The sequence below is a fragment of the Pseudochrobactrum sp. sp1633 genome, assembly GCF_030376605.1.
In the GTDB taxonomy this organism is placed as follows: domain Bacteria; phylum Pseudomonadota; class Alphaproteobacteria; order Rhizobiales; family Rhizobiaceae; genus Pseudochrobactrum.
The window spans coordinates 57,672-172,389 of the sequence record NZ_JARRAE010000005.1 but is presented as its reverse complement, the minus strand read 5'-3'; the positions used below and the strand labels follow the sequence as shown (position 1 = coordinate 172,389).

The window sequence follows — 114,718 nt, the reverse complement described above, 5'->3', positions numbered from 1 at the left end:
CAAAACGGGCAGTGTATTCGGCAACGGCTTTTTCCAGTGCAAAACGGCTTTCCAGCGGGCGGGACTGTTTGGAAGCCCATGCGCCGATACGGCTGCCGCGCGGACGGGACTGATAATAGGCATCGGCTTCCGCATCCGTGACCTTTTCCACAGGGCCGCGCACACGAATCTGACGGCGCAGAGACTTCCAGTGAAAGCACATTGCAGCTTTTTCTGAGGATAAAATCTCGCGGCCTTTCTGACTTTCATAATTTGTGTAGAATACGAAGCCTTGCTCATCGAAGTCTTTTAGCAGAACCATACGCACATTCGGCATGCCGGTTTCGTCCACAGTCGCCAGCGCCAGAGCCAGAGCATTGGGATCATTGGGTTCTGACTGGGTTGCGTCTTTGAGCCACTCTGCAAAAAGCCGAAATGGTTCAGTTGCTGCTGTAAAGTCACCGCTTGTTAACTCGGATTTGCTCATAATAAATGCCTGTTTCACATTAATATCAGGGACGCATCGTTTCGGTTCACGTTCCTCAGGCCTGTCAGGAAGATCATTTGTTACTCAACAGAACGACTACACAAAATCAGGAAAGCCACTTGCTGCAATCAATGCAGGGTGTTTTCTGCCGGTTTCTGCTGGTCGTTTGCACGGTTTCTGTCTTGTCTGGCTGTGCAATGTCGGGTTTCGATCTTGAAAAGGCCGTTCCGGATAAAAATAGCATTACCGGTTCGGTGGCGCAGCCGCAACCGGTTGAAGCGGCGGAAGCCAGCGACACGAGTAAATTGTCCGATCAGAATACGATCCGCAACGTGGTGTCTGCACTGAATTTTACCCAATGGGGCAAAACACCGATTCCCTGGGCAAATCCGGATACCGGCAGTCAGGGAACCATAACCACGGTTGCTGAGAAAAAAACGAATGAAGTGCTGTGCCGTGAGTTTGAAACATCACGCGAAGCATTTGACGGGGCTGCGATTTATCGCGGGCAAGCCTGTATGGCGCAGGGCGGCAGCTGGGCATTGACCTCTTTCGCGCCGATTTAACTCTCAGAATATAGCTAACTCCTCTGTTTTTATGGATTTATTGCTATAAATGCTGCGGGACTTCTGGAAAATGCCCGCGTCCATACGCATATTGCAATTAAAACTTATGCCGTATTTGCGCGGCTTGTTTGTTCTGAGCGTACGGGTGTATTGCTTTTAACAGCGGGCAAATATTGCGGAATGCGGTATGACAGTCAGAGAGTTACAGGTGATTCCCGCATGTTCGGGTCACCGCAGCCATGAAGGAATACTATGCGCGATCCCTATAGCGTATTGGGCGTCGCTAAAACGGCGAAGCCTGAGGAAATAAAATCTGCTTTTCGTAAACTGGCCAAGAAATATCACCCTGATCAGAATCAGGATGATCCGAAGGCACAGGAAAAATTTGCCGAGATTAATCAGGCTTATGAAATCGTCGGAGACAAAGACAAGCGCGGCCAGTTCGACCGTGGTGAAATTGATGCCGAGGGTAAGCCTGCATTTCAGGGGTATGGCGGTCAGGGTGGCGGATTTCAGGGTGACCCGTTTGCCGGTTTCCGTCGCGGCGGCCAATCCGGCGGCGGCGGTTTTCAGCAAGGCGGATTTGAAGGCGCTGAAGATATTCTGAGCAGCATTTTCGGCAATGGTTTTGGCGCAGGTGCTAACCGCGCACGCAGCCGTGCACCGTCAAAAGCGCCGGATCTGAAAGCATCTATTTCTGTGTCCCTTGAACAGGCCGCAGGCGCTGAAAAAGTTGAGGCGGTTTTTCCGAACGGTAAGAAACTGTCGATCAAGCTGCCAAAATACGTTGAGGATGGTCAGACAATCCGCCTGAAAGGGCAGGGCGAGAGCATTCCTGGCGCTGTTGACGGCGATGCATTGGTGACAATCAACTTTAAGAAGCATCCCCGCTTCCGTCAGGAAGGCCGCGATCTGCATCTTGATTTACCAGTGCCTCTGAGTGATGCCGTATTAGGCGCGCGAGCCGAAGTGGAAACACTGAGCGGACGTGTTGCCGTGCGCATTCCGGCATGGTCCAGTTCGGATAAAATCCTGCGTCTGAAGGGCAAAGGCCTGCCGAATAAAGAGGGCGATGCAGCGGATTTATTCGTCCATATTCGGATAATGCTGCCGGAAAACGGTGATGAAGAACTCGAATCATTCCTGCGCTCAAGGGCAGGTTAAACGGAATTGCAGGCGGTTTTCCGCCTGCAAGCGATGCTTTGCACAGTGGGCAAAAATCGTTACATATTAGAAACAGCCTAGTGCTATCTGCATTAAAATGCCTGCTTTCAAGGGGATGGACGACTTATTTTGCCGTCCTTGCTTGAAGCTGTTGCTGTGCTGTGCGATAGGCAGCTATTCAGATTATGTTTTTTTATGAGGTATGGTGAATGACCACCAAATCCGGTTTGTTGCAGGGAAAACGCGGGCTGATCTTGGGTCTGGCCAATAATCGTTCAATCGCCTGGGGTATTGCCAAGTCCGCACGGGATGCCGGCGCGGAGATTGCTTTAACCTATCAGGGCGAAGCGATGAAGAAGCGCGTCGAGCCGCTGGCGGCTGAACTGGACGCGCTGGTATGCGGCCATTGCGATGTGACTGATGACGCTTCTATGGATGCAGTTTTTGCATTGATCGAAGAAAAATGGGGCAAGCTGGACTTTCTGGTTCATGCGATCGGTTTCTCTGATAAGGATGAACTGACAGGCCGTTATCTTGATACATCGGCAGCTAACTTCTCCAACACTATGTTGATCTCGGTTTATTCCTTTACAGCGCTTGCCAAGCGTGCGGAAAAACTGATGACAGATGGCGGTTCGATGCTGACGCTCACCTATTATGGTGCGGAAAAAGTGATGCCGAACTATAATGTGATGGGCGTTGCTAAAGCGGCACTTGAAGCCAGCGTTAAATATCTGGCCGTTGATCTCGGCCCGCAGAATATCCGCGTTAATGCGATTTCCGCTGGTCCGATCAAGACGCTTGCGGCCTCGGGTATCGGCGATTTCCGCTATATTCTGAAATGGAACGAGTATAACGCACCGCTGCGCCGTACCGTAAGCATTGAAGAAGTTGGCGATTCCGGTCTGTATTTCCTTTCTGACCTGTCCCGCTCTGTCACAGGTGAAGTTCACCACGTGGACAGCGGCTATCATACAATCGGTATGAAGGCTGTGGATGCGCCGGATATTTCGGTTATCAAAGACTAAGGCGACAGAGATGACACGGGAAATCATTTACTTCTCGCGTCATGGCGAGACGGATTGGAATGTCTCGCAGCGTGTGCAGGGGCAGATGGACATTGATATCAATGCTCATGGCCGCACACAGGCTGATCGCAACGGCGATATGCTGAAGTCGCTGATCGGTAAAGCAGAGGGGTTTGATTTTGTTGCAAGCCCTCTGCGCCGTACCCGCGAGACTATGGAACGCATTCGCACCCGTATGGGGCTTGACCCGCTTGCCTACCGCACTGACCCTCTTTTGATGGAAGTGCATTTCGGCGACTGGCAAGGCCACATGATGGAAGAGTTTGAGGCTGCCGGTGTTGGCAGTCCCGGCCTGTTGAAGCAGCGCGAGAGCGATAAGTGGAATTTTGTTCCGCCGGGTGTCCATGCCGAGAGCTATATGATTCTCTCAAAGCGTATCGCCCGATGGCTTGAAACGGTTCAGGAAAAAACTGTCTGTGTAACCCACGGCGGTTGTATCCGCACTTTATTTTACCTGATTGAGGGGATGAGCGGACAGGATGCAGCGCATCTTTCTGTACCGCAGGATAAGCTGCTAAAGCTTGAGAATAATCATCTTGAATGGGTTTGAATAAACAAAAAGCGCCGTAAGGCGCTTTTTTTATTGCAGAATTTAAAAAGGCTTATGCGCCGTCTGCTTCGTCAATATTGCTGATATAGCGCACATTATCGACCAGATCATAGGTCACGATAACTTTCATACCTTTTTCGATGGCGCTGTAATCAAACTCCCCCGGCAAGCGGTAGTCTTTGCCGTTATCAAGCGTAATTGTTTCTGCATCTTCATTGATCTTGGTGATTTTGCCTTCGGCATCGTCTGCCAGAGCTGTGCCTGCAAAAATTGGTGCCAGTAACAACGTGAGGACGGCCAGAATACGCATGAGAAATCCTTCGCGGGGTTAATTTCAGAGAGCAATCCGATAATCTTAAACAGTTTTCGGATTGAATGTGCCCGGATCAAAAATTGCAAGGCAATTATGGCATTAGAACGGCCTGTCGCTGTGATAATCCTCAGTGGTCAACAATATTATCCGATGTGCTTTTTTGTACTCCGGCTTTTCTGTCGTTTGACCACAGACCAAAAGCTGAATAGAAACATTGTACGAAACTGAATTACAGTGAACCGTACAAGGTCGGTTCAATCTTGGGGTTTTCTATGTCGCATAACAGCTTTGGCCATCTTTTCCGCGTGACCACCTGGGGCGAGAGCCACGGGCCGGCGCTGGGCTGTATTATTGATGGCTGCCCTCCGGGCATCCGGTTTACTGAAGCTGAAATTCAGACCTATCTCGATAAGCGTAAACCAGGTCAGTCAAAATATACCACGCAGCGCCGCGAGCCGGATCAGGTGCGGGTCTTGTCTGGTGTTCTGACCGGTGAAGACGGTGTGATGACCACGACCGGCACACCAATCTCGATGATGATTGAGAATGTTGATCAGCGCTCAAAAGATTATGGTGAAATTGCCCGCCAGTACCGTCCGGGTCATGCGGATTATGCCTATGATGTGAAATACGGTCTGCGCGATTATCGCGGGGGTGGCCGTTCCTCTGCGCGTGAAACCGCTGCCCGCGTGGCTGCCGGTGCTATTGCCCGCAAAGTGGTGCCTGGTTTGAAAATTCGTGCTGCTTTGGTTGGCATGGGTATTCACAAAATCGACCGCTCCCGCTGGGACTGGGCGGAAGTTGATAATAACCCGTTTTTCACACCGGATGCAGGCTCTGTGGAACTGTTCGCCGGTTATCTCGATGGCATCCGTAAAAGCGGTTCTTCCATCGGCGCGGTGATCGAGGTTGTGGCAGAAGGTGTGCCTGCCGGTATCGGCGCGCCGCTTTATGCCAAGCTCGATCAGGATATCGCTTCTAACCTGATGTCTATTCCGGCTGTTAAAGGCGTTGAAATCGGCAATGGCTTTGAGGCAGCGATGCTGACCGGTGAGCAGAATGCGGATGAAATGCGCATTGATGCCGATGGTAATCCGGTCTTCCTGTCGAATAATGCCGGTGGTATTCTTGGTGGTATCGCAACCGGTGCACCGATTGTTGCCCGTTTTGCAGTGAAGCCGACCTCATCCATTCTCACCACACGTCGCTCGATCGATGTGGATAAGAATGAAGTGGATGTGATGACCAAAGGCCGTCACGATCCGTGCGTTGGTATTCGTGCAGTGCCGATTGGCGAGGCGATGCTCGCCTGCGCGATTGCGGATCATTATTTGCGTCACCGCGGCCAGACTGGCCGCGTCTGATAACCATGGGGCCAGACTGGCCGCGTCTGATAACCATGGGGCCAGACTGGCCGCGTCTGATAACCATGGGGCTAGACTGGCCGCGTCTGATAACCGTGGGACCAGATGGTCGCGTTTAATAACCATGAGTTTGACAGGCTGTGCCTGAAAGTCGTCCGTAAGATTATGGAGTGAAGCATGAGCTATAATCAGAAGCAGGTTGTTGATGCACTTCGCGCCTTTGAGCGTGGTGAAATCGTTGTGGTTATGGACGATGACGGGCGGGAAAACGAAGGCGATCTGATTGTGGCTGCTGTGCATTGCACGTCAGAAAAGATGGCCTTTATCGTGCGCCATACCTCCGGTATCGTTTGCACACCGATGCCGAAGGAAGAGGCGCGACGTCTTAATCTGACGGCGATGGTTGCAGAAAATGATGCGCCGCATTCGACCGCTTTCACCATTACTGTTGATTACAAACATGGCACAACCACCGGTATTTCGGCAGATGACCGCACGCTAACCGTGCGTAATCTGGCAAATCCGAATGCGGGCCCTGCAGATTTTGTGCGTCCGGGACATATTTTCCCGCTGGTGGCACGTGAGGGCGGGGTGCTGATGCGCTCCGGTCATACAGAAGCCGCAGTGGATCTCTGTAAGCTCGCCAATCTGCCTCCGGTTGGCGTGATTTGTGAACTGGTTAACGATGATGGTTCCGTCATGCGCGGCCCGCAGGTGACAGAATTTGCCGAGCAGCATGGTTTGCACCGTATTACTGTGGCCGATCTGATTGCCTATCGCCAGCGTAAGGAAACGCTGATTGTGCGTATGGGCGAGGCTGAAGTGGAAACGCTTGCCGGTAAAGCTCGCGCTTATACCTATCAGCTGCCTTGGGAGCCGATGCAGCATGTGGCGCTGGTTTTCGGTGATATCCGCGATGGTGAAGATGTGCCGGTAAGGTTGCATCGCGAAGATGTGCTGGCGGATACATTCGGTGCGACGTGCAGCATGGATGGTGTGATGAAGCGCATGGCTGCTGAAAAGCGCGGCGTGCTGGTTTATCTGCGTGAAGGCTCTGTCGGTGTGCGGGCAACGGATACATCGCGCCGCCATACCGATGCGACACATACCCGTGAAGAGCATACAGAAGCGAAAGCCCGCGATGAAGAATGGCGGCAGATCGGTTTGGGAGCACAGATCTTAAAAGATCTGGGCATCAGTTCTATCCGCCTGCTGGCCTCGAAAGAGCGTCATTATGTAGGGCTGGAAGGCTTTGGCATTTCCATTCTTAAAACTGAAATCTTGTAATTTTATTCTGCCGTCCGGTCAGGACGCAGGTACAGGATAGTATGGCAACAAGGCTTTATTCGCATCCGGTCTTTCTTGAGCATCTCACGCCTGCCGGTCATCCTGAACGGCCGGATCGGCTGCGTGCTTTGTTTAGTGTGCTTGAGGGCTATGATTATTACGCGCTGGATCAGGTAGAGGCGCCTGTGGCCGATGAGCAGGCTTTGGAGCTGGTGCATCCGGGGGACTATCTGCGCCGGATCAAAGCACACATTCCCGATCCGCTTGATGAAGATCAGCTGGCTTCCGGTATCGCACAGCCGATTGTGAATGTCGGGCAGGATACTTATGTCAGCCCGCAGAGCTGGCAGGCTGTTTTAACGGCAACCGGCGCGGCATTGGCCGCAGTCGAGGATGTGTTCAAGGGGCAGGCGGATAATGTCTTTATCGCCGCTCGCCCTCCCGGTCATCATGCAACCACAGACACAGCTATGGGCTTTTGCATTGCCAATACGGCAGCAATTGCCGCGCGTTATGCCCAAAGCCATTTTGGAGCGGAGCGTGTGGCGATCATTGACTGGGATGTGCATCACGGCAATGGCACGCAGGATATTTTCGCTGAAGATAGGTCGGTTCTGTTTTGCTCGACCCATCAGGCGCAGCTTTATCCGGGCACAGGCCTGCTAAAAGAAACCGGTGTCGGTAATATTGTTAATGCACCTCTGTCGGCAGGCAGCGGCAGTCAGGAGTTTCGTGAGGCGTTTTCAACCCGTGTATTACCTGCATTAGATCATTTCCGGCCGGATCTGATTTTAATTTCTGCGGGTTTCGACGGACATTATCTTGACCCATTGGCTCAACTTAATTTAACTGAGGCCGACTTTGATTGGGCAACAGGGCAAGTGATGGAACGGGCCGACCGGTTTTGCAATAACCGGCTGATCAGTTTTCTTGAAGGCGGATATGATTTGCAGGGCTTGTCCTTTTCCGCCGCAGCGCATATTACGCGTTTGATGAAAGGATAAATTCATGACCGAGCTGAACACCACCGGACAGACCTCCAATGACGACATCGCTGTGATGAGCTTTGAGCAGGCGCTCAAACAGCTTGAAACCATTGTTGATGATCTGGAGCGCGGTGATGTGCCTCTGGAAAAATCTATCCTGATTTATGAACGCGGTGAAGCACTGAAAAATCACTGTGAAAAACTGCTGCAATCGGCAGAAGATAAAGTTGAGAAAATCAAGCTCAACCGTGACGGCCAACCAGCAGGCACCGAGCCGCTTGATCCTGAGTGATTGTCAGGCAATGAACCGAATGGAGGCCCCGCACTGTCGGGGCTTTTTTATCGCGCTACGTTGCTTCTCAGGCCTTGTCTCTAAAGCAGTTTTTTAAACAAGCCGCTGAAATAATAGGGGCCGGCTCCCCAGACCAGAGTCCACAGGGCAGCGCCAATAATATTGGCGGAGACAAATTTGAGCCAGTGCATTTTCAGTGCACCTGCCATGATCCCGTTCAGCTGCCGGAGAATGGCAAAGAAGCGGGCAGTGATGACAATGCCGCTGCCGTATTTTTCAAACAGGGTTTCAAATTTTCCCAGCCGTTCGGGCGTTAGTTTTATATAAGGACCGAAGCGCAGCAAAATCTTACGCCCGCCGAAATGACCGATCAGATAGCCCGTACTGTCCCCGAGAATAGCTCCCAGAAAAACGGCCAACAGCAACGCCGGTAAAGATAATTCGCCCTGTTGTGCCAGCAGTGAAGCGGCAATAACAAGCGTTTCTCCCGGTACCGGCGCACCGAAGCTCTCAAAATAGATAATGATGAACAGGGCAATTGAGCCATATGCGGCAATATATGGCTCTATCCAGTGCATTGTGCTGCCTGTTGCGGATGATTAGCGAAGCTGCTTTTTACCGCTGACTGCGTGATAGAGAAACAGCACCACAACCGCACCGATAACAGAGACGATTAGGCTGTAAATATTCAGACCTGTAACGCCTGCCGCTCCGAAGAAATTGAAAATAACACCGCCGATAACCGCGCCGACAATGCCGAGGACAATATCCATCAGCATGCCCTGACCGCTTTTATTGACGATTTTGCTGCCGATAAAACCGGCAATGAGACCGAGAATAATCCAGCTGATAACAGACATTATATTTTCTCCGTGTCACAAAGCATTATGCAATCAGGCGCAGCACCTGATGTCTGCAATAATGCGAAAATCCCGAAAACAGGGCGGACAGCGCCTGTAAAATTAAACGCAGCCCGCTCTGGAAACTGTGCAAAACGCTCCCATATCATTGCAGACTTGGCAAGTGACAAACTTGCCAACTGAATATTTTTACGCGATGTTGTTAAGTAACCGGCATTTTCAGCAGGTTTGGAGGAAGTATTCGATGGGCATTTTTAATGGTGATAGTTCTAATGAGCCGGTTCCGGGTGGCAGCCTGACCAAGCCGGTCTTGATTGCACTTGGTGCTTTGCTTGTCGGGCGTATGTTCAGCGGTAAATCCGATGATCAGGAACAGCCTCAGGTGAACGCTCCGGATCAGGCTGCATCGGGCGGTGGTCTCGGCGATCTGCTGGGCAGTGTTTTCGGTGGTGGACAATCTGGCAATGCGCAGGCGGGTAGCCCGCAGACAGATGCGCAGGCCGGTGGCCTTGGTGGCCTCGGCAGTGTTCTTGGCGGTTTGCTAGGCGGTGTTCTGGGTGGGACAGCCGCAGGACAAGCCGGACAGACTGGCGGTAGCAGCGGTGGTGGCCTTGGTGGCGGTTTGGGCGGCTTGCTTGAACAGCTCACACAAGCCGGTCATGCCGACAAGGTCGACAGCTGGGTCGGTACCGGCAATAACGCTCCGATTGAGCCGGATCAGCTTGGCAATGCCATTGGCAAAAACACAATCTCAGATATTGCCCGTCAGGCGGGTGTAAATGAGCAGGATTTGCTTGCAGAGCTTTCTCAGGCGCTGCCTGGCATCGTCGACAAGCTGACAGCCAACGGTCAGGTGCCGGATATGCAGCAGCTGCTTAAAATGCTTGGCCAGAAATAACAGGCGTTTATATCCGTTCCTGTCTGACTGATTTGTGATGGAATGTCCGGATGTAAAATTCCGGACATTTCTTATTTTATGATATGCTATTTAAAGTACATCCCGAAAATCTGTTGCAGATTTCGGTACGGGATGCGTTTGAAATCCGGTGGATCAACTATTTCAATGGCTTAGGTTAAGCGGAAATGCTTTGGTCTGAGTGTTTCATTGTTTCTGAAAGGACAGATTTGTGAGCTTCTTTCCCGGTCAGGATCCGGTTCCCGGCGATCATCAGTCAATTGATGCAATTGAAACGCTGATTATTCCGCGCACCAGTGAAGTGGGTGGTTTGCAGGTACGCCGCGCCTTGCCGACCGCGAAGCGCCGTCTTGTCGGGCCTTTCATTTTCTTTGATCGGATGGGACCTGCTTTGTTGCGGGCAGGAGAGGCGCTGGATGTGGCACCGCATCCGCATATCGGGCTTTCAACCGTCACATATTTGTTGGACGGCAATATCCGTCACCGCGATAGTCTGGGCACCGAACAGGTGATCAATCCGGGTGAAGTCAATCTCATGACAGCAGGACGCGGGATCGTTCATTCTGAGCGCACGCCTGAAGAAATGCGCGGGTCACCGCTGGCCATTTCCGGCGTACAGACATGGGTAGCCTTGCCGGAGCGCTCTGAAAATATGGCGCCGGAATTCAGCAACCATACAGTGCAGGAATTGCCGTGGTTGCAAGAAAAAGACTTCCGCATGCGCCTGATGATCGGCGATATGCATGGGCTGAAATCCAATGTGCCAACCTATAGCGAGACACTCTATGCCGATGTGTTTATTGAGGCTGGAGGCAAGTTTCATCTGCCTGCGGTGCAGGAAGAGCGGGCGATTTATATCCTCAGTGGTGCGGTGCGCATTGCCGGAGAGGTTTTCACAGACAACCAGTTGCTGGCCTTCCGGCAGGGCGACGATATGGTGATTGAGGCTGTGCCACAGAATTTTGCCACTGAAGGCGCGCAGATTATGGTCTTCGGTGGCGAGGCGATGGATAGTCGTCGCTATATCTGGTGGAACTTTGTTTCATCATCAAAAGAACGTATTGAACAGGCAAAAGAAGAATGGCGCAGCCGTCGCTTTGATATTGTACCAGGCGATGCGGAAGAGTTTATACCGCTGCCTGAATAAATATTTGAAATAGCTGATTGCAAAAGACAGACGAATGGGTTTCAAACCTGTTGAAATTTCAGACTGACATTTATCCGCTATCCTGAATAATAAGGTTTTCCCAATGACCGGTTTTGATAACAAGTTGCACACGCCGTTGCTGGATCAGGTGCATTTGCCGGAAGATTTGCGAAAACTCACACCTGCGCAATTGCCAGAACTAGCTGATGAATTGCGCGCTGATCTGATTGATGTGGTGTCGCGCACGGGTGGTCATCTTGGTTCAAGCCTTGGTGTGGTCGAACTCACTGTGGCGCTGCATTATCTGTTCGATACGCCGAATGACCGTCTGATCTGGGATGTAGGTCACCAAACCTATCCGCATAAAATTCTGACCGGACGCCGCGAGCGTATGCCGACCATTCGTCAGGAGGGTGGTCTGTCCGGTTTCACAAAACGTGCTGAAAGCGAATATGACGATTTCGGCACCGGCCATGCGTCCACCTCGATTTCCGCCGGTCTTGGCATGTCTGTGGCCAGCGAACTCAAAGGCGAAAAACGCAATGTGATTGCGGTGATCGGTGATGGCTCTATGTCTGCCGGTATGGCCTATGAGGCGATGAATAATGCCGGTGCGCTGGATGCGCGTCTGATCGTTATTCTCAACGATAATGATATGTCGATTGCACCGCCGACCGGCGCGATGAGCGCCTATCTGGCGCGTCTGGTATCCGGCCCGACCTATCGTAATTTGCGTGAAGCGGCCAAGCAGATCAGCAAAAAACTGCCGAAATTCTTTCAGGATAAAGCCCGCAAAACGGAAGAATTTGCCCGTGGGTTCTGGGCTGGCGGCACAATGTTTGAAGAACTCGGCATGTATTATGTCGGCCCTGTAGACGGGCATAATCTCGATCATCTTCTGCCGGTGCTGACAAATATCCGCGATAATGTTGAGGGGCCGGTGCTGGTGCATGTGGTGACCCAGAAGGGTAAGGGTTATCCGCCTGCGGAAGCGGCAGCCGATAAATATCACGGCGTCAATAAATTCGATGTCATTACCGGCAAACAGTCGAAGCCACCTGCAAATGCGCCAAGCTATACAAAAGTTTTCGCCAATGCGCTGATTGAAGAAGCGCACCACGACGAAAAGGTTGTGGCGGTGACTGCGGCTATGCCGGACGGCACGGGTCTTAATCTGTTTGGTCAGGCGTTTCCGAAGCGCACTTTCGATGTGGGCATAGCAGAGCAACATGCGGTGACTTTTGCTGCCGGTCTGGCTTCAGAAGGGTTGAAGCCGTTTGCAGCGATTTACTCCACCTTCCTGCAACGCGCCTATGATCAGGTCGTGCATGATGTGGCGATCCAGCATCTGCCGGTACGCTTTGCCATTGACCGTGCCGGTGTGGTTGGTGCGGATGGTGCCACGCATGCGGGGAGTTTCGACACAGCTTTCCTGAGTAATTTGCCGGGCTTTGTGGTCATGGCCGCTTCGGATGAAGCGGAGCTGGTACATATGGTGCGCACGGCTGCCGAATATGGGGAAGGGCCGATCTCGTTCCGTTATCCGCGCGGTGATGGTGTGGGTGTTGATCTGCCGGAGCGCGGTAGCATTCTGGAAATTGGTAAGGGCCGTATTGTCCGCGAAGGCAGCAAGATTGCGATCCTGAGCTTTGGTGCGCGTTTGCAGGAATGTCTTGCTGCTGCCGATGATCTGGATGCAGCCGGTCTTTCTACCACTGTTGCCGATGCGCGTTTTGCCAAACCGCTGGATCATGATCTGATCCGACGTCTGGCTAAAGAGCATCAGGTATTGCTCACCATTGAAGAAGGTGCAGCCGGTGGCTTCGGTGCGCATGTGCTACATTTCCTGAGTAATGAAGGTGCGCTGGATCATGGTTTGCGTGTTCGCACACTGACCTTGCCCGATGCATTTATGGACCATGCCAAGCCCGAGGCAATGTATGCCCGTGCAGGTTTGGATAGCGCAGGCATCGTGCGGGCGGCCTTTGCAGCCCTTGGTCGCGATGTGCTGACCGGTGAAGCAGGCGGTGGGCTGCGCGCATAAAGCAGTTTCAGGAAAAGTGGAAACCGCCTTCGCGGAGAAATCAGTCCACTGGACTGATTTCTTATCCCGCTTCGATCCGTTCGAAACTGCGATAAGGTAAAAAATAATATTAGAGCGCATCTGAATAGATGCGCTCTAATTACACCTTGTGTTCAGGCGCTGTCTCATTCATTGAGGCAGCATGAGTGAAAATACAGATAAGATACGCCTCGATCAGGCGCTGGTGGAGCGCGGGCTGTTTGCCTCGCGCTCGCGTGCCCGCGATGCGGTGGCACGCGGTACCGTGCGCGTGAATGGTCAGGTGGTCACCAAAGCCGGTCAGAACGTGACGGCGCAGGCAGAGCTCGCTGTGGATGATCCTGCGAGCCGTTTTGTCTCCCGTGCGGCACTAAAACTGACTGCGGCGCTTGATCATTTCGGTTTTGATGTGACAGGTAAAACAGCGCTGGATATTGGTGCTTCTACCGGCGGTTTCACACAAGTGCTGCTGGAACGCGGAGCAGAGCATGTGATTTGCGTTGATGTTGGCCATGATCAGTTGCATGAGACCTTGCGCGGCGATAAACGCGTTACAAATCTCGAAGGGCTGAATGCCCGCGTGCTGGATGCAAGCCATTTGCAGGGACGCGATGTTGAGATTGTTGTTTCGGATGTCAGTTTTATCTCATTAAAACTGGCATTGCCCAATGCGCTTGATCTTTGTGCTGATGGTGGTTGGTGCCTGTTGCTGGTCAAGCCGCAATTCGAGGCAGGGCGCGAAGCGATTGGCAAAGGCGGCATTCTCAAAGACCCGTCACAGGGCGAAAAGATTGCACTGGATTTGCAAGGCTGGCTCAATGAGCAGTCGGGCTGGCAGGCTTTAGGATTTTGTGCCTCACCGATTACTGGCGGTGATGGCAATCAGGAATATATTTTGGCAGGCAAAAAGAACAAGATTGCCGCCGTGAAGGACGATGTTTGATGAGTTTGCGAGTTACAATCAACGCAATGGGTGCAGGTGGCGATGGCGTGGCGCAATTGCCTGATGGACAGGTTTTTGTACCTTTTACGCTACCGGGCGAGGTTGCCAATGTGGCACGGGATAAGAACCGTGCGAGCTTGGTGGCATTGCTGGAACCGTCTGCCCAGCGTGTTGAGCCGTCTTGCAAGCATTTTGAGGATTGCGGCGGTTGCGCATTACAGCATTGGGAAATGTCGGCCTATCAGGCATGGAAACGCTCATTGGTTGCAGCCAGTCTTGATGGCCGCGGGCTGAAATATGAGCTTGAGCCGTTGGTGCCATGTGCACAACAAAGCCGCCGCCGTGCGACCTTTGCCATTCGCAAAACCGAAGCCGGTTTGCTGCTTGGCTTTAACCGTCATCAGAGCCATGAGCTGATCAATATTTCTGAATGTGCAGTGACGGTTCCGGCAATTATCTCCCGTCTGGACGATCTGCGCAAAGTCGCCATTCATCTGGCCGATGGCGCAAAACCGTTCAAACTGACAGTCACGGACACAGAGTCAGGCCTTGATCTGGCGGCAAGTGGCTGCCCGACACCGGGTGATGCGGCGCGCCGTATTTTGACGCCGATGATGATGGAGCTGGGCTTTGCCCGTCTCAGTGTGGACGGCGAGATTATTCTGGAGCCGAAAAAACCGCTGATTACCTTTGGTAAAGTGCCGGTGAATATCCCTTCCGGTAGTTTCTTGCAGGCAACGATTGAGGCCGAAGAGGCAATGGTTGCACTGGTGCTGGGACATTTCAAAAAGGTCAAAAAAGCTGTGGACTTGTTCTGTGGTGTTGGCACTTTTGCGCTGCGCATGGCTGAAACCATGGCGGTTCATGCGGTGGAAAATGATGCACCGGCGCTGGCTGCACTGGATCGCGGTATCCGCTATGTGCAAGGGCTTAAACCCGTCACCCATGAGCGGCGCGATCTGTTCCGCCGCCCGATCCTCTATAAGGATCTCAATGCCTATCAGGGTGTGGTTTTCGATCCGCCACGTGCGGGTGCCGAAGAGCAGGTGACGCAGCTTGCAAAATCATCGGTGCCAAAAGTTGCTGCAGTTTCTTGTAATCCGGTGACGCTGGCGCGCGATCTCGCCATTCTGGTCAAGGGTGGTTACAAGATCGATAAGGTTATTCCTGTCGATCAGTTCCTGTGGTCATCCCATGTGGAAACCGTGGCGCTGCTCTCGAAGAAGTAATCAGGAGAGGGCGGGTGTTCAGCCGAACAGCCCGCCTTCATCCGTATCAATAGTCATATTCAGCGTAATATGGCGTGGTCGGGTGACTGCAAACATCACCGCCTCACAAACATCACGATTGGTTGCCCGCTCACCTTTGGTGCGATCTGGTATGGCATCCCATTCCGCATCAGCTGGTGAAATATCATCCAAGTATGGCGGATGCACACAGAGTGAGCGCACAGGCGTGCCGCGCAGCATTTGCTGCAAGCCTGTTGCCAGCGCTGCCTGCGCATGTTTGGCTGCATAAAACGGCACAGACACACTATGCAGTGGCGCGTTCAGTAATGCGCTGATCGAGCCGATGGTCACAATATCCGGTCTGGATGAGCATTTCAGCTGTGGCAGCAGCCCTTGCGTAAACAGAAAACTTCCGGTGATCGCGGCATTGATGGTGCCGAAGACTTCCTGCTCACTGTGCGGTTCATCGCTGGCTTCCAGCCACATCGCACCATTATTAATCAGCAGATCAATGACTTCATAGCGCTCGGTAATCTGCGCAATAGCATGATTGATGCTCGCATTATCAGCCAGATCAACAACGACCTGATCAGGTCTCTCACCTGTGCGTTGCTCAATCTGGTTAGTCACAGTCGAGAGCGCGGCCTTATTGCGGGCACATAAGATAATTTTGCAACCGGCATCGGCAAGTGTCATTGCCAATGCCGCACCAAGACCACGGCCGGAACCGGTGATAACGGCAGTCAAACCATTCAGATTTTTCATGCTCAAACAGCCGTGCCACCGACAGTCATCTGATCCATACGCAGATGCGGTTGTCCAACACCGACCGGCACCCATTGGCCGCCTTTGCCGCAATTGCCGGAACCATTGTCCAGCTTGCTGTCATTCCCGATCATCGATACGCGCTGCATCGCATCTGGGCCATTGCCGATCAGCATCGCACCTTTGACCGGCGCGCCGATTTTGCCGTCTTCGATCATATAGGCTTCGGTGCAGCCAAACACGAACTTGCCGGAGGTGATATCCACCTGACCGCCGCCGAAAGACACGGCATAGATGCCTTTCTTGACGGAAGCGATAATTTCTTCCGGTGTTTTGTCTCCGGAGAGCATCATCGTATTGGTCATGCGCGGCATCGGCGCATGGGCATAGGATTCACGACGGCCATTGCCTGTTGGGTTCATGCCCATGAGGCGTGCATTCTGGCGATCCTGCATGTAATTGACCAGCTTGCCATCCTCAATCAGAACGGTGGAGTTGGTTGGCGTGCCCTCATCATCAATGGTCAGCGAACCACGGCGATCGGCAATGGTGCCGTCATCAACCACAGTCACGCCCTTGGAGGCGACCTGCTGTCCCATGAGGCCTGCAAAAGCCGAGAGCTTTTTACGGTTGAAGTCACCTTCAAGGCCGTGACCAACCGCTTCATGCAGCATCACGCCCGGCCAGCCATTGGATAGCACAATATCAAATGTGCCGGCAGGCGCGGGAATGGCTTCGAGATTAACCAGTGCCTGACGCAGCGCTTCATCGGCGGCATGCTGCCATGCTCCGGTGGCAATAAAATCGTCAAACAGCGTGCGTGCGCCCATAGAATAGGAGCCGGATTCCTGCCTGTCACCCTGACCGGCCATAACGGATACCGAGAGCCTGACCATAGGGCGGATATCGCGCACAAAATAACCGTCTGCACGCAAAATCTCTACCTGCTGCCATGAGCCGCTGATGCTCACGCTAACCTGTCGCACTTTGGTATCTTTGGCACGCAGATAACCGTCAATCTGCTGTAGCAATACGACTTTTTCGTCAAATGTCGGCGTGCCGAGCGGGTTGATATCTGTGTAGAGGCGGCGGTTTGTGCCTGCCGGTGCCGCGCTGTAACTAGCGGAATGACCACGGGAAATTGCAGAGGCCGCATCGGCTGCACGACGCAATGCGCTATGGGTCATTTCGCCGGAATGTGCATAGCCCACAGCTTCACCGGCAACGGAGCGCAGACCAAAACCTTGCCCCTGATTGTAGGAACCGTTTTTCAGGCGGCCATCATCAAAGGCCAAGGATTCAGATTCTGCATATTCCAGATAAAGTTCGCCGTCATCACTGCTTTGCAATGACTGGGATACCAGTTTTTCAACCTGATCCCGACTGATATCAAATTCATCAATCAGGCTTCTGGAGATGGTGTTCCCGTTGGCAATGGTCATGAAAATACTCCGGAATAACGGCGGCGTCCTGCGTCAGACAAATAATTATTTTCTGTATATGGCGAGTTTGGTACGGCTGGGCAAGCAGAGCAGGCAGATAAAATAAAAACGCCGCCGTCAGATTATGAGCGGCGGCGTTTTAATAAGGTTTAAAAACTTATGGCAGCTTGTTGAAGCCGTCGCTGAAGCCCTGCAATTCAACAGGAATACCAACGCCTTCTTCCGGTGTCTGGAACACGATGAAAGTCGCCGCCTGGCCTTTGCGGAATGTGTCGATCAGCGCGTCATCAAGGATAACTTCCGCATAGCAGCCGTCTTCAAAGCAGCGAACGAAATAGGCGCGACCGATATCTTTGCCGTCAACATTCAGGCCAAGACCGTTTGGCAGCAATACGCCGAGCGGAGCCAGCACACGCAGGATGCGCGCTTTGTTATCGGCGGTCTTGAGCACAACAACGGAGAGGCCGAGTTCAGGGCGGTCAGCTGCAATCACATTCTGGATCAGCGCGCATTGCTCGGTTTTTGCACCGGCTGGCTTGTCACACAAGATCGACCATGCACCATGCTGCGAACGCAATGTACCGTTTTTTTGTGTTGCGCCAGGGGTTTGGCTCTGAGGTTGCGGGGCTGCCTGCGCAAGAGCCGCAGACGCTGATAAGGCCATCAGGCCTGCACCGAGCAGAGCAGCAGCAAGTTTACGGCTAACAGAGGTGAATTGGCGCATAGTGTGATACCTTTAGCGGCTCGGCAAACATTCGCGGCGCGCGGCCGTAAATGCCTTTTGAAAGCAGTTATAAAGCGGGAAACTTCCTTTTTTCCGGAGACCGGCAAATCAGAAAGCGATGCTTTGCATTCTGTGTACATGATAATGGCTGAATTTGAACCTGATAAGGTAAAGTTTTGGTATAAATCAGATTGTAAACAGCATTCTCATAAGGTTTGGGGGCTACATTCGTGTGGTTGTCACGGCTCGCCCGCAGGGCTCGTTGTTTTTGTGAGCGGTAAAGATGGCTCGAATATGTTGAAATATGCGCTGCGATTGCGTGGCGTATCTCGGCTCTCTAATATTCGGCTTCACTTGATTTGGATCAATGTAATTAAGTCGGCTTTGTGAATTGATTCTCTTGATGAAAGCGAAAATAAGGCTTCTCATGATGGGGCGGCGACGGGCTGTGTGCCGGATAAATGCCACATCGTTAGTGAGAAATTGTTGTGCAGTCGAGGTCTGTTTTTTCGGTTTTTGATTTTTAGTGCCTCATCAACCTATTGATTTCAATAGAATATATTTTTTGAGATTGTAGTTTTTACAGCGGGTGACAATGATTTTGCAGCGGAAACTTTCAGCGTTTTAAGGTTGTTTTACGCGCAAAAATGCCGCACGGGAAAATCTTCGCCTTCTTTGTTTGGTGCTATAATGTGTTGTCAGTACGGTGGGGGAAGCGGGCGTCGGCTGGGGAAGAGCTATGTCCGCAAATAACCGGCCAATTAACCGGCAAGGCTATAATCGGGAGAAGATGCTGGTGGATAGGATTATTGCCACAAATAAAGCCGTTGCGGGTAAGGGTTCTGCAATGAAAAAACAAATCTTGACTGGAAGTGCAGTGGTTTTCGGCGCTGTATCCGGTCTTTTAGCGTCCGCAGCGGGCGCTCTGGCTGATAAGCCGGTTGACTGGCAGTTGAGCTGGCAGGATGCGGCAACAAAGATTGCAGATCAAATTCACTGGTTTGAGCGCTATTCTTTAATGTTTATTATTCCGGTGACAGTGCTGGTGCTGTTGCTGCTGCTGTGGTGCATTGTTCGTTTTCGTAAGGGCGCCAATCCGGTTGCCTCGAAAACCAGCCATAATACGACAATTGAAGTCATCTGGACCTTGGGGCCGGTGATTATTCTGCTGTTTTTGGCTATTCCGTCTTTCCAGCTTCTGACTGCGCAATATTCTCCGGATGAGCCAAAACTGACTGTTAAAGCAACAGGTTATCAGTGGTACTGGGGTTATGAATATCAGACAGAAGAGCCGCTCTCTTTTGATGCGCTGCTTCTGAAAGACGCAGATCGCGAAGCTGCTGGCAAGCAGGATCTGGCTGCTTATCCTCGTCTTCTGGCGGTTGATAATGAGGTTGTTGTGCCGGTGGATACAACGGTTCGCCTGCTGGTGACAGCTGCGGATGTTATCCATTCATGGGCAATGCCTGCATTCGGCGTCAAGATGGATGGTGTTCCGGGACGCAACAACGAAACCTGGTTTAAAGCTGCCCGTGAGGGTTTGTATTACGGCCAGTGTTCTGAGCTTTGTGGCAAGGATCATGCCTATATGCCGATCGCTGTGCGCGTTGTCTCTCAGGAGCGTTACGATACATGGCTTGCAGCGGCACGCACGGATATAACCGGTGCGAATAAGACGCTGATGGCTGAAATTGAAAATGACAACAAAAGCGTGACTGTTGCCGGAAATTAATAGTCAGCCCGACAAGCGCCATTGTGTTTTTGTCGGGCTGTTATTTCCTGCAAGTCGCGCACCACATGGTCTCTTAAAAATCAAATATGATTTAAGCCTGTGTCTGTGTGGTAGTTCAATATTTTAGAATACCCGTTTTGGTTCTGTGATGAACAGCCGGTATTCTGTTAAGAACGGGAGCAATCTTATGGCTGGCACTACAGCTCACGATACCCGAAAGGGAGCCCCTCATGCGGGGGCGGATGCAGACCACGACGACCACAAGCCACACGGCTGGGTTCGCTGGGTGTATTCGACCAATCACAAAGATATCGGAACACTCTATCTGATTTTTGCGATTATTTCCGGTATCATCGGCGGCGCATTGTCTATTGCAATGCGTGCGGAATTGCAGGAACCAGGTATTCAGATTTTCCACGGTTTGGCTGCTATGGTCTACGGTGTCGAAGGTGACGCCGCGATGGATGCCGGTAAGCACATGTTCAACGTGTTTACCTCTATGCATGCGCTGATCATGATCTTCTTCATGGTTATGCCTGCGCTGATCGGTGGTTTCGCCAACTGGATGGTGCCGCTGATGATCGGTGCGCCGGATATGGCGTTCCCGCGCATGAACAATATTTCATTCTGGCTGTTGCCGCCGGCATTGCTGCTGTTGCTCATCTCTTTCTTCGTGCCGGGACCTGCCGGTGGCTGGGGTGCAGGTGGCGGCTGGACACTGTATCCGCCACTATCCACATCCGGACAACCGGGACCTGCAGTGGATTTTGCGATCCTGTCGATCCATATTTCCGGTGCCTCGTCCATTTTGGGTGCGATCAATTTCATCACCACCATTCTGAATATGCGTGCGCCGGGTATGACCCTGCATAAAATGCCGCTATTTGCATGGTCAGTGCTGGTAACCGCATTCCTGCTGCTGTTGTCATTGCCGGTTCTGGCTGGTGCGATCACCATGCTGCTGACCGATCGTAACTTCGCAACGGCATTCTTTGCGCCTGAAGGCGGCGGCGATCCGATTTTGTACCAGCATCTGTTCTGGTTCTTCGGTCACCCTGAAGTGTATATTCTGATCCTGCCGGGCTTCGGTATTGTCAGCCACGTTATCTCGACTTTCTCCAAGAAGCCGATCTTCGGTTATCTGGGCATGGCCTATGCTATGGTCGCTATCGGTGTGGTCGGCTTTGTAGTCTGGGCGCATCACATGTATACGGTTGGCCTGTCGCTCGATACACAGCGCTATTTCGTGTTTGCTACTATGGTGATTGCGGTGCCGACCGGCATTAAAATCTTCTCGTGGATTGCAACAATGTGGGGCGGTTCGATTGATTTTCGCACACCGATGATCTGGGCAATCGGCTTCATCTTCATGTTCACCGTCGGTGGCATGACCGGTGTTCAGCTGGCCAATGCCGGTCTGGATCGTGCGCTGCATGACACTTACTACGTGGTTGCGCATTTCCATTATGTGCTGTCGCTGGGTGCTGTTTTCGCGATTTTCGCGGGCTGGTATTACTGGTTCCCGAAAATGTTCGGCTACATGTATAATGAGACAATTGGTAAGATCCATTTCTGGCTCACATTTATCGGTGTGAATCTGGTGTTCTTCCCGCAGCATTTCCTTGGTCTTGCCGGTATGCCACGTCGTTACATCGACTATCCGGATGCCTATGCAGGCTGGAACATGGTGTCGTCTTACGGCTCCTATATTTCCGGATTTGCAGTGCTGGTGTTCCTCTATGGCGTGTTCGAAGCTTTCTCTAAAAAACGCGTTGCCGGTGCAAACCCTTGGGGTGATGGTGCAACAACTCTGGAATGGCAGCTGTCTTCACCGCCGCCTTATCACCAGTGGGAACAGCTTCCGCATGTGAAGTAATATAATTCACAGGCGGCGTCAGAAATGTCGCCGCCTGTGATAACTACATGACCTGTAAGACAAAAACAGAAAATCATGATTTATGAAATTTATAAGTGCTGTTCACTTTTCAGCTATCTATGAATTTCCTAAAATATGACGGATGCGTAATACAATTTTTGGGTGTATAGAGACGCCATCACCATTATGGCATCCGGTGCCTGCCGGACAATTTGAATAAGGGCAGATACAGATAATGTCTCTGGTTGAGAAAAATAATATGACCGGCGTGAGCGGACAGGAAATGCAGCTGTCTGAAGCAAGTGCTGCTGATTATATCGCGCTGCTTAAGCCCCGCGTTATGTCTCTGGTTGTGTTTACGGGTTTTGTTGGCTTGATTGTTGCTCCGGGACATATGAATCCGGTTTTGGCAGCGATCGCTATTCTATGTATTGCAATTGGCGGCGGCGCATCCGGTGCGCTGAATATGTGGTATGATGCGGATATTGACCGCATTATGAAACGCACGAAAAACCGGCCGATCCCTGCAGGGCTGATCCGTGAAGAAACAGTGCTGGCCTATGGCATTACACTGTCAGTTTTCTCAGTGATGACACTGGGTTTGCTGGTAAACTGGCTTGCCGGCGCATTGCTGGCCTTTACGATTTTCTTCTACAGTGTTGTCTATACGATCTGGCTGAAACGCTCGACACCGCAGAATATTGTGATCGGCGGCGCGGCGGGTGCCTTCCCTCCGATGATCGGCTGGGCTGCAGCAACGGGTACGATTTCCATTGAAAGTGTCGTGCTGTTCCTAATTATCTTTTTATGGACGCCACCGCATTTCTGGGCTCTGTCACTGTTTACTTCCGGTGACTATGAGGCGGCTAAAATTCCGATGATGCCGAATGTGCGGGGAGAGAAATCAACCCGATTGCAGATCGTTATTTACAGCCTGATTGTCGCGCCTGTTGGTGTGTTGCCTTGGGTTCTGGGTTTCGGCGGGCATGTTTACGGTGTTGTATCCGTCATGCTGGGCGCAATTTTTGTATGGCGTGCGGTGCAGCTCTGGATGGCACCGGAGCATGAGGCGCAGATGCGCGCTGCCCGTGCATTGTTCAAGTTCTCCCTGGTGTATTTGTCAGTGCTGTTTTGTGTGCTGCTTGCCGAGGCGTTGGTTGCAAAAATATTGCCTGTGGTAGGGGGATAATCATGGCTGAGAAATTACCGCATACGGAAATTGAACTGATCTCACAGACAGAAAAGCAGAAAAAAGCGCAGCGCAGCCGGTCAGTGGCGCTGGCACTGGCTTTGGCGGCTTTTGTGTTGATTGTTTATGTTGGTACCTGGGTTAAACTCGGGCCTGAGGTGCTTGTTCGCCCGATGTAATCGCGGACATCAGTGTTTAAAGCTGCGGGGAGGCGGCACAGGCAATGACAGAGAAACCGGAAAGTACAGGAACAGTTCAGCATGATGCACCGGTCGATCCGGCTGCTCAGACTGCGCGCGATCAGCGTTCCAACCGTATTGTTGCTCTATCCTGTGCCAGTTTCTTTGTGGCAATGATCGGCATGGCCTATGCAGCTGTGCCGCTCTACCAGATGTTTTGTCAGGTCACCGGTTATGGCGGCACAACGCAGCGTGTTGAGCAAATGTCGGATACTATTCTGGATCAGACAATCAATGTGCGTTTTGATGCCAATGTTTCGGGCGGGCTGCCTTGGGAGTTTAAGCCGGTGCAGCGTGAAGTTACTGTACGCATCGGTGAAACCACAATCGTCAATTACGAAGCGAAGAACATTTCAGACCGTCCGGCATCGGGACGTGCGACATTCAATGTTTCCCCTGATCTGACCGGCTCTTACTTTAACAAGGTTCAGTGTTTCTGTTTCACAGACACGACACTTGCTGCCGGTGAAACAATGGAAATGCCGGTCATGTTCTTCGTTGATCCGGATATTGTGAAAGAAAAAGACCTCAAGGGTCTGAAGACCATTACACTGTCCTATACATTTTTCCCGCTGGATAAGGAGCCGGTAAGTGAACCGGCCAAGCCGCTTGCCTTACAGGGAAAAGCTGAGACTGTCACGGTGGTGAAACCACAGGGGTAAGTATACCGCGACAACATGCTGCGGTGCGTAAAAAAGCGAACTGCATCAAGACTATGTTCAAGAGGGGCGATGCATCCGGCGCAAGATTAAGAATGCGCATGGAGTGCAAAGTAAAAAATCAGGATGCTGCCGGAGTTTATCCGGGTGCCGCATCAAGAAGGTAAACAGAGGAGCCTTGGGGCATAAACCTTAAGGGGGAATGACATGGCAGACACTCATCAGAAGAACCACGACTACCATATTATAGCGCCTAGTCCGTGGCCGTTTCTGAGCTCGGTTGGTGCGTTTGTGCTTGCCATTGGCGGTATCGCTTATATGCGCTACCTCAATGCAGGTGAGTTGCACCTTTTTGGTATTAATTTTGTAACGCCGTGGGTGTTCTTTATCGGTCTGGCTATCATTCTGTACTGCATGTATGGCTGGTGGTCTGATACGATCCGTGAAGGGAAAGAAGGCCACCATACCCGCGTGGTTTCCATTCACCTGCGTTATGGCATGATCATGTTCATTGCCTCCGAAGTGATGTTCTTCGTGGCATGGTTCTGGGCGTTTTTTGATGCCAGCCTGTTTCCGAATGAAGTGCATCAGGTGATGCGCGCGGAATTCACCGGTGGTCAGTGGCCTCCGAAGGGTATGGAAGTTCTCGATCCTCTGCACCTGCCGCTGTATAACACTGTTATTCTTCTGCTTTCAGGCACAACCCTGACATGGGCACATCATGCTCTGCTGCATAATGACCGCAAAGGTCTTGTGTGGGGACTGGCGCTGACAGTTGTGCTTGGCGTGCTGTTCTCTTTCGTGCAGGCTTATGAATATATCCATGCGCCGTTTGCATTCAAAGATTCCGTTTATGGCGCAACTTTCTTCATGGCTACCGGTTTTCACGGTTTCCACGTTATCGTCGGTACAATCTTTTTGGCCGTTTGTCTGATCCGCTCTATCCGCGGTGATTTCACACCGAAAAACCACTTTGGTCTGGAAGCTGCTGCTTGGTACTGGCATTTTGTGGACGTTGTATGGCTGTTCCTGTTCTTCAGCATTTATGTATGGGGATCATGGGGCGCGCCAATTGCTGTCCATTAATCAGCTGAAGAGCTGTGGCGCAGTACCGGATTTCTGTGCCTGATGTAACAATGAAAGCGTCGCGGATCTTTAAGGCTGCGGCGCTTTTTGTTTCCCGTTATACTGGCAACGCTATCAGGGCAAAGAGGCTTGAGCAGGAATAGATGCAAGATGAGCAATGAAGATAATCTTTATCCGCCTGTTGAACCAATCGCTGCCGGCATCAAAGGACGTTGTCCGCGTTGCGGGCAGGGTGCCTTGTTCAATGGTTATCTGAAAGTGGCAAAGCGCTGTGACACTTGCGAGCTGGATTACAGCTTTGCAGATTCCGGTGACGGACCGGTTGTGTTTGTACTTTTGCTCGACGGTTTTATCGTCACGGCTTTGGCTCTCTGGGCTGAGGTGTCTTATCAGTTTCCGCTCTGGCTGCATTTTATCATCTGGATACCCTTGGCAATCGTGCTCGGTCTGATCATGACCCGCTGGATGAAGGGTATTCTGATTACATTGCAATATAAGCATAAAGCGGCTTCGGGGCAGCTTGATAAACGGGGACGTGAATGAACCTGCCACACAATAACGAGCCTCAGGCGGCAAAACGCTTTCCTTGGGTTTTGCTGCTCTGTAGCGCGATTGCATTTATTATGCTGGTCAGTCTCGGTATCTGGCAGACACAGCGGCTGTTCTGGAAGGAGCAGTTGATTGCGCAGATTGAACAACGGACAAAAGCGGCTCCCAAACCTTTAGCTGAAATTGAAGCAGAGTTTGCGCAAGGTAACACGGTTGATTATATGCCGGTGCGCCTGAGCGGCATCTTTCAGCATGACTATGAGCAATATTTTTTCACGACCTTTAAAGGCGCTTCCGGCTATGCGGTTTATACACCGCTTCTTTTGAAGGATGGTCGCGCCATTCTGGTTAATCGCGGTTTTGTACCCTACGAGAAACAAGATCCAGCGACGAGGCTTCAGGGACAGGCGGCAGGCGAGGTCACTCTCATTGGTCTGGCGCGTGATCCGCTGATGGCCAAACCTTCTTCCTATCTGCCGGAGAATGAGCCTGCGAAAAAGCTTTATTACTGGAAAGACTGGGGCGCAATGATGGAGAATAACGGCCTCTCGCAGAACCATGATTTTGTCGGCTTCTTTGTTGATGCAGATGCCACGACAAATGCCGGTGGTCTGCCAGTGGGTGGCATAACTATTCTGGAGCAGCCGAACAATCATCTGCAATATGCGGGGACATGGTTCGGACTGGCCGCCGTTCTGCTGGTTGTGACCTTTATTTATGTCTTTCGCCAGCGTCGCAGCACCGGCGTATAACCGCTGTTGCTGTTTGTAAAAATGCTTTTCACTGCTTTGCCTGAAGGAGACCTGTTGACATTGCATGGCGTGAAGCCCAATTGCTAACCGGAGATTTGTTTTATAGCGCATTACCGGTTTATGTTTGTGATGTTGCTCTGAAGACAGGATAATCATAGTTCGATGACTGATAAGCCAAAGCTGACCATCCGCCTGTGCGGTCCACGTGGATTTTGTGCCGGTGTTGATCGGGCAATTCAGATTGTTGTGCTGGCGCTGAAGAAATACGGTGCGCCGGTCTATGTCCGGCATGAGATTGTGCACAACCGCTATGTGGTTGAGGGGCTGCAGGCGCGCGGAGCCATTTTCGTTGAAGAGCTGGACGAAATTCCGATGGAGCATCGTGATCAGCCGGTGGTGTTTTCCGCTCACGGTGTGCCGAAATCTGTGCCGGAAGATGCGGATGCGAAAAACCTGTTCTATCTGGACGCAACCTGTCCGCTGGTGTCAAAAGTGCACAAACAGGCTATGCGCCATCAGCGCCTTGGCCGTCATGTCATTCTGATCGGCCATTCCGGCCATCCGGAAGTGATCGGCACAATGGGGCAATTGCCGGAAGGCACTGTTTCCTTGATTGAGACAGTAGATGATGCGGAAAAATACCAGCCGGAAGATGCGGAAAACCTTGGTTTTGTGACCCAGACCACTTTGTCGGTTGATGACACCGCCGGTATTATTGCCAAGCTTCAGGAGCGCTTTCCGCAACTGACTGCACCGGCAGCTGAATCAATCTGCTATGCGACCACCAATCGTCAGGAAGCGGTGAAAGAGGCTGCTCCCGGATGTGATCTGTTTTTGATTGTCGGCGCGCCGAATTCCTCAAACTCCAAGCGGCTGGTCGAGGTGGCTGAGCGCTCAGGTGCCCGTCATTCTCTGCTTGTTCAGCGGGCTGAGGAGATTGACTGGGATAATCTGGGCGAGCTTTCTGTTGTTGGAATTTCTGCGGGTGCGTCTGCGCCTGAAATCATAGTTGATGAGATTATTGATGCATTCTCACAGCGCTTTGATGTCACGATTGATCTGGCGATTACCACCGTTGAAACTGAAAACTTCCTTGTGAACCGTCAGATCCGTGATGTGGAACTGACGGCGCAGGATATGGCTTTCGTCAACGGCAATCACTGAAAATAAAGAGATAATCTGCCGCAATTTCATATTGAAGGATGGCAGGGGGAGAATAGCATGGCTGTCTATACAGATATTAATGAAGTTGAACTGGCAGCCTATCTCGAAAATTATGATATCGGTACATTGCTTTCCTATAAAGGTATTGCCGAGGGTGTTGAAAACTCCAATTATCTGCTGCGCACGAGCGAAGGCACATTTATTCTGACCCTTTATGAAAAGCGGGTGGATCGTGATGATCTGCCGTTTTTTCTCAGGCTGATGCAGCATCTGGCTGTCAACGGTATTGAATGCCCGCAACCGGTTGTACAAAAAAATGGTGAAGCGATTGGCGAACTTGCAGGGCGTCCGTCAGCGATCGTGACATTTTTGGACGGCATGTGGTTGCGCAAGCCTGCGGCAGAGCATTGCTATGCGCTGGGTGTGGCAATGGCACAGATGCATCTGGCTGGTCAGGACTTTCCCATGCAGCGCGAAAACAGTCTGACGATGAAAGACTGGCGGCCGCTCTGGGAAAAATGTATGGCAGATGCCGATAGTGTGGAAGCAGGCTTGCGCTCTCAGACAGAGGCTGATCTCAGTTTTCTGGAACAGAACTGGCCGTCTGATCTGCCGCGCGGTGTCATTCATGCGGATTTGTTTCCCGATAATGTGTTTTTCATCGGCGAGAACCTGTCCGGCATTATTGATTTCTATTTTGCCTGCACAGATATGCTCGCTTATGATCTGGCGATCTGCCTTAATGCATGGTGTTTCGAGCGCGACTTTTCCTACAATCTGACCAAGGGAACAGCACTGCTGCGTGGTTATAATTCTGTGCGCCCGCTAAACCCGCAGGAACAGAAGGCTTTGCCGGTTCTTTGCCGCGGCGCTGCCATTCGTTTCATGCTGACAAGGCTTTATGACTGGATCAATACGCCCGCAGACAGTTTTGTGACCAAGAAAGATCCGATGGAATATTTGCGCCGCATGCGCTTTCACCGTGCGGTGCTTTCAGCCAGTGAATTTGGCCAGTAGCCGGTACGAATTTTATTATCCATTTCAATTATGTGAGAAAATCGCTTGAAGACGATTATGGTCTATACGGATGGTGCCTGTTCCGGAAATCCGGGTCCCGGAGGCTGGGGCGCTATTCTGAAATATAACGGTCATGAAAAAGAACTGAACGGTGGCGAGGCCGATACCACGAATAACCGTATGGAGCTGATGGCTGCAATTTCCGCATTGCAGGCGCTGAAAGAACCTTGCGAGGTCGAGCTTTACACGGACTCCGTTTATGTACGGGACGGTATTTCCAAATGGATTGAAGGCTGGAAGCGCAATGGCTGGAAAACAGCAGCAAAACAGCCGGTTAAAAATGCAGAGCTCTGGCAGGAACTGGATAGCGCACGGAAAAAACATAAGGTGACATGGCACTGGGTGAAAGGCCATGCAGGGCATCCTGAAAACGAGCGTGCCGATGAACTCGCCCGTGAAGGCATGGCACCGTATAAAAAACGCTGATCTTCGTGTAACAAGACTATCTGTGCAGCCGTAGCGCCGCAGAAAGCAGAGACTATGTTTTATATCGGATTGCTGCTGACTGGTGTTTTTCTTATTTTATCTGCCATTCATGTCTATTGGGCGTTTGGCGGCGAGGCAGGTAAAACCGCCGCAATTCCGGTAAAAGAAGACGGGCAGCAATCATTCACTCCGTCTAAAGTTGCTACTCTGGCGGTAGCTGTCGCCCTGTTTTTGTTTGCTGTTCTGGTCTTCTGTATAGCTATTCAGAATGTCACTATGCTGCGCCCGTTAGGCTGGGGCCTGGCGTTTGTTTTATTCTTGCGAGCTATCGGAGATTTTAACCTCGTCGGTTTTTTTAAACGTCCGTCTGTATCTGTATTTGCGAGAAATGACAGCCGGTTCTATTCACCGCTCTGTCTGTTGCTGGCTGCCGGTATTTTGTATATTTCGCTGTGATTAGGGTCATTTGTTTATAAAAAAAAGCCCGCTTTAAAGCGGGCTTTTTCTTTATTCAGTCTAAAGAAATCAGAGCTTTTCGAGCATGGCTTCTGCGGAAGAAACTGTGGCAACGCCCGGGTTTTCTTCAATGTCGAGGCTCTTTACAACGCCGTCTTCAACGAGCGCTGAATAGCGCTTGGAGCGAACACCAAGACCGCCGCCGGAAAGGTCAATATCAAGACCGGCTGCTTTGGTGAATGCGCCGATACCGTCTGACAGATAGAGGATCTTGCCGTCGCCTTCAGTTGCCTTCGCCCATGCGCCCATGACGTGCACGTCATTGACGGAAACAACAGCGACAGTATCCACGCCCTTAGCGGTCAGCGCATCATAATTGGCCAGATAACCTGGCAGATGGTTGAGCGTGCAGGTCGGGGTGAATGCGCCCGGAACAGCAAAGAGAACAACTTTTTTGCCCTGAAAAATTTCATCAGTGGTGATGTCTTTCACACCATCAGCTGTTTTTACCTTGAAGCTTGCTGCAGGCAGTTTGTCGCCGATCTGAATGGCCATATCTGTTCTCCTTCATACAGATTTAGAATGTCTGTTCTTGGCAATATACATAGCCGCAGTCAGAGTTTTGCGAAAGCGCTATTTGTTAAAATGCCGATTTCAACAGCTGCAAATATTACTGCTTCCGGCGGTCTTTTTCTAAATATATGCAAATTTTATTGATTTCGAATTTTAAGTAATATGCTGAAATAGAAACGAATTTGCAGACGGTTTTTTGAGTTGCAGAAAATTACCGGCAAATGTGACTTGGCTCAGGCAAGTGTTGTGTTATGCTGTTTTTTCGCAGTGCCGTGCCTATAAAAATAAAATGCACATCTATCATCAGCAAACTGCAAAATTAGCTCATATCATCCCTGATCAGTCCAAAAGCATTGAACGAGGCGTGTGGTGAACAACGGTTTTCTCAACGGACAATTTCTGCTTGCAATGCCCGGTATGACTGATGAGCGCTTCGCCCGATCGGTTATCTATGTTTGTGCACATTCCGAGCAGGGGACGATGGGTTTCGTCATTAATCAGCTGCAGTCGCTGGAGTTTCCCGATTTGCTAGTCCGCCTTGGCATCATTACACAGGCGCAGAGTATTCTGCTGCCTGAAAAAGCCAGATCACTGATGGTACGCCGCGGCGGCCCCGTTGAGACGGGGCGGGGTTTTGTTCTGCACAGCGACGATTTTATGGTTGGTGCCAGTATTCCGATCACAGATGATATCTGCATGACTGCAACGATGGATATTCTCCATGCAATATCTGACGGAATTGGCCCTGATAAAACGCTGATGGCGCTAGGCTATGCCGGCTGGGATGCAGGGCAGATAGAGCGCGAGATTGCTAATAATGACTGGCTGATTTGCGAGCCTACAGATGATTTACTGTTCGATGGCGATATTCTGGGCAAATATGATCGGGTGATGGTGCAGATGGGTGTTGATCCGGGACGATTTGTGCCCCAGGCAGGACATGCCTGACCTCTGTTCAAAGACAGATCACACCGGATTTTTGAAGCCTGATTGTCTGTAAAAAAACACCGCTTTCTATGCCCTGCAACGGAAAGCGGCGTTTCTGTTTTCTGCTCTTCGTTTATTCCACAGTCTGTCCGTTGAGCAGGCGGGCTGCATTCTCAGCCGTCATCGGCTGACCGAACAGGAAGCTCTGAACATATTCACAGCCCATTTCGCGTAGCTGCATCGCATCTTGCTCGCTCTCCACACCCTCAGCCACAACCTTCAATTCAAGATCCTGCGCCATGCGGATGATGGAGCGTAGCAGTGTGGTTTTCTGCGGTTTGTCGCCTTTCACGAAAGAGCGGTCGATTTTGATCATGTCAATCGGGAAGCGCGTCAGATAAGCAAGCGACGAATAGCCGGTGCCGAAATCATCCAGCGACAATCCTACACCCATAGATTTCAGCTCGGTGAGCATATGGGCAGACTGTTCCGGATTTTCCATCAGCACAGATTCTGTCAGTTCCAGCTTGAGCGTGCCTTTGGTCACATGCGTACGCGACAGGATGGCTCGCACATCACTCAGCAAATCCTGACGGATCAGCTGGGTGCTGGAGAGATTGACGGAAACAAACAGGTTCGGACGTGACAGATTTTCCTGCCAGTTGAACAGGTCATTGGCCGATTGCTGCATGGCAAACAGGCCAAGCGGCACGATCAGACCGGAATTCTCGGCAATCGGAATAAATTCAGACGGCGAAATCGGTCCGCGACGCGGATGTTCCCAGCGCATCAGGGCTTCAAAACCCGCAATCGTGCCGTCCTGCAAGTTCACAATCGGCTGGTAGGCAATCGTGATTTCCTTGCGCTCAATGGCGCGGCGCAGGTCAGATTCCAGCTGCAGCTTATCACTGCCGATCGCGCGGAATGACGGACGGAACGGCTCAATACGATCACCGCCGAAGCGCTTGGCCTGATACATGGCCAGTTCGGCATCTTTGATCATATCTTCCGCATTCGCGGCATTGGCTGTCCATGTCAGGAGACCAACGGATGCGGTCAGCACAATCTCACGCTTGGCATAGGAAATCGGCGCGCGGATAGCCTGACGCAGCGCTTCCGCAAAAGCGGCAACTTTGGCCGGATCGGACTCGGAAGCCAGTATCAGGCCGAACTGGTCTGAAGACAGTCTTGAGAGCGTATCCTGCGGCTTCATCAGGCGGAACAGACGGCGTGAGACAGTCAGCAGAATTGTATCACCGGCTGACATGCCGAGGCTGTCATTGACCTGTTTGAAGCGGTCAATATCAATCACGAAAACCGTCGGCTTCAGCCTACTTTCGTTGTAAGACATGCTCATGACATTGGCGAGACGGTCGAGGAACAGCTCGCGGTTTGGCAGACCGGTAAGATTGTCATGCACAGCATCGTGCAACAGGCGCTCTTCGGCTTTTTTCTGCTCGGTCACATTATGCAGCGTGCCGACGCAGCGCACGATTTCACCATCCGAGCCGATAACCGGACGCGCACGTAAGTGATACCAGTGATAATGACCGTCATTGGCTCGCAGGCGAAAAGTCTGGTGAATGCGGCCGCGGCGGTTTTCCAGAATAGCATCCAGCGTGGTGCGGAAGCGGTCGCGGTCATCGCCATGCATGACCGGGAGCCAGTTGCGCACAGGGCCGAGCAGGCTTGAAGCAGCCGTGCCGAGATAGGTGGAAATATCCGGTGTGGTCACCACACGGTCGCGCGGCACATCCCAGTCCCAGACAATATCGCCGGAGCCGATGACCGCCAGAGCCTGACGTTCCATATCGGAGAACAGGCCAACGCGCAGCACACCACCGGCAAATGCATGCTGCATCACGGTAAAGCCGATCAGCAAGACGATCAGTACCAGACCCCCGCCAAGAGCAGGCTGAACAATATCATTGTCCAGACGACCGGAAACGGCAAGCCATGCACCGGTCATCCATATGGCGATCAAGAGCCAGGTGGGTATCAGCATAATAGCACGGTCATAACTGCGCAGTGACAGAATGCCGATAATCACGATGCCGCAAATAACAGTCAGCGCAAAAGAAATACGCGCAATACCGGCAGCAATTGGCGGATCAAAAATCGCCACGCCGCTCAGCATCATCAGGCCGAGAACCCATGCCACTGCACCATAGGAAAAATGATCATGCCAGCGGTTGAGGTTGAGATAGGTGAACAGGAAAATCAGGAAACTGGCTGCGAGCGCCACTTCCGTGCCCGCCCGCCACATCTGCTCATTGCCGGGGGTGATGGCGATCAGCTTGTTCCAGAAACCGAAATCCACGCAGATATAGGCCAGAACCGCCCATGCCAGTGCAGCAGCAGCAGGGAACAGCGATGTCCCGCGCACAACAAAAAGAATGGTCAGAAACAGTGCCAGCAGGCCGGAAATGCCGAGCAGAATGCCGCGATACAGTGTGTAGGCGTTGATGGTGTCTTTATAGGCATCCGGCTCCCACAGATAAAGCTGCGGCAGGTTAGGGGAGGCCATTTCGGCTACCAGAGTTACCACTGAGCCCGGATTGATGGTGATCAGAAACACATCCGCATCAGGGCTGACCTGACGATCAAGCGCAAAGCCCTCACTTGGCGTGATGGATGAAATGCGCTGCGAACCGAGATCCGGCCAGACAAAACCCGATTTAACAAGGCGGTAATGCGGAGCAACAATCAGACGGTCAATCTGCTCATCAGTCGGATTGGCAATGGCAAAGGCTGCCCAGTTACCGCTTGAGCGCTTGTCCTTGTCGGCCTGCACCTCAATGCGCCGGACAATACCATCGGCACCAGGAGCGGTGGAGACCTGCACAGTATCACCCTGATTATGCATAATCTGTACGGCGCGGGTCAGGTCGAGCGCAGTGTCTTCTTTGGAAATCTTGATCGGCTCGACCGCAGATGCAGGAACCGTGAGCTGTAAAATGGCTGCGAGAAAGGCAAACACACAGAAAAACGTTTTCAAGCGGTTATGAAAGTTTTCTGTCACTGGTTTTACCTTTTTGTCGTTGGTATCAGCTTTGATATGCTTAGATCATTTTCGGCAAAAAGAGGAAACGGTTTTGCCTGTGCACAATGTTCTATTGGTCAGACGGCTGGTGAAAACCGTTGCCTGTTTTTACCGTTAAGCTTCTGCGCTGCTCTTCTCCTTCAATCAGGCTGTAAAGCAGATGATCCTGCCAGAGGCCGTTTATCTTGAGATAGGAGCGCAAAGTGCCTTCCGGTAAAAATCCGGCTTTTTCAAGAAGCCTGACTGAACGCAGATTAGACGGAATACAGGCAGCTTCAAGTCTGTGCAACCGCAGTTCATTGAATGCGAAGGGGATAACCAGTTTCAGGGCGTCATACATATAGCCCTGACCGGCATGTGGCGCCCCGCACCAGTAACCGATCTGCCCCGATTGCGCGACACCGCGCCGGATATTGCCAAGAGTGATTCCCCCCAGCAACACATTGTCGGATTTGCGAAATAGGAACAAAGACCATGCATTGCCGCTGCGGGCTTCATCGGAATAATGGCGCAGACGCAAACGGAAACTTGGCTTTTCCAACTCATCATCGCGCCATGTCGGCTCCCACGGAGTCAAAAAACTGCGGCTTTTCTCACGCAGGTTTGTCCACTGGCGATAATCGCTCCATTGCGGCTCGCGCAAATATAAACGCTCCCCCCTCAGATACACAGACGGTGTTTTGCTGAAGGGAAAGCTGATCATGATACCCTGCCATTTGGAAGGAGCGTGTTGATAACGTCAGATGGCCAGTTTGGCCGCCGGTTGTTTATTCGTGGATGCGTAGTTGTTCAGCATACCGCTGATACCGTCATAAGGCATCATCTGGCTGACAGGGCCGACAGCGGCAATCGTCGGCTTGCTGTCGAGGAACATGCGACCTGAAAGATCTGTCAGGCGCTCCGGTGTAATCAGGCTCAGACGCTCAAGCAGTTCTTCATTCGGTACCGGACGGCCATAGAGCAGCATTTGGCGTGCAATCTGACCTGCGCGGCTGGCCGCACTTTCCTGCGACATCAGCAGGCCTGCGCGATACTGGGCGCGGGCACGATCAACTTCCTGAATGTCAATATTTGTCGATGCCTGATGCAGCTCGTTCAGAATAACCGGCACCAGCTCTTCAAGGTTTTCGCGTCCGGTTGCTGCGTGAATCCCGAACAGGCCGGTATCAGAGAAGCCCCAGTGGAAAGCATAAACAGAATAGCAGAGCCCGCGTTTTTCACGTACCTGCTGGAACAGACGGGAAGACATGCCGCCGCCCAGAACCGTTGCCAGAAGCTGTGAGGCATAGAAGTCGCGAACATGATAGGCGCGGCCTTCAAAACCGATCAGAACCTGCGCATCCATCAGGTCGCGCTCTTCACGGTAATCTCCGCCAAAATAATTGGCTTTTACAGGGGCAACCGCGTTTGTTTTGGCACGGAAGCCACCAAGACGGCTTTCAACTTCCCGTACAAATGAGGCATGGTCAACGGCACCTGCAGCCACAACAACCATACGGTCTGCACTATATTGTTCATTGATGTAATTGCGCAGATCATCCGGCGTGAAAGCCTGCACAGTCTCAGGTGTACCGAGAATGGAGCGGCCGATTTGTTGATTGAGATAAGCGGTTTCAGAAAAACGGTCGAACACAATATCATCAGGCGTATCATGCGCCGCCCCGATTTCCTGCATAATGACGTTCTTCTCACGTTCCAGCTCTTCTTCGTCAAATTTTGAGCTGGTGAGAATGTCGGCCAGAATATCAATTGCCAGCGGCAGATCATTACGCAGCACGCGAGCGTAATAAGAGGTGGTTTCAACACTGGTTGCGGCATTGATCTCACCGCCGACATTTTCAATATCGGCCGCAATCTGCCATGCAGTACGGTTTTCGGTGCCTTTAAAAGCCATATGTTCAAGAAAGTGCGCAATGCCGTGGCGGTTATGCGCTTCATTGCGGGAGCCTGCCTTGACCCAGATGCCCAGTGCCACGCTTTCAATCAGCGGCATTGTTTCGGTGGCGATTGTCAGTCCGTTGGACAGAACGCTTACTTCTACACCCATTCTAGGCACACTCCCTTGAGCATTTCACCATCAGCTTGATCCAGCCTGACGGGTATGACAATGCGACAAATTAAAGAACCCGGAAGCATAAACCGCTCCGGAATATCCCATCTGCCCTCTATGCTTTTTGAGATGCATATAAGGGCAGAGTGAAATCTATGCAAATTATGCAGACATATTGCAATATGCGGCTTTTATGCCGCTCTATCTTTTTTGTTTTCACGCGTTTCCGGCAAAGCCGCTTCATAGTTTTGCCGGAAATGCTTTATTTCGCTGCTCTTGAATGGCTGCGTATGTGATCTTCAACCACTTTCAGGTCGTTTTGAAGACGCGTATAATGTTCTTTACGCTCCATAAGATCGCTGAGCCAAGCAGGCAGAGCCGGAGAAACGCCGCAGGCGTCTTTCACTGCGTCAGGGAATTTGGCCGGATGCGCAGTGGCCAGCACCACCATTGGTGAGGTCGAGCTTTCCTGCTCGCGGGCAACTTTAACTCCGATTGCCGAATGCGGATCAAGCAGATAACCATCCTGTTTCAGAACGGTGCTGATTGTTGTTGCGGTTTCCTGCACGGTGGAACGGCCAGCTGCAAACTGATCGCGAATGGTTTTGAGTGGTGCATCGGCAATGGTGAATTCACCGGACTGGCCGAGACTGCGCATCAGGCCGCGCACAGCAGCGGCATCGCGATCATAGGATTCAAACAGCAGACGTTCGAAATTTGAAGAAATCTGAATGTCCATAGATGGCGAGGATGTCTGCTCCACGCCGCGCATCGCATAAGAGCCGGTGGCAACAGTGCGTGACAGAATATCATTGTCGTTGGTGGCAATGATCAGACGGTCGATCGGCAATCCCATCTTCTTGGCAACGAAGCCTGCAAAAATATCACCGAAATTGCCGGTTGGTACGGTGAAGGAAACTTTACGATCCGGTGCACCTAAGCTGATAGCTGATGTGAAATAATAGACGATCTGCGGCATGATACGTGCCCAGTTGATCGAATTCACACCGGAGAGCGAAATCGTGTCACGGAAGTTCAGATCATTGAACATGCCTTTGACGAGGTTCTGACAATCGTCAAAATTACCGTCGATAGACAGAGCATGCACATTGCTCGCTGCGGAAGAGGTCATCTGGCGTTGCTGCACCGGAGACACACGGCCATGTGGGAACAGGATGAAAATATCCGTATTGTCGCGACCGGCAAAAGCTTCAATCGCCGCGCCGCCTGTATCGCCGGAAGTGGCACCAACGATGGTCGCGCGCTGACCGCGCTGTGCCAGCGTGTAGTCCATCATGCGGGCAAGCAGCTGCATGGCCACGTCTTTAAACGCCAGCGTAGGGCCGTGGAAAAGTTCCAGCACATATTCATTCGCGCCGGTCTGTACAAGCGGGCAGACCGCATCGTGACGGAAACTGCCATAAGATTCGCGCACCATTTTCTCAAATTCGGCGGCTGGAATCTCACCATTCACAAAAGGAGTGAGGACTTTGAGCGCGATTTCCACATAGGATTTTCCACGCAGATTGCGAATGTCTTCAGCGGAAAATTGCGGATAGGTTTCCGGCAGATAGAGTCCGCCGTCACGTGCCAAACCAGCTAAAAGTGCATCAGAAAAGCCTAAAACCGGCGCTTCGCCACGGGTGCTGATATATTTCATAGGGTCTCAGGCCTCATTTACTCAATGCAATTCTGTGCCGGTTTTGAGCCGGTTTTGGACGAGTCTTTGGTGTTTTCCGTTCATATCTCTTGTGCAGGATGCAAGCGCGAAGGGGATAGAGCTTGCTCTGGTCACAAAAAACGTGAAAATATTATCTCATAATGCATGTTAAGCGCCGTGCGTCCATACAGATATGCGACGGTATAGCAGGATTTTGGTATAGAGCGCATTCCAAAAAGTGTGAAACGGTTTTTGGATAAAATGCGCGGTAGTGAAGAATTTGCGCATTCCAAAAAGTGTGAAACGGTTTTTGGACAAAGTGCGCGGTGGTGAAGAATTTGCGCATTCCGAAACCTGAGAACAGGTTTTGGATAAAATACGCGAAACGATAGACAGAACAGTTGCGGTGATTATGTTTCAACCGGAGCGGTTCGCAGACAGGTTCATTATTCAGGAAGACCGGTTTATGCAGAAATCTACCTTCGGACGTTTAAATCCTCTCTCTATGCGGTTTGCCCGTCTGGGTGGCGCAGCTGTGCTTGGTCTGCTTGTGGCTGGTTGTTCAACGAGCGGCAATCAGCAGGCGGCCACTTCAACATCCGGCGAGCAGCGTGTAACGCAGGCCGAATTGCAGGCTTTTTGCCCGCGTATCAGCCTGCGTGAGGGAGCCTCTTTCTTCAGTACCTATGAAAAAGGCGGTAACGGCGACAGCAATCGTGTAGTTTATCAGGCATCAATCAGCGATGTGACGCGTGATTGCCGTCGGGATAACGGCAATATCACCATCAATGTGGCCGCTGCAGGTCGTGTTGTACCAGGGCCGAAATTCCGCAATGGTACAATTACGATGCCGATCCGCGTTGTGGTTATGCAAGGCGACAAAATACTTTCCTCAAATCTGCACAAGCAGGCTGTTGCGATGAATAATTCGCAGTCCGCAACGCAGTTCCTGTTCTCAGGCACATCTGTGTCCGTACCGGAAGCGTCTGCACGTCAGGTGCAGATCTTTATCGGCTTTGATGAAGGCCCGCAGAAAGGCTGAGCTTTTTAAAGCATCCGACAATAAAAATGCCGTATCTGCTGAAATGCAGATACGGCATTTTTGTTTTGTTCTTGCGTATATTTGCACATAATGTGAAACTGTGCGTAGAATATTAACTATAGCTTCATCCAACCGTGAATTTCCACAGCCGGAAAGCCTGATGCTTTTTACGGTTAATAAAGAATTTTCTGTAAAAAACTATTTTAAATCAAATATTTAGAGCTAATTTGTACGTAATTTTGCCGGATTCAAGGCCTATTTACAGATGAATGTCGCATGTTCATCGTTAAAGCGATGAAAGAATGAAACTATTTGTAATCTCTAACGCTTAGAATGCTGCCATGATGACAGTATATGAACTCATTCAGGAACCGACCGATACCTGGGCCATTTTTGAAATGGATTCCGGAGAACCGGTTATGATCGAAGGCCGCCCGATGATTGGTCTGAGCGAGACTGAGGCACAGCAGGTCTATGCTGCGCTGACTGCTCCCGTGAAAGACGCCAAGAAATCGGCAGCCTGATTTCAGAGCATTTCGTGGTCAGATGATTATCGTCTGACCTCACGATAATGCGTAAGACGAAAAATAGTGCGGATTACACAGTTCAGCTTGAACGTAACCCGCTCTAAACAAAAAGGGCGTGCTGTGGCGCGCCCTTTTTGTTTGTAGTGTACTCTAGGGATCAGGACACAGGTCTGATTGCTCAGAAACCTTCGTCCCATTCTGCCATAGCTTCAATCACAGCTGGCAGATCACGGTGGCGGTTGATAACGGTTTCGGCACCGGCTTCAGTTAGCTTGTCTGCGTGTCCCGGATAGGTATGCGCCCCGCCGGTAAAGCCGATCACGCGCATACCTGCAGCGCGTGCCGCGTGGATGCCGTGGCTTGAATCTTCAATCACAAAACAGCGTTTAGGGTCAGCATTGAACTGCTGCGCTGCGTAAGTGTAGACATTCGGCGCCGGCTTCGGCTCTTTATTGCCAACCTCGCGTGACGCATAGATATGCGGAGCAAATGCATCATAGAGCGTTGAGCGCTTGAGCATCAGCTCCAGAGATTCCGTATTGGAGTTTGAGCAGATGGCTTTTGGGTATTTGAGTTGACTGACCACATCTTCAATGCCGTCAACGGTGAGCAGTTCTTTATTGATCCGCTCTTTCATGATTTTGCGCGATTTTTCAATCAGCGATGCGGAAATCGGCAGTGAAGATTCACGCTCAATTTCCATCAGAATGCTTGGCCATGTCAGACCGGCAAAGCGCTCGGCAATTTCCTCAGGCGAAATAGGATAACCGGCATCTGTCAGAAGTTCGGATTCTACCTGTGCGGCAATATACTCGGAATCGACCAGAACACCGTCACAGTCGAAAAGGATCAGCTGGGGTTTTGACATGAAAAATCCGTAAATGTTCATGAGCCGCAAAAGCCAGTTGCAGGCTTTGGGCAAAGGGGAGGGAGGACGGGCATTGTGTACACTTAAAACGCGGAAGGGTCAAAATTATTAAAAGAAATTGCGGGCTCTTCTGTCTCCCGGATGGAGCAAATCAGTACGGCCGAAGTGAGTGATTTGCATGGCTCTAATTTTGATTTTTGTGGCCGTACTTTTTGGTAAGTGTTAAGAAAATTAAACATTTACAGTGGTTTGTGCGTGTTTGTTTTTAGGTTTTTTAAAGAAATATGACGATTTTCAGTGCTTAAAACGGTTTTTAACATTTCTCTTAACCCCATGTTTACCCTGTTCGGTAACCATAAGGACAGTAAAGCGTTCTTATGTTTAGCGAGTATCACATGTCCGTTGTTCGTCTTGTGAAAGATCTGCCAGAAGCTGCACCGCGCTCGGTCTGGCTCGATACAATTCTTAAGGGTGACTGCGTAGCTGCGCTCGATCGTTTGCCGGATCATTCGGTGGATGTGATCTTTGCTGATCCCCCTTACAATCTTCAGCTGGAAGGTGCATTGCACCGTCCGGATCAGACGAAGGTCAATGCCGTCGATGATCATTGGGATCAGTTCGACAGCTTTCAGGCCTATGATGCCTTTACCCGTGCATGGCTTCTGGCCTGCCGCCGCGTGCTGAAGCCAAACGGCACGATCTGGGTTATCGGCTCATATCATAATATTTTCCGCGTTGGCGCATCGCTGCAGGATCTGGGTTTCTGGATGCTCAACGATATTATCTGGCGCAAAACCAATCCGATGCCGAATTTCCGCGGTCGTCGTTTCCAGAACGCGCATGAAACACTGATCTGGGCATCCCGCGATCAGAAGAGCAAAGGCTATACGTTTAACTACGAAGCCATGAAGGCCGCCAATGACGATGTGCAGATGCGCTCTGACTGGCTGTTTCCGATTTGCACAGGCGGTGAGCGTCTGAAAGATGAGAATGGTGACAAGGTTCACCCGACCCAGAAGCCGGAAGCACTGCTTGCCCGTATTCTGATGTCCTCATCCAAGCCTGGCGATGTGATCCTTGATCCGTTTTTCGGTTCAGGAACAACCGGTGCGGTTGCCAAGCGTCTTGGCCGCCATTTTGTCGGTATTGAGCGTGAGCAGTCTTATATCGATGCGGCAACAGCACGTATCGCGGCAGTTGAGCCTCTGGGCAAAACCGAGCTGAAAGTGATGACCGGCAAACGTGCAGAACCGCGTGTCGCCTTCGTCAGTGTGATTGAAGCAGGCCTGCTGCGTCCGGGCACCGTTCTGTGTGATACCAAGCGTCGTCATGCGGCGATTGTGCGGGCAGACGGAACTTTGTCAGCCAATGGCGATGCCGGTTCCATTCACCGTATGGGCGCGAAGGTACAAGGCTTTGATGCCTGCAATGGCTGGACATTCTGGCACTATGAAGAAGAAGGCGTGTTGAAGCCGATTGATGCGTTGCGCGCTGAAATCCGTGTGAATATGGCCCAAGCTGGCTCGTAAACCATCGGTTCATAAAACCGGAAAGAATTTCTGCTGATATTTTCATCAGCAGTATGCGTTGTTTTCCTGTGTTACCAGAGAACAACGAGACACAATCGGGCTGACCTCCAGAGATGTCTGATCCTTAAAGCGCCGGTGTTGTACCGGCGCTTTTTTTATTTTCGGGTTCAAGCCGTTTGGTGCGCAAACCAGATCGTGTGACTGCCGCTTATTTGAAAGTGTCAGGCAGAGCTGCGCTGATGGCTTTCTTCATCACGGTCGGCAGGGCTTCCTCATGCAGTTTGTTTGCTGCAACCCACCAGCCATTATTACTTGGCGGGACTGTTGAAACATCTGCTTTGTAAATGCTCAACCGTAATTCAAAATGCGTGAAAATATGTGTGATGCTACCGCTGGCCTGCCAGTCTGCTGCAAATGGTGCCAGATCAATACCGGTTAACTGTGCAATATATTCAGGCGATGCAGTTTCATCTGCTGCAATCCAGTCGCTGTTTGGCACTTCGCTCATGCCGGCAAGCAATCCTTTGTCGGCACGTTTGCGTAAATAAGCTTCACCTTGCGGAGAGAGAAGGATAAAAGCTGCGCCATAGCGGATTGGGCGTGCCTTTTTTGGTGCTTTGACAGGGTAAAGCTCCGGCTCACTTTCGATCAAGGCTGCACAATTATCATTGAGCGGACAGAGAATACAGGCCGGTTTTTTCGGTGTGCAGATGGTTGCGCCGAGATCCATCATCGCTTGTGCATAATCGCCGGGGCGTGATTGCGGGGTCAGTTGTTCTGTGAAAGCGCGGATTTCAGTCTTGGCCTGCGGCATGGCGGTTTTGATGGCGAAGAGGCGGCTGACCACGCGCTCTACATTGCCGTCTACCACCGCGGCCGGAATATCAAAGGCAATTGCGGCAATGGCGGCTGAGGTATAATCGCCGATGCCCGGTAATTGTTTGAGATCTTCCACATCCGCCGGAAACGCGCCTTTAAAATCACGAGCGACCATATCCGCGCATTTTTTCAAATTACGGGCGCGGGAATAATAGCCAAGCCCCGCCCAGCCGCGCAGCACATCATCCTCTGTGGCATCTGCCAGCGCCTGAACATCCGGCCAAAGATTTGTGAATTTGAGGAAATAGGCTTTAACGGCTTCAACTGTGGTTTGCTGGAGCATAACTTCAGACAGCCAGATGCGATACGGATCAGGCCGTATACCTTGCGCATGGTCATGCGGTGTAACGCGCCACGGCAACACACGGTGATGACGATCGTACCACGCCAGCAGGTTCTGCGCGCATGATTTTCCCGATAGTGCATGTGCGGGCACGATAGGTTCCGCATTTAAATGAGCATTCAGATGCTTTTTTGTCATATTTTTCTACTAAAGGATATGTAGCGGGAATGCACCGGAAAATGCCCGGAGCTTGCAGTCGCTTTATTTTGCCGGTAGCTTTTACGGGTAATGAATAAATTGACTGTAGCCGAATTGCTGGCTACCAGTGTTTTAATTAATCTGTTTTTTGTTTTTTAAATGATGCCTGAAAGGTTTGATATTGCAGAAGAAACAAACCTTTCCGGTCTATGCACTTAATCTGGACAGGTCGAAAGACCGCTGGGATTCTTTGCAGGCGCATGCGCAGGAATATGATTTAACGGTTCAGCGCATACCGGCTGTGGACGGAAAGCTGCTCAAGCCGGAAGAAAAACGAAATTTTGATGATGCAGGCTTTCGCCGCGATCATGGAAAAATTGCTTCTGCAGCGGAAATCGGCTGCTATCTCAGCCATATGAAGGCGCTGGAGATGATTGCCGCAGGCGCGGATGATGCCGGTGTGATCATTGAAGATGATATCCGTTTTTCAGATGATTTTATTCCTGCTGTTGAGTCGGCGATGTGCTTGCAGGGCTGGGATGTGATTAAACTCATTCATAACCGTCTTGTTGGTTTCAGGCCGGTTGAACAGCTTACAGGTGACGTTGCGATCGGCCGTACGACGCATGGGCCGCTCGGCAATGCCGGTGCCTATATTGTGTCAAAGGAAGGCGCTGCAAAACTACTTAAAGCTTTGCAGACAATGCATCTGCCTTATGATGTGGCGCTGGAACGTGGCTGGGCAGGGTCTTACCGGTTTTTTACCGCCAGCAAAGCGGTGGTGAGCAATGCCAATGAAAGTGCCTCGACAATCTCTGAGGACATTCATACCTACTCGAGAGCCAAACTTCCTGCCTATAAGCGACTCAGCACTTTATTCTTTCGTCTAAAAGACTATCTGCACAGATTGTCTTATAGTTTCCAAAAAACGGATATCCGGCACAGGTGATATGCGAATTCTACAAAAGAACTTCCTCATCCGTCGCCGGGTAGATCTCTGGCTTTTGTTTATTGCTGCCGCTGCGATGCCTGTTCGTCTGCCTCTGGGCCCGCTTATCCTGTTTATCTTCAGTTGTATCGGGGTATATCTGGCACTGTGCAAAAACCGGTTTCACCGGTTTTACGGAGCGCATTTCTATCTGCTGATTTCAGCCTATATGATCTGGAGCCTTGGCCTGATGGCATGGCGCGGCGAGCTTGATGCCGCCAATCGTCAGGTCGGATATGTGCTTTTGCTGTGGCTTTATTCCTTTGGCGGTCTGGGCATGGTGCTGGTGCGCGATCCTGTGCGTATTCTCGCATTCGGCTCACGTATCGGCCTTATTATTTGTGCCACCGCCGTTGCCGGTGAGGAATTATTTCTGGGTGGTCGTATCGGCGTCGGCGGTAATCCTGCCGTATTTGCCTATGCGGCTGCAATTACTGCGGTTGCCGCGACCTTGCCGATAAAAAAGCCGCCATTTTTGCTGCCAAACGGCCCTTGGTATCTGATTATCGGGACAGGGGTTGTCTTCGCATCAGAAACCCGTGCCGTTATGCTTACGCTGGCCTTGCTGGCAATCTTTGAAATTGTTGTTCTTATCGGTCGTATCGCCAGTCATAAGGTGAAAATCGGCAGCTCTCTGATGCTTGCGGCTTGTCTGACTGCTGTCTTTACTGTGGGGCCTGTTGCTTCGGTTCTGTCGCAGCGCTTCTCAGGGATGATGCATTATTATGAGACCGGAGACAGCAGCCAGTGGTCGGATAAATCCTCCGCTGATACCCGAGAGCAAATGTGGCGCGGTGCTGCTAAAGTAGTCAGTGAACATCCTCTGACAGGGGTTGGTTCCGATCAGAAAATGACGGCTGTTCGCGAAGCGCTGGGAGATCAGGCAACATTGCTGGATGGTTACATCCATGTGCATAATTCTGTTCTTGATGAGCTGCTGGTTAATGGTGCGGTCGGCTTCCTGCTGTTGCTTGCGGCTGCCTTATGCGGTTTTGTTTTCTTGTGGAGAAACAACTCTGACTGCGCCATCCGCCGTGTGCTGATCTATTTTACGATCACATGGGGCAGCTATGCTATGCTGCATAATCCATTGCTGCATGAAACCAGTATTGCCGTAACCATGTTTTTCTTTAGCGCCGTCTATGCGGGAACAAGCCGTAATTTGTTGCGCCAAAGTAGCGGTGCTGAAAATGCGCTGGATTTTTACAACAGACGTCCTGTGAGGGAATTGGCTTTTCCTGCGGGAGTAAAGGGCTGATATGAGCAAAGAGGAGAAATCGGGTTTCAAGCCGCTGGCGGATACCGCAGGCGATGTGCTCGATCCTGTTTTGCGAAAGCGGGCGGGGATAAATCTGTCGCTCATCCAGTCATGGGAGGATATTGTGGGGCCGCAGATCGGCCTGCAATCTCGTCCTCTGCGGATTCTCTGGCCAAGACGTGCACATGAGGACGATCCCTTTCAGCCTGCAACACTGATCATTGGTTGCGAAGGTATGGCGGCCATGCGTATCCAGCACTCCACAGGCGAGATCATTGGTCGTGTGAATTCTTTTTTAGGCTTTGCCGCCATTGCGCGCATTCGCATTGAACAAAAGGCGGTCGCACCGGCTGCACAAAGAAAACCAAAACAGCTTTTGCCGGTCAGTGCACCGGCAGAAAAGAAGCTGGCACAGGTAACGTCCGGTATTGAGGATGAGGCCTTACGCGCTTCACTCATGCAGCTCGGGCGTAATATTCTGGCTGAAAAAGCAAACAAGAAGCCACGATAAATGCATCTTCGGGTGACTGGTTGCGGACATGAATGCACCGGATAATTGCAGGAAGATCGCCTGTTAAGTGTCTGGTGACACACTGTTTATTAAAAACTCTTAAGCTGCCCGTCAAAATTCGGGCAATTTGCTCTATTATCCGAAAACAATAGCAACGTGGAATAAACGGGTGATTCGTATGATATCTCAACTGAACCGCAGACAGCTTCTGGGTAGTGCGGCACTTGCAACTGCGGCATTGTCCGTCTCTGCGGCCGGCGGTGCTTTTGCACAGACAGGTGTTCCTAAATCAGACGGCACGGTCGACATGGCCAAGCTGCTTGAAAAAGGCAAGCTGGAAGACAAGGTTCTGGGTCAGGCCGATGCACCGGTGACGATTGTTGAATATGCTTCAATGACGTGCTCCCATTGCGCGACTTTCGCTGTGAATACCCTTCCGGTGATCGAAGAAAAATACATCAAGACCGGTAAAGCCCGTCTGATTTTCCGCGAGTTTCCGTTTGATCCGCGCGCAACTGCTGCTTTCATGCTGGCACGTTGTGCACCTGATGACCGTTATTTCCCGATGGTGGATGTGCTGTTCAAGCAGCAGATGCAGTGGGCAGCAGCCGATGATGCACAGGCTGCATTGCTGCAAATCTCCAAACTGGCCGGTTTTACACAGGAGACATTCAATGCCTGCTTGACGAACCAGCAGCTTCTCGATGATGTGAATGCTGTTCGTGAACGTGGCGCTGAGTTCGGTGTGAATGCAACGCCTACATTCTTTATCAATGGCCAGAAATATTCCGGGGCATTAACAGTTGAACAGATGTCGGCAGTTATCGACTCTATGCTGTAATCCTGATGCATTATCATGCAGCGGGCGCTTTTCTGTGCCCGCTGCATTTCTGTATTTAAAAATAATAGTGTCTGATTTTACAAGAATTTTTAAAAGTCTGCTTTGCCCGCACCAGATTTTGCGGGGTGAGAGCTGATGCGTTTTACCAAGCTGCGTCTTCTCGGATTTAAATCTTTTGTCGAGCCGATGGAATTCGTCATTGAGGGCGGGTTGACTGGTGTCGTCGGGCCGAATGGCTGCGGTAAGTCCAATTTGGTTGAAGCGCTGCGCTGGGTTATGGGAGAGAACTCCTATAAAAACATGCGCGCTTCCGGCATGGATGATGTGATTTTTTCCGGCTCAGGCACGCGTCCTGCACGAAATACTGCAGAGGTGACACTGTTTCTCGATAATAGTGATCGCACGGCACCCGCAAATTATAATGATGTTGATGAATTGCAGGTTTCGCGCCGTATCGAGCGTGAATCCGGTTCGGTCTATCGCATTAACGGCAAAGAGGTGCGCGCTAAAGATGTGCAGTTGCTGTTTGCCGATCATTCCACCGGTGCGCGTTCTCCATCTATGGTCGGGCAAGGCCGTATCGGGGAGTTAATTCAGGCCAAGCCGCAGGCACGACGCGCGCTTCTGGAAGAGGCGGCGGGCATTTCCGGCCTGCATTCACGCCGCCATGAAGCCGAACTGCGTTTGCGTGCGGCTGAAACCAATCTTGAGCGGTTGGAGGATGTGGTAGGCGAGCTTGGAACGCAGATCGAAAGCCTGAAGCGCCAGTCCCGTCAGGCGAACCGCTTCCGTGCTTTGTCAGCAGATATCCGTGCGGCAGAGGCAATTTTGTTGCATCTGCGCTGGTCGCAGGCAAAGCACCACGAAGGCGAGGGGCAAAGCGCACTGGCCACGGCCACATCGCATGTCGGCGCAATGGCGCAGGCGCAGATGATCGCTGCCAAAGAACAGGCTATTTCTGCACAGCATCTGCCGGAGCTGCGGAGCCAGCAGGCTTCAGCTGCCGCGGCTTTGCAGCGCCTGACTATTGCGGTTTCACAGCTGGATGAGGAAGCCGCCCGTCTGACACAACGCCGCTCCGAGCTTTTGAAGCGGCTTGAACAATTGAGTGCTGATATTCTGCGTGAAGAACAGATGCTGCAAGAACATGCCGGTGTTCTGGAGCGTCTGGATGATGAAGAGCAGGATTTGCATGAGCAGAATGAGGCATCCGGCGACCGCGCGATTGAAGCTGAAGAGCGCTTGGCTGAAAGTCAGGAACAGTTGCGCGAGCGCGAAACCGGGCTTGCTCAACTAACCTCTGTGCGGGCTGAAGCCGCAGCAGAGCGCACGCAGTCTGAGCGGTTGGTGCGGGATACTGCAGAGCGCCGTGAAAAGCTTGTCTTTCAGTTGCGCACGGTTGAGCAGGATATTGCAGCTCTTGAAGCGCAGCTCAAAACCCTTGCCGGTACGGAAGAAAAAGCGGCCAGAGTTGCATTGGCTGAAGAAGCTACAATGGCTGCCGAAGAGCAGACACTGGCCTGCGAAGAAATGGTGGAGCAGGCGCGGGAAGAAGAAACCAACCGCCGCCAGCCGTTGAACCAATCCCGTGAAGAACTAAACCGGATTGAGACGGAAGCTCGTACTTTGGCGAGTATTCTCAACAGCGGTCAATCGACGACCTACATTGCTGTTGTTGAGCAGATGCAGGTGAAAAAAGGTTTTGAAACCGCGCTTGGTGCCGCACTTGGTGATGATCTTGAAGCGCCGGTTAATCCGCAGGCACCGGTTTTCTGGACAGATATTGATAGTCAGAATGCACGGGATTTTGGCTCGCTGCCACAGGGCGCGGTGCCGCTCAGCACTGTAGTGGACGCACCTGCGGCACTCAAAGCACGTCTTTCGCAGATCGGTCTGGTTGATGACAGCGAAGGCGCGAGCCTGCAGGCACAATTGCAGAGCGGTCAGCGATTGGTAAGCCGCGAGGGTAGTCTCTGGCGCTGGGATGGATTTACGGCGCGTTCCGATGCGCCGACTGCTGCCGCGCAGCGCTTGGCACAGAAAAACCGTCTTGCAGAGCTTGAGGCTTCAACTGTCACAGCACGCAATCGTGTGGCGCAGGCAGAAGCAGCATTGCGTCAGGCTGAAACCACTTTGCGCGAGGCCGTGGAACGTGAACGCAGCCTGCGTGACCATTGGCGCGCGGCACAGCGTGAACTGGCACAAGCGCGTGATGCATTGGCTGAGGCCGAGCGTGCCGCGGGACAACTATCCAGCAAACGCGCAGCGCTGGATGAGGCGCGCACCCGCATCAGCGATAGTCTGGAAGAAAATACGATCCAGCTTGAAGAAGCGCAGATCCGGCTTGATGATCTGCCTGACCTTCAGGAACTGAACCTGCGCCTCACATCTCTGACCACGCAAGTGATGGCCGACCGTGCAGCCATGACGGAAGCCCGCGCTGCGCATGATAATCTGCGTCGCGATGCAGAGAACCGTCTGCGTCGTTTGGAAATGATTGGTCATGAGCGCAAAAGCTGGCAGTCGCGTGCGGAAAATGCCCGCAGACAGATTGCTGCGCTGACTGAGCGCAGAGCAGAGACCGGCGACGAGGCTGAGGATCTGGCGGAAGCACCGGCAGATATTGATGAGCGCCGCCGTGAATTGCAGAGTGCTGTTGCCGATGCTGATATGCAGCGCAAGGAAACTTCCGACCGGTTGAGCATTGCCGAGACAGAACAGGCCAAGCTGGACAAGCGGGCAACACTCGCCATTCAGGAACTGGCATCGTCGCGCGAAGTGCGCGCACGCGCTGAAGAGCGTCTGACAGCGGCTGAGGAGCGTCGCAAGGATGCTGAGACGCGTATCGCCGAAGTGCTGAATTGTGCACCGCATGAAGCTTTCCGTCATACAGGACTAAGCGCCGGTGATCCGATGCCGGATATGGATCACACGGATCGTCAGCTTGATCGCTTGAAGATTGAGCGGGAGCGTCTCGGTGCGGTGAACTTGCGTGCTGAAGAAGAGCAGCGCGAATTGTCCGAGCGGCAGGATGCGATCATCAATGAGCGTGAAGATGTCATCGAGGCCATCAAGAAACTGCGTCAGGCGATCCAAAGTCTGAATAAAGAAGGGCGTGAGCGCCTTCTGGCTGCTTTTGACGTGGTCAATGAGCAGTTTCAACGTCTGTTCACGCATCTCTTTGGCGGTGGCACAGCAGAACTGCAATTGATTGAATCGGAAGACCCGCTGGATGCCGGTCTGGAAATTCTGGCACGCCCACCGGGTAAAAAGCCCCAGACCATGACTTTGCTTTCCGGTGGTGAGCAGGCGCTGACAGCGATGGCGCTGATCTTTGCTGTGTTCCTGACCAATCCGGCACCGATCTGCGTGCTGGACGAGGTGGATGCACCACTTGATGACCACAATGTGGAGCGCTATTGCAATCTGATGGATGAGATGGCTGCATCCACAAAAACACGCTTTGTCATCATTACGCACAATCCGATTACGATGGCACGTATGGATCGTCTGTTTGGTGTGACAATGGCCGAGCAGGGCGTGAGTCAGCTGGTATCGGTTGATCTGCAAACCGCCTCTGCCATGCGCGAAGCCGTATAAAGCTATGTAAATTTTAAACCTGTTAAAGCGTCCGGCTATCTTTTGTCCGATTCAAAATGAAATATACCTTTCAGATGTGCTTTACTTGGTTTGACAGCTGCTACAGTTATTGCTGATGTTCGGAATTAAAGGACAGAATATGAGCGGTGATCATAATCATGCGGACGTAAGCAATACACCGGTTTCAAGGCTTTGGATGGCCTTGGGGCTGACGGGTAGCTTCATGATTGCCGAAATTATCGGCAGTTATGTGACCGGCAGTCTGGCTCTGCTGTCCGATGCTATGCATATGGCAACAGATACTTTCGCGCTGGCTCTCGCTCTTATCGCTATTTATCTGGGGCGGCGTGCAGCGGATGTTTTCCGCACCTATGGCTATTCCCGTTTTGAAATTCTGGCCGCCGCAATCAATGCGATGCTGTTGCTGCTCGTCGCATTCTATATTCTCTACGAGGCCTATGTTCGCTTGTCTCAGCCTGCGGATGTGCAATCTGTTGGTATGATGATTGTCGCGATTTTCGGGCTGATTGTTAATTTTATTTCGATGCAGCTTTTGAGCGGCAAAAAAGACGAAAGCCTGAATGTTAAAGGCGCTTATCTCGAAGTCTGGGCGGATATGCTCGGCTCTGTCGGGGTTATCGTCGGTGCTATTATTATCTATCTGACAGGCTGGCAGTGGGTGGACTCGGTTATCGCTGTCGGCATCGGCTTTATGGTGTTTCCGCGCACATGGGTGCTGCTCAAAGAATGTATCAATATTCTGCTGGAAGGTGTGCCGGTCGGGCTGGATTTGCGCAAGCTGGAACAGTCTGTGCTGGGTGTGTCCGGCGTTGCCGAAATCCATGATCTGCATGTCTGGTCGCTGACCAAAAGCCAGCATTCTCTGACTGCCCATATTGTGCTGAGTGAAAATGCCAATGGTGAAACTGTGCGCCGCGCTGTCGAGCAAGTGCTGCAGGAGCAATATGATCTGCATCATACAACTTTGCAGATGGAAGCAGAAAACTGCGCCCGTGCAGAAGATATTCACTGAACGAGCATGGCACCATTTCTGGTGCCATGCTCGTTATTAATGCCGTGTCTTATACGGTTTAAGTCTCGCTCCACACGGCCAGTTCATTGCCGGACGGGTCGGTGAAATGGAAGCGGCGGCCACCGGGAAAGCTGAAAACCGGTTTGACGATTTTCCCGCCAGCTTTTTCAACATCAATCAGCGTCTGTTCCAGATTTTCTGAATAAAGCACCGGTAGCGGCTTGGCGCTTGCAGTCTCGGCGCCTTGATAAAAGCCGCCGTCCAGCCCTTCTGAATGGGCGGCATAATCCGGTCCGTAATCGGTGAAGTTCCAGCCGAAGGCGCTGGTGTAAAATGCCTTAACTTCATTCAAGCCGCTTGAGCCGGCAGGCATTTCGAGATAGTCGAGTTTTCCGGTTTTACGCATCATTGCCTCGTCATCGCGTTGGTAAGACCGGTTCTGATACCGGCCGGTTCAGTGTCGATATTATCCGGAATCAAAATATCAGCTGATTCCGTTAACTTGCAGAAACACAGAAAAAAATCAGGCATCGCCCCATTCAGGCCGTGCATCGAACCCGATGATAAACCGGAATCGAATTCCGCAAAATCGATTTAAACAAATATACATTAGCTACGTTGTCGTTTGTTACCGGTTTTATGCATTTTTCAGTAGCCCGCATCGGGCCTATCGCTTAAGCAGAAGATGTGTATCCGGTATCGGCTATCATTACTTACATTACGCCTGAGCCGGTCATAACAGGAGGACGGGAATGGTTAAGTGGGTATATCGCTTTGGCGACGGCAAAGCCGACGGCGCTGCAAGTGATCGTAATCTTCTGGGCGGCAAAGGTGCTAACCTTGCTGAGATGAGCAGCCTTGGGCTGCCGGTGCCTCCGGGCTTTACCATTACCACCGATGTCTGCACCTATTATTATGATCATGACCGGACTTATCCTGAAGTTCTGAAGGATCAGGTTATGCAAGCGCTGGAGCATATCACTGCGCTGACGGGCCGCCGTTTGGGCGATGCAACACGTCCGCTTCTGGTTTCCGTGCGTTCCGGTTCCCGTGCATCCATGCCGGGCATGATGGATACTGTACTCAATCTCGGCCTCAATGATGCGACCGTTGCGGCTATCGCAACTGAAGCGAAAGATGAGCGCTTCGCCTATGACAGCTACCGCCGCTTCATCCAGATGTATTCGGATGTAGTGCTGGGCGTTGACCATTCTTTCTTCGAAGAAATTCTCGATGATGCCAAGGCCAATCTCGATCTGGATGTTGATACCGATCTGACTGCAGACGACTGGCGCGGTGTGATTGACCAGTACAAGGCCAAGGTTGAGGAAGAACTGGGCGAGCCGTTTCCGCAGGATCCGGAAGCGCAGCTTTGGGGCGCGATTTCTGCCGTTTTCTCCTCATGGATGAATGCCCGCGCGATCACCTATCGCCGCCTGCATAATATTCCGGAAAACTGGGGCACTGCTGTTAATGTGCAGGCTATGGTCTTCGGCAATATGGGTGACACATCGGCAACCGGCGTGGCCTTTACCCGCAACCCTTCCACCGGTGAGCGCAAGCTTTACGGCGAGTTCCTTGTCAACGCGCAGGGCGAAGATGTGGTGGCCGGTATCCGCACGCCGCAGAATATTACCGAGGAAGCCCGCATTGAGGCCGGTTCCGAGCGACCATCGCTTGAAAAAATCATGCCGGAAGCTTTTGCCGAGTTTCTTAAAATCGCAGATCGTCTGGAACAACATTACCGCGATATGCAGGATCTGGAATTCACCATTGAACGCGGCAAACTCTGGATGCTGCAAACCCGTTCCGGTAAGCGCACTGCTAAAGCTGCGCTGAAAATGGCCGTGGAAATGGTTGAGGAAGGGCTGATCGGCAAGCATGAGGCGGTTAACCGGATTGATCCGTCATCGCTGGATCAGCTGCTGCATCCGACTATTGATCCGAGAGCTGAACGCCATGTGATCGGCATTGGTCTGCCTGCCTCTCCGGGTGCGGCAACCGGTGAGATTGTGTTCTCGTCGGAAGATGCGGAACAACTGAAAGCGGAAGGCCGTAAAGCCATTCTGGTGCGCATCGAAACCAGCCCTGAAGATATTCACGGTATGCACGCGGCAGAAGGTATTCTGACCTCGCGCGGCGGCATGACCAGCCATGCGGCAGTGGTTGCCCGTGGCATGGGCAAACCTTGTGTTTCTGGTGCAGGCACATTGCGCATTGATTATCGCAACGGCACGATGCTGACTGCAGGTGGCACGTTCAAAAAAGGCGACATCATCACCATTGATGGCGGCAGCGGGCAGGTGCTGAAAGGCACCGTGGCGATGCAGCAGCCGGAACTCTCCGGTGATTTTGGCAAGCTGATGGTTTGGGCAGATGAGGCACGCCGCATGAAAGTGCGCACCAATGCCGAAACACCGGCGGATGCCCGTGCTGCCCGTTCTTTCGGTGCGGAAGGCATCGGCCTGTGCCGCACCGAGCATATGTTCTTCGAAGGCCCGCGCATTCTGGCTATGCGTGAGATGATTTTGGCATCGGATGAAAAAGGCCGTCGTGTTGCGCTGGATAAGCTCCTGCCAATGCAACGCGATGATTTCACCGAATTGTTTGAGATCATGCAGGGTCTGCCGGTCACCATTCGTCTGCTCGATCCGCCATTGCATGAATTCCTGCCAAAGACTGCAGAAGAAATCGCTGAAGTCGCCAATGTCATGGGCGTTGATGTCGATAAGTTGACCGAGCGTGCGGAAAGCCTGCATGAGTTTAACCCGATGCTTGGGCATCGTGGTTGCCGTCTGGCGATCTCCTATCCGGAAATTGCGGAAATGCAGACCCGTGCGATTATTGAGGCGGCAATTGCTGCTGCCAAAGATACCGGCGAGGCGGTTATTCCGGAAATTATGGTGCCGCTGGTTGGTATCAAAGCCGAGCTGGATTTTGTCAAAGCACGGATTGATAAAGTCGCAGCACAGATCATTGCCGAGAGCGGTGTGCAGGTTGATTATATGGTCGGCACCATGATCGAGCTGCCGCGTGCCGCCTTGCGGGCAGGGGAGCTTGCTGAGACGGCTGAGTTCTTCTCCTTCGGTACCAATGACCTGACACAGACGACATTCGGCGTATCGCGTGATGATGCTTCATCCTTCCTGACGCAATATCAGGCGCTGGGCATTATCGAGCAGGATCCGTTTGTGACCGTCGATTTTGACGGTGTGGGGGAACTGGTGCAAATCGCAGCCGAGCGTGGCCGCAAGCAGCGCAGCAATATCAAGCTTGGTGTTTGCGGCGAGCATGGCGGTGATCCGGCATCGATCGGTTTCTATGAAAAGACCGGTCTGGATTATGTGTCCTGCTCACCGTTCCGCGTGCCGATTGCCCGTCTGGCAGCAGCACAAGCGGCGATAGCTGCAACGAAGTAACGTTGTAAATAATCAAGACGATGCGCCGGATGCTTCATCCGGCGCATTTGCAGTTTATGATGCTATAAATTCATCGTGAATTATGAGCCGGTGCGAGATGTCTGTTCTTAAAATCGTATTGCTGGGCTTGAGCCTGAGTATTGGTGCAACTGCGGCTTTTGCTGCGGATGAGGCGTTGCTCTCGTCAAAGGTTTCGCAGCGTCATTTGATTATTGAACCGCAGCTTAATCTCGCAGGCGCGAAATCAAATCCGATACAGGTCGCACTCACGCTGGACGCCTGCTCGGGCGATATTGATCACCGAATTCTCGATGTGCTGGTGCGGGAGAAAATTCCGGCAACCTTGTTTGTGACCGCCCGCTGGCTGCGGCGCAATCAGGCTGCGATTGAAATTCTGAAAGCCCATCCTGAACTGTTCGCGATTGAAAATCACGGTGCCGAGCATGTGCCTGCGATTACCGTGCTGAAAACCATGTATGGCATTCCGACTGCCGGAACACCTGCCGCTATTGAGACGGAAGTGAAGGGCGGTGCGGATAAGATCACCGAAATCTTCGGCACGCAGCCGCAATGGTACCGTGATGCGACAGCGCGCTATTCAACGGATGCTGTGCGCCAGATTGAGGGGATGGGATACAAGGTCGCCGGTTATTCGCTCAACGGTGATCGCGGTGCTTCACTGCCTGCCGCAACGGTTGCAAGGCGTATATCTTATGCCAAAGACGGCGATGTGATTATTTCGCATATCAATCAGCCGAAACGTGCCTCGGGTGCAGGTGTGGCTGAAGGTATTCTGGCGCTGAAGAAAAAAGGCGCGCAGTTCAAATTGCTGCGGGACATACCCGCGCGTGCTGCACCGAATGTGGTGAGTGAAACTGCACCGCCCAATGGATCTGTTTCGCAGAAAGAGAATAAAACCCATTCTAAAACAAAGACAAAACCGGCATCGGCAGAGCCTGCTCCGGTCTCTGTACAATGACGTATCAGATAGACGAAGGGTTTCAGAGATCGTTTTTGAGCTTGCCCATCACAGCAGCATAATTGCGGCCGAGGCTTTCAAACAGGGTGTTGTTGCCGGACAGCGGCGCGTGGGACAGCGTGATGCCGTCATTCAGCAATGTGACGAAAACCACCTGATCCTGCAAAGTTGACGGCACAAGAATAGCACCGATGCGCTGCGCATTGGTCGTGTCGAGTGCGGGCATATTGAACAGGACTTCACCGCCGACAATCTCTGCGGCTTTGGCTAAAGACAAGTCAAAACCGTCTGTCAGAACATCCTGCGCGCCAAGCGCAAACTCGACCTCAACGGCTTCAAGTGATGCGCTCTCCTCAGACGCGGCTATCATTGTTTCTTCGGTAGAGGAGGGCGTTTGCCTCATAGGGGGAGCGTCTCCGGTTGGATAAATTATTATTGTCCAAAAACTGATTGTGGCAGTTTGTGGATTGGATGCAATCTCATTTTAGTGATTTGTCATAATACCATGATAAATAAAAATATTTCTCTTTTATCTAACGTTAATCACAGATCTTTGCCGCTTTCGTCAGCTGATAAAATTAACAGTACTTGCTTGCGGCAATTCTGTTCGCGTATTGTTGCGCTTTGGTGGTGCGCATAAATCCTGTTGAATTTTGCGCCACAGATAAAAATTTAGCATCTTTTTCAGTTGAACAAGATCAGCAATATGGCGGGCGATGCTTGATAATTATTACATCCGGCGCAAAGTAAGCCGTCGCTCATCGCGGTCGGCCAGATATGCTCCTTTCTGTGCGCTGACAGGCTTCGGATTGCTTGTCGCCGCGGTTGTGTTGCACCGGTTCAGTTTGATCCAACAGCCGGATCTGGTGTTTATTGTGACACTGTCGGTGTTTTTGTCTGTGCTGGCTCTGCTGCTCGCAGTAAAATCTTTTTACAATTTATGGCGTAGCGGCGATACCGGCGGGCGGCGTGCAATGCGCGCCTGTCTTATCGCGCTGGTCACATTGGTACCGCCCGCATTGTTGCTCGGGCAGATCACTTCAACGCCGCGTATTCACGATATTTCCACGGACTTGGAAACCTCAGTGCAGTTCAATACTGTGATGGGGAATGAACAGGATATTTTGCAGGCGCAGAAACCAAATATCCGCATGCGAATGCTTGATCGACTGGGATTAGGCGATTTGATTGTGCAAAACAGCCTCGGCACGGATGCTGTGCCGGATATGTTGCAGCAAATCTCTGCCTATCCTGAGGTGAGCGGCCGGCAATATGACAGTGCTCAGGATCACGTTTTAAAAGCTGTCCTTAAAGTGCTGAAAGATCAGGGGTTTGGCATTGTCAGCATTTCAGGTGTTGCCGGCGAGGATGTGGATGTGAGTGTTGAGGCAACGGCCAGAACACTCCTGCTCGGATTGCGCAGCGATCTTGTGGTGAGGCTCAGGGATGAGGCGGAGCAGACCACTGTGGATATACGCTCTGTCTCCCGTTATGGCCGCTATGATCTCGGCTTTAATGCAAAGCTAATCGGGGCGTTTTTCGATGCGCTTGATCTGGAAATGCGCAATGCTGTGCCGGATGCACCCGAAGAGTAAGGATTAGAGCGCCGTGCGCCCTCTTGGGCGCACAAAGGTCGCTCTAACACTTTCTATTTACAGCATAATTTTACCTTAAACTGATTCAAGTTTAAGGAATTATGCTGTAGCAGGACGATAGACACTGTCCGGCATAGGGTCGCCATCTGTGATGACCAAGCCGCGTGAGACCAGATCTTCCAGATGCGCGAAAACGGAAAGCCCCGCGGCGCCGTGCAAGCGCGGATCTGTATCGCGGTAAATAGCGGCAACCATGTCAGCAATGGTTTCATCCCCTTGCAGAACGCGCTCAAGCACTGCCCGCTCACGCATTTTCCGATGGGCGCGAAGTCCGCGTAAAAAGCGGTGCGGTTTGGTAATCGGTGCGCCATGCCCCGGCAAATAGAACACATCTTTACGCTTGAGCAGCTTTTCCAGCGATTGCATATAGGTGCGCATCGAGCCGTCCGGCGGAGCGACAATCGTGGTTGCCCATGCCATGACATGATCGGCGGAAAACAGAATGCCGCGATCATTCAGGGCGAAGCAGGCATGATTGGCCATATGGCCGGGGGTATGAATAACCTCCATCGCCCAGTCCGGACTGGTGAAAACCTCACCATCTGCCGCGCAAATATCCGGCGCAAAATCTGTGTCCACACTGGCATCCAGTGCATTGCTTTCACCGTCAAATAACGGGCGGGCGGACTGATGCGGGCCTTGCGCGACAATGGTCGCGCCAGTCTCGGCCTTCAGTCTCGTGCTAAGCGGCGAATGATCGCGATGGGTGTGACTGACAAATATATGGCTGACAGGCCTGCCTGCAATTGTACGTATCAGCGTTTCAAAATGAGCGTCATCTTCCGGCCCCGGATCGATAACACCCAGATGGGTTTCGCCGATAATGTAGCTGTTGGTGCCGTAACCGGTAAAAGCACTGGCATTGTTTACGGTGACACGGAGAATGTCCGGTGCGATCTGAACGGCTTGACCATAGGCCGGATCAAATTCCGTATTAAACTTTAGCGACATTACGCACAGGCTTTCTGAGGCAGGCATAAGAACAAGAACAGGCCATTCTATAAATGCTTTTCTGTAACTTGTCCTCTTTATCCGCCGGATTTGCCGTATTTGACAATTATTGTTAAAATTGTCGACAATTTAACATTGACAAAATGCCGGTAGTTTTATCTTTTCAGGAAAGAGAATTGGGGAACAGATAATGCAAAAATGTGGTGATCGGGAATTTATTGGTTATGGCCGCCATACACCAGACCCGCGCTGGCCGGATGGTGCGCAGATTGCCGTGCAATTTGTGGTCAATTACGAAGAAGGCGGCGAAAGCTGCATTCTCGATGGTGATGCGGCATCGGAATGCCTGCTGTCCGAGATCGTCGGTGCGCAGAGCTGGCCGCAGCAGCGCAACCAGAATATGGAATCGATTTATGAATATGGAGCGCGTGCCGGTTTTTGGCGGTTGTGGCGCATGTTCACCAAGCGCAATATGGATGTGACCGTCTATGGTGTGACCAAGGCGATGGAGCGTAATCCGGAAGCGGTCGCAGCGATGAAAGAAGCGGGCTGGGAAATCGCCAGCCACGGTCTGCGCTGGTTGGAATATAAAGATTTCACGGAAGAAGAAGAACGCCGTCACATTCAGGAAGCCGTGCGCCTGCACACAGAACTGACCGGCGAGCGTCCTTACGGGATTTATCAGGGCAAGCCTTCCGACAATACACTGCGTCTGGTGATGGAAGAAGGCGGCTTTCTCTATTCAGCCGATTCCTATGCCGATGAACTACCGTTCTGGGTGCAGGGGCCAAAGGAGCCGCATCTGATTGTGCCTTATACGCTCGACGCCAATGATATGCGTTTTGCTACACCGCAGGGCTTTAATGCCGGTGACCAGTTTTTCAATTATCTGAAAGACACATTTGATGTGCTCTACCGCGAGGGCGTAGAAGGCGCGCCGAAGATGATGTCAGTCGGTCTGCATTGCCGTCTGGTCGGCCGTCCGGGACGTGCTGCGGCACTGGAGCGTTTTCTGGATTATGTGCAATCGCATGACAAGGTTTGGGTGGCAAAACGTATCGACATTGCGCGCCATTGGCATGAGCATCACAAACCGGCAGGGCAATAAGTATGGAACACATTACCTTGCCTGTTCGCGCTCTGACGCCGGAGAATTTTGCACCATTCGGTGATGTGATTGAAACCGGTTTGGGTGAGATCAAACTCATTAACTGGGGCATTACCGAGCGTCACCATGCATTGGCACAGGCTGATGTCATTGGTGAAGGTGCTCATGTGCTGATGAATATTTTCCGCAGTAAGCCTTGGGAGCTGCCGCTGACCATTAAGATGGTTGAACGCCACCCGCTGGGCTCGCAGGCCTTTATGCCGCTGAGCGGGCGTGATTATCTTGTGGTTGTGGCAGAAGATAATAATGGTGTTCCACATGCGCCGGTGGCGTTTTTGGCGAAAGGCAATCAGGGTGTGAATTATCACCGCAATGTCTGGCATCATCCGCTGCTGGCACTGGATAAGACTTCGGATTTTCTGGTGGTTGATCGTGGCGGTGCAGGCAATAATCTGGAAGAATATTACTTCCCGCAGCAAAATTTCACGATTTCTGACAGGGAGATTTGACCATCCAGTCAGATGCTCCAAATTCACATAGTTTAAAAGCGGCATGAAACAGATCAGAAATGTCGCTTTAAAACGCAACTCAAAGCTAATTTGCCGCATTTGTCACGGCACATCTTGACGACCATTCAGAGGCGTAACAATCTGGTCTTATGACACAGATGATCCGTTTCTTTCTGAATGGTCACCGGCAGGATGTTCAGATCCGGCCAGATACAACGGTTCTGGAATGGCTGCGCGGGGAGGCGCGGCTCAAGGGAACGAAGGAGGGCTGTGCTGAGGGGGATTGCGGGGCGTGCTCCGTATTAATCGGCACAGATCGTGACGCAATTGCGCAGGCTGACACTGCGGCGGGTGAACCACAATCAGATCATGCTGACGGAGCATTTCGCTACCGTGCCGTCAATAGCTGTATCCTCACGATGGGGCAGCTGGACGGTAAAGCCTTGGTCACGGTTGAGGGGTTGAAAACTTCACAGCTTCATCCTGTACAGGCAGCGATGGCAGAAAACGGCTCATCGCAATGCGGTTTCTGCACACCCGGTATTGTGATGTCGCTGAGCGGATTGGCTGCAGATTGCGCAAGTACCGGTGCCAAAGCTGATGATCAACTGATCCATGACACGCTGGCAGGCAATCTCTGCCGCTGCACAGGCTATCGCCCGATTGTCGAAGCCGCACGCAAAGTGGTGGCGCAGGGCGGTGCTGTTGTTGCTGCACCGGAGAGCGATGCGCTCAAAAATATCCGCCCGCAATCAGGCTTTAGCTATGGCGGCTCGACCTATCATCAGCCGCAGACACTCAAAGAATTGCTGGAATTACGCACGCAATATCCGCAGAGCCTGCTGCTGGCGGGCGGTACTGATCTGGGCGTCGCACTGGCCGATTATCACGGTGACTGGGACGAGGTTATCTCAACGGCGCATGTGCGTGAATTGCGCGAAATCCGTGAGGATGCAACGTCTTTCCGGTTTGGCGCTGCGGTAACATGGGCGGAAGTGCTGGCAACTATCGGCAATTATTACCCATCACTGACCGTTCTGCTGCGCCGTTTCGGCTCGGTACAAATCCGCAATCAGGGTACAATTGGCGGCAATATCGGCACAGCCAGCCCGATTGGTGACGGGGCTCCTGCTTTGATCGGCCTTGGTGCGCTGATTGAACTGGCGGGTATGGAAGGCAGTCGCACGCTGCCGCTTGAAGATTTTTTTCTTGATTACCGTAAGACGGAGCTGCGTGCAGGCGAGGTGATTGCCTCTGTCACACTTCCGAAGCTGACACCGGATCAGGACTACCGCGTTTATAAAATCTCCAAACGCTACGATCAGGATATTTCCACCGTTTGCGGTGCATTCCGTGTGACGCAGGAGAACGGAATTGTAACGGATGCCCGCATCGCCTTTGGTGGTATGGCGGCAATCCCGAAACGGGTGCAGAGCGCCGAGCAGGCGCTAATGGGTAAGGCGCTGAATGAGGCTGCTGTTGCCGCCTGTGCGCAGGCTATTGCTGTAGAACTTGCGCCTTTAAGCGACTGGCGCGGCAGCGCGGAATATCGGTTGATGGTGGCGCAAAATCTGGTTGAGCGTCTGCGTCATGATCTTGCCGGCGAAGTGGTGGAGGTAATGGCACTATGACTGCAATACATCAGCCTTTTCCAACGCCAGAGAGTGCTTTGAATAAAGTCGAGCGCAGCATTGTCGGACATGGTGTTGTGCATGATTCCGCGAGCCGCCATGTAGCCGGTGCGGCGACTTATATTGATGATATGCCGGAATTGCCGGACACGCTTCATGCTGCTTTTGTATTGTCGCCGGTTGCTCATGGCAGGCTGAAAGGTATGGATGCCAGCGAGGCTTTGGCGCAGGCCGGTGTGGTCGGTATCTGGGGTGTTGATGATATTCCGGGCATCAATGATGTTTCACCGGGGCTGCCAGGTGAGCCGCTCTTTGCAGAAGAACTGCTCGACCATCAGGGACGCGCTATCGCGGTGATTGCCGCCACCAGTTTTGAAGCCGCCTATAAGGCCGCCAAGCTGGTGAAGCTGGATATTGAAGAGCTGGCGCCGGTGCTGGATGTGGAAGAAGCACACCGGCAAAAGAGCTATGTGATGCCGCAGCAGGTTGTGCAACAGGGCGATGCTAAAACTGCTATTGCCAATGCGGAGCATCAGTTTTCAGGTCGCCTTTCTATGGGCGGGCAGGATCATTTCTATCTCGAAACCCATATTGCCTATGCGATTCCCGGTGAAAACTGGCCGCATGAAAACGGCGATATGCTGGTGCATTCATCAACACAGCATCCGAGCGAAGTGCAGCATCATGTTGCACATGTGCTTGGACTTCATGCCCATGCGGTGGAGTGTCAGGTGCGGCGTATGGGCGGTGGCTTTGGTGGTAAGGAAAGTCAGGCCACTATTATAGCCTGTGCCGCCGCGCTTGTTGCGGCCAAGACCGGGCGCCCGTGCAAAATGCGTCTCAAGCGCCGCGATGATATGATTGCCACCGGCAAACGCCATGATTTTGTAGTGCATTGGAAGGCGGGTACGGACAGCCGTGGCCGCATTCAGGGACTGGATATTGAGTTTCTCGCCCGTGCCGGCAACCTGCCGGACCTCACAGGGCCGGTGATTGCCCGTGCACTGACCCATGCCGATAATTCCTATTTTGTCGAAAACGCGCATTTTATCGGCCATGCCTGCAAAACCAATACCGTGTCCAATACGGCATTTCGCGGGTTTGGCGGGCCACAGGGGATTATCGCGATTGAGGCAATCGTCGATACGATTGCCCGTGAGTTAAAGCTTGATCCCAATCAGCTGCGCGCAATCAATTATTACGGCGATGAAACGGGCGATGAAACGCCCTATGGCCAGAAGGTTGAAGATAACCGGCTGGTGCAGGTCACAGAAACTTTGCTGGAAAGCAGCGAGTGGCAACAGCGCCGTGCGGAGATTGATGCCTATAATGCGGGGAAACCGCTGATCCGCCGCGGACTGGCAATGATGCCGGTGAAGTTTGGTATCTCGTTCAATCTCACAGCGCTCAATCAGGCCGGTGCGCTGGTGCATGTCTATCAGGATGGTTCGGTGTTTCTGAACCACGGCGGCACGGAGATGGGGCAGGGACTGTTTGTCAAAGTTGCTCAGGTTGTGGCGGAGGTGTTCCAGATCGATCTGGATATGGTGCGTATCTCGGCGACCGCCACCGGCAAAGTGCCGAATACCTCTGCAACGGCAGCTTCAACCGGTTCTGACCTCAATGGTATGGCGGCATTTAAAGCGGCAACGGCGATTAAAGGCCGGATGACCAAGGTTGCCGCAGAGCATTACGCTACAGAGGAAAGTGAGATTATCTTCCGCGGCAACCGTGTCTATGCGGGTAATGAATCTATGTCTTTCGGTGAGCTTGCCAAACTCACTTGGTCAAAGCGCGTGCAGCTCTCGGAAGCCGCCCATTATGCGACGCCGAAGATTCACTGGGACGGCAAGACTATGCGCGGTCGTCCGTTCTTCTATTTCACCTATGGCGCAGCAGTGGCCGAAGTGGCGGTGGATACGCTGACCGGTGAAACGCGCTGCTTGCGGGCGGATATTTTGCAGGATGTCGGCTTTCCGCTCAATCCGGCGATTGATCTCGGCCAGATTGAAGGCGCTTTCGTGCAAGGCATGGGCTGGGTCACTTGCGAGGAATTATGGTGGGACAAGGCAGGGCGGTTACGCACTGCAGGCCCTTCAACCTATAAAATTCCGGGTTCCCGCGATGTGCCGGAAATTTTCAATGTTCGGATATTGGAAAATGCGCCGAACCGCGAGGAAACGGTGTTCCGTTCCAAGGCCATTGGTGAGCCGCCGCTCATGCTGGGAATTTCTATCTGGCTGGCCATTCGTGATGCGATTGCTTCGATTGCGGATCATCAGTTCTCACCGGAGCTGGATGCGCCTGCCACACCGGAAACTGTGCTGAAATCCATCATGAAACTGCGACAGCGCCAGAAGCAGAGTGAAGCTTGAAATGAATTTACAGGATTTGAATGATCGGCCTGAGACGGATTTTGTGTCTGCGCTGGGCGGTATTTTCGAGCACTCCCCTTGGGTCGCAGAAGCTGTAGCAGGGAAGCGGCCTTTCGCTTCTGTTTCAATACTGCATCAGGCAATGGTGCAGGTGGTTGACCATGCTGGCCGGGAGCAACAACTGGTACTGATCCGTGCGCATCCTGATCTGGCAGGCAAGGCAGCACGCGCCGGTGATCTCACCGATGCTTCTACCAGTGAGCAAAAAGGTGCGGGTTTAGATCAGCTGAATGATGCAGAATATGCGCAGTTTCATCAGTTGAATGATGCTTATAAGCAGCGGTTCGATTTTCCGTTTATTCTCGCTGTGCGTGGCTTTGACGGCAAAGGACATGACAAACATTCTATTCTTGCCAGCTTTGAAACCCGTTTGAAAAACACGCCCGATCAGGAAGTTTCTGAGGCACTGCGGCAGATCGCGCGTATCGCAGAACTACGTCTGGGAGATATGTTTGGCTTGTAAAATATAGAGCGGTTAACGCCCAGATTGGATCACGGTGCTCGCTCTAGGTTCTTTAATTTTCCGCATTATCACGGACGTCAAGTTGATCCAACTTGACTGTGAAATGCTCTGTATGCAGTTGAAAAGGCACGTTTATGGCAAAACTATCAACCCACGTTCTTGATACTGCGCATGGCAAACCGGCTGCCGCGATGCGCCTTGAGCTATATTTGGTGAAGGGTAGTGGTGAACTGGAGCTGGTCAAACGCACAATAACCAATCTTGACGGCCGTACAGACGAGCCGCTGCTCAGCGCCGCGGAGATGTGCATCGGCACCTATGAACTTCAGTTTCATGTCGCTGAATATTTCGATTCACAAGGGGCAGAGATGGCTAAGCCGCCGTTTCTTGATTTGATCCCGATCCGCTTTGCGATTGCCGATGTAAGCGCCAGTTATCACGTACCGCTGCTGGTCAGTCCCTGGGCTTATTCCACCTATCGCGGCAGTTAAAGACAACACGGGGGGGAATCTATCCCCGTCTTTCGTCTTGCCCGTAGACTTTCCCCGTCATCGAACAGCGGGGAAAACTGACTATGGAAATAACACCCAATCTCAAAATGCCATACATTATGCCCAGTCAGGCGCAGAAACACGTCACGCATAATGAGGCGCTGCGCATTCTGGATGCCTTGCTGAACTTGTCTGTGCTGAGCAGGCAATATTCTTCGCCTCCGGCCGCACCGGCAGAAGGCAGCCGTTATCTTGTGCCTGCGAATGCCAGCGGTTTATGGAGCGGGCAAGATGGAAAAATTGCAGCTTTTATGGATGATGAATGGTTCTATTTTGCACCTCTGCACGGCTGGATGATGCATGTTGCCGATGAGAATGCATTTTGCATTTTCAGCGGATCAGAATGGCAGGCACTGCTCAACCCGCAGCCTCTGGCGGGGATTAATACGGTAGCTGATAATTATAACCGCTTGGCCGTGGCATCTGATGCTGTTTTGCTGACCCATAACGGGGCAGGGCACCAGCTGAAGATCAATAAAAACCTGAGCGATAATACAGCCTCTCTTTTATTCCAAAGCGGCTGGACAGGCTATGCGGAGATGGGGCTTGCCGGTGAAAATAATTTCAGCATTAAAGTTTCGGATGATGCGGGGCAGTGGCGGCAGGCCCTGCGGATTGATCGTGCAAGCGGCAATATAGCTATTGGTTCTGTCTGGCCGACAGCGCCTTTGCATGTGGACGGGCCAATTCGTATGGGCGCATATGAAGCGACCTCAGTGCCAAATGCTGCACAGGCGGGTTCGGGAGCCATCATATTTGTAAAAACCGGTCAAAACGGCAAACCCGCTTTCAGCGATGGTGCACGCTGGCTTTGGTTTGAGGATAGCCAGCCGGTTCCGGTATGAGCCTTGTTAAAGCACTGTGAGTTTGTTGCACGGCTTTGCCTGAGTGGCAGGTGAATTACACTTTGGCACCGTGCAACTTTAACGAATCTGATGAATTATAAATACGGTGATAAAATTCCTTTACGTGATCTGCCAAAGCTTGATTGGTGAAATGATGCATATGTGGTGCAAGTTGGATGCAGGTTTCAGAAAGTGCCGGAATGAGTTCCGGTTTTTAAACAGGATCGCCGTTTATTCAGTGGAATTTTATTCTGTTCAGTAATGCTGGCTGGTTTTGAAATAAGTATTTTGCTAATCGGTAAGTTCAAAAAATAGTATAATTCGAATACTTGAATATTGATATCAAGTTTATTTTGCTGCCAAATATATTTTTGTGACAATGGGTGACAGATTTGCTGTTAGACGGGGTAAGAGATTAACCATATGAAAACGGCAAATTTCTCAAGGCGGATTGCACAACTTCCACGTTTTGTAAAACAGTTGACAATGCTCGGCGTTGATGTGGGCATGCTCTTGCTGGGCGTCTATTTGGCCTATGTTCTGCGCTATGGTTTTTTGTTTTTACCCAATACCAAGCAAATATTGCTGATGCTGGCGGCACCGCTGGTGGCGGTACCTGTCTTCATCCGGTACGGCCTTTACAGAGCTGTTATTCGCTATCTGCCTGAAAAGGCAATCTGGTCAATTTTTCAGGCTACAGCGGTTGCATCACTGCTTTGGGTGGCGTTGGTTTTTCTGACTGAAATGACCGGTGGCACAGGTGTGCCGCGTTCCGTTCCTTTAATTTACTGGCTTGTGATTACCATTCTTGTGTCCATATCGCGCTTTGGTGCGAAGTGGATTTTGCATGAAAGCTCCACTCCGGTGAAACGCGAAGTTGCGTTGATTATTGGTACCGGCGAGGCTGCGCAGCAATTGGCGGCTGCCTTGCGTGTGCACCGTGATACATTTGTTGCAGGTTTCATCGATCGCGATCCGTCGCTGCAGGGGATGGATATTGCGGGAACCCGTGTTTATGCACCGACGGCAATTACCGATCTTGTTGATAATTACGGTGTTTGTCAGGTTGTGATTTCTGATCCTTCCATGAGTGAGGATGAACGCAAAACCTATGTCAGTATTCTGGGGCGGTTAAAAATCCGTACCAGCATTTTGCCGCCGATTGCGGATCTCTCCCGCGGCAAATATTTGGTAGGTGCGCTGCGTAAAATTGAAATTGATGATTTGCTGGGGCGCTCACCGGTGCCGCCGGATGAGGCCATGCTGCAGTCCATGATTGAGGGGCGGGCAATTATGGTGACGGGCGCCGGTGGTTCAATCGGCAGTGAATTGTGCCGCACAATTGTGAATTGGAAGCCGCGTAAACTCGTTCTGTTTGAGGTCAGTGAATTCGCGCTTTATCAGCAGGAACGAAAGCTGAAAGCTGCCTCCCGTTGTGAGATCATTCCGGTTTTGGGTTCTGTCACGCAGCAGGAATTGGTGGAGAATGTCATTGCTTCGCATGGCATTGATACGATTTATCATTGTGCTGCCTATAAGCATGTGCCGCTTGTTGAGGCCAATCCGCTCGAGGGTATTCGTAATAATATTATGGGTACAAAGGCAGTTGCAGATGCGGCACTGAAAACAGGCGTCGAGCGCTTCATTCTGATTTCTTCTGATAAAGCTGTACGCCCTACAAATGTGATGGGTGCAACCAAGCGATGGGCGGAGTTCGTTATTCGCCATTATGGTGATCTTGCACAGCAAAAAGGAGCCGCGCAGTCATTCTCCAGTGTGCGTTTTGGTAATGTGCTGGGGTCAAACGGTTCAGTTGTGCCGTTGTTCCGCGAGCAAATTGCAGCAGGCGGGCCGGTAACGCTAACCGATGAGGATATGACCCGCTACTTCATGTCTATTCGCGAAGCCGCAGAACTGATTATTCAGTCCGGAGCTGTTATTAAAAGCGGAGAGACTGCCCTGCTTGAAATGGGGCGTCCGGTAAAAATCAGAGATTTGGCTGAAAATATGATCCTGATGGCTGGCCTGACTGTGCGGGATATTAAAAATCCCGACGGTGATATTGCGATACGGGTCACCGGCATTCGTGAAGGCGAAAAGCTTTATGAAGAGCTGTTTTATGATCCGGACAAGGCGCAGCGCACACGCCACCCGAAAATCCTCTGTGCAGAAAAACGCGGCACAAAGGCAGATGAAATACCGCAACGCCTGCCGCAAATGCAGCGCTTCCTCGACAGCAATGACAGTGCGGGCGCGCGATCCCTTTTGTTCGACTATATCAGCCAGTAGCCTTTGCGTTTGAGCCAGTTGTTCGAAAATAAATAATGAGCAGGCCGGTCAACAGAATTGCAAGGCCAAGTCCGGCGATCTGTGCGATGGGGCCGAGCGATATTATTAATGCGGTGATGCCAGCCAAAAAAAGATTCAGCGCTGCAATACTGCCGGTTACGAAGCCGACGGATTTTCCGGCGCGTTTTGCGATTTGATAGGCATGGGAAGAGTGCGCCTGCAGGATGTTTTCACCCTTACGAAGGCGTAAAATAATCGTGCTTCCTGAATCTGCGATATAATAGAGCGGTAAGATAAGAGCCGGAATGAGCCCTGCCTGTTGAGCAAACAGCAGGAACACTGCGCCTGTGATCAGGCCGAGCGGCAGACTGCCTGAGTCACCAAGAAAAACTGAAGCGGGATGGCGATTGAAGACTGCAAATCCTGCAAGAGCGCCGCTTAATGAAAAACCGATGATCGCAATCGTTGGGTTCTGCAAAGACAAGGCTGCAATAATGCCAAGCAGAAATAACGGAATGCCGATACCAGTCACGGTGAGCCAGTCGAGGCCGTCCATGAAATTGGCAACATTGATGCTTCCCAGCACCGCGACAGTTAAAAAAATGATTTCGAGCCAATGTGGAAAAAGGTCAGGAAGAATCCGAAAATCTTCGCCTAATCCGTAAACGGCAATGATTGCGGCTAATAATTGGGCAGGCAATCGCACGCGCACGGAAAGCTCATCTTTGTCATCGAGATAGCCGGTAACCCAGACTAATATTGCTGCACCTGTCAGGCTAAGGCTCAGCCTTGCCGGTATAATGTCCCAAAAGCCGGCGAGCACTAATACGCAAACAAAGACCGGAATACAGGCTAGCCCGCCGATTTGCCGTGCTGGTATCGAGTGATTGGAACGTGCGTTAAAACCTGCGGCAAGAAAATGCGCAGGAAGCCACTGTTTCAAAATATAGAGTAAAAAAACCGAAGAGATAAAGCAGAGAATAAAGATCAGCAGATAAGATGACAAATCGTCCGGCTCCTGAAACATGTCACAGCCAGCTGAGATGGTCAGGTGGTTATGAAAATGCGAAAATTTAAATATCTCAAATAGAGGCTGTATTCAGCGCTGACCGCAATGTGTTTTGGCACGGTTTTCGCCGGGCGTAAACGACACCGCTCTGCATTGCCACAAGTACCGTACTTCGCTGATTTGTGGTGAGGATGATCAGGAATTCAATAAAAGAAAATGCGATTTCCACATTAAGAGAGTTTGCTTTGTTTTAAAATGTAAAAATCTGATTTCAGTGCATTGCACAATGAAATTCTTGAGGCTATAAGCCGGATCAACCGCCACGGAATCTCTCCGTGATTTGTTTTGGGGCGTAGCCAAGCGGTAAGGCACCGGTTTTTGGTACCGGCATCCCTGGTTCGAATCCAGGCGCCCCAGCCATATCTTTCACAATATAAAATCATTTAATATGTTTTCGTCTGTGACCTGCCTTCATAGGCACAAGCTTGTGACGGATGAATTGATATCTTGTGAGTTTCTGATGGCTATACTTTTGTTTTGAAATTTACTATCAACTAATGTGTTTTTAAGTGCAATCATTACAAGTGATTAAAAGTAAAAATCTCACAATGTACGACTAATTATCTTCTGATGAATTTCATTTTTGTTATTTATAATATTCGTACTTATATTGCGTGTCGCTATTTGTACTGTCACATACTCAAAATATCGCTTTTTGAATAAAAAAGTGATAGCGCAATTTTACTCGCAAAGTGCTATGTGGAATATGATTCAAACTGATGGACCAGTTTGCGAGAGTACTAGGATTGATTTATTGAATGGCATAAAGACTTGTTCCCCCTAGGGAGCACGCCTGAAGAACAGTGCATCCCGGGAGTGTTTCGTTTATCGACAATGGGGAATTGATAGTCGATGCTCATTCAGTACATATTAGACATTGAACCAAATACATTATTCGTTGTGAACGCCATTTCTCTCGGCGCGTTTGCGATTGCGTTTTTTTGTATCTGGCTCAAACAGCGCGATAAGGCCTATTGGCTTTATTGGACTGCGGCTAATTTTGTTCTGTCTTCAGTGTTTACAATATTCGTTGTGATTGATCGCTCCCAGATCATGCAAATGGCGTTTGTAAATGCGCTGCTTGTTCTTGGTGTTGCGCTGAGATGGCAAGCTTTAAGAAGTTTTTTCTATCGAAAAAACTATGTTGAATTTAATCTAATTGTCCTGCTGCTTGTTATTGCTCCTTATTTTCTCTCCTCTTATGTCAAGCACAGTGTAATCTTCGGTGCTGTTAATGTAATTTTGTTTGTTGAAATTGCGCTGATTATTCGCGAGTTGCTGAAGCCGAACAAGGAAGTGCTGCCATCCCGTTGGGGGCTTATGGTTGCCTATGGTATTGTCGGGCTGGCTTTTCTGCTGCGTGTTGTGCAGGCGTGGCTGATCAGTCCGGATACAATGACTCCGCTGCCTCTGGATCATTTGCTCACAGTTCAGCTGCTTATCGTTTCAATTCATATCGTGGCGAGCGGCGCGTTTGCTATTTCGATTGCCTATGAACGCGGTATTTCCGAATTGCGGCAGATGGTTCTGCGGGATCCTTTAACGGAACTCTATAATCGCAGGGCATACGAGCTGACTTTAGCTGAGCACAAGCCGGATGACGGCTCTTTTGCTTTGATTCTGCTCGATATTGATCACTTCAAGCGGATTAATGACGCGTTTGGTCACGCGGCCGGAGACATAGCGCTAAAACGCTGTGCAAATATTCTGATGCAAGTCTTCCGGAAAACCGATTTTATAGCGCGGATCGGCGGAGAGGAGTTTGTTGCGATATTGCCTGAGACGACGATGAAAGAGGCGTATGAGTTTGCTGAAGCCGCTCGTAAGGCTGTTGAAAATGATGCGTTTGAATATAACGGTAATATTGTGCGACTGACCATTAGTGCCGGTGTTTGTCTCGCAACTGCAGGGGGCAGTTCTTTCTCCGACATTACCCAAAACGCTGATCTCAGTCTCTATTCCGCAAAAAATAACGGCCGCAACAGAGTTGAAATATTTGCTGTTTAGCCATGATGGCTGGCTCTCTGTTGTATTTTTAAAATTTGCTGTCTGCCTTCAATTCATGTGAATATTGTTTCATGTATGTTGTGCATTTCATTTAAGTTTTTTACTTTTGAAATATTCTGCTGCAAGAGTATGAGACTGGGTATGGGAGCGCTTTAAGTGGTTGGAATATCGGTATGGGGCAATACTGGAAGATGCGTGCCGGGTGCTCATTCGCAGGCTGCCAAACAACCGCACCCTCTCATGCGTTTCAAATGGGCATCATTGCTGATTTTTCTTGCAGCCATGCCTGCTGCGATATCACCGGCTGTTGCTGACAGTTGTTCGAGCAATGCCGCCATAGCCTCAGATATGATTTTAAAACGCCAGCTTGCAGCTTTGAAAAATATGGAGCGTGGCAGGGGCTGTACCAGTGAAAGCGCTCAAGGCGGTTTTTTCAATGCCTGCCGGGATTTTGCCTTGCGTCGTGGCGAAATACAAAAGCAGTTGCAGGCAAATGCAGCCGCACTGGCGCGGTGTAACGCTAAGTATGCTGATCCGTCTGCTTTGAAAAACACATCTAAAAACACGGCTCAAACCGGTAAAAAAAGTGACACAGGTCGTAATCCGTTCAGCGGACAGTATTCCGGTACACCATTATTGTTTTGTGTGCGTTTGTCCGACGGGTATTATTTTCCTGCGCCGCATTCGCAATTTTCAAAAAGCGACAGCGTGAAAGAGACATTGGCACAATGTCGTTTTATCTGTGAAAGCCCCGAGGTGAACCTCTATGTGCTTGATGATCCGGCTGCTGAAACCGCGGATATGCTCTCGGTTGACAGACGTGAATCCTATTTAAAGCTGCCGACGGCCTATAATTATCAGGGTGCAGAGAATTTTCAAAAATGTAATTGGGCGAAGTACTTTTCATATATTCAGCATGTTCGAACACGCGGTGTGAAGCCTAAGAAAACACAGGATGCAGACAGGGTACTGTTATCCAAGCGGGCAGACCCTGTGCAGGGTTCTGTCGCCATAAAGCGTGATGATAACGCTCCTGATCGGGCGGTGAGAATTGTCGGTCCCGCCTTTCTGCAGGATGAAAACGATAAACCGGTCAATTTTTTAGGGCGGAATATGCAGACGGATACAGTGCTGCGATAAATATGGCGCAGAAAAACTCTGCGCAAATATATTAGCCAGCTGATGGTTATTGGCGCCGGTAAATCCGGCTAAAAACGTGTGATTTCAAAGCTTAAACTTTAAATTCTTTATGATTAAATGCGCTGTTTTTTGCCGCTTACGGACATGCGCGACGTTAAAACCACAGGCACTATTTTCAAGCTATCCTGATAGAGGCAGTTTTTGATCTGCCCTTTTTCAGTCGCGTTCATACCAGATATTTCGTTAGCCGGATAAACTCATCGGGCTGTTGCGGAAATACGAAAATAAAAAAATGACGGAGCCTGCCCTGTGCCCGATTGGGTTGGCAGGCTGTGTATTGTGAATGCAATACCGGTGCGGAATGCGTTTCTGCCGCCGAAGGCATAAGTGTGTTTTCAAAAAATTCGCATTGATATCTGTGTTTATTTCTTCATTATGCGTGGGAACTGTAAAAAACTCGAACAAAATCCATAGGATGGGGGCTTTTCATATGCGTAAGAGTTATCTGAAAACATTAGGTGCATTGGCTGCAACTCTGTTGGCCAGCTCTGCACTGGCAGAAACCATTACGGTTTACACCGTATATGAAGAAGACGAAGCGGCGGCTTTCCTTGCGGAAGCAAAAAAAGCTTTGCCTGATCTCGACATCAACATGCTGCGCCTCTCCAATGGTGATCTTGTTGCCCGAATTATTGCTGAACAGGCCAATCCTCAGCATGACGTTCTCTGGGGTGTCGCTGTTACTTCCCTGTTTAATCCAGAAATCATTAAAACGCTGGAGCCTTACAAGCCGGCCAATATTGACAATGTGCCTGCGCAGTTCCGCGACAAAGAAGATCGCTGGTTTGCGGTTACCGGTTATATGGCGGCCTTCTGCGTGAATAATGAACGCCTGAAAGCCAAAGGTCTGACGATGCCTAAATCATGGGCTGATCTGACCGATCCTGCGTTTAAAGGCGAAGTGGTGATGCCGAATCCTGCGTCTTCCGGCACCGGCTACATCCAGATTGACTCGCTGATCCAGCAGATGGGCGAAGAGAAGGGCTGGGCATTCCTCGACAGTCTGGACAAGAACGTCGCGCAATATATCAAGTCCGGTTCCAAGCCGTGCAATGTAGCCTCGATGGGCGAATATACGGTTGGTGCTTCTTTTGAACTGCGCGCAATCAAGAATATTGCTGAAGGCTATCCGATCACGATGGTAATCCCGTCTGAAGGTGCCGGTAATGAGCTGGAAGCCAACGCGCTGGTTTCCACATCCAAGCAAAAAGATGCTGCGAAGCGCTTCCTTGACTGGACTGTGAGCAAGCAGGCCGCAGACGAATATTACAAGTGGAAGGCCATTGTGACCATTCCGGGCGGTGCGATGCCGGATAAGTTTAAGGAAGCCGGTCTTCCTGAAGATGTGTCTAAAGTAATGTATGCCGTAGACTTCAAAGCGGCTGCCGATGATCGTACAAAAATCATCGATGCATGGCAGAAGAAATACGAGCGTTAAAAACCAACAAGACCGGATAGCCTTGAGTTATCCGGTTTTGGCTCTATGCTTTGATGGAACTATCGTTTTAAAAACAAATACTTAAAGCAGCCCGTTGGAAAAACGACAAGAAGCTGCCCGAAACGATGGCATACGGGGAATGCGCGGCCGTTCAGGTTCTGCGCTTAAAACAACAAAATACCAAAGGAAACAATGCCAATGGATTTGCATATTCAGAACGTCATTAAAAATTATGGTGCCGTTAAAGCTCTGGACAATGTGTCTCTGAATATTCCGCATGGTTCACTGGTGTGTTTTCTCGGCCCTTCGGGTTGCGGCAAGACAACTTTGCTGCGCTCTGTTGCAGGGCTTGAGGATATTGACTCCGGCCAGATCATGCTGGGCGACGCCGATTTGTCCCGCACACCGGCACGGTCGCGCAATTTTGGTGTGGTGTTTCAGTCCTATTCGCTGTTTCCGCATATGACGGCTGCGCGCAATATTGCCTACGGGCTGGAATGCCGGAGCTGGACAAAAGCGCAGATTGCAACACGGGTTCGCGAAATGCTGGAGCTTGTGCATCTGAGCGATCAGGCGGAAAAACTGCCTGCGCAGATGTCCGGCGGGCAGCAGCAGCGTATTGCTATTGCGCGTGCGCTCGCGCCTAATCCGTCGCTGTTGTTGCTTGATGAACCGCTCTCGGCGCTGGATGCCAAGGTGCGTGAAGAATTGCGTAATGAAATTCGCGCGCTGCAAAAGCGGGTGGGCATTACCACCATCATGGTCACCCATGATCAGGAAGAAGCGCTGGCTATGGCTGATGTCATTGTGGTGATGAAAGACGGCCACATTGAGCAAACCGGCTCGCCGCAAATGCTGTATCAGCAGCCGGTCACCAGTTTTGTGGCTGACTTTATTGGTCGTATGAATATTCTGCCGCTGGATAAAGCGGGCGGTAAAGGTCTGCAATTTGCTGATAAGGCACTGAAGCTGAATCACTCCGATGCGCATGGTTCCTCGCCGGTCAGCAAAGTGGGGATCCGTCCTGAATCCATCAGCCTTCTGCCCGCCTCTCAGGCCGCGAGTGATGATAATCATTTTCCGGCTACAATCCGCAGCCAGATTTATCTGGGGCACATATCGCGGCTTGAAGTGGTGCCGGATAAACGCCCTGATGTTAAAATCAGCGTGGAAATGCATGGTGCATTGAATAAAACAGGGGACATGCCCCAGACCGGTGATGCTGTAACGTTGCATCTGCCTGCTGAAGCGCTGCGGGTGCTGGCATGAGCAGCGCCGGTGTTTCCATTCCTGCCACAACCGGTGCCGGTTTAAAGCGCGGTCTGTTTAGCGATAATTTCATATCATGGGCTGTGACAATCGGGATCACAGCTTTGATCCTGATCTTTCTGGTTATGCCGCTCTGGGCTATTCTGGTTCTGGGCTTCAGCACGCCGGAAGGGTTCGGGCTTGGTAACTTTGCCCATACCTTTACCACTGCCCGTTTCTGGACGCTGGTGCTGAACAGTTTAGGCATGGCGCTGACCTGCACGGTTATTGTTACCGGCATGGCCTATGCGTATGCCTATACGCTGCAACGTGCCCATGTGCCGTTTAAGCCTATGTTGCGGATGGCCGCACTTATTCCGCTGTTTGCACCCTCACTGGTGCAGGCGCAGGGGCTGGTGCTGTTGCTCGGGCGTAACGGTATTCTCAACCGCTGGATGGGCATGGATATTGATATCTATGGTTTCTGGGGTGTGGTGATTGCCAATGCGCTTTATGCTTTTCCCTATGCTTTCCTGATCCTCTCGGCTGCCTTGGCTGTCAGTGATGCCCGTTTGCATGAAAGTGCAGAGGTTCTCGGAGCAGGTCCGTGGCGCATCTTCCGCACCCAGACATTGCCTGCTACCCGCTATGGTTTGGCGGCAGCATGTTTCGTGGTGTTCAATCTGGTGATGACCGATTTCGGTAATCCGATGGTGATTGGCGGCGATTTCAACGTGCTGGCTACTGAAGTCTATAATCAGGTGATCGGGCAGGCACAGTTCGGCCTTGGCGCGGTGATTGGTATTGTACTGCTGATGCCCGCGATTGCGGCCAAGATTGTTGAAAAACGTCTGACCAAGCAGCAGCAGGCATTGCTCACGTCACAGGCGCGGCCAATGGTTGTGCGTCCCGCCTTCAAACGGGATCTGTTTCTTGGTCTCTATGCCTATTTTACAATGGCGCTGATCCTGAGTGTTATTCTGATTGTGGTGCTGGCAAGCTTCGTCAAGTTGTGGCCGTATAATATGAGCTTCACCCTGCAGCACTATCAGTTTGATGTGCAGAACGGCACTGCACCTTTGTGGAACAGTGTGAAGATCAGTCTGGCAACCGCCTTACTGGGTGTGGCTATTGCGGGCATGACAGCCATTGCCGTGCAGAAGTTTAAAAACCCTCTGACCGGCCCGCTGGCATTCCTGGCTATTCTGCCATCAGCCGTTCCGGGGATGGTACTGGGTCTTGGCTATGTGCTGGCTTTTAATAATCCGTCCAATCCGCTGCATTTTCTCTATGGCAGTTTTGCGCTGATTATTATTCTCAGTGTTTATTATAACCATGCTCATGCATTCCTGATTTCCTCAACCAGCCTGAAACAGATCAGCGGTTCGTTTGATGAAGCATCAACCATGCTCGGCGGTAGTGTGTTGACGACACTGCGCAAAGTGACATTGCCGCTGCTCTGGCCGACTTTGCTGGGTGTAGGTGTGTTGTTCTTCATGCGCACAATGGTATCACTGTCCGCAGTGATCTTCCTTACCACGCCGGCTACGCAGGTTGCCTCGATCTCCGTGTTGCAATTGTCCGATCGCGGGGCGGTCAATCAGGCGGCGGCATTCTCGGTCTGTATCATGCTGATTGTGATTGCGGCTCTGCTGATCGTGCGCACTATTCTCTGGGCATTTGGTGCCAAGCATGTGACGCTTATCCGCTAAAGTAAACTTCACTATAAAAGCAAAAAGCCCGCCTCATTTCTGAGGCGGGCTTTTTCATGCATGATAATGATTATGCAGCTTTTTCCATTGTAATGCGCTGGGCAAGGCGCACCATGCCCGCACAAGCTGCATCAATTTGATCATCGGCCACGCTGAGGCTGAGGCGCAGAAAGCCAACCAGATTGCTGCCGAAGGAATCGCCGGGCATTGTGGCAATCTTTTCCTCTTCCAGCAGGCGCATGGCAAATTCCGCACCGGTCATTCCGGTCGCACGAATATCCGCAAGAATAAACATGCCTGCCTGCGGGATTTTGCAGGAAATACCAGCCAGACCATCCAGCCGCTCAGAGATCATCTGCGCACGGTGGTAAAAATTATCCAGCATCTGCTTGGCGGCCGTTGCAGGGCGGTTCAGCGCATAAGCGGTCATATCCGCGATGAAAGGCTGTACGCCGAACAGCAGGGATTCGGACAGCGGAAGTAAGCGTGTCGTAAATTCTTCCGGCCCCACGCACCATCCGCTGCGGAAACCCGGCGCGGAGTGGGACTTGGAGATTGAGGCAACGACTACCGTGCGCTCGGCAAGTTCCGGCAGATCAAGCGGAGAGGCAAACTCACCCTCAAAAACCAGTAATTCATAAACCTCATCAGAGATGATCCAGAGGTTGTGTTTACGGCAGACTTCACCGATTGCCACAATTTCTTCTCTGCTCAGCATTGCGCCGGTCGGATTATGCGGTGAGTTGAGCAGCAGCACGCGCGAGCGCGGGGTAATGGCTTTTTCCAGATCGGCAGCCTGCAGGCGAAAACCGTTTGCCTCACTGACCGGTACATAGACCGGCGTGGCACCTGTTGCCCTGATTACACCTTCATAGGTCGCGTAGCACGGATTGGTGGTGATAACCTCATCACCTTCTTCAGCCAGTCCGAGCATGGCAACTGCCAGTGCGCTTTGTGTGCCCGGAAAGCAGAGAATTTGCTGTGTATTGATAGGGCGTCCGGTGCGCTTGGAATATTTATCCGAAAGCGCCGCAAGAATAGACGGCTCGCCACGGCCGCTGGTATAGCGGGTGCGGCCTGCGCGCATGGAGCGGGCAGCTTCGTCAATCATATCCGCAGGTGTCGGAATATCCGGTTCACCGATTGTCAGTTCGATAATATCTTCGCCTGCCGCTTTCATTTCACGGGCGCGGATATGTACTGCCCATTTATGCGAGCCTTTATTGCTCAGACGCTCGGTAATACGCGCGTAATGCATCTTGAGCGTTCCTCCGTATTTTTATTCATGCTTGCTGCATCTTTTAATAGTTCATGCGTTGTATCGCATGAACCGAAGATAAGACCAGTGTTGTTTCTGCATGACATCAGAAAAGCGCATAAATTATGGTGGGAATTATTGCTTCACATTATAATGTATTAAAATCTTAAAGCTTGTCATGCGCGGGCAGAGTTTATAACGATCGTTGATAATTTTGTAATCTGTCCGGTGAAACTTCTATGACCAATACCAATTTGACGCTTTTTATCTGCGACCTGCTGAGTGCTGCAGGTTCATTCATACTGCTGATCGGTTTGCTGGTCGTTCTGTTCTCCACATCCCTGCATGGTGATGCGGGACAAGGCGATGACAAGGGCTTGGTTGTTAAAGCATCCAAACATTTTAGAACCGGTTTGATTCTGGCAATTCTGGGCGCACTGCTCCTGACAATGGCGGCATCATTCGAGCTGATCATTTACTAATACATAAAGTGACAGCCGGAGGGGATGTATCCGGCAGTTTGTAATACGCATATCCGGAGGGGGACGTGCCAATGGCCGCGGATATTCTTGTCAGTCAGGCTGATGTTTTTTCGCATATGCGCATTATCAATGGCATGGGCATAAGCTTGTGCCTGTCGCGCTTGCTGGTCTTCGCTTCCAAATTTATTCAGCATCCCTCGAAGAACAAAGTATCCTATATTCATATAGGCTGGATTCTGGTCGTATTTTTATGGATTATTCAGTTCTGGTGGGATTATCTCATCGATAGTAATAATAAAACCTATGATATTGTTACTTATATCTTAGAGTTGTTTTATGTCTTTGGTCTCTTTTTCATCTGCGTAACCCTGACACCGGATGATATTAAAGAATATGGGGATTACGAGACCTATTTTTTTTCGAGAAAGAAATGGCTTTTCGCACTCTTTATTTTCATCAACAGCATGCAGTCTTTCGAGCAGATCAGAACATCCTTCATAAAAAACGAAACCGATAATATGATCGTTCTGCCAATTGTCCTGCTGCTGGAAACCATCGTTATTCTGATTGCTATGAATATTAAGCGCAGGCGATTTCAATATGTGATGATTGGCCTGTTATTTTCCACGATCATTCTGGACTTCATTTTCCTGTCGTGAGGTAGGTCTGGGTTTGCACAGGGCAGGCCATGACCGATTTATGCAACATGCCGGTTTCGGTGCGTTTCATAAATCTGATTCATTCCTGTTAATTCGGTGTCATATCCACCCTCTATTGCGGAACCAGTTTTTCAACAAACGGGATCTGCAATGTTCAGAAAAATCTCTATCGCTGCTTTGACACTGACTGTCTCTGCCACATCTTCGATGGCTGCAACCAATATCAGCTGGTGGCATGGCATGGGCGGCGCGAATGCTGAAGTGATCAACGAGATCTCAAAGCGCTTTAATGAATCGCAGCAGTCTTGCGCTCTGACACCGGTTTCCAAAGGCACATATGAAGAAGCGCTGGCTTCCGGTATTGCTGCATTCCGCTCAGGCGAACAGCCAAACATTCTTCAGGTTTTTGATGCCGGTGCAGCCACCATCATCAATGCAAAAGGCGCAACAGTGCCTGCTGAAGACCTGATCAACAATGCCGGTTATAAATTTGACCGTGAAGCTTTCATCGAAGGTGTGCGTTATTTCTATGCTGCACCGGATGGCAAGTTTGTTGGTATGCCGTTCAACTCTTCTGCGCCGATCATGTATATCAATAATGAAGCGCTGAAAAAGGCCGGTGTTGAAGCCCCGAAAACATGGGAAGAGTTTGAAGCCATCGCGCCGAAGCTCAAAGAAGCCGGTTATATTCCGCTCACCGCTTCGCAGTTGACATGGCAGTTCACCGAGAACTTCTTCTCCCGCCAGAATATTCAGTTCGCAACCAATAATAACGGTTATGACAGTGTTCAGGACACCAAGCTCAATGTGACTGACCCGAACCTTGTTATGATGTTCGAAAAGTTGAAAGACTGGTCTGATAAAGGCTATTTCGGCTTCTACGGTGCGGGCTGGGCAGACAACCAGAAGCCTTTTGATGAAGGTAAAGTGGCCTTCTGGATCGGTTCTTCCGGCTCCTTCGGGGGCTTGCAGAAAACCGCGAAAATGGAATTCTCCGCTGACTTCCTGCCTTATTGGAAAGCCGTAGACGGTGCTGGCACCAACAGCTTTATCGGCGGTGCGGCGCTGTTCGCAATGGCTGGTAAGCCGGACGCAGAAAACAAATGCGTTGCTGACTTCTTCCAGTTCCTGACCTCGCCGGAAGTACAGAAATATTACCATCAGGCAACCGGTTATGTAGCCATTACCAAGGCTGCTTATGAACTGGCGAAATCTGAAGGCTATTACGAGAAAACACCGGTTGCCGAAGTTGGCATCAAGCAGCTGATGCTGCAGTCCGGTGAATGGTCGAAGGGCTACCGCCTCGGTTTCTACCCGCAAATCCGCACTGTTATGGAACGCGAATATAACCGTATTTTCGCTGGTGAAACCTCTGTCAAACAGGCTTTCGAAACCATTGAAAAAGAAGGCAATGACCTGCTGATACGCTTCGCTAAGACCGCGAACTAAACACTGAGAGTCAATCTCAAGAGTACGGGCGGGGTCAGAGCAAATTATGCCTGACCCCGTTTTTAATCGACCTTTCTCAAAAGACGGGGATTTGCCAGGTGGCATATATCCAGACTTCTCAACCTTCAAAACTTGCTACGTTTTTCTCGCGCTTCCGGTCGTCTGACCGTGCAAAGCAGGCAGAACCGGCCAAGCGAGTACAGTTTAATACGCGGCTGTTGCCTTATCTTTTATTAGCGCCGCAGCTGGCCGTTGTGCTGCTCTTTTTCTACTGGCCGTCAGCTCAGGCTATTCAGTCGTCATTTTATATTGAAGACCCGTTCGGTTTCGGTTCAACCTTTGTTGGCCTCGAAAATTATACCGGCGTTTTGACCAGCCCGGAATATCGCAACATTGCAGGTTTTACGGCGCTTTTTACCATTCTGGTTACTGCGTTTTCGCTTGGGATTGGTATGTTGCTTGCGGTTAAGGCCGATGTGGTGATCCGCGGTAATGCTACTTATAAAACCGTGCTGATCTCAGTCTATGCCATTGCGCCGCCGGTTGCCGGTCTTATCGGGATGATGATGTTCGATCAGCATATCGGTCCGTTTGTGAAAATGGCTGCATGGTTTGGCTGGGATATGAAAGTCGGGCTGAATTATTTCGACACTGCTTTTGCGATGATCGTCGTCTCGGTCTGGAAACAGATCCCGTATAATTTCATTTTTATCTTGTCTGGCTTGCAGGCGGTTCCGGCCTCGGTGCGTGAGGCTGCGGTGATGGATTGCCGCTCCGGTGCCCGTCGTTTTCGCACTGTCATTCTGCCTTTGCTGGCACCGACTGTGTTCTTCCTACTCATCATCAATATTACCTATGCGCTGTTTGATACTTTCGGTGTGATTGATGTGATGGTGAAGGATAAGGCCGCCAATAACCCGATTACGCTGGTCTATAAAGTGTTCATGGACGGCTTCCGAGGCAATGATATTGGCAGCTCGTCAGCACAATCCGTCATTCTGATGCTGGTGGTGTTCACGCTGACCATCGTGCAGTTCCGCTTCATCGAGCGGCGCATCCATTATAATTGAGCGGGCAAAAAAGATGCATAAAGTTAAAATTACAGATCATCTGATCCTGCTCGCCGGAGCGCTGTTTCTGATATTGCCGGTGGTGGTGGCTTTCACCACTTCCAGCCATACGGCGGCTGATATTCACTCCAATGGCTTATCCCTGAGCTGGGGTGATAATTTCACGGAGACTTATAGCAATGTGCTGACCCGTGAGGGGGGCTTTACCGGCCAGATCACCGGCTCGCGGATGCTGCTGAATTCGCTGATCCTCGGCCTTGGTTTTGCTGTCGGCAAAATTGTGCTGTCGATGCTGGCTGCTTATGCGATTGTCTATTTCCGCTTTCGCTTTGCCACGCTGGCATTCTGGCTGATTTTCACCACGCTGCTGCTGCCGCTGGAGGTGCGCATCGTGCCTTCCTATCAGGTGGTGTCGTCCTTCGGCATGCTCAACAGCTATTCGGGGTTGATAGTGCCATTGCTGGCATCCGCCACAGGCACATTCTATTTCCGTCAGTTCTTTAAAGCTGTGCCCGATGAACTGCTGGAAGCCGCACGTATAGACGGGGCAGGACCGGTCAAGTTTTTCATCGATGTGCTGATCCCGCTGTCACGCACCATGATTGCCGCGATGTTCATCATCATGTTTGTCTATGGCTGGAACCAGTATCTCTGGCCGATGCTGGTGACGACCGATGAGAGCTTCTTCACGCTGATGCGCGGTATCAAGCAGATTTTGCAGGTGTGGGTCGGCGCACAAATTCCGGACTATAACGAGGCTTTTGCTCTTGCTGTGCTCGCTATGGTGCCGCCGGTGCTGGTGGTTGTGGTGTTCCAGCGCTGGTTCATCAAAGGGCTGACCGAGAGCGATAAATAAGAAATTCTGAGGAGCCTTTGATGGCACAGGTTAAAATTGAAAATGTATCGAAAATCTATGCAGGCGGCACGAAAGCCGTCAATGCGGTGGATATTGATATTAAAGACGGCGAGTTCATCGTTCTGGTCGGGCCTTCCGGCTGCGGTAAGTCTACATTGCTGCGCATGGTGGCAGGGCTGGAAAGTATTTCTGAGGGGCAAGTGAGCATCGGTGACCGTGTGGTCAATGAGGTGGAACCGGCTGAACGCGATATTGCTATGGTGTTCCAGAACTATGCGCTTTATCCGCATATGTCCGTTTATGATAATATGGCCTATGGTTTGCGGAACCGCAAAACGCCAAAGGCTGAGATCGAAGCGCGTGTGGCTGAAGCCGCACGGATGCTGGAGTTGGAACCTTATCTGCAACGCAAGCCGCGTGCGCTTTCCGGCGGGCAGCGCCAGCGTGTGGCGATGGGGCGTGCAATTGTGCGCAAGCCTGCGGTGTTTCTGTTTGATGAGCCGCTGTCCAATCTCGATGCCAAATTACGTGTTTCCATGCGCGGAGAAATTCGCCGGTTGCAGCGCCGCGTGAACACCACATCTATCTATGTGACCCATGATCAGCTGGAAGCTATGACATTGGCTGACCGTCTGGTGGTGCTGAACCGTGGTGAGATTGAACAGGTTGGTGCGCCGCTGGAAATTTATCACAAACCTGCATCGACTTTTGTTGCTAGCTTTATCGGCTCTCCGGCGATGAACCTTTGTGATGGCACTTTGCATCAGTCACTTCTGATGCTGGGCGAAGATGTGCTGCAATTTAATTCTGCCCCGCCTTTGCAGGGTGAGGTGACCGTTGGTATCCGCGCGGAAGATCTGAGTCTGGCAAAAGATGGCGAAACCGGCTTGCAGTTTCGTACCGATTATGTGGAAGAACTCGGCGCGCAGCGGCTTGTGCATGGTTTCGCCGGTAATCAGAAACTGGTGGCAGCATTGCCGCCTGAGGCTGAAATCCGTGACGAAATGCGACTGGCCGTTTCCGTTGAAAAACTGCATTTCTTCGACAAACAAACCGGCAAGCGCATAGAAGCATCGCAAACAGCCTCAACTCCTGTAAGAGCAGACCAAACCGTTTCTGCCTGAAATATTCCTGCATAAAACTGAGAAATGACATGACTGAAGTAATGAATGTTGAAACCATGATCCGCACGCGTGTTGCCGCTCTTGATGTGCCTTCTCATGAAGAGCGCCAGAGCATTACGCAGCTGGACATAACCACAGCCGCGCATGATGCGAAGCTGGTTTCAATGGATTGTATGACCCGTGTTGAAACCGGGGGGCAGGCTTCTTCAACAGCGCCGCTGACTTTTCCGTTCAACGTGACTGCATGGAATCTGGAACGCTGTCTGTTCCCTGAGGAAAGCGCTGCGAAAATGCTGGCAGAAAAACCGGCCGTGGCACTGCTGACCGAGATGGACAATGGCATGGCTCGTACTGCTCAGAAGAACATGACGGCGGAAGTCGCCCGCCATATGGGTATGGAATATGCCTATGGCGTGGAATTCATTGAGCTTGGTCTTGGTTCTGAAATTGAGCATCAGTTCTGTGAAGATGATTTCAACGAAAAAGGTTTCCACGGCAATGCGCTGATGTCCTCTGTGCCGATGCAGCAGATTTTTGTGCAGCGTCTGGCCGGTGAGCGTCTGTGGTTCTTCAATGGCGGTGATCAGCCACGTCTGGGTGAGCGCAATGCAATCGGCGCGGTGATTGAAACTGTTGACGGGCCGTTTCTGGCGGTATCTGTGCATCTGGAAAGTGCCTCTCCGGCAGCCTATCGCGAAAGACAGGTGGCGCAGTTGATTGATGCGTTGGAAGCAGAATTTGGCACTATGCCGATGCTGATCGGTGGCGATCTCAATACCGGTAATCATGCGGAAGGTGACTTTGAGGCGGAAGGTCTGTTCCGTGTGGCTTCCGAGCGCGGTTTCACCCGTCACAGCGGTGCGCTGGATCAGATGACAACCCGTCCGAGCCTGATTACCCGCTGGCCTGACCGTGCCATGAAACTGGACTGGTTCCTGAGCCGCGGTCTGAATATCACTGAGAGCCGCATCATCTCTTCACTGGATGATAATCAGCGTCCGCTTTCCGATCATGATTTGATTGTTTGCCGTGTTGATGGTTTCAGCGCTGCATAATCAGTCGAACTATGCCGGAGGGAAGCCTGTCTTCCTTCCGGTTTTGTAAAGAGTCTGATTGTCTCTAAAATGGGACGATGTGGTTCCAAATAGCTATCTTTTGGATTTTTCGTCTTACGGGTAGGTTCATTTCATCAACTTAAAACCAAGGAGTTTTTGAAAATGTCCAAGCCTTATAACCGCCTCGATAAAGACAATGCAGCCGTTCTTCTCGTAGACCATCAGACAGGTCTGCTGTCGCTGGTTCGTGACATTGATCCTGATAAATTCAAAAACAATGTGCTGGCACTTGCCGATCTGGCAAAATATTTCAACCTGCCAACCATTCTCACCACATCTTTCGAAGATGGCCCGAACGGCCCGCTGGTACCTGAGCTGAAAGAGCTTTTCCCGAATGCGCCTTATATTGCTCGTCCTGGTCAGATCAACGCGTGGGATAACGAAGATTTCGTGAAAGCCGTTAAGGCAACCGGCAAAAAACAGCTGATTATCGCTGGTGTTGTGACCGAAGTTTGTGTGGCTTTCCCTGCGCTGTCGGCTTTGGCTGAAGATTTCGAAGTCTTCGTGGTGACCGATGCGTCCGGTACATTCAACGAGATCACCCGTCATTCCGCATGGGATCGTATGAGTGCTAACGGTGCCCAGCTGATGACATGGTTCGGTCTTGCTTGTGAGCTGCACCGCGACTGGCGTAATGATATTGAAGGTCTGGGTACATTGTTCGCAAACCACATTCCTGATTACCGCAACCTGATTAACAGCTACAACACTGTTAAAGCCTCGAAGTAATTGGGTAGCTGAGTAACTTAAGGATAAGGCCGTGTAACTGATTACGCGGCCTTATCTCTTTTGGGCATGCAGCTTCATTTCCCGCCGTCGTTTTGCGGAGGAGGGAATGCCTAGTTCTTCCCGATATTTAGCCACTGTCCGGCGGGCAATCACAATACCCTCCACATCAAGCTTATGCACGATGGCCTCATCGGACAGAACGCTATCGATTGTTTCCTGCGCAATCAGCGTGCGGATTTTGATGCGCACAGCCTCGGAGGCAATATCATCGCCGGTTTTGCCCCTGATCGCCGCATTGAAAAAATAGCGGTATTCAAACAGCCCTTGCGGGGTCAGCATATATTTCTGATTGGCAACGCGGCTGATGGTGCTTTCATGCATCTCAATCGCATCGGCCACCATCTGCATTGTCAGCGGTTTGAGCGCGACAGCGCCAGTTTCCAGAAAAGCCTGCTGATGGGTGATAATCTGTTCACCGACATTGAGAACAGTTTGCGCACGCTGATCGAGAATACGGGTCAGCCAGCTTGCCTTTTGTTTGCAGGCACGCAGAAACTGCTTCTCTTCCTTGGAAAGGCTGTTGTCACTGAGCCTACGGCTATAATCCTCATTCATCAGTACACGGGGCAGAGCCTGCGGATTGAGCGTGATGCTCCATTCGCCGCTTGGCGTCTTGGTAACCAGCAAATCGGGGATAATGGTCAGGGCAGGCGTGCTGTCAAAAATCAAACCGGGTTTGGGGTTCAAGCCACGGAGCTCACCCAATAGTTCTGCCAGTTCTTCATCATCTGCATCGCAGAGTTTTTTAAGCGTCGTGAAATCACGCTTCGCTACCAGATCAAGATGTTTGAGCAGAATGGTCATTTCTGCAGTCAGGCGATCATCGGCAAGGAGTTGCAGGCGCAGACATTCCGCCAGATTGCGGGCGAAAAGCCCTGCCGGGTCAAAAGCCTGACATTGGCGCAGAACACGCATAACCTGTTCCGGTGTAACATTCAGGCGTTTGGCGATTTGCGCCAAATCCGCATGGAGATAACCGGATTGATCCAGAGTTTCTGCAAGCAGCTCGGCAATATGCCGTTCGGTTTTATCCCTGATGCTGAGATTGATCTGCTCGGCCACATGATCTTGCAGGGAATGCTGTACAGTGCCGAAATCTTCAACAGAATAATCCGAAGTGCTGGAAGAGGGCAGCGCACCGCTTGGCGCTCTTTGCAAAAGCGGATTGGCTTCTATTTCACTTTGTACAAAGTCTTCCAGCTCAGCACAGCTCATTTGCAGCACTTTGAGTGATTGCTGCATTTGCGGCGTCATAGTCAGTGATTGGGTCTGCCGCAAAACGGGCTTGGAAGAGAGAGCCATTGATCTGTTTATAGCACCACTTTCAGTGCTATTGATACGTCATGAAATTGTTGTAAGCACGGAATCAAAGTTTTCTTCTGTGCATGAGGATTGATGATGCGCCACTATATTGGAATTGATGTCGGAACCGGCAGCGCCAGAGCAGGGATTTTTGACAGTAAAGGCCGGTTACTGGGCACTGCAGCCTGCGCTATTGAAACCTTTCGCGCGCAGGCGGATTTTGCCCAGCAGAGTTCCGCGCATATCTGGGCATCGATCTGTAAGGCTGTGAAAAACGCAATGACTGAAGCCGCAATCGCTGCCGACAGTGTTGCCGGTATCGGCTTTGATGCCACCTGTTCGCTGGTTGTTGCAGATGCGGAAGGTAAGCCGGTAAGCGTCAGCCCGAAGGGCGAGCCGGATCAGGATGTGATCCTGTGGATGGATCATCGCGCGATTAATGATGCCAATGAGATCACCGAAATTGGCGGCAAAGTGCTGAACCATGTCGGCGGCCGTATGTCGCCGGAAATGGAACTGCCGAAAATCCGCTGGTTCAAGCGTGAACTGCCGCAAAGCTGGACGCAGACAGCCGCTTTCTGGGATTTGCCTGATTGGCTGGTGCATCGCGCTACCGGTACCGATATGCGCTCGCTTTGCTCGCCGGTTTGCAAATGGACTTATCTCGGCGATCGGGGCAAAGCCGGTGAGGGCTGGGACAGCGCGTTTCTTGAGAGTATCGGCCTTGAAGAACTGGGTGACGATAATTTTGCAGCCATCGGCAATCGCTTCGGTGCCGCCGGTGAACTGGCAGGAAAATTGTCGGAACAGGCCGCAACGGAGCTTGGCCTTAAAGCTGGTATCGCTGTTTCCACCGGCCTGATTGATGCTTATTCCGGTGCTCTTGGCACGCTGGCTGTTGCAGATAGTGCCGGTGTGAGTGCAACCGAGCAGCGTCTGGCGCTGATTGCCGGTACCTCAACCTGCCATATCGCTCTGAGCAAAGAGCCGGTTTTCGTTTCCGGTGTATGGGGGCCATATTATTCGGCGTTGCTGCCTGATCTCTGGGCGAATGAAGGCGGGCAGTCGGCGGCAGGTGCTTTGATTGATGCGGTGATTGCGCGTCATGCGGTGTCGGTTAAACTGGCAGCCGAAAATCCGGGTAAGCGCATTGCTGATCTGCTCGATGCACATCTGGTAAAAATGGCAGAAGAAACCGCAACTCTGACCCGTCATCGTCATGTGCAGCCGGATTTCCACGGCAACCGTTCACCGCTGGCGGAAAGCTGGCGCAAAGGCGCGATTGTCGGACTGACACTGGATCACGAGTTGGATGATCTGGCACTGGATTATCTGGCGACAATTCAGGCGCTGGCCTATGGCACAAGGCATATTCTTGAAGAAATGCGCCATGAAGGCATGGAAATTGACACGCTGGTGGTGTCCGGTGGTCTGGCTCGCAATCAGCTTTATTTGCGTGAACATGCGGATGCTACCGGTTGCCGTGTGCTGGTGCCGGAACAGGCCGAGCCGGTGCTGCTGGGTTCTGCCATGCTTGGTGCTGTCGCCAGCGGTGACTTTGCTAGCCTGCCGGAAGCAATGGCGGCAATGAGCGGCAAGGGTGAAGTGCTGGAGCCACGCACCGGTGCAATCGCTGGCTATCACGATGCGAAATATCTGGTCTATCGCCGTATGCAGATGGATTATGCCGATTATGTCGAGTTGATGGATGAAAATCCGGTTGCTGACGATGAGGAAGAAGCTGAATCTATAGCTTGACCTTGCTATAGTGGGAACCTTTATCCTGCCTGTTAATTGACAGGCAGGAGAGATTCTTATGAAGCATACTGCATCGCATACGACCCATGCCGATGATGCGCATCACGGGCATCATCACGGCGACCATGATCATGGTAATAAAGTGAAAGATCCCGTCTGCGGGATGATGGTCGATCCTGCCGCCGGCAAGCCGCATATGACCTATAAAGGGCATGAATATCATTTTTGCTCAGATAGTTGCCACGGCAAATTCAAAGCTGATCCCGAGAAATATCTCACCGCGCAATCTGCTGCCGCACCTGCAATCAAAGGGGCGCAATATACTTGTCCGATGCATCCGGAAGTTATCCGTGATGAACCGGGCTCATGCCCGATTTGCGGTATGGCGCTGGAACCGGTTATGCCGTCGCTTGATGACGGTCCTAACCCTGAACTTATAGATTTTACACGCCGCTTCTGGGTAAGTGCGATCTGTTCCATCCCTTTGCTGATAGTCACAATGGGGCCGATGCTTGGTCTGCCTGTCCGTGAATGGATCGGCGAGCAAAGAACGGTTTGGCTGGAGTTTATACTGGCGACACCGGCGGTTTTGTGGGCGGCGTTGCCATTTTTCAAGCGCGGGGTCGACTCGTTTAAAAATCGCAGTCCGAATATGTGGACGCTGATTATGATCGGTGTCGGAGCCGCCTATCTTTACAGCGTGGTTGCAATTCTGTTTCCGGATATGTTCCCGCACTCCTTCCGTGGTCATGGCGGTTCGGTTCCGGTTTATTTCGAGGCCGCAGCCGTTATTGTCACGCTGGTCTTTCTCGGTCAGGTGCTGGAACTGCGTGCCCGCGAGCGTACCGGCTCGGCTATCCGCGCTTTGCTTGATCTGGCGCCGAAAACTGCACGCCGTATTGCGGCTGATGGCAGTGAAGCCGATGTGCCTCTGGATGAAGTGCAGGCCGGTGACAAGTTACGTATCCGCCCCGGTGACAGTGTGCCGGTGGACGGTATCGTGGTGGAGGGCCGTTCCTCTGTCGACGAGGCGATGATTACCGGTGAACCGGTGCCGGTTGAAAAGACCGAAGGCGATAAAGTGATCGGTGGCACCGTGAATAAAAACGGTTCTCTGGTCATGCAGGCTGAGAAAATCGGCGCAGAAACTATGTTGTCGCAGATTGTGGATATGGTGGCCAAAGCCCAGCGTTCCCGTGCGCCCATTCAGGGGCTGGCTGACCGGATTTCATTCTATTTTGTGCCGATGGTTATTGTTGTTGCGATCCTGTCCTTTATCGGTTGGGCGCTGTGGGGGCCGGAGCCGAGCATGATCTATGCCATTGTGGCAGCGGTTTCTGTGCTGATTATCGCTTGTCCCTGTGCGCTGGGGCTGGCAACGCCAATGTCAATTATGACAGCAACAGGACGCGGCGCGCAGGCTGGTGTGCTTATCAAGGATGCCGAGGCGCTGGAGCGTATGGCGAAAGTGGATACGCTGATCGTTGATAAAACAGGCACACTCACAGAAGGCCGACCGAAACTGACGGATGTGATGGCGGTATCCGGTATTGATGACAACACGTTGTTGCAACTGGCCGCGAGCCTTGAGAAAGGTTCGGAGCACCCGCTGGCGGAAGCCATTGTTGCCGGTGCCGAAGCAAAAGGGTTGAAGACCGATAATGTTGATGCCTTTGAAGCAATTACCGGCAAAGGTGTTGCCGGTACAGTAAAAGGGCGGTCAGTTGCGCTTGGTAATCCTGCGATGATGCAGGACATGGGGCTGGATATTGCCGCCATTCAGGCGCAGGCCGATACATTGCGGGCAGAAGGTAAGACCGCGATGTTTGTCGCCGTTGACAACAAGCTGGCAGGTCTGGTTGCTGTGGCCGATCCGATTAAGGAGACGGCGGCAGAAGCCATCCGCACACTCCATGCGCGCGGTTTGAAAATCATTATGGCAACCGGTGATAATGAACGCACGGCGCGTGCTGTGGCGGCTAAACTCGGTCTTGATGATGTGCGTGCTGATGTGCTGCCGGAAGATAAAAAGGCGCTGGTTGATGAGTTGCACAAACAGGGCAAGAAAGTCGCAATGGCGGGGGATGGTGTGAATGATGCACCGGCACTGGCCGCCGCCGATGTGGGTATTGCTATGGGCACGGGGGCTGATGTGGCCGTGGAAAGCGCAGGGATTACGCTGCTCAAAGGCGATCTCACCGGCATAGCCCGTGCGCATCATCTGGCAGAGGCGACAATCCGCAATATCAAAGAAAACCTGTTCTTTGCTTTTGTTTATAATGCACTGGGTATTCCGGTGGCAGCGGGGCTGCTCTATCCGTTCACTGGCACTTTATTATCGCCGATGATTGCAGCGGCAGCGATGAGCTTGTCCTCGGTCTCAGTGATTGCGAACTCATTGCGGTTGAGAGCGTTGAAGCTCTGACTGGAGCATTTCCAGCAAAAGTGGGAACGGTTTTGCGTAAGGACAATGCGTGAAAACAAATTAAAAAAGCGGGCAAAATGCCCGCTTTTTATTTCGCTTGAAACAATCTCAGTAAGGGCTGTCGACTTTGCCGGTTTCCACATAGACTGTCTTGATCTGACTGTAATGGGAGAGAGCGGCGAGGCCATTCTCGCGGCCGATACCGGAGTTTTTATAACCGCCGAAAGGTACTTCCACCGGTGTCAGATTATAGGCATTGATCCAGCATGTACCGGCCTTGAGTGCTGCAATCACACGATGACCGCGGGCGCTGTCTGCGGTGAACACACCGGCAGCAAGGCCGAACTCTGTATCATTGGCGCGGGCAACGACTTCATCTTCGTCGCTGAAGGTCAGAATACTCATCACTGGGCCGAAGATTTCTTCCCGCGCAATGGTCATATCATCGCTGACATTGGTGAAAATGGTCGGCTCGATATAGGAGCCGTTTTCCAGCCCCTGCATAGCTGGCACACCGCCGCCGCAAGCGAGAGTTGCGCCTTCAGATTTGCCTTTTTCAATATAGGATAAAACCTTGTCGCGCTGGAGAAGGCTGACCATCGGCCCCATCTGGGTGCTCGGGTCAAGCGGATCGCCGATCTGAATGGCACGAGTGCGCTCAACCAGACGGGTTACAAAACGTTCGGCAACAGCCTCATGCACAAAAACGCGGGTGCCGTTAGAGCAAACCTGACCGGTGGAATAGAAATTGCCGAGCATCGCGCCGCCAATGGCATTTTCCAGATCGGCATCATCGAACACGATCAACGGGGATTTGCCGCCGAGTTCCATGGTGACCTGTTTCATCTCGCTGCCAGCCTGCGCCATGATTTTCTTGCCTGTCGGCACGGAGCCGGTGAGCGAGATCTTAGCAACTTTAGGATGGCTGATCAGTGCTGCGCCAGTATCACCAAAGCCCTGAACTACGTTGAAAAGTCCGTCCGGCAGACCTGCATCCTTGTAAAGCTGTGCGAGTGCCAGAGCTGACAGCGGTGTATTTTCCGATGGTTTGAACACGACTGCATTGCCCATGGCCAAAGCAGGGGCAGATTTCCATGAGGCGATCTGGATCGGGTAATTCCATGCGCCGATACCAACACAAACGCCCAGAGCTTCGCGGCGTGTATAGGCAAAAGGCCCGCCAAGTTCGACAAACTCGCCATTGAAGCCGGAGATCACACTGCCGAAATATTCCATCGCATCGGCACCGGAGGCTGCATCGGCCACCAGTGTTTCCTGAATGGCTTTACCGGTGTCCAGTGTTTCCAGTTCCGATAGTTCCTGATTACGCTCGCGCATCAGTTCTGCGGCACGGCGCAAGATGCGGCCACGTTCAACAGGCTTGAGCTTCGCCCATTCAACTTGGGCTTTGGCGGCGGCTTCAACAGCCTGATCGACAATGACCTGTGTTGCGCCGTGCAGGCGGGCAATGACTTCGCCGGTGGCAGGATAGATCACATCAAAAGCGCGGCCTGCTGTATCTTCAACAAAACGTCCATTGATAAAATGTGAGGCTTGCGGCTGTGCGCGCATGGGAAATTCCTTCAAAATTCTATGAGCTTTATAAATTAGCGATCGGAGACTTGCCAGCGCGGATTAATCCACGGCTCCTGATTGGAGCGCGGCAGCGGTGTTTTGCCTAAGATATGGTCTGAAGCCTTCTCGCCGGTCATAATCGACGGGCCGTTGAGATTGCCGTAAGGCACACGCGGGAAAATCGAGCTGTCAGCCACGCGCAGACCTTCAACGCCGATCACACGGCATTCCGGATCAACCACGGCCATCGGGTCATTGACTGAACCCATTTTACAAGTGCCGCACGGGTGGAACGCACTCTCTGCATGGTCGCGAATGAAGTTATCCAGTTGCTCATCCGTTACCTGATCGTCGCCCGGTTGAATCTCCCGTCCGCGATAGGCATCAAAAGCCTGTTGGCCAAAGATCTCGCGGGTCAGGCGGATGCAATGACGGAAATCGCGCCAGTCATCCGGATGCGACATATAATTGAACAGGATTTTCGGCTTCTCTTTCGGATCATTGGAGCGCAGTGTGACCGAGCCGCGCGACTTGGAACGCATCGGCCCCACATGCGCCTGAAAACCGTGGCCACCTGCTGCTGCTTTACCGTCATAACGGATTGCAACCGGCAGGAAGTGGAACTGAATATCCGGATATTCTACACCCGCAGCCGAGCGCACAAAGGCCGCGCCTTCAAAATGGTTGGTTGCGCCAAGACCGGATTTGAAGAACAGCCATTCTGCACCAATGCGGGCTTTGGAAAACAGGTTGAGACTGGAATAGAGCGTAATCGGCTGCAAGCATTCCTGCTGCACATAGACTTCCATGTGATCCTGCAAATTTGCGCCGACACCGGCACGGTCTGCCATGACCTCAATGCCGTGTTCGCGCAGATGCTCCGCAGGGCCAATACCGGAAAGCATCAGCAGTTTTGGCGAATTGATGCTGGAAGCGGCGATAATCACTTCACGCTTGGCTTTGATAACACTGATTGTGCCGGATTTTTCAATCTCAACGCCGGTCGCACGGCCATTCTCGATCACAACCTTGCGGGCAAATGCATTGACCAGCGTCACATTACGGCGTTTGAGGGCAGGGCGCAGATAGGCATTGGCGGTTGACCAGCGACGACCGTGATGGATGGTTTGTTCCATCGGGCCGAAACCTTCCTGCTTCGAGCCGTTATAGTCTTCTGTGGTTTCAAAACCGGCCTGTTTTCCGGCGTCGTTGAAAGCTTTGAACAGCGGATTGCTGCGCTTGCCGCGCTGCACATGCATCGGGCCATTGGTGCCGCGCCAGCCTTCCTCACCGCCGTGGGAATGCTCCATGCGTTTGAAGTAAGGCAGCACATCCGCATAGGACCAGCCGCTGGCACCGCTCTCAGCCCAATGGTCGAAGTCCTTGGCGTGACCGCGCACATAGACCATGCCGTTGACGGAAGATGAACCGCCGATAACCTTGCCGCGCGGGGTAACCAGACGACGGCCGTTCAGATGCGGTTCCGGCTCTGTGTTAAAACCCCAGTCATAGGTGGACATATTCATCGGGAAAGACAGAGCGGCAGGCATCTGGATCAGCGGGCCGATATCGGTGCCGCCATATTCGATAACGATAACAGAATGTTTGCCGTCTTCCGACAGGCGGTAGGCCATGGCAGAACCGGCAGAACCGGAGCCGATAATAACGAAATCTGCTTCCATACTGGGCTCCTTAATGCCGGTTACGGGATGGATTTAACGGGAGACGCGCCAGTTGAACGGTGATGTAATCTTCGACCAGAGCTATCGCTTTTGGCGCTTCCGGTGCATCGGCACCCAGCGCGTGGCGGATATAGAGACCGTCGATCAGAGCGCCGGTACCTTTCGCAATATGTTGCGCGGTTTGTTTGTCTGTGAGTTGCTCCAGTGCAAAGCACAGGTTGGAATGCAGACGGCGGGCATAGACCCGCAGTAGCCTGCGCATCTCCAAGGATTGCTGTGCATGGGCATAGAAGGTGAGCCATGCGGCAATGGTTTCATGGGCAAACTGTGAGGCAGAAAAATTCACGCCGATAATCGCAGAAACCCGCGCGCGCGGTGTTGCTGCTGTTTGCAAAGCGAGGCGAAGATCAGAGCCGAGTTCGCTTAGCAAATGGCGCATGGTTGCCAGTAAAAGCTGATCCTTACCGCCGAAATAATGATGCGCGAGTGCTGCCGACACACCGGCTTTGCGGGCAATCTGCGCAACCGTTACATCCAGCGAACCGCGCTCACCGATTGTCTGAATGGCAGCCGAGATCAGGTCTTTCCGGCGCAGCTCTTCAGTATTTACCCTTGGCCGTATCTTAGGCATGTCTGTCTCGTAAAATTGTTTGGATTGGACTTATTATTGTTTTTATTGATTGATCAGTCAATCAAGAGTTTATTATCGTTTTATTTCAATAATATGTAGAATTCCCGATACGAAGAAATCTGCCGTCTCATCAAATGCATGCATTTTGACGGCTCATGACTATTTTGCTAAATCAGCCGCAGTGAATGATGCGGAGTCTTAAAATGGTAAATCCGGTTTTGGTTGAGGTTGTGCGCGGACGTGTGGTGGAAAGTCGCCACAGCGGTGCGCTGGCTCTGTTTGATGGTGACGGAAAAACCGTTCTGAGCATCGGCGATGTAACGCGCCCGACCTATCCGCGTTCAGCGATCAAGGCTATTCAGGCGTTGCCATTTGTAGAGAGCGGCGCGGCTGATGCCTATGGTTTCGGTAATGAGGAGCTGGCTATGGCCTGTGCTTCCCATTCCGGTGAGCCTGAACATGTGGCGCGTGCGGCTTCCATGCTGGCGAAGGCCGGTTTGTCTTGCGAAGATCTGGAATGCGGTGCCCATTGGCCGTCTGATCAGAAAGTGCTGATCGAAGTTGCCCGTAGCGGCAAAGAACCGACAGCGCTCAATAATAACTGCTCCGGTAAACATGCCGGTTTTCTCTGCACCTGCGCGCATATGGGGCTGAAGGTCAAGGGCTATGTGCAGGCCGGTTCACAGATTCAGACAATCGTGCGTGAAACCATGCAGGAAGTGACCGGCGCAGTGCATAATGCTGATGATTATGGCACCGATGGTTGCTCCATCCCGACCTATGCCATTGGTCTGGATGCGATGGCGCGCGGTTTTGCCCGTATGGCAACCGGAACTGGTCTGGCACCTGTTCGTGCCAAGGCTGCCAAACGTCTGATTGATGCTTGTATGGCAGCACCATTCTATGTGGCTGGCAGCCGCCGCGCCTGTACAGAATTGATGGAGCTGGCACCGGGACGGATTTTCGTCAAGACCGGTGCAGAAGGCGTGTTCTGTGGTGCTGTGCCGGAGCTGGGCTTAGGCTTTGCCATGAAATGCGATGATGGTGCCACCCGCGCAGCCGAAGTCATGGTGACACGTTTGCTGGCGCAACTCTTTGCAAAAGATGCGGAATTGTCCGGTAAACTGGAAGCGCGTGCTACCCGCCGTATGAGCAACTGGAACGGTATTGATTTCGGTTATATTGCACCATCAACCGCTCTGGTTGATGAGTTGAAAGCTGTTTCTTTCTGATTGCAGAAAAATACTATAAGTATTTGATAATTAAGCCGCGTATCATAAAGATGCGCGGCTTTCTTGTTTTTTTATACAGCTTGCTTTTGTTGAGGTTACTTCCTACCTTCAATGTATGAGCAGAGCTTTTACAAAAGAACAGGACGATGTTCCTTCCGGTCTGGTGGAACGTCCGGTCAGTTCGCACCGCAATCTTGTCAGTCAAAATGGTCTCAGGCAGATTGAGGCTGAACTGTCACGTCTGCAGACTGAACTGGGGCAGGTAACGGCCAGTGGTGATAAGGCTGCGATTGCTCATGTCTCCCGCGATTTGCGCTATTGGACAGCGCGGCGGGAGAATGCAGAACTGACATTAGCCTACAAAAACGGCGAAGTGATCCGTTTCGGCATGCATGTCATTGTTGAAAACGAAGACGGTCGTCGCCAGAACTGGACAATTGTCGGTGAGGATGAGGCTGATCCGGCAAAGGGCACGATTTCTCACATCTCACCGCTTGCTGTTGCCTTATTCGGCAAAAGCAAGGGTGATTTGGTAACCGTGAATGGCCGCGAGCTGGAAATTATCAGTTTTAAAGCGATTGATTAAACTTGCTTCAGAGCCAGCCTTTTTTGCGAAAGAAGTAGAGCGGGATCAGCGCAGACACCACCATCAGACCGAGCGCTGCTGGGTAGCCCCACTGCTCGGTCAGTTCCGGCATGAAACTGAAGTTCATACCATAGATCGAGGCGATTAGTGTCGGCGGCATAAAGCCGACGGCGGCCACTGAGAAGATTTTGATAATCGCGTTCTGTTCAACCGAGATCAGCCCGACAATGGTATCGAGCAGGAAGTTGATTTTGTTATTGAGAAAATCAACGTAATTTTCCAGCGACTGCGTATCGCGCTCCAGTGTTTTCAGCCATGCACGGGTATCTTTGGCCTGTGTCTTGGGCGAACTGTTGGCAGTAACATAGACCAGCAGACGGCGGAGGCCGGACAGGCTTTCACGCATTCTGGAAAGAAATGTACCGTGTGCTCCGATTTCATTCAGAATCTCACGGAAATTCTGTGTGGACATTGGTCGTGTATTATTGGGGCGCCGATAGATGCGATGGGAGGCATTATCGATTTTTTCGCTGACACCTTCAATAAAATCAGCGAGCCGGTTGGTATTGGCTTCAATAATCCCCAGCAGAACACAAAGGCTGTTGGTGCGGTTGTTAATCAGGCCATTGCCGCTTTTCGCCGTGCGGGACACATAGAGCGCAAAGGATTTTGGCTGGGCGTAGCGCACACTGATCAGCAATTTATCCGTCATGATAAAGGTGACAGGGCTGACGATCCGGTGGTTGTCGTCAACAAGATGCAAGAATGGCGCGGTCAGATATTGTGCACCGTTTTCGCTGTAGAACCGGCTGGATTCTTCAATCTCACCCATATCTTCCCGCGTCGGAATGGGAATATTGGCCCAGCGCTCAACCTGATTTTCTTCTTCGGCAGTCGGATTGACCAGATCGATCCACAGGGCGTTTTGCGGGAGTTCATTTGGAATCGGCGTATCAGAAGAGGCTGCATTCGCAGGCTCAGCCGGAGTGAGAAGGTCGCCGTTGCGGTAATATACAGTCAGCATCTTTGCCCAAAAAATCCTCGTAGATGAAATTAGCCAGCATTATAACTGTAAATATGTAAATAAGGCATGTCATTGTTTTCAGGTTTGGTTTTTCCGCTGCACAACGCTACAACCGCAGATGATGCCGTAAACGTGTTTCTGCCCTGAGTGGACACTCTTCTGCGTTAGAGATATATCAGTGATACTGCAAAAAGTTGACTACAGCATCGTCTCAAAAATTGGAATCGATTTTTGGAAGGTACAATGCGTAGTTTCAATAGTTTAGAGCGTCCTTTGTGCGTCCGAATGACGGCACGGCGCTCTGAAGAAAACAGGAATAAGAATTCTATGTCTGTCATGGGTGAGCCGCTGCTGGCTGAAGGCAATCTGAATACAAAGACTGAAACAGCAATGTCGCAGCCCGCTCAGCTTAAATCCGCACCGCATATACAAAATGGTTTGGGGCCGGTTTATCGTTTGCTGGCAGGTATTTGTCTGGTTTTGATAGCGCTGAATTTACGGTCGCTCTTTTCCAGTTTTTCAGCACTGCTGCCTGAAATCATTGCGTCTGCGGGCATCAGCTCATTAACCGCTGGTCTGCTGACGACACTACCGGTGTTTTGCCTTGGCTTTTTTGCGCCGCTGGCACCAAAATTCGGTGAGCGTATTGGTATAGAGCGCACACTGTTGCTCGCTGTTTTGCTGTTAGCTCTGGGGATGTTCCTTCGCGGTGTGGGGCCGGTTACGCTGCTGTTCGTTGGTACGATGCTCGCCGGTGCCTGCATCGCCACTTGCAACGTGCTGCTGCCTGCTGTGGTGAAACGTGATTTTCCTGATAAGGCCGCTTTGCTCACCGGTTTCTACACGATGGCCTTGAGTGGCGGTGCTGCACTTGCTGCGGCTTTTACACTGCCTGCTTACAGAGCGCTCGGCAATTCATGGCAGCAAGCGCTGAGCCTATGGGCTTTGCCAGCTCTGATTGTCGGCGTGCTTTGGGGCGTGCTGACATGGCGGCTGAAACATAAACGTGCAGCGAATAAAAGCAAAGTGACGGGCCTGTGGCGGGATAAGATCGCCTGGCAGCTGACATTGTTTATGGGCTTGCAGTCATCATTGGCATTTACGGTTTTTGGCTGGTTGTCGCCGATCTTGCGTGAGCGCGGGCTGGACGGAATTACGGCCGGTGCGGTGGTTTCCGTCTCGATCGGTGTGCAGTTGATTGCCTGTCTGGTCGTACCCACGATTGCGGTGCGTTCGCGCAGCCAGAGCCTGCTCAATGTGGTGCTGATTGCTTTTGCCACCATCGCCATGCTGGCCATGCTTTTCATGCCCTTGTGGTCTGTGTGGTATTGGGCGGTTCTGCAGGGAATAGGCCTTGGCGGCTTGATTGCAGCGGCTATGACTGAGATTGTACTGCGCTCACCGAACCCGCGCGTGGCATCGCATCTTTCCGGTATGGTGCAGTTTGTTGGTTATATGATTGCATCGGTCGTGCCGTTACTGATCGGCATCATCCACGATCTGACCAGAACTTACACGGCCAGCGCTATGCTGTTTGTGGTGATCGGGATTGTGGCGGCGTGGAATGGCTGGGGGGCAGGGCGCGCCATGCATGTTCAGGCCGGCAGTGAATAGGCAATCTTGTGTGAGATGTAAAAAAAGCCCCGCAGTCAGACTGCAGGGCTTTTTGCTGAGCAGCTAAGCTCAGATGAACTGGCCGAGACCCGGAATGGAATTCACAACATCATCAACAGTCTGCGCACCGGCTTTTTCTTTTGCAAAAGCGATGGTTTCTTTAGCCACGCCGGAGATTTCACCCATGCCGAGGCCTGCGCCCATCAGCTTGGAGCCTAGACCCATAACGCCGCCCATCATGTTGGAGAGGAAGCCGCCTTTATCAGCTGAGGCAATCAGTTCCTGTGCGCCCGGAATACCGGCGATCAGCGCGCCGACTTTATCCTGCGGGCCTTCTTTTTCGAGAAAGGCAAGGATCAGGCCAACGGCTTTTTCCGCAGTCGCGCTATCAACACCAACATTGTTGGTAATACGTGTAATCAGCTCTTCCATGATAGTCTCCCAAAAATTGACGTTTACGTAATAAGCACTCTGCTACGATGAAATCAAGCCTGCTCTGATGCCGGTGTAACATAAAATGCGATCAACAGGCGGGAGAATATTGTTCTGATGTTACAGGACGATTATAGATTTTAAATGATCTGTGCCGTTGCTAAGGTTATTCGGCGTGTGAATAAACGGATGAGGAGTATGTCTATGCCTGCTGAAGGAAGCATTTTTCTGGGTGCCAGCCGCAAACCGGATAACAGCTACCAGCAACCGGAAGAACTGGCGCTGAAATATGCCAACCGGCACGGGCTTGTGACCGGCGCTACCGGTACGGGTAAAACTGTGAGTCTTCAGGTTATGGCTGAGGCTTTTTCCGCAGCCGGTGTGCCGGTTTTCTGTGCGGATATTAAAGGGGACTTGTCCGGTATTGCCGCCATCGGTGAGAAAAATGATTTCTCGGTGAAGCGGGCGCAGGAGATTCACCTTGATCCATATGACATGCATGCCACGCCGGTTATTTTCTGGGATATTTTTGGCGAGCAGGGGCACCCGATCCGCGCTACAATTTCAGAAATGGGGCCATTGTTGCTGGCGCGTCTGATGAATCTGACGGATGCGCAGGAAGGCGTGCTGAATATTGCATTCCGGCTGGCGGATGAAGAGGGGCTTTTGCTTCTCGATATGAAAGATTTGCAATCACTGCTCACCCATGTGGCCGAGCGCGCGGCTGAACTGTCTGTGCAATATGGCAATATCAACAAGACGTCTGTTGGTGCTATTCAGCGCTCATTGCTGGTGCTGGAACAACAGGGCGGTACGTTCTTTTTCGGTGAACCTGCCCTGAGTATTTCTGATCTGATGCGCACCACGACCGACGGGCGCGGTGTTGTCAGCGTGTTGGCCGCAGATAAGCTGATGATGAACCCGCGGCTTTATTCGACATTTCTGCTTTGGCTGATGTCAGAGCTGTTTGAGCAGTTGCCGGAAATCGGTGATCCGGAAAAGCCGCGTCTGGTGTTCTTTTTTGATGAAGCGCATTTGCTGTTTGATGAAGCACCAAAAGCACTGCTGGATCGTATTCAGCAGGTTGTGCGCCTCATCCGCTCGAAAGGCGTTGGTGTTTATTTTGTGACGCAAAATCCGTTGGATGTGCCGGAAGTGGTGCTGGCGCAACTTGGCAACCGCGTGCAGCATGCTCTGCGTGCTTATACCCCGCGCGAGACAACAGCGGTTAAAACTGCTGCGGACACTTTCCGGCCAAATCCTGATTTCGATACTTTCAAGGCGATCACGCTGTTGTCTACCGGTGAGACGCTGGTTTCCACTTTGCAGGAAAAGGGTATTCCGTCGATGGTACAGCGCACTTTGATGCGTCCGCCTGCGTCACGGATTGGTCCGCTGGCTGCGGATGAACGTGCCAGACTGATCGCAACCAGCCCCGTTTCCGGCCAGTATGACCGGTCTGTTGATCGCGAATCTGCCTTTGAAATTTTGCAAAAACGCGCAGAGGAAAAAGTTGCCTCCGTTGAGCAGCAGAAACAACAAGCCGAGCAGGACAGCGGAAGCTGGACGGATTATCTGTCTTCCACACTTGGCGGCGGCAAACGGGGCAGCCGTCAGACGGTGACGGAAACGGCTGTTAAAAGCGTGGTGCGGACTGTGAGTAATTCCCTTGGCCGCGCGATTGTTCGCGGTATTCTGGGTAGTTTTAAACGCTGATAAAACTTATGCCCCTTCCTGCCAGAAGGGGCATAAATGTTTCATGCTGGGCTTTAAATTGTTATCGACCGTGTAAATGCACGCGCCAGGCATCAAGACCTGTACTGATATTTTTACGCCCGAAGCCAACGCGGAAACGGTCGGTTGCCACCGGCAGCAGATCAGAGGTGAACAGCGATGAGGATAGCAGCAGCACGCCTGCGTCCTCAACCAGCTGACGACAATGTTCATCTGCACTGCCTTCTCCAAGATAGCGGGCGAAGCCGACGCAGCCGCCATCCGGCGCTTGCCATTGATAAAGATGCGGATATTCATCAAAGAATGTGCCGAGTAATTGCAGATTTTCGCTGCATAAAGCGCGGTTACGGCTGATGATCTGAGCGCGGGCTTTCAGCGCAATCACGGCAAGGATTTCGCTCGGTGCGGAATTGCTGATTGAGAGATAATGTTTCATCTTCTCCATACGTGACAGGAGAGCATGATCGCGGCAGGCAATCCAGCCAATGCGCAAGCCCGGCAGACCATAGGCTTTGGACATCACATTGAGCGAAATGCCCTTGTCAAAAAGCTCGGCAGCCTGTGGTAGTTGTCTTGCAGGGTCACGCTCCAGTCCGCGATAGACTTCATCGCTGAACAGGTGAATGTCCCGCTCTTTGCATAGGTCTGCGAGTGCTGCGAATGTTGCCTGATCGGCGATTGCACCGGTAGGATTGTTCGGGAAGTTCACGGCGATCAGCCGCGTATTCGGGCGCAGGGCTTTTTTGACATCTTCAATATCCAGCGCCCAATTATTCTCTGCACGCAAAGGCACACCGGAGACCTGTTTGCATAAAGAGACTGGCAGGGTTTCCATCGACTGGTAATTCGGAACAGTGATGATTGCATGATCGTCAGGCTCCAGCAGTGCCAGCATCGCACAGTAAAGACCTTCTTCTGCTCCGGCAAAGCACAGAATATCGTCGCTGGTCAGCCCCTGATAGGTTGAAGCAATTGTCTCGCGGAGTACCGGCTTGCCCCATGTCTCGGTATAGCCGAGGGTGAGTTTTTCCCATGCCTCGCGGTCTGCATCCGTTGCCAGTGCCAGCAGATCTGACATGCGCATGGTTTCCGCGTCGCTGGCGGTCATGTGGTAACGCGCTTTAAACTCCCAGCGCGAGAAATGCGTTTCCAGCCGGAAATCCGGTAATGTGCCCATAGTTCCCTCCGATATATTGCTGAATTTTATGATGTTTTTTGTTCGCGTATTTCGCTCAGATAATTATAGATGGTTGCGCGTGAGCTTCCCATCAGAGTTGCCAGATGCTCTGCCGCATAGCGGGTTTCAAAAAGCCCGCGCGCTTCAAGAGCGCTGACAAGCGCAATCTTGTCTGCTTTCTTGAGAGCGGAGGCCGCGAGTTGCTGTTTTTGCAACCATTGGTGAAAAGCAAAACTGATTTGTTCTCGCGGGTCGCGGGCAAAAAGGGCATCAGGCCGGTTTTGCTGCGGAGTGATGAAGGCGGCTAACATACGTTGCGCCACATCCAGCTGAGACACATCGAGATTGATGCAGAGAAGCGCACCGGCAGTGCCTTGCGCATTACGTAATATCGCGGTGACTGATTTGAGCTTTTGCCCGTTGTCGCCAGCCTTCTCATAGGGGCCGAGTATAGCTTTGGTCGCATAGCATTCCGGATCATCGTCCAGCAACGAGAGATCGCCGCTTTTACGTCCGGAAAAACTGTTCCAGATCGCAGCAATTTCTCCGGTTTTAAGGTCGTGCAGCACAATCTCCGCATGCGGATAGAGCAGGGCATTGAAAGCCATTGCAACCGGTGTGGCAAATGCCAGAAAGTCAGATGATGAAGATTGGTTTTGAGTCATATTTAGATATAAAATCTAATTTAGAATTTTTGTCAAATTTAAATTTACCAATTAAAAAGCCGGACTGCATGGCAATCCGGCTTCATTAAATAACAACAGTGTCAGAGAATTACATAACCAGAACCGGCGTTTTATTCGGGACGCGATCATAGAGATCCATCACGTCCTGATTGAGCATACGCACACAGCCGGAAGAAACGGCCTTACCGATTGACCACCATTCAGGGTTGCCGTGAATACGATAGAGTGTATCAACGCCGTCTTTGAAGATATAGAGCGCACGTGCACCGAGCGGGTTGGTGAGGCCTGGTGCCATACCGCCGTTGCGGGCGCTGTATTTTTCCAGTTCAGGCTGGCGGCCGACCATTTCATCCGGTGGTGTCCAGCGCGGCCATTTGCGCTTCCACTGAATGACAGCACGGCCTGACCATGAGAAGCCTGCGCGGCCGATACCTACGCCGTAACGCAGCGCCTGACCATCCTGCATCACCAGATAGAGGAAGCGGTTTGCGGTATCCACGACCACGGTGCCCGGCATTTCACCGGTCGGATCCTGAACGAGCTGGCGGTAATATTTAGGATCAATTTTCTGGAATGGTACGCCGGGAATCGAATAGCCTTCATCCTCAACCGGCGCATACATGCTGGCATATGGACCAAGTGCCGCGCCATTATTGGCGGGTGGGGCGATAGGAGCCGGACCGCCAGTCATGTCGATCACCGGAATATTACGGCTGATCTGGGTGCAGCCTGCCAGTCCGGCTGCGGCTGTTACAGACAGCGCCGACATGAATGAGCGGCGGGAGAGGGATTTTTCCATATTTAAACCAGTCTTTTCAGAACGTTTTAAAAACTATGAGCGTGACACCTGATATTACGCTTGAGCGGACAGTCGCCGTTAAAGCGCAAGAGCAGGCACAACCCGACAGAGCCGTTTAACCAGCTGCCGGAGCGGAAGCAGACGAAACGGTATATTGGCCGGATGGCCGGAAAGATGGATCTGCCTGAAAGAAATGCTGTTTAAAAATACGAAGAGATTCCGGCAGAACATCCCTGCATGAAGCGGGTCAAAAATTGCCACAATATGGCTAAGAACTTATGAATTTTTAAGAATACGTGAATGCTTATAGCTCTGTTGCTGCATTGCAACATGAAATGTTATGATATTACTGTGTGGTTGGCCTGCTTTACACTCAGAATTGATCTTGTAACTCTGCCTGCAGACCTCTGCCGTCCCAATTTGCGTGGTCTGATGTAATCACTTGGTTTGATTGCGACTTTGCCAGACGGAAAGTTACCGTTTGATATGATGAAAATTTAAAATTTCCGTGATTTTCGGCAGAACTGCCGTTCTCTGCATTGCCCGCGTGCCTGTGTCGGCCTATGTAATACAGGCATGAAGAATTTGGGTGGCGGAAACTTGAGGCCGCCCACACCAAGAGGAGAAACACTATGGCTTTTGAATTGCCTGCTCTGCCTTACGACTATGATGCGCTTACCCCTTACATGTCCCGTGAGACCCTTGAGTTTCATCATGACAAGCATCATCAGGCCTATGTAACCAACGGCAATAAACTGCTGGAAGGTTCGGGTCTTGAAGGCAAGAGCCTTGAAGAAGTCGTCAAGGAAAGCTACGGCAAAAACCAGGCGCTTTTCAACAATGCCGGTCAGCATTACAACCATATCCATTTCTGGAAATGGATGAAAAAAGACGGCGGCGGCAACAAACTGCCTGCTAAGCTTGAAGCTGCAATCAAATCCGATCTCGGCGGTTACGATAAGTTCCGTGAAGATTTCATTGCTGCCGGTGCCGGTCAGTTCGGTTCGGGCTGGGCATGGCTGTCGGTTAAAGACGGCAAGCTGGAAATTTCCAAGACACCAAACGGCGAAAACCCGCTGGTACACGGCGCGTCACCAATCCTCGGCGTCGACGTATGGGAACATTCCTATTACATCGACTACCGCAATGCGCGTCCGAAATATCTCGAAGCTTTCGTCGACAGCATGATCAACTGGGATTATGTGCTTGAGCTTTACGAAAAGGCTTAATAATTAGCCTGATGAAAAGCCTCCTTCGGGAGGCTTTTTTATTGTTACAAAAATTTAATCTGATGGTCTTACGTTTTTATAGATATTCTAAATACCATTACTATAATAATTCTAAAATGGGTGTGTGCTGAGGATGCGCACAGTTCAATAATAGATCAGGTATCGGGTATTAAAAGGACGTTGTTCATGAAAAAATCTTTGACGATTATTTCTGCTTTATTCATGCTGACCAGCGCGGCTTCGGCTTCGCCGGTAACAGATCGTCAGGCGCTGATGAAAGATGCCGGCCGGTCTATGGGCGTGCTCGGCCCAGTGATGAAGGGTGAAAAGCCGTTTGAAGCAACAGCCGTACAAGCAGCTCTTGAGCAGCTGAAAGCAGATGCCGTCAAACTGGATGCTGAAACAATGTTCCCTAAAGGCTCGGAAAGCGGCGACACAGCTGCTGCACCAAAAGTCTGGGAAGATGAAGCCGGTTTCAAAGCTGAGATTGAAAAGTTCCGTACAGCAACAGCCGCTGCTGCTGACGCAAAGCCGCAGGATGTTGATGCATTGCGCGTTGCTATGAAAGATGTCGGCGCAAGCTGCGGTACCTGCCATCAGGCTTATCGCATTAAAAAATAATTACAATGGCCTGCACATGATTGTCTGTGTGCAGGCCATTCAGAATTTCAACCGAAATAGTTTTCTGACCGCAGTAAATTTGGATAAGAATTTGATATGAAACGTAAATTGATATCCGCAGGCCTGTTATGTGCTGTTGCCGGAGCCGGTGTTTTCTGGTTTCTGACGCAGCCTGTGCATGTTGATCGCGGGGCTTTGGATAAGCTCGCGGCAGGGGATATCAAAAACGGCGAGCAGGTTTTTTATGCTGGTGGTTGTGCGTCTTGTCATGCGGCTCCGGGTGCTACGGGTGATGCAAAACTGGTTCTGTCCGGCGGACATGAGCTGAAAACGGATTTCGGCACATTCATTGCGCCTAATATTTCATCTTCTTCTGCCGGTCTTAAAGACTGGACTTTGCCTGAATTCGCAGATGCCATGCTGGAAGGCACGGGTCGCAATGGTGAGCATCTTTATCCGTCATTTCCTTATACATCCTATACGCGGATGAAGTTACAGGATGTGGCCGATCTTTACGCATTCATGAAAACCTTGCCTGCCTCAGATGAAGCTTCAAAGCCGCATGATCTGGGTTTTCCGTTTAATTTTCGTCGCGGGCTCGGCCTGTGGAAAATGCTCTATCTCAATGATTCTCAGGCGGTTGCATTGAACAATCCGGATGAGCAGCTCAAGCGCGGGCAATATCTGGTTGAGGCTATGGGACATTGCGGTGAGTGCCATACGCCACGTAATGCATTGGGTGGCTCAGATACAGCGCAATGGCTGGCCGGTGCCGTTTCTGCGGAAACGGATGGTCAGGGTAAGCGTGGTGTTGTGCCAAATATCACTGCCGGCGAAGGTGGTATTTCAGACTGGAGTGCCAATGATATTGCCTATGGTCTGGAAAGCGGTTTTACGCCTGACTTTGACTCAATGGGTGGCTCAATGACCGATGTGATTGCCAATACCAGTAAATTACAAGCCTCAGACCGTGAGGCAATCGCTGCTTATCTCAAAGCGATACCTGCACATAAAAACGGCTATGTTTCGCAATAAAACGAGTATTTAGCGCTTCAGACATTTAACTGCACGCGGCAGGCCGGCACTGTACAGACTTTGCATTGTATAGAGCCAGCCTTTGCATTCTTCCATTGACTGGAAGCAGCGATAACGGCTGATTGCTTCAGGGTAATCGCTGTTGACAAATGCACTCTCACCAAAGCCCTGAAAAATACCGACAATCGCACCACTGCCGCGTGGTGGCGGATTGCAGCGCTGGCCTGCATATTCGCTGACATCTTTGCGCACTGCGGCATCAGCCTGCGGTATTGTGACTATGGACAGAGCCAGCATGCTTAAAGCGGACACGCAAAGCTGTACCCGGCTTTTGCTAAGGAAATTCAGAGACATGAATGGCATGGCTTAATCCTTTCCTGTTTTCGGAAGGCATGGCAGAGCAGAAATGAGCTGTCGGGCTTTTCTGCTCTGCTCTTTCATATCTTTATGCGCCTGTTACAGCTTGTCTGCAACCTTAAGCGCGAAAGCATAATTATAGGCGATTTCTTCCAGTTGCGAGAAACGACCGGAAACGCCGCCATGACCGGCTTCCATATTAATTTTAAACAGGACCGGATTGTTGCCGGTGGTTTTCTCCCGCAGTTTTGCAACCCATTTTGCCGCTTCCCAATAGGTGACACGCGGATCAGTCAGACCGGCTGTCGCAAGTATCGGCGGATAGTTTTTCGCATCCACATTGTCGTAAGGCGAATAGGCTGCAATCGTGCGGTAATCGGTTTCAGAAGCAATCGGATTGCCCCATTCCGGCCATTCCGGCGGGGTCAGCGGCAGACTGTCATCAAGCATTGTGTTGAGCACGTCAACGAATGGCACATCTGCAATAATGCCGCCGAAAGCCTCCGGTGCCATATTCACGATGGCGCCCATCAGCATGCCGCCAGCCGAACCGCCATGCGCGATAATCCGGTCATGGCTGGTGACGTTTTCAGAGACAAGATGTCTGGCTGCTGCAATGAAATCTGTGAATGTATTGACCTTATGTTCACGCTTACCATTTTCATACCAGCTAAAGCCCTTATCTTTGCCACCGCGGACATGGGCAATGGCATAGATGAAGCCGCGGTCAACCAGAGACAGGCGCGACGTTGAAAAGCTTGCCGGAATCGTACTGCCATAAGCGCCGTAGCCATAGAGCAAGCAAGGGGCGGAGCCATCCATCGGGGTGTCTTTATGCGCCAGAATGGAAACCGGCACCAATTGGCCGTCCGGAGCTGGCGCTAGAACACGACGGGTCACATAATCATCAATCACATGGCCGCTTGGAACTTCCTGCGTTTTCAGCAGAACGCGTTCGCGGCTGGCCATGTTGTAATCATAGAGCTGACTAGGCGTGGTCATTGATGAGTAGGAAAAGCGGATGACATCCGTATCATATTCAGCGCTGCCCTGAAGACCTAAAGAATAGGCCTCTTCGTCAAAGGCAATGGCATGTTCTCTACCACTGTCACGCTCGCGGATGACAATGCGTGGCAGACCGTTATTACGCTCCAGCCAAACCAGATGGTTTTTATAGGCGGCTATATCAAGGATAATGGTGCCGGATTTTTCAGCGACAACCTCTGTCCAGTTCTGCTTTTGCGGAGCGCTGACCGGAGCTGACATGATCTTGAAATCTTTAGCACCGTCAATATTGGTCAGAATATAAAAGACATCGCCGCCTTCACTCAGATTATATTCAATACCGGTTTCGCGCGCGGCCACGAGCTGTGGTTTTGCCTGCGGATCATTGGCCGGTATCAGCCAGACTTCCGATGTTTCGTGATCCTGAATATTGATGAATACATAGTCGTGCAGAGAACTGCCCGAAACATTCATGAAGAAACCGGCATCTTTCTCTTCATAGATCAGTGCGTCCTGATCCTGGCTTGTGCCGGTGCTGTGGTAAAACAGTTTCGCAGGGCGGTGATTATCATCCATCTGCACATAGAATACGCCTTTACTCTGCGCATCCCATACCGTTCCGCCAGCCGTTGCTGTGAGCAGGTCCGTCTTATCTTCCAGCGTTGTGAGATCGCGGATTTTAATGTCGTAAAATTCAGAGCCCTTGGTATCCGCAGACCAAGCGAGAGACTGATGATCCGGTGAATAATCTAAGCCGCCAAGACTGAAATAAGACAGGGCGGCAGCTTCTTTGTCGCCATCAATCAAAATGGTTCGTTCGCCGCCATCGCGCGGTATTCTGAAATATTGCGGATGCTGCCCGCCCGTTACATAGGAAATACCATAGGCATAAGCGCCGTCTTTGGCCGGAACACTGGAGTCGTCTTCTTTAATCCGGCCTTTCATTTCCGCGAACAGATGCTGTTGCAGCTCTTTCGTGTCTGTCATCAGAGCCGACTGATAGTTGTTTTCAGCCTCAAGATGATTACGGATTTTGATGTCGAGCAATGACGGATCCCGCAGAACATCCTGCCAGTTTGCCGCGCGCAGCCAATGATACGCGTCATCGCGCGTGATGCCGTGGCGTGTGTCGCTGAATGGCTCTTTCTCTGTCACGGGGGCGGCGTGGCTGATGAAGGAATGTGTGTTCATGCTGTTTCCGGTATAATCTTGTCAAAATAAGCGAATAGTAAAAAGGCCGGTGTGTTGAAGCGTCAGGCCGCAGTAAAGTACAATGCAGTACCATTCATGCAGTAGCGCAAGCCTGTCGGAGCAGGGCCGTCTGGAAAAACATGGCCAAGATGGGCATCGCAATCCGCACAACGGATTTCCGTGCGCCGCATACCGTAGGATACATCTTCAAAAGCATTAACAGCGTCTGCCTCGGCAGGACGGGTAAAGCTCGGCCAGCCTGTGCCTGAGTTGAATTTATCTTCTGAATTATAAAGCAGGCGGTCGCAGCAAATACAATGATAGGTGCCTAGCTTGCTGATATCAAAGTCGGGGCTGGAAAAAGCCCGTTCTGTTCCGTGCTGGCGCGTGATTTTATATTGCTCTGGCGTTAACTGTTCGCGCCATTCAGCGTCAGACTTAATCACTTTCAGAGGGCGATGGGGTGCGTTTTTGTCGGACAAGTAATTTCTCCGGAGGTTTGAATAGCGATTTTTACAATATATGGGGATATTAAGCGGTTTTTAAAAGGTGAATATACAGCTTTCTATTATTATAAGCCTTAAGTGAACATGATCAGCTATTTGTCTGATACACCATTGGATAATCTTGCAGGGGCATGATTTTTTGAAAAAAACGTGGTATAAAATATTCCGTTGAATGAATTGTCAGAAAAATGACTTAATATAGAAATACAGGGCTTTTTGATAGAGTAGCAAATATCCGCGACATTGTTTTATATCGCTGTGTTTGTTGAGTTTTACTGTAAACGGTTTCAATACGCAAAACTTCGCATTTTTTTGTGAGCTTGTTTGCTGAGGGTATAATTCGGAACGAATTGTCACATAGTTTAAGTGTATAATAATATCGAATTTACGTTCAGTTGAAGAGCAGAGAGAAATAGATTTCTGTTTTTGCCAGACTCATAGATATTAATTCTCGTGCGTTGAGTGTTGAAATTTTAATATTCAGTCAAAATATCAATATCACTTGATGTGAATGTGAAATAAATTGACATTTTACAAATTTTACAGATATGAGAAGATGATCGCGGGTGGCAAGCTAAGGTTAAACTGGTTGATTGGCGTGTGGATAGACTTCTTATTTATTCGTAAGGGTAATCCAATCAGCAATATTTATAGGTAAAGGAAGTATAATGGAACATCCAGAGACTGTGGTTTCTGCTGACGAACTGCTGCTCAGTCTTACAGCTGATGTTGTCGCCGCTTATGTCAGTAATAATTCCATTCGGGCTGGTGAAGTTCCGGCGTTGATAGCTGATGTTCATGCAGCATTTTCCCGTTCAGGTGTTCGTGAAGAAGTTGTTGCAGTTGTTGAAAAGCCGAAACCAGCAATTAGCCCTAAGAAATCAGTTCATGACGACTATATTATTTGCCTTGAAGACGGCAAAAAGTTCAAGTCGCTCAAGCGTCACCTGATGACACATTACAATCTGACGCCGGAACAATATCGTGAGAAGTGGGATCTCGATCCAAACTATCCGATGGTTGCTCCTAATTATGCTGCGGCCCGTTCGCAGCTCGCGAAGAAAATGGGTCTTGGCCGTAAGCGTAAAGCTGCCTGATCCGGAAACTTTGTAGTATCTGAGATCACGAAAAGAAATTAAGCGACGGCATTTAAACTGCCGTCGCTTTTTATATTGCGGAACATGCATAGAAGAAGTTGTGAGCTGGGCACAAAACGCTCTGTTCAAAAACGCAAGTCAAAGCGTGATATTTAATCCGTTAAGGATGGGCGCTGACACCTTAATCACTCAAAAATATAGTGAGCGCGGTGCTCAGGCGGGTGCATTAAGCACTTTCAGTTCTGTTGAGATCGTCTGTTCTTTTATTAATTTTATTAAACGGTTTTGCACTTGTTTCAGCGCGATATGACGGTTGATGTCATAGCTCCAGTGCTTGTTGAGGCCTTTTAATCTTTCTCTTTTGAGCAGGCGGTTTAATTTGTCCGCTATACGTGTTTTCTGTTCAAGAGGGGCATTTAAAATCTGTTGTAAATCAATTCCGCAACTCAATTGAAGCGCAACGGACTGTGTTGCTTGAAGTGTATCTTCTTTACGTTTTTCCAGAAAATCCTGTTTTTCCTGCTTGAGTGCCTCTGACATGAATGTCCCCCTTCGTTACTCAACGGGGGATTATATTGTTGTAACGATTGCGGGGGGATAAGTAGAGTTTTATGATATTGATATGTTTGTTTTTTAGTTTAAATGTTTATTTTGTAGATATGTTTGATTTTTTGATAAAATGTTTGTAATGAATGTTTTAAAGCTATTAATTTTATCTATATTAATATTGTTTGTTTGAAGTAAATTTTATATTTATCCTTTTTACGGTGAAGTTTATCCCCGTATAATAATTTTATATTATCAATATGACGTCTGCGGAGGACGTATGTTGAATAATTTTCCTGATTTTTTATCTGGTCACACAGAAGCGCTCATAAGTTTACATAATTTGCCGGCGTCATCGCGCCCGTTTTTTATGGCTGACAGGCAAGGGGCGAATAACACCAAAGACTCTGTCAGAAAAAAACGAATGACGAATGATGTACTGTATCTTGCGGAGTTGATGCATCAGAGCAAGAGCTCGATGCGCAAGTTAAGCAGCAGGGAGCGTCAGCTGCGTGCATGGAATATATGCAGCGCACTAATGGCTTTGCTGTCTGTATTCTTTCATGTGTCTTTGCAGGAATTGCGCAGTGGGCAGCGTGGTAACAGCCATGTCGCGAGAATCCGGCAATTTGGCATGTATATCGCCCACACTATGTTTGGACTGTCTATGGCTGAGGTTGCTTATGCATTTTGTCGTGAGCGAACTACGGTTAAACATGCCTGCCATCTGATTGAAGATATGCGGGAGAATGAAAAATTTGATCGCAGTGTCAGCTCTTTTGAATATTTCATCCGAGCGCTTTATCCTTGCGGGGGGAGTGCAGAGCAATGATCAGAACTGAAAATATATTGTCCCTGACGGACAGGCGTCCGGTTCTGCATCTTCTGAAGTTTTTAATCAAAGCACCTGCCAGTCCGGAAAGTGATTCAGAGAACGATCATATCTTTCTGACCAGTGAAGCAGGCGGCACAATTGCGGTGGACGGACAAATTATGCCGAAGCTGCTCCGTGCCGGATATATTCTGCCGGAGGCGGGCAAGGTGAAGATCAGTGCCAGCGGGCGACAATTGTTGCAGGCTCTTAAGAATACGGATGTACCTGAGCAGCCCTTGCACAATATCGAACAGAGACCTGCCAGCGAGGATACGCAACCTCAACTTGTTATGGTCAATAGTGCTGAATCGTCGCTCGCCATGCTTTATCGCATCAACAAACAGACGGGTCGGCGTTTTTTGACTGATGAGGAATTTCAGGCGGGGGAGCGGTTAAGAGCAGATTTTACGCGCGGTAATATGTTGCCCCGTATTACAGCCAATTGGGAAGCCAATGTAGCAAAGCGTTTTCGGGGAGAGCGCGGAGCGGCGGCTGAGCTGAGTGACCACGCTCTGGATTGCCGTGACAGGGTTGAGAAGGCGCTGAAGGCTGTCGGGCCGGAATTATCCGGCGTGCTTTTGGATATATGTTGTTTTCTCAAAGGCTTGGAATTGGTGGAGCGTGAAAGATCATGGCCTGCACGCTCTGCCAAAATGCTGCTTAAAGCAGCGCTTAGTATCTTACACCGACATTATACGGGAGGGCGCAAACCTGATAAGGATAGTGCGCCCAATCGGCTTTATTGGGGCGCACCGGATTACCGGCCACCCCTCTGATTTAGCTGTCAGATATCCGTGTTAAACGCGAAAATGACTGAATATCAGGCTGCGTTTTTTAGCGCAGCCTGTGCATCATGGCGCACACGCTGAACCATCGAACGCAAGCCGTTGGAGCGTTGCGGTGTGAGATGTTCATCCAGACCAAGGCTTTTAAGCACGGCTTCCGCGTCAATCTTCAAGATGGAAGATGCGGTTTCGCCGGAATAAAGCGCGAGCAAAATCGCAACCAGACCACGGACAATATGGGCATCGGAATCGCCTAAAAACTCTATGACCGGATCGTCGCCCTGACCCTTCAGCGTTTTCAGCCAGACCTGACTGACGCAACCCGGAACTTTATGATCCGCGTCACGAGCCTCTTCAGGATATGGTTGGAGATCACGCCCCAACTCAATCACATAGCGGTAGCGGTCTTCCCAGTCGTCAAGAAACTCAAAGTCCGACGCAATTGTGCTGATCTTTGAATTTGTCATAGGTCTCTCCGCATTAACTGGGGCATGCCGCGGAAAAGTGGGAGCCTTTTTCGATACCGGCATGCTGGTAAATAAACACTTGGTGCGGCTTATAGACCATTTTTATATCAATTGGAAAGTTTGCTGTAGCGCGATGTTGCTGAACCTATCTGGGACGCGGTAGCGGAACAGGAATTTTCACAGCCAAAGGCTCTGTCTGCGCAGGGTTTTCCGGTTTCACATCTGCCGAACCAGTCATCGCATCAAAAGCCCCTTTGGCGCGAACTAAAGCCTGCTCTCCGGCTTTGGCGGCAGTGGCTTTTCCTGCAATGCAAAGTGCAGGGTTACGCTCACAGAATGTGCTGATCTCCTGCAAGGTTTTGCCAGCCTGCAACCATTGCTCTACCGGATCAGGTGACGGGGAGGTGTTGCCCGTTTGCGGATTGGCGGGCGTATGTTTTACAGCTTGCTGCTGCGCGGCTGGTGGAGCCGTGTCAGTCTGTTTTCCGATTATCCCCGGCATCAGCAGAAACACACCGCCCAGCCAGAAAATGCATTTTAGCAGAAATCTCATGGTCTGTTTTCCTGCTCATTTGCGCTGTTCTGTCCGGCCGCCGATCGTGAAAAATATATAAAGGTCAAATTATTCATATATTTATCGCCGGATTTTTCATGCTGCTCGCGCAAGATTTAAAACCTTGCGGCGCGTTATTGAAAGCATGAGACATATTTCTGAAGATTCTGATAAAATACTTTTAAGATTGTCTTGCCGTGTGCCTCAGCTGGAAATATTCCGTTTACCATAGAGGAAAAAGCTGCCTGCTTTTCGCTGAAAAACGACTTTCACGGGCATCCTTCACCGCCGTTTTATCTATTCCT

Annotated in this window: 105 protein-coding genes and 1 tRNA gene (1 of these 106 running past the window's edge); 72 read left to right on the top strand and 34 right to left on the bottom strand. The window is 51.3% G+C overall.

Translation table 11 applies throughout. The features are described from left to right. Positions 1-466, bottom strand: the 5' portion of a protein-coding gene (gene pdxH, locus P8H26_RS07785) for a pyridoxamine 5'-phosphate oxidase (protein WP_289632369.1). Its footprint begins 161 nt before the window's first position; 466 of the gene's 627 nt are visible here — the first part of the coding sequence; its start codon is at positions 464-466; its stop codon lies beyond the left edge, outside the window. A 131-nt stretch (positions 467-597) separates the two neighbouring features. Here pdxH and P8H26_RS07780 point away from each other — a divergent pair, with 131 nt between their 5' ends. The 4 genes from P8H26_RS07780 (at position 598) to P8H26_RS07765 (ending at position 3,834) form a co-directional block, all read left to right on the top strand. Then, on the top strand, positions 598-1,032 hold the full coding sequence (locus P8H26_RS07780; protein WP_308446658.1) for an RT0821/Lpp0805 family surface protein: 435 nt from the start codon (positions 598-600) through the stop codon (positions 1,030-1,032). 252 nt (positions 1,033-1,284) lie between these two features. Next, the gene (locus P8H26_RS07775; protein WP_289632367.1) at positions 1,285-2,196 is read left to right on the top strand and encodes a DnaJ C-terminal domain-containing protein; all 912 of its coding nucleotides are present in this window, start codon (positions 1,285-1,287) and stop codon (positions 2,194-2,196) included. Positions 2,197-2,405: 209 nt separating this feature from the next. Beyond that, on the top strand, positions 2,406-3,224 hold the full coding sequence (gene fabI, locus P8H26_RS07770) for an enoyl-ACP reductase FabI (protein ID WP_289632366.1): 819 nt from the start codon (positions 2,406-2,408) through the stop codon (positions 3,222-3,224). 10 nt (positions 3,225-3,234) lie between these two features. Beyond that, on the top strand, positions 3,235-3,834 hold the full coding sequence (locus P8H26_RS07765; RefSeq protein WP_289632365.1) for a histidine phosphatase family protein: 600 nt from the start codon (positions 3,235-3,237) through the stop codon (positions 3,832-3,834). Positions 3,835-3,886: 52 nt separating this feature from the next. Here P8H26_RS07765 and P8H26_RS07760 read toward each other — a convergent pair whose 3' ends face one another. Next, positions 3,887-4,144 carry a DUF1344 domain-containing protein gene (locus P8H26_RS07760; protein WP_289632364.1) on the bottom strand — a complete coding sequence of 86 codons (258 nt, stop codon included), beginning with the start codon at positions 4,142-4,144 and terminating at the stop codon, positions 3,887-3,889. 275 nt (positions 4,145-4,419) lie between these two features. Between P8H26_RS07760 and aroC the strand changes: the two genes are divergently transcribed. The 4 genes from aroC to P8H26_RS07740 all read left to right on the top strand — a co-directional run bounded on the left by aroC (position 4,420) and on the right by P8H26_RS07740 (position 8,076). Continuing rightward, a complete protein-coding gene (gene aroC, locus P8H26_RS07755; RefSeq protein WP_289632363.1) occupies positions 4,420-5,511 on the top strand; it encodes a chorismate synthase in 1,092 nt (363 codons plus the stop codon). Between the two features lie 177 nt (positions 5,512-5,688). Continuing rightward, positions 5,689-6,798, top strand: coding sequence for a 3,4-dihydroxy-2-butanone-4-phosphate synthase (ribB, locus tag P8H26_RS07750; protein ID WP_289632362.1), 1,110 nt, complete (start codon positions 5,689-5,691; stop codon positions 6,796-6,798). A gap of 41 nt (positions 6,799-6,839) precedes the next feature. Next, complete coding sequence (locus P8H26_RS07745; protein WP_289632361.1) at positions 6,840-7,802, top strand: histone deacetylase family protein; 963 nt, start codon at positions 6,840-6,842, stop codon at positions 7,800-7,802. A gap of 4 nt (positions 7,803-7,806) precedes the next feature. Continuing rightward, positions 7,807-8,076, top strand: a complete 270-nt coding sequence (locus P8H26_RS07740; RefSeq protein ID WP_289632360.1) for an exodeoxyribonuclease VII small subunit — start codon at positions 7,807-7,809, stop codon at positions 8,074-8,076. 80 nt (positions 8,077-8,156) lie between these two features. Here P8H26_RS07740 and P8H26_RS07735 read toward each other — a convergent pair whose 3' ends face one another. Together P8H26_RS07735 and P8H26_RS07730 are read right to left on the bottom strand one after the other, a co-directional pair. Further along, entirely contained in the window at positions 8,157-8,654 is a 498-nt protein-coding gene (locus P8H26_RS07735; RefSeq protein ID WP_289632359.1) for a DedA family protein, read from the bottom strand. A 21-nt stretch (positions 8,655-8,675) separates the two neighbouring features. Next, positions 8,676-8,936 (bottom strand): GlsB/YeaQ/YmgE family stress response membrane protein, encoded by a 261-nt coding sequence (locus tag P8H26_RS07730; protein ID WP_289632358.1) that lies wholly within the window; start codon positions 8,934-8,936, stop codon positions 8,676-8,678. Positions 8,937-9,180: 244 nt separating this feature from the next. Here P8H26_RS07730 and P8H26_RS07725 point away from each other — a divergent pair, with 244 nt between their 5' ends. From P8H26_RS07725 to P8H26_RS07705, 5 genes are all read left to right on the top strand, one after another. Beyond that, positions 9,181-9,834, top strand: coding sequence for a YidB family protein (locus P8H26_RS07725; RefSeq protein ID WP_289632357.1), 654 nt, complete (start codon positions 9,181-9,183; stop codon positions 9,832-9,834). Positions 9,835-10,063: 229 nt separating this feature from the next. Next, the gene (locus P8H26_RS07720; protein WP_289632356.1) at positions 10,064-10,999 is read left to right on the top strand and encodes a pirin family protein; all 936 of its coding nucleotides are present in this window, start codon (positions 10,064-10,066) and stop codon (positions 10,997-10,999) included. A 103-nt stretch (positions 11,000-11,102) separates the two neighbouring features. Further along, positions 11,103-13,043, top strand: coding sequence for a 1-deoxy-D-xylulose-5-phosphate synthase (gene dxs / locus P8H26_RS07715; protein WP_289632355.1), 1,941 nt, complete (start codon positions 11,103-11,105; stop codon positions 13,041-13,043). Between the two features lie 181 nt (positions 13,044-13,224). After that, positions 13,225-14,004, top strand: coding sequence for a TlyA family RNA methyltransferase (locus P8H26_RS07710; protein ID WP_289632354.1), 780 nt, complete (start codon positions 13,225-13,227; stop codon positions 14,002-14,004). Beyond that, positions 14,004-15,233, top strand: a complete 1,230-nt coding sequence (locus tag P8H26_RS07705) for a class I SAM-dependent RNA methyltransferase (protein ID WP_289632353.1) — start codon at positions 14,004-14,006, stop codon at positions 15,231-15,233. The genes P8H26_RS07710 and P8H26_RS07705 overlap by 1 nt, the downstream gene beginning before the upstream one ends. An 18-nt stretch (positions 15,234-15,251) precedes the next feature. On the opposite strand, the gene P8H26_RS07700 is transcribed toward P8H26_RS07705, so the two are convergent. The 3 genes from P8H26_RS07700 to P8H26_RS07690 form a co-directional block, all read right to left on the bottom strand. Next, positions 15,252-15,998, bottom strand: coding sequence for an SDR family oxidoreductase (locus P8H26_RS07700; RefSeq protein WP_289632352.1), 747 nt, complete (start codon positions 15,996-15,998; stop codon positions 15,252-15,254). A gap of 2 nt (positions 15,999-16,000) precedes the next feature. Next, the gene (tldD, locus tag P8H26_RS07695) at positions 16,001-17,440 is read right to left on the bottom strand and encodes a metalloprotease TldD (RefSeq protein WP_289632351.1); all 1,440 of its coding nucleotides are present in this window, start codon (positions 17,438-17,440) and stop codon (positions 16,001-16,003) included. A gap of 157 nt (positions 17,441-17,597) precedes the next feature. Further along, entirely contained in the window at positions 17,598-18,164 is a 567-nt protein-coding gene (locus P8H26_RS07690) for an invasion associated locus B family protein (protein WP_289632350.1), read from the bottom strand. 847 nt (positions 18,165-19,011) lie between these two features. Here P8H26_RS07690 and coxB point away from each other — a divergent pair. The 12 genes from coxB (at position 19,012) to P8H26_RS07630 (ending at position 29,369) form a co-directional block, all read left to right on the top strand. Next, complete coding sequence (gene coxB, locus P8H26_RS07685; RefSeq protein ID WP_289632458.1) at positions 19,012-19,896, top strand: cytochrome c oxidase subunit II; 885 nt, start codon at positions 19,012-19,014, stop codon at positions 19,894-19,896. A 187-nt stretch (positions 19,897-20,083) separates the two neighbouring features. Then, the gene (gene ctaD / locus P8H26_RS07680) at positions 20,084-21,772 is read left to right on the top strand and encodes a cytochrome c oxidase subunit I (protein WP_289632349.1); all 1,689 of its coding nucleotides are present in this window, start codon (positions 20,084-20,086) and stop codon (positions 21,770-21,772) included. A 235-nt stretch (positions 21,773-22,007) separates the two neighbouring features. Next, positions 22,008-22,961 carry a heme o synthase gene (cyoE, locus tag P8H26_RS07675; protein WP_289632348.1) on the top strand — a complete coding sequence of 318 codons (954 nt, stop codon included), beginning with the start codon at positions 22,008-22,010 and terminating at the stop codon, positions 22,959-22,961. Between the two features lie 2 nt (positions 22,962-22,963). Further along, positions 22,964-23,140, top strand: coding sequence for a hypothetical protein (locus P8H26_RS07670; RefSeq protein WP_289632347.1), 177 nt, complete (start codon positions 22,964-22,966; stop codon positions 23,138-23,140). A 44-nt stretch (positions 23,141-23,184) separates the two neighbouring features. Next, positions 23,185-23,862: a cytochrome c oxidase assembly protein gene (locus tag P8H26_RS07665; RefSeq protein WP_289632346.1), complete on the top strand. Its 678-nt coding sequence runs from the start codon at positions 23,185-23,187 to the stop codon at positions 23,860-23,862. A gap of 204 nt (positions 23,863-24,066) precedes the next feature. Next, entirely contained in the window at positions 24,067-24,945 is an 879-nt protein-coding gene (locus tag P8H26_RS07660) for a cytochrome c oxidase subunit 3 (RefSeq protein ID WP_289632345.1), read from the top strand. 150 nt (positions 24,946-25,095) lie between these two features. Beyond that, complete coding sequence (locus P8H26_RS07655) at positions 25,096-25,488, top strand: DUF983 domain-containing protein (protein ID WP_289632344.1); 393 nt, start codon at positions 25,096-25,098, stop codon at positions 25,486-25,488. Continuing rightward, on the top strand, positions 25,485-26,246 hold the full coding sequence (locus tag P8H26_RS07650) for an SURF1 family protein (RefSeq protein ID WP_289632343.1): 762 nt from the start codon (positions 25,485-25,487) through the stop codon (positions 26,244-26,246). Before P8H26_RS07655 ends, P8H26_RS07650 begins: the two co-directional genes overlap by 4 nt. 162 nt (positions 26,247-26,408) lie before the next feature. Continuing rightward, positions 26,409-27,410, top strand: coding sequence for a 4-hydroxy-3-methylbut-2-enyl diphosphate reductase (gene ispH, locus P8H26_RS07645; RefSeq protein ID WP_289632342.1), 1,002 nt, complete (start codon positions 26,409-26,411; stop codon positions 27,408-27,410). A gap of 57 nt (positions 27,411-27,467) precedes the next feature. Further along, positions 27,468-28,427, top strand: coding sequence for a homoserine kinase (locus tag P8H26_RS07640; RefSeq protein ID WP_289632341.1), 960 nt, complete (start codon positions 27,468-27,470; stop codon positions 28,425-28,427). 45 nt (positions 28,428-28,472) lie between these two features. Beyond that, positions 28,473-28,913: a ribonuclease HI gene (rnhA, locus tag P8H26_RS07635; RefSeq protein ID WP_289632340.1), complete on the top strand. Its 441-nt coding sequence runs from the start codon at positions 28,473-28,475 to the stop codon at positions 28,911-28,913. 54 nt (positions 28,914-28,967) lie between these two features. Beyond that, positions 28,968-29,369: a DUF3995 domain-containing protein gene (locus P8H26_RS07630; RefSeq protein WP_289632339.1), complete on the top strand. Its 402-nt coding sequence runs from the start codon at positions 28,968-28,970 to the stop codon at positions 29,367-29,369. 69 nt (positions 29,370-29,438) lie between these two features. Here P8H26_RS07630 and P8H26_RS07625 read toward each other — a convergent pair whose 3' ends face one another. Next, positions 29,439-29,924 (bottom strand): peroxiredoxin, encoded by a 486-nt coding sequence (locus P8H26_RS07625; RefSeq protein WP_289632338.1) that lies wholly within the window; start codon positions 29,922-29,924, stop codon positions 29,439-29,441. Between the two features lie 384 nt (positions 29,925-30,308). On the opposite strand from P8H26_RS07625, the gene P8H26_RS07620 reads away from it, so the two are divergent. After that, entirely contained in the window at positions 30,309-30,890 is a 582-nt protein-coding gene (locus P8H26_RS07620; RefSeq protein WP_374708253.1) for a YqgE/AlgH family protein, read from the top strand. A gap of 112 nt (positions 30,891-31,002) precedes the next feature. Here the strand turns inward: P8H26_RS07620 and P8H26_RS07615 are convergent, their stop codons facing one another. From P8H26_RS07615 to thrC, 4 genes are all read right to left on the bottom strand, one after another. Continuing rightward, the gene (locus tag P8H26_RS07615) at positions 31,003-33,891 is read right to left on the bottom strand and encodes an EAL domain-containing protein (RefSeq protein ID WP_374708252.1); all 2,889 of its coding nucleotides are present in this window, start codon (positions 33,889-33,891) and stop codon (positions 31,003-31,005) included. A 91-nt stretch (positions 33,892-33,982) separates the two neighbouring features. Further along, the gene (locus P8H26_RS07610; RefSeq protein WP_289632336.1) at positions 33,983-34,615 is read right to left on the bottom strand and encodes a GNAT family N-acetyltransferase; all 633 of its coding nucleotides are present in this window, start codon (positions 34,613-34,615) and stop codon (positions 33,983-33,985) included. Positions 34,616-34,651: 36 nt separating this feature from the next. Further along, positions 34,652-35,959, bottom strand: coding sequence for a pitrilysin family protein (locus P8H26_RS07605; protein WP_289632335.1), 1,308 nt, complete (start codon positions 35,957-35,959; stop codon positions 34,652-34,654). Between the two features lie 265 nt (positions 35,960-36,224). After that, positions 36,225-37,622: a threonine synthase gene (gene thrC / locus P8H26_RS07600; RefSeq protein ID WP_289632334.1), complete on the bottom strand. Its 1,398-nt coding sequence runs from the start codon at positions 37,620-37,622 to the stop codon at positions 36,225-36,227. Between the two features lie 505 nt (positions 37,623-38,127). Between thrC and P8H26_RS07595 the strand changes: the two genes are divergently transcribed. Continuing rightward, positions 38,128-38,664 (top strand): hypothetical protein, encoded by a 537-nt coding sequence (locus P8H26_RS07595; protein WP_374708258.1) that lies wholly within the window; start codon positions 38,128-38,130, stop codon positions 38,662-38,664. Between the two features lie 341 nt (positions 38,665-39,005). Next, entirely contained in the window at positions 39,006-39,188 is a 183-nt protein-coding gene (locus P8H26_RS07590; protein WP_289632332.1) for a hypothetical protein, read from the top strand. A 181-nt stretch (positions 39,189-39,369) separates the two neighbouring features. Here the strand turns inward: P8H26_RS07590 and P8H26_RS07585 are convergent, their stop codons facing one another. Continuing rightward, complete coding sequence (locus tag P8H26_RS07585; protein ID WP_289632331.1) at positions 39,370-40,059, bottom strand: HAD family phosphatase; 690 nt, start codon at positions 40,057-40,059, stop codon at positions 39,370-39,372. A 395-nt stretch (positions 40,060-40,454) separates the two neighbouring features. Here P8H26_RS07585 and P8H26_RS07580 point away from each other — a divergent pair, with 395 nt between their 5' ends. After that, complete coding sequence (locus P8H26_RS07580; protein WP_289632330.1) at positions 40,455-41,588, top strand: site-specific DNA-methyltransferase; 1,134 nt, start codon at positions 40,455-40,457, stop codon at positions 41,586-41,588. A 208-nt stretch (positions 41,589-41,796) separates the two neighbouring features. Here the strand turns inward: P8H26_RS07580 and mutY are convergent, their stop codons facing one another. Next, positions 41,797-42,903, bottom strand: a complete 1,107-nt coding sequence (mutY, locus tag P8H26_RS07575) for an A/G-specific adenine glycosylase (protein WP_289632329.1) — start codon at positions 42,901-42,903, stop codon at positions 41,797-41,799. 226 nt (positions 42,904-43,129) lie between these two features. Here mutY and P8H26_RS07570 point away from each other — a divergent pair, with 226 nt between their 5' ends. The 6 genes from P8H26_RS07570 to P8H26_RS07545 all read left to right on the top strand — a co-directional run bounded on the left by P8H26_RS07570 (position 43,130) and on the right by P8H26_RS07545 (position 51,179). After that, the gene (locus P8H26_RS07570) at positions 43,130-43,897 is read left to right on the top strand and encodes a glycosyltransferase family 25 protein (protein ID WP_289632328.1); all 768 of its coding nucleotides are present in this window, start codon (positions 43,130-43,132) and stop codon (positions 43,895-43,897) included. Position 43,898: 1 nt separating this feature from the next. Continuing rightward, positions 43,899-45,194, top strand: coding sequence for an O-antigen ligase (locus P8H26_RS07565; protein ID WP_289632327.1), 1,296 nt, complete (start codon positions 43,899-43,901; stop codon positions 45,192-45,194). Position 45,195: 1 nt separating this feature from the next. Then, positions 45,196-45,705 carry a DUF721 domain-containing protein gene (locus P8H26_RS07560; protein ID WP_289632326.1) on the top strand — a complete coding sequence of 170 codons (510 nt, stop codon included), beginning with the start codon at positions 45,196-45,198 and terminating at the stop codon, positions 45,703-45,705. Between the two features lie 178 nt (positions 45,706-45,883). Then, positions 45,884-46,546 carry a DsbA family protein gene (locus P8H26_RS07555; protein WP_289632325.1) on the top strand — a complete coding sequence of 221 codons (663 nt, stop codon included), beginning with the start codon at positions 45,884-45,886 and terminating at the stop codon, positions 46,544-46,546. 135 nt (positions 46,547-46,681) lie between these two features. Further along, positions 46,682-50,146, top strand: coding sequence for a chromosome segregation protein SMC (gene smc, locus P8H26_RS07550; RefSeq protein WP_289632324.1), 3,465 nt, complete (start codon positions 46,682-46,684; stop codon positions 50,144-50,146). A 139-nt stretch (positions 50,147-50,285) separates the two neighbouring features. Then, complete coding sequence (locus P8H26_RS07545) at positions 50,286-51,179, top strand: cation diffusion facilitator family transporter (protein ID WP_289632323.1); 894 nt, start codon at positions 50,286-50,288, stop codon at positions 51,177-51,179. A 58-nt stretch (positions 51,180-51,237) separates the two neighbouring features. Here P8H26_RS07545 and P8H26_RS07540 read toward each other — a convergent pair whose 3' ends face one another. Then, positions 51,238-51,585 (bottom strand): VOC family protein, encoded by a 348-nt coding sequence (locus P8H26_RS07540; RefSeq protein WP_289632456.1) that lies wholly within the window; start codon positions 51,583-51,585, stop codon positions 51,238-51,240. A 346-nt stretch (positions 51,586-51,931) separates the two neighbouring features. On the opposite strand from P8H26_RS07540, the gene ppdK reads away from it, so the two are divergent. Both ppdK and P8H26_RS07530 read left to right on the top strand, forming a co-directional pair. Then, complete coding sequence (gene ppdK, locus P8H26_RS07535) at positions 51,932-54,598, top strand: pyruvate, phosphate dikinase (RefSeq protein WP_289632322.1); 2,667 nt, start codon at positions 51,932-51,934, stop codon at positions 54,596-54,598. A 97-nt stretch (positions 54,599-54,695) separates the two neighbouring features. Then, the gene (locus P8H26_RS07530) at positions 54,696-55,577 is read left to right on the top strand and encodes a polysaccharide deacetylase family protein (protein WP_289632321.1); all 882 of its coding nucleotides are present in this window, start codon (positions 54,696-54,698) and stop codon (positions 55,575-55,577) included. A 22-nt stretch (positions 55,578-55,599) separates the two neighbouring features. Here P8H26_RS07530 and P8H26_RS07525 read toward each other — a convergent pair whose 3' ends face one another. After that, positions 55,600-55,980 carry a hypothetical protein gene (locus tag P8H26_RS07525; protein ID WP_289632320.1) on the bottom strand — a complete coding sequence of 127 codons (381 nt, stop codon included), beginning with the start codon at positions 55,978-55,980 and terminating at the stop codon, positions 55,600-55,602. A gap of 442 nt (positions 55,981-56,422) precedes the next feature. On the opposite strand from P8H26_RS07525, the gene P8H26_RS07520 reads away from it, so the two are divergent. Then, positions 56,423-57,172, top strand: coding sequence for a DUF1499 domain-containing protein (locus tag P8H26_RS07520; RefSeq protein WP_289632319.1), 750 nt, complete (start codon positions 56,423-56,425; stop codon positions 57,170-57,172). Positions 57,173-57,271: 99 nt separating this feature from the next. Here the strand turns inward: P8H26_RS07520 and P8H26_RS07515 are convergent, their stop codons facing one another. Next, a complete protein-coding gene (locus P8H26_RS07515) occupies positions 57,272-58,183 on the bottom strand; it encodes an MBL fold metallo-hydrolase (protein WP_289632318.1) in 912 nt (303 codons plus the stop codon). Between the two features lie 190 nt (positions 58,184-58,373). Here P8H26_RS07515 and puuE point away from each other — a divergent pair, with 190 nt between their 5' ends. The 8 genes from puuE to P8H26_RS07475 all read left to right on the top strand — a co-directional run bounded on the left by puuE (position 58,374) and on the right by P8H26_RS07475 (position 68,014). Continuing rightward, complete coding sequence (gene puuE, locus P8H26_RS07510) at positions 58,374-59,291, top strand: allantoinase PuuE (RefSeq protein WP_289632317.1); 918 nt, start codon at positions 58,374-58,376, stop codon at positions 59,289-59,291. Between the two features lie 2 nt (positions 59,292-59,293). Beyond that, complete coding sequence (locus P8H26_RS07505) at positions 59,294-59,800, top strand: ureidoglycolate lyase (protein ID WP_289632316.1); 507 nt, start codon at positions 59,294-59,296, stop codon at positions 59,798-59,800. 149 nt (positions 59,801-59,949) lie between these two features. Continuing rightward, positions 59,950-61,431 (top strand): xanthine dehydrogenase small subunit, encoded by a 1,482-nt coding sequence (xdhA, locus tag P8H26_RS07500; RefSeq protein ID WP_289632315.1) that lies wholly within the window; start codon positions 59,950-59,952, stop codon positions 61,429-61,431. Then, positions 61,428-63,806: a xanthine dehydrogenase molybdopterin binding subunit gene (gene xdhB, locus P8H26_RS07495; RefSeq protein ID WP_289632314.1), complete on the top strand. Its 2,379-nt coding sequence runs from the start codon at positions 61,428-61,430 to the stop codon at positions 63,804-63,806. The genes xdhA and xdhB overlap by 4 nt, the downstream gene beginning before the upstream one ends. A 1-nt stretch (position 63,807) precedes the next feature. Next, complete coding sequence (uraD, locus tag P8H26_RS07490) at positions 63,808-64,329, top strand: 2-oxo-4-hydroxy-4-carboxy-5-ureidoimidazoline decarboxylase (RefSeq protein WP_289632313.1); 522 nt, start codon at positions 63,808-63,810, stop codon at positions 64,327-64,329. A 134-nt stretch (positions 64,330-64,463) separates the two neighbouring features. Next, positions 64,464-64,820 (top strand): hydroxyisourate hydrolase, encoded by a 357-nt coding sequence (gene uraH, locus P8H26_RS07485; RefSeq protein WP_289632312.1) that lies wholly within the window; start codon positions 64,464-64,466, stop codon positions 64,818-64,820. A gap of 83 nt (positions 64,821-64,903) precedes the next feature. Continuing rightward, entirely contained in the window at positions 64,904-65,725 is an 822-nt protein-coding gene (locus P8H26_RS07480) for a DUF2793 domain-containing protein (protein WP_289632311.1), read from the top strand. A 423-nt stretch (positions 65,726-66,148) separates the two neighbouring features. Next, complete coding sequence (locus P8H26_RS07475; protein WP_289632310.1) at positions 66,149-68,014, top strand: nucleoside-diphosphate sugar epimerase/dehydratase; 1,866 nt, start codon at positions 66,149-66,151, stop codon at positions 68,012-68,014. Here P8H26_RS07475 and P8H26_RS07470 read toward each other — a convergent pair. Beyond that, positions 68,004-69,041: a glycosyltransferase family 4 protein gene (locus tag P8H26_RS07470; RefSeq protein ID WP_289632309.1), complete on the bottom strand. Its 1,038-nt coding sequence runs from the start codon at positions 69,039-69,041 to the stop codon at positions 68,004-68,006. The two genes, P8H26_RS07475 and P8H26_RS07470, sit on opposite strands and share 11 nt — an antisense overlap. A 328-nt stretch (positions 69,042-69,369) precedes the next feature. On the opposite strand from P8H26_RS07470, the gene P8H26_RS07465 reads away from it, so the two are divergent. The 6 genes from P8H26_RS07465 (at position 69,370) to P8H26_RS07440 (ending at position 76,688) form a co-directional block, all read left to right on the top strand. Beyond that, positions 69,370-69,443, top strand: a tRNA-Gln gene (locus P8H26_RS07465). A gap of 492 nt (positions 69,444-69,935) precedes the next feature. After that, positions 69,936-71,090: a GGDEF domain-containing protein gene (locus P8H26_RS07460; protein ID WP_289632308.1), complete on the top strand. Its 1,155-nt coding sequence runs from the start codon at positions 69,936-69,938 to the stop codon at positions 71,088-71,090. 240 nt (positions 71,091-71,330) lie between these two features. Beyond that, entirely contained in the window at positions 71,331-72,230 is a 900-nt protein-coding gene (locus P8H26_RS07455; RefSeq protein WP_289632307.1) for a DUF2865 domain-containing protein, read from the top strand. A gap of 490 nt (positions 72,231-72,720) precedes the next feature. Then, positions 72,721-73,728 carry an ABC transporter substrate-binding protein gene (locus P8H26_RS07450; protein WP_289632306.1) on the top strand — a complete coding sequence of 336 codons (1,008 nt, stop codon included), beginning with the start codon at positions 72,721-72,723 and terminating at the stop codon, positions 73,726-73,728. A 198-nt stretch (positions 73,729-73,926) separates the two neighbouring features. Next, positions 73,927-74,997: an ABC transporter ATP-binding protein gene (locus P8H26_RS07445; protein ID WP_289632305.1), complete on the top strand. Its 1,071-nt coding sequence runs from the start codon at positions 73,927-73,929 to the stop codon at positions 74,995-74,997. Further along, positions 74,994-76,688, top strand: coding sequence for an ABC transporter permease subunit (locus P8H26_RS07440; protein WP_289632304.1), 1,695 nt, complete (start codon positions 74,994-74,996; stop codon positions 76,686-76,688). The genes P8H26_RS07445 and P8H26_RS07440 overlap by 4 nt, the downstream gene beginning before the upstream one ends. A 70-nt stretch (positions 76,689-76,758) precedes the next feature. Here P8H26_RS07440 and P8H26_RS07435 read toward each other — a convergent pair whose 3' ends face one another. Next, on the bottom strand, positions 76,759-77,946 hold the full coding sequence (locus P8H26_RS07435) for a pyridoxal phosphate-dependent aminotransferase (protein WP_289632303.1): 1,188 nt from the start codon (positions 77,944-77,946) through the stop codon (positions 76,759-76,761). Positions 77,947-78,185: 239 nt separating this feature from the next. Between P8H26_RS07435 and P8H26_RS07430 the strand changes: the two genes are divergently transcribed. From P8H26_RS07430 to ycaC, 8 genes are all read left to right on the top strand, one after another. Continuing rightward, entirely contained in the window at positions 78,186-78,428 is a 243-nt protein-coding gene (locus P8H26_RS07430; RefSeq protein ID WP_289632302.1) for a hypothetical protein, read from the top strand. Positions 78,429-78,499: 71 nt separating this feature from the next. Beyond that, positions 78,500-79,087 (top strand): hypothetical protein, encoded by a 588-nt coding sequence (locus P8H26_RS07425; RefSeq protein WP_289632301.1) that lies wholly within the window; start codon positions 78,500-78,502, stop codon positions 79,085-79,087. Positions 79,088-79,237: 150 nt separating this feature from the next. Beyond that, positions 79,238-80,536, top strand: coding sequence for an extracellular solute-binding protein (locus P8H26_RS07420; protein ID WP_289632300.1), 1,299 nt, complete (start codon positions 79,238-79,240; stop codon positions 80,534-80,536). 98 nt (positions 80,537-80,634) lie between these two features. Further along, positions 80,635-81,606 (top strand): ABC transporter permease subunit, encoded by a 972-nt coding sequence (locus P8H26_RS07415; RefSeq protein WP_289632299.1) that lies wholly within the window; start codon positions 80,635-80,637, stop codon positions 81,604-81,606. Between the two features lie 13 nt (positions 81,607-81,619). Then, positions 81,620-82,462 (top strand): sn-glycerol-3-phosphate ABC transporter permease UgpE, encoded by an 843-nt coding sequence (gene ugpE, locus P8H26_RS07410; protein ID WP_289632298.1) that lies wholly within the window; start codon positions 81,620-81,622, stop codon positions 82,460-82,462. 20 nt (positions 82,463-82,482) lie between these two features. After that, positions 82,483-83,586: a sn-glycerol-3-phosphate import ATP-binding protein UgpC gene (locus tag P8H26_RS07405; protein WP_289632297.1), complete on the top strand. Its 1,104-nt coding sequence runs from the start codon at positions 82,483-82,485 to the stop codon at positions 83,584-83,586. 29 nt (positions 83,587-83,615) lie between these two features. Next, a complete protein-coding gene (locus P8H26_RS07400; protein ID WP_308446657.1) occupies positions 83,616-84,641 on the top strand; it encodes an endonuclease/exonuclease/phosphatase family protein in 1,026 nt (341 codons plus the stop codon). A gap of 162 nt (positions 84,642-84,803) precedes the next feature. Next, positions 84,804-85,430, top strand: a complete 627-nt coding sequence (gene ycaC / locus P8H26_RS07395) for an isochorismate family cysteine hydrolase YcaC (protein WP_075654524.1) — start codon at positions 84,804-84,806, stop codon at positions 85,428-85,430. 51 nt (positions 85,431-85,481) lie between these two features. Here ycaC and rpoN read toward each other — a convergent pair whose 3' ends face one another. Further along, positions 85,482-86,792, bottom strand: a complete 1,311-nt coding sequence (rpoN, locus tag P8H26_RS07390) for an RNA polymerase factor sigma-54 (RefSeq protein ID WP_289632296.1) — start codon at positions 86,790-86,792, stop codon at positions 85,482-85,484. 93 nt (positions 86,793-86,885) lie between these two features. Here rpoN and P8H26_RS07385 point away from each other — a divergent pair, with 93 nt between their 5' ends. Together P8H26_RS07385 and P8H26_RS07380 are read left to right on the top strand one after the other, a co-directional pair. Next, positions 86,886-88,550: an FGGY-family carbohydrate kinase gene (locus P8H26_RS07385; RefSeq protein WP_289632295.1), complete on the top strand. Its 1,665-nt coding sequence runs from the start codon at positions 86,886-86,888 to the stop codon at positions 88,548-88,550. Between the two features lie 58 nt (positions 88,551-88,608). Beyond that, positions 88,609-90,975 (top strand): heavy metal translocating P-type ATPase, encoded by a 2,367-nt coding sequence (locus tag P8H26_RS07380; protein ID WP_289632294.1) that lies wholly within the window; start codon positions 88,609-88,611, stop codon positions 90,973-90,975. Positions 90,976-91,083: 108 nt separating this feature from the next. Here P8H26_RS07380 and betB read toward each other — a convergent pair whose 3' ends face one another. The 3 genes from betB to betI are packed head-to-tail and all read right to left on the bottom strand — an operon-like array spanning position 91,084 to position 94,863. Next, a complete protein-coding gene (gene betB / locus P8H26_RS07375; protein ID WP_289632293.1) occupies positions 91,084-92,547 on the bottom strand; it encodes a betaine-aldehyde dehydrogenase in 1,464 nt (487 codons plus the stop codon). A 35-nt stretch (positions 92,548-92,582) separates the two neighbouring features. Then, positions 92,583-94,232: a choline dehydrogenase gene (gene betA / locus P8H26_RS07370; protein WP_289632292.1), complete on the bottom strand. Its 1,650-nt coding sequence runs from the start codon at positions 94,230-94,232 to the stop codon at positions 92,583-92,585. Between the two features lie 10 nt (positions 94,233-94,242). After that, positions 94,243-94,863, bottom strand: coding sequence for a transcriptional regulator BetI (betI, locus tag P8H26_RS07365; protein WP_289632291.1), 621 nt, complete (start codon positions 94,861-94,863; stop codon positions 94,243-94,245). Positions 94,864-95,066: 203 nt separating this feature from the next. On the opposite strand from betI, the gene P8H26_RS07360 reads away from it, so the two are divergent. Both P8H26_RS07360 and P8H26_RS07355 read left to right on the top strand, forming a co-directional pair. After that, positions 95,067-96,095, top strand: a complete 1,029-nt coding sequence (locus P8H26_RS07360; RefSeq protein ID WP_289632290.1) for an asparaginase — start codon at positions 95,067-95,069, stop codon at positions 96,093-96,095. 115 nt (positions 96,096-96,210) lie between these two features. Beyond that, a complete protein-coding gene (locus tag P8H26_RS07355; RefSeq protein ID WP_289632289.1) occupies positions 96,211-96,681 on the top strand; it encodes a GreA/GreB family elongation factor in 471 nt (156 codons plus the stop codon). Between the two features lie 7 nt (positions 96,682-96,688). Here P8H26_RS07355 and corA read toward each other — a convergent pair whose 3' ends face one another. Next, complete coding sequence (corA, locus tag P8H26_RS07350) at positions 96,689-97,705, bottom strand: magnesium/cobalt transporter CorA (protein WP_289632288.1); 1,017 nt, start codon at positions 97,703-97,705, stop codon at positions 96,689-96,691. A gap of 390 nt (positions 97,706-98,095) precedes the next feature. On the opposite strand from corA, the gene P8H26_RS07345 reads away from it, so the two are divergent. After that, positions 98,096-99,319: a CynX/NimT family MFS transporter gene (locus tag P8H26_RS07345; RefSeq protein ID WP_374708257.1), complete on the top strand. Its 1,224-nt coding sequence runs from the start codon at positions 98,096-98,098 to the stop codon at positions 99,317-99,319. A gap of 69 nt (positions 99,320-99,388) precedes the next feature. Here P8H26_RS07345 and P8H26_RS07340 read toward each other — a convergent pair whose 3' ends face one another. Then, entirely contained in the window at positions 99,389-99,751 is a 363-nt protein-coding gene (locus P8H26_RS07340; RefSeq protein ID WP_289632286.1) for a DUF2267 domain-containing protein, read from the bottom strand. 144 nt (positions 99,752-99,895) lie between these two features. On the opposite strand from P8H26_RS07340, the gene P8H26_RS07335 reads away from it, so the two are divergent. Beyond that, positions 99,896-101,467 carry a helicase HerA-like C-terminal domain-containing protein gene (locus P8H26_RS07335; RefSeq protein ID WP_374708251.1) on the top strand — a complete coding sequence of 524 codons (1,572 nt, stop codon included), beginning with the start codon at positions 99,896-99,898 and terminating at the stop codon, positions 101,465-101,467. Positions 101,468-101,528: 61 nt separating this feature from the next. Here P8H26_RS07335 and P8H26_RS07330 read toward each other — a convergent pair whose 3' ends face one another. From P8H26_RS07330 to P8H26_RS07320, 3 genes are all read right to left on the bottom strand, one after another. Next, positions 101,529-102,662 (bottom strand): aminotransferase class I/II-fold pyridoxal phosphate-dependent enzyme, encoded by a 1,134-nt coding sequence (locus P8H26_RS07330; RefSeq protein WP_289632285.1) that lies wholly within the window; start codon positions 102,660-102,662, stop codon positions 101,529-101,531. Between the two features lie 26 nt (positions 102,663-102,688). Next, positions 102,689-103,327, bottom strand: a complete 639-nt coding sequence (locus P8H26_RS07325) for a transcriptional regulator (RefSeq protein WP_289632284.1) — start codon at positions 103,325-103,327, stop codon at positions 102,689-102,691. Positions 103,328-103,436: 109 nt separating this feature from the next. Then, entirely contained in the window at positions 103,437-104,147 is a 711-nt protein-coding gene (locus tag P8H26_RS07320) for a L,D-transpeptidase (RefSeq protein ID WP_289632283.1), read from the bottom strand. A gap of 632 nt (positions 104,148-104,779) precedes the next feature. Between P8H26_RS07320 and P8H26_RS07315 the strand changes: the two genes are divergently transcribed. The 3 genes from P8H26_RS07315 to P8H26_RS07305 all read left to right on the top strand — a co-directional run bounded on the left by P8H26_RS07315 (position 104,780) and on the right by P8H26_RS07305 (position 107,032). After that, positions 104,780-105,376, top strand: coding sequence for a superoxide dismutase (locus P8H26_RS07315; protein WP_289632282.1), 597 nt, complete (start codon positions 104,780-104,782; stop codon positions 105,374-105,376). 186 nt (positions 105,377-105,562) lie between these two features. Continuing rightward, the gene (locus tag P8H26_RS07310) at positions 105,563-105,997 is read left to right on the top strand and encodes a cytochrome c (protein ID WP_289632281.1); all 435 of its coding nucleotides are present in this window, start codon (positions 105,563-105,565) and stop codon (positions 105,995-105,997) included. A gap of 96 nt (positions 105,998-106,093) precedes the next feature. Beyond that, entirely contained in the window at positions 106,094-107,032 is a 939-nt protein-coding gene (locus tag P8H26_RS07305; RefSeq protein WP_289632280.1) for a cytochrome c, read from the top strand. Positions 107,033-107,041: 9 nt separating this feature from the next. Here the strand turns inward: P8H26_RS07305 and P8H26_RS07300 are convergent, their stop codons facing one another. The 3 genes from P8H26_RS07300 to msrB all read right to left on the bottom strand — a co-directional run bounded on the left by P8H26_RS07300 (position 107,042) and on the right by msrB (position 110,067). Then, positions 107,042-107,395, bottom strand: a complete 354-nt coding sequence (locus P8H26_RS07300; RefSeq protein WP_289632279.1) for a metallophosphoesterase — start codon at positions 107,393-107,395, stop codon at positions 107,042-107,044. A 93-nt stretch (positions 107,396-107,488) separates the two neighbouring features. Further along, positions 107,489-109,585, bottom strand: a complete 2,097-nt coding sequence (locus P8H26_RS07295; RefSeq protein ID WP_289632278.1) for a S9 family peptidase — start codon at positions 109,583-109,585, stop codon at positions 107,489-107,491. A 62-nt stretch (positions 109,586-109,647) separates the two neighbouring features. Then, positions 109,648-110,067, bottom strand: coding sequence for a peptide-methionine (R)-S-oxide reductase MsrB (gene msrB, locus P8H26_RS07290; RefSeq protein WP_289632277.1), 420 nt, complete (start codon positions 110,065-110,067; stop codon positions 109,648-109,650). A 692-nt stretch (positions 110,068-110,759) separates the two neighbouring features. On the opposite strand from msrB, the gene P8H26_RS07285 reads away from it, so the two are divergent. Next, positions 110,760-111,188 (top strand): MucR family transcriptional regulator, encoded by a 429-nt coding sequence (locus P8H26_RS07285; RefSeq protein ID WP_289632276.1) that lies wholly within the window; start codon positions 110,760-110,762, stop codon positions 111,186-111,188. 213 nt (positions 111,189-111,401) lie between these two features. Here the strand turns inward: P8H26_RS07285 and P8H26_RS07280 are convergent, their stop codons facing one another. Then, on the bottom strand, positions 111,402-111,728 hold the full coding sequence (locus tag P8H26_RS07280; RefSeq protein ID WP_289632275.1) for a cytoplasmic protein: 327 nt from the start codon (positions 111,726-111,728) through the stop codon (positions 111,402-111,404). A gap of 286 nt (positions 111,729-112,014) precedes the next feature. On the opposite strand from P8H26_RS07280, the gene P8H26_RS07275 reads away from it, so the two are divergent. Then, positions 112,015-112,566, top strand: coding sequence for a helix-turn-helix domain-containing protein (locus tag P8H26_RS07275; RefSeq protein WP_289632274.1), 552 nt, complete (start codon positions 112,015-112,017; stop codon positions 112,564-112,566). After that, on the top strand, positions 112,563-113,384 hold the full coding sequence (locus P8H26_RS07270) for a DUF6456 domain-containing protein (RefSeq protein WP_289632273.1): 822 nt from the start codon (positions 112,563-112,565) through the stop codon (positions 113,382-113,384). The genes P8H26_RS07275 and P8H26_RS07270 overlap by 4 nt, the downstream gene beginning before the upstream one ends. Positions 113,385-113,428: 44 nt before the next feature. Here the strand turns inward: P8H26_RS07270 and P8H26_RS07265 are convergent, their stop codons facing one another. After that, positions 113,429-113,860, bottom strand: a complete 432-nt coding sequence (locus P8H26_RS07265) for a SufE family protein (RefSeq protein WP_289632272.1) — start codon at positions 113,858-113,860, stop codon at positions 113,429-113,431. 145 nt (positions 113,861-114,005) lie between these two features. After that, positions 114,006-114,413 carry a DUF5330 domain-containing protein gene (locus P8H26_RS07260; protein WP_289632271.1) on the bottom strand — a complete coding sequence of 136 codons (408 nt, stop codon included), beginning with the start codon at positions 114,411-114,413 and terminating at the stop codon, positions 114,006-114,008. Positions 114,414-114,718: the final 305 nt, after the last annotated feature.

What these genes read in the sequence shown, in the direction of transcription:
- P8H26_RS07480 (WP_289632311.1), top strand. Translation starts at nt 64,904, where the DNA reads ATGGAAATAACACCCAATCTCAAAATGCCATACATTATGCCCAGTCAG.
- P8H26_RS07705 (WP_289632353.1), top strand. Translation starts at nt 14,004, where the DNA reads ATGAGTTTGCGAGTTACAATCAACGCAATGGGTGCAGGTGGCGATGGC.
- P8H26_RS07745 (WP_289632361.1), top strand. Translation starts at nt 6,840, where the DNA reads ATGGCAACAAGGCTTTATTCGCATCCGGTCTTTCTTGAGCATCTCACG.
- P8H26_RS07355 (WP_289632289.1), top strand. Translation starts at nt 96,211, where the DNA reads ATGAGCAGAGCTTTTACAAAAGAACAGGACGATGTTCCTTCCGGTCTG.
- rpoN (WP_289632296.1), bottom strand. Translation starts at nt 86,792, where the DNA reads ATGGCTCTCTCTTCCAAGCCCGTTTTGCGGCAGACCCAATCACTGACT.
- P8H26_RS07420 (WP_289632300.1), top strand. Translation starts at nt 79,238, where the DNA reads ATGTTCAGAAAAATCTCTATCGCTGCTTTGACACTGACTGTCTCTGCC.
- xdhB (WP_289632314.1), top strand. Translation starts at nt 61,428, where the DNA reads ATGACTGCAATACATCAGCCTTTTCCAACGCCAGAGAGTGCTTTGAAT.
- P8H26_RS07505 (WP_289632316.1), top strand. Translation starts at nt 59,294, where the DNA reads ATGGAACACATTACCTTGCCTGTTCGCGCTCTGACGCCGGAGAATTTT.
- P8H26_RS07690 (WP_289632350.1), bottom strand. Translation starts at nt 18,164, where the DNA reads ATGCGCCAATTCACCTCTGTTAGCCGTAAACTTGCTGCTGCTCTGCTC.
- P8H26_RS07385 (WP_289632295.1), top strand. Translation starts at nt 86,886, where the DNA reads ATGATGCGCCACTATATTGGAATTGATGTCGGAACCGGCAGCGCCAGA.
- P8H26_RS07525 (WP_289632320.1), bottom strand. Translation starts at nt 55,980, where the DNA reads ATGAGGCAAACGCCCTCCTCTACCGAAGAAACAATGATAGCCGCGTCT.
- ispH (WP_289632342.1), top strand. Translation starts at nt 26,409, where the DNA reads ATGACTGATAAGCCAAAGCTGACCATCCGCCTGTGCGGTCCACGTGGA.
- P8H26_RS07435 (WP_289632303.1), bottom strand. Translation starts at nt 77,946, where the DNA reads ATGCATTACGCGCGTATTACCGAGCGTCTGAGCAATAAAGGCTCGCAT.
- P8H26_RS07430 (WP_289632302.1), top strand. Translation starts at nt 78,186, where the DNA reads ATGACCAATACCAATTTGACGCTTTTTATCTGCGACCTGCTGAGTGCT.
- coxB (WP_289632458.1), top strand. Translation starts at nt 19,012, where the DNA reads ATGAAAAAACAAATCTTGACTGGAAGTGCAGTGGTTTTCGGCGCTGTA.
- P8H26_RS07655 (WP_289632344.1), top strand. Translation starts at nt 25,096, where the DNA reads ATGAGCAATGAAGATAATCTTTATCCGCCTGTTGAACCAATCGCTGCC.
- P8H26_RS07315 (WP_289632282.1), top strand. Translation starts at nt 104,780, where the DNA reads ATGGCTTTTGAATTGCCTGCTCTGCCTTACGACTATGATGCGCTTACC.
- P8H26_RS07280 (WP_289632275.1), bottom strand. Translation starts at nt 111,728, where the DNA reads ATGTCAGAGGCACTCAAGCAGGAAAAACAGGATTTTCTGGAAAAACGT.
- P8H26_RS07330 (WP_289632285.1), bottom strand. Translation starts at nt 102,662, where the DNA reads ATGGGCACATTACCGGATTTCCGGCTGGAAACGCATTTCTCGCGCTGG.
- P8H26_RS07450 (WP_289632306.1), top strand. Translation starts at nt 72,721, where the DNA reads ATGCGTAAGAGTTATCTGAAAACATTAGGTGCATTGGCTGCAACTCTG.
- P8H26_RS07335 (WP_374708251.1), top strand. Translation starts at nt 99,896, where the DNA reads ATGATCTGTGCCGTTGCTAAGGTTATTCGGCGTGTGAATAAACGGATG.
- P8H26_RS07625 (WP_289632338.1), bottom strand. Translation starts at nt 29,924, where the DNA reads ATGGCCATTCAGATCGGCGACAAACTGCCTGCAGCAAGCTTCAAGGTA.
- P8H26_RS07730 (WP_289632358.1), bottom strand. Translation starts at nt 8,936, where the DNA reads ATGTCTGTTATCAGCTGGATTATTCTCGGTCTCATTGCCGGTTTTATC.
- uraH (WP_289632312.1), top strand. Translation starts at nt 64,464, where the DNA reads ATGGCAAAACTATCAACCCACGTTCTTGATACTGCGCATGGCAAACCG.
- P8H26_RS07285 (WP_289632276.1), top strand. Translation starts at nt 110,760, where the DNA reads ATGGAACATCCAGAGACTGTGGTTTCTGCTGACGAACTGCTGCTCAGT.
- P8H26_RS07425 (WP_289632301.1), top strand. Translation starts at nt 78,500, where the DNA reads ATGGCCGCGGATATTCTTGTCAGTCAGGCTGATGTTTTTTCGCATATG.
- P8H26_RS07440 (WP_289632304.1), top strand. Translation starts at nt 74,994, where the DNA reads ATGAGCAGCGCCGGTGTTTCCATTCCTGCCACAACCGGTGCCGGTTTA.
- P8H26_RS07305 (WP_289632280.1), top strand. Translation starts at nt 106,094, where the DNA reads ATGAAACGTAAATTGATATCCGCAGGCCTGTTATGTGCTGTTGCCGGA.
- P8H26_RS07595 (WP_374708258.1), top strand. Translation starts at nt 38,128, where the DNA reads ATGCGGTTTGCCCGTCTGGGTGGCGCAGCTGTGCTTGGTCTGCTTGTG.
- P8H26_RS07760 (WP_289632364.1), bottom strand. Translation starts at nt 4,144, where the DNA reads ATGCGTATTCTGGCCGTCCTCACGTTGTTACTGGCACCAATTTTTGCA.
- P8H26_RS07260 (WP_289632271.1), bottom strand. Translation starts at nt 114,413, where the DNA reads ATGAGATTTCTGCTAAAATGCATTTTCTGGCTGGGCGGTGTGTTTCTG.
- ribB (WP_289632362.1), top strand. Translation starts at nt 5,689, where the DNA reads ATGAGCTATAATCAGAAGCAGGTTGTTGATGCACTTCGCGCCTTTGAG.
- P8H26_RS07380 (WP_289632294.1), top strand. Translation starts at nt 88,609, where the DNA reads ATGAAGCATACTGCATCGCATACGACCCATGCCGATGATGCGCATCAC.
- P8H26_RS07360 (WP_289632290.1), top strand. Translation starts at nt 95,067, where the DNA reads ATGGTAAATCCGGTTTTGGTTGAGGTTGTGCGCGGACGTGTGGTGGAA.
- P8H26_RS07340 (WP_289632286.1), bottom strand. Translation starts at nt 99,751, where the DNA reads ATGGAAGAGCTGATTACACGTATTACCAACAATGTTGGTGTTGATAGC.
- P8H26_RS07670 (WP_289632347.1), top strand. Translation starts at nt 22,964, where the DNA reads ATGGCTGAGAAATTACCGCATACGGAAATTGAACTGATCTCACAGACA.
- P8H26_RS07275 (WP_289632274.1), top strand. Translation starts at nt 112,015, where the DNA reads ATGTTGAATAATTTTCCTGATTTTTTATCTGGTCACACAGAAGCGCTC.
- P8H26_RS07515 (WP_289632318.1), bottom strand. Translation starts at nt 58,183, where the DNA reads ATGTCGCTAAAGTTTAATACGGAATTTGATCCGGCCTATGGTCAAGCC.
- ugpE (WP_289632298.1), top strand. Translation starts at nt 81,620, where the DNA reads ATGCATAAAGTTAAAATTACAGATCATCTGATCCTGCTCGCCGGAGCG.
- P8H26_RS07475 (WP_289632310.1), top strand. Translation starts at nt 66,149, where the DNA reads ATGAAAACGGCAAATTTCTCAAGGCGGATTGCACAACTTCCACGTTTT.
- P8H26_RS07300 (WP_289632279.1), bottom strand. Translation starts at nt 107,395, where the DNA reads ATGCCATTCATGTCTCTGAATTTCCTTAGCAAAAGCCGGGTACAGCTT.
- P8H26_RS07775 (WP_289632367.1), top strand. Translation starts at nt 1,285, where the DNA reads ATGCGCGATCCCTATAGCGTATTGGGCGTCGCTAAAACGGCGAAGCCT.
- betA (WP_289632292.1), bottom strand. Translation starts at nt 94,232, where the DNA reads ATGGAAGCAGATTTCGTTATTATCGGCTCCGGTTCTGCCGGTTCTGCC.
- thrC (WP_289632334.1), bottom strand. Translation starts at nt 37,622, where the DNA reads ATGAAATATATCAGCACCCGTGGCGAAGCGCCGGTTTTAGGCTTTTCT.
- corA (WP_289632288.1), bottom strand. Translation starts at nt 97,705, where the DNA reads ATGCTGACTGTATATTACCGCAACGGCGACCTTCTCACTCCGGCTGAG.
- P8H26_RS07310 (WP_289632281.1), top strand. Translation starts at nt 105,563, where the DNA reads ATGAAAAAATCTTTGACGATTATTTCTGCTTTATTCATGCTGACCAGC.
- P8H26_RS07640 (WP_289632341.1), top strand. Translation starts at nt 27,468, where the DNA reads ATGGCTGTCTATACAGATATTAATGAAGTTGAACTGGCAGCCTATCTC.
- P8H26_RS07560 (WP_289632326.1), top strand. Translation starts at nt 45,196, where the DNA reads ATGAGCAAAGAGGAGAAATCGGGTTTCAAGCCGCTGGCGGATACCGCA.
- puuE (WP_289632317.1), top strand. Translation starts at nt 58,374, where the DNA reads ATGCAAAAATGTGGTGATCGGGAATTTATTGGTTATGGCCGCCATACA.
- P8H26_RS07270 (WP_289632273.1), top strand. Translation starts at nt 112,563, where the DNA reads ATGATCAGAACTGAAAATATATTGTCCCTGACGGACAGGCGTCCGGTT.
- P8H26_RS07545 (WP_289632323.1), top strand. Translation starts at nt 50,286, where the DNA reads ATGAGCGGTGATCATAATCATGCGGACGTAAGCAATACACCGGTTTCA.
- P8H26_RS07565 (WP_289632327.1), top strand. Translation starts at nt 43,899, where the DNA reads ATGCGAATTCTACAAAAGAACTTCCTCATCCGTCGCCGGGTAGATCTC.
- P8H26_RS07530 (WP_289632321.1), top strand. Translation starts at nt 54,696, where the DNA reads ATGTCTGTTCTTAAAATCGTATTGCTGGGCTTGAGCCTGAGTATTGGT.
- P8H26_RS07650 (WP_289632343.1), top strand. Translation starts at nt 25,485, where the DNA reads ATGAACCTGCCACACAATAACGAGCCTCAGGCGGCAAAACGCTTTCCT.
- fabI (WP_289632366.1), top strand. Translation starts at nt 2,406, where the DNA reads ATGACCACCAAATCCGGTTTGTTGCAGGGAAAACGCGGGCTGATCTTG.
- P8H26_RS07325 (WP_289632284.1), bottom strand. Translation starts at nt 103,327, where the DNA reads ATGACTCAAAACCAATCTTCATCATCTGACTTTCTGGCATTTGCCACA.
- P8H26_RS07725 (WP_289632357.1), top strand. Translation starts at nt 9,181, where the DNA reads ATGGGCATTTTTAATGGTGATAGTTCTAATGAGCCGGTTCCGGGTGGC.
- P8H26_RS07660 (WP_289632345.1), top strand. Translation starts at nt 24,067, where the DNA reads ATGGCAGACACTCATCAGAAGAACCACGACTACCATATTATAGCGCCT.
- P8H26_RS07710 (WP_289632354.1), top strand. Translation starts at nt 13,225, where the DNA reads ATGAGTGAAAATACAGATAAGATACGCCTCGATCAGGCGCTGGTGGAG.
- cyoE (WP_289632348.1), top strand. Translation starts at nt 22,008, where the DNA reads ATGTCTCTGGTTGAGAAAAATAATATGACCGGCGTGAGCGGACAGGAA.
- dxs (WP_289632355.1), top strand. Translation starts at nt 11,103, where the DNA reads ATGACCGGTTTTGATAACAAGTTGCACACGCCGTTGCTGGATCAGGTG.
- P8H26_RS07590 (WP_289632332.1), top strand. Translation starts at nt 39,006, where the DNA reads ATGATGACAGTATATGAACTCATTCAGGAACCGACCGATACCTGGGCC.
- uraD (WP_289632313.1), top strand. Translation starts at nt 63,808, where the DNA reads ATGAATTTACAGGATTTGAATGATCGGCCTGAGACGGATTTTGTGTCT.
- P8H26_RS07580 (WP_289632330.1), top strand. Translation starts at nt 40,455, where the DNA reads ATGTCCGTTGTTCGTCTTGTGAAAGATCTGCCAGAAGCTGCACCGCGC.
- P8H26_RS07540 (WP_289632456.1), bottom strand. Translation starts at nt 51,585, where the DNA reads ATGCGTAAAACCGGAAAACTCGACTATCTCGAAATGCCTGCCGGCTCA.
- smc (WP_289632324.1), top strand. Translation starts at nt 46,682, where the DNA reads ATGCGTTTTACCAAGCTGCGTCTTCTCGGATTTAAATCTTTTGTCGAG.
- betI (WP_289632291.1), bottom strand. Translation starts at nt 94,863, where the DNA reads ATGCCTAAGATACGGCCAAGGGTAAATACTGAAGAGCTGCGCCGGAAA.
- tldD (WP_289632351.1), bottom strand. Translation starts at nt 17,440, where the DNA reads ATGACCATTGCCAACGGGAACACCATCTCCAGAAGCCTGATTGATGAA.
- betB (WP_289632293.1), bottom strand. Translation starts at nt 92,547, where the DNA reads ATGCGCGCACAGCCGCAAGCCTCACATTTTATCAATGGACGTTTTGTT.
- P8H26_RS07400 (WP_308446657.1), top strand. Translation starts at nt 83,616, where the DNA reads ATGACTGAAGTAATGAATGTTGAAACCATGATCCGCACGCGTGTTGCC.
- P8H26_RS07320 (WP_289632283.1), bottom strand. Translation starts at nt 104,147, where the DNA reads ATGGAAAAATCCCTCTCCCGCCGCTCATTCATGTCGGCGCTGTCTGTA.
- P8H26_RS07740 (WP_289632360.1), top strand. Translation starts at nt 7,807, where the DNA reads ATGACCGAGCTGAACACCACCGGACAGACCTCCAATGACGACATCGCT.
- P8H26_RS07765 (WP_289632365.1), top strand. Translation starts at nt 3,235, where the DNA reads ATGACACGGGAAATCATTTACTTCTCGCGTCATGGCGAGACGGATTGG.
- P8H26_RS07445 (WP_289632305.1), top strand. Translation starts at nt 73,927, where the DNA reads ATGGATTTGCATATTCAGAACGTCATTAAAAATTATGGTGCCGTTAAA.
- P8H26_RS07555 (WP_289632325.1), top strand. Translation starts at nt 45,884, where the DNA reads ATGATATCTCAACTGAACCGCAGACAGCTTCTGGGTAGTGCGGCACTT.
- P8H26_RS07665 (WP_289632346.1), top strand. Translation starts at nt 23,185, where the DNA reads ATGACAGAGAAACCGGAAAGTACAGGAACAGTTCAGCATGATGCACCG.
- ycaC (WP_075654524.1), top strand. Translation starts at nt 84,804, where the DNA reads ATGTCCAAGCCTTATAACCGCCTCGATAAAGACAATGCAGCCGTTCTT.
- P8H26_RS07610 (WP_289632336.1), bottom strand. Translation starts at nt 34,615, where the DNA reads ATGATCAGCTTTCCCTTCAGCAAAACACCGTCTGTGTATCTGAGGGGG.
- P8H26_RS07605 (WP_289632335.1), bottom strand. Translation starts at nt 35,959, where the DNA reads ATGGGTGTAGAAGTAAGCGTTCTGTCCAACGGACTGACAATCGCCACC.
- xdhA (WP_289632315.1), top strand. Translation starts at nt 59,950, where the DNA reads ATGACACAGATGATCCGTTTCTTTCTGAATGGTCACCGGCAGGATGTT.
- P8H26_RS07630 (WP_289632339.1), top strand. Translation starts at nt 28,968, where the DNA reads ATGTTTTATATCGGATTGCTGCTGACTGGTGTTTTTCTTATTTTATCT.
- P8H26_RS07585 (WP_289632331.1), bottom strand. Translation starts at nt 40,059, where the DNA reads ATGTCAAAACCCCAGCTGATCCTTTTCGACTGTGACGGTGTTCTGGTC.
- P8H26_RS07345 (WP_374708257.1), top strand. Translation starts at nt 98,096, where the DNA reads ATGTCGCAGCCCGCTCAGCTTAAATCCGCACCGCATATACAAAATGGT.
- P8H26_RS07405 (WP_289632297.1), top strand. Translation starts at nt 82,483, where the DNA reads ATGGCACAGGTTAAAATTGAAAATGTATCGAAAATCTATGCAGGCGGC.
- P8H26_RS07700 (WP_289632352.1), bottom strand. Translation starts at nt 15,998, where the DNA reads ATGAAAAATCTGAATGGTTTGACTGCCGTTATCACCGGTTCCGGCCGT.
- P8H26_RS07470 (WP_289632309.1), bottom strand. Translation starts at nt 69,041, where the DNA reads ATGTTTCAGGAGCCGGACGATTTGTCATCTTATCTGCTGATCTTTATT.
- P8H26_RS07460 (WP_289632308.1), top strand. Translation starts at nt 69,936, where the DNA reads ATGCTCATTCAGTACATATTAGACATTGAACCAAATACATTATTCGTT.
- ctaD (WP_289632349.1), top strand. Translation starts at nt 20,084, where the DNA reads ATGGCTGGCACTACAGCTCACGATACCCGAAAGGGAGCCCCTCATGCG.
- P8H26_RS07265 (WP_289632272.1), bottom strand. Translation starts at nt 113,860, where the DNA reads ATGACAAATTCAAAGATCAGCACAATTGCGTCGGACTTTGAGTTTCTT.
- ppdK (WP_289632322.1), top strand. Translation starts at nt 51,932, where the DNA reads ATGGTTAAGTGGGTATATCGCTTTGGCGACGGCAAAGCCGACGGCGCT.
- P8H26_RS07780 (WP_308446658.1), top strand. Translation starts at nt 598, where the DNA reads ATGCAGGGTGTTTTCTGCCGGTTTCTGCTGGTCGTTTGCACGGTTTCT.
- P8H26_RS07455 (WP_289632307.1), top strand. Translation starts at nt 71,331, where the DNA reads ATGCGTTTCAAATGGGCATCATTGCTGATTTTTCTTGCAGCCATGCCT.
- P8H26_RS07295 (WP_289632278.1), bottom strand. Translation starts at nt 109,585, where the DNA reads ATGAACACACATTCCTTCATCAGCCACGCCGCCCCCGTGACAGAGAAA.
- aroC (WP_289632363.1), top strand. Translation starts at nt 4,420, where the DNA reads ATGTCGCATAACAGCTTTGGCCATCTTTTCCGCGTGACCACCTGGGGC.
- P8H26_RS07735 (WP_289632359.1), bottom strand. Translation starts at nt 8,654, where the DNA reads ATGCACTGGATAGAGCCATATATTGCCGCATATGGCTCAATTGCCCTG.